The 115,343-nt window shown below is 43.4% G+C and carries 93 protein-coding genes and 3 pseudogenes (2 of these 96 only partly in view); 26 read left to right on the top strand and 70 right to left on the bottom strand.

Going from position 1 to position 115,343, the window contains the following annotated elements; all coding sequences use genetic code 11:
* The 4 genes from BACHE_RS10770 to BACHE_RS10755 all read left to right on the top strand — a co-directional run.
* Window positions 1–1,424: the 3' portion of a potassium/proton antiporter gene (locus tag BACHE_RS10770; protein ID WP_013547734.1), read on the top strand. Its footprint begins 28 nt before the window's first position; 1,424 of the gene's 1,452 nt are visible here — the last part of the coding sequence; its start codon lies beyond the left edge, outside the window; its stop codon occupies window positions 1,422–1,424.
* Between the two features lie 116 nt (window positions 1,425–1,540).
* Complete coding sequence (locus tag BACHE_RS10765) at window positions 1,541–3,208, top strand: long-chain fatty acid--CoA ligase (protein WP_013547733.1); 1,668 nt, start codon at window positions 1,541–1,543, stop codon at window positions 3,206–3,208.
* Between the two features lie 254 nt (window positions 3,209–3,462).
* Window positions 3,463–3,930: an alanyl-tRNA editing protein gene (locus BACHE_RS10760; protein ID WP_013547732.1), complete on the top strand. Its 468-nt coding sequence runs from the start codon at window positions 3,463–3,465 to the stop codon at window positions 3,928–3,930.
* Between the two features lie 244 nt (window positions 3,931–4,174).
* Entirely contained in the window at window positions 4,175–4,618 is a 444-nt protein-coding gene (locus BACHE_RS10755; protein ID WP_148229837.1) for an Hsp20/alpha crystallin family protein, read from the top strand.
* A gap of 59 nt (window positions 4,619–4,677) precedes the next feature.
* Here BACHE_RS10755 and BACHE_RS10750 read toward each other — a convergent pair whose 3' ends face one another.
* The 25 genes from BACHE_RS10750 to BACHE_RS10630 all read right to left on the bottom strand — a co-directional run bounded on the left by BACHE_RS10750 (window position 4,678) and on the right by BACHE_RS10630 (window position 30,857).
* Complete coding sequence (locus BACHE_RS10750) at window positions 4,678–5,628, bottom strand: MraY family glycosyltransferase (protein WP_013547730.1); 951 nt, start codon at window positions 5,626–5,628, stop codon at window positions 4,678–4,680.
* A gap of 58 nt (window positions 5,629–5,686) precedes the next feature.
* Window positions 5,687–6,667: an NAD-dependent epimerase/dehydratase family protein gene (locus BACHE_RS10745; protein ID WP_013547729.1), complete on the bottom strand. Its 981-nt coding sequence runs from the start codon at window positions 6,665–6,667 to the stop codon at window positions 5,687–5,689.
* A 7-nt stretch (window positions 6,668–6,674) separates the two neighbouring features.
* A complete protein-coding gene (locus BACHE_RS10740; protein WP_013547728.1) occupies window positions 6,675–7,157 on the bottom strand; it encodes a DUF6169 family protein in 483 nt (160 codons plus the stop codon).
* Between the two features lie 192 nt (window positions 7,158–7,349).
* Window positions 7,350–8,432, bottom strand: a complete 1,083-nt coding sequence (gmd, locus tag BACHE_RS10735; RefSeq protein WP_013547726.1) for a GDP-mannose 4,6-dehydratase — start codon at window positions 8,430–8,432, stop codon at window positions 7,350–7,352.
* A 9-nt stretch (window positions 8,433–8,441) separates the two neighbouring features.
* Window positions 8,442–9,206, bottom strand: a complete 765-nt coding sequence (locus tag BACHE_RS10730; protein ID WP_013547725.1) for a glycosyltransferase family 2 protein — start codon at window positions 9,204–9,206, stop codon at window positions 8,442–8,444.
* Between the two features lies 1 nt (window position 9,207).
* On the bottom strand, window positions 9,208–10,164 hold the full coding sequence (locus tag BACHE_RS10725; RefSeq protein WP_013547724.1) for an NAD-dependent epimerase/dehydratase family protein: 957 nt from the start codon (window positions 10,162–10,164) through the stop codon (window positions 9,208–9,210).
* Window positions 10,165–10,185: 21 nt separating this feature from the next.
* The gene (locus tag BACHE_RS10720) at window positions 10,186–10,917 is read right to left on the bottom strand and encodes a glycosyltransferase family 2 protein (RefSeq protein WP_013547723.1); all 732 of its coding nucleotides are present in this window, start codon (window positions 10,915–10,917) and stop codon (window positions 10,186–10,188) included.
* 19 nt (window positions 10,918–10,936) lie between these two features.
* The gene (locus BACHE_RS10715) at window positions 10,937–11,665 is read right to left on the bottom strand and encodes a glycosyltransferase (protein WP_013547722.1); all 729 of its coding nucleotides are present in this window, start codon (window positions 11,663–11,665) and stop codon (window positions 10,937–10,939) included.
* 147 nt (window positions 11,666–11,812) lie between these two features.
* Window positions 11,813–12,886, bottom strand: a complete 1,074-nt coding sequence (locus BACHE_RS10710) for a hypothetical protein (RefSeq protein WP_013547721.1) — start codon at window positions 12,884–12,886, stop codon at window positions 11,813–11,815.
* A complete protein-coding gene (locus BACHE_RS10705) occupies window positions 12,861–14,033 on the bottom strand; it encodes a glycosyltransferase family 4 protein (RefSeq protein WP_013547720.1) in 1,173 nt (390 codons plus the stop codon). The genes BACHE_RS10710 and BACHE_RS10705 overlap by 26 nt, the downstream gene beginning before the upstream one ends.
* Complete coding sequence (locus tag BACHE_RS10700; protein WP_013547719.1) at window positions 14,020–15,300, bottom strand: nucleotide sugar dehydrogenase; 1,281 nt, start codon at window positions 15,298–15,300, stop codon at window positions 14,020–14,022. Before BACHE_RS10700 ends, BACHE_RS10705 begins: the two co-directional genes overlap by 14 nt.
* A 21-nt stretch (window positions 15,301–15,321) precedes the next feature.
* Window positions 15,322–16,440 (bottom strand): DegT/DnrJ/EryC1/StrS family aminotransferase, encoded by a 1,119-nt coding sequence (locus BACHE_RS10695; RefSeq protein WP_013547718.1) that lies wholly within the window; start codon window positions 16,438–16,440, stop codon window positions 15,322–15,324.
* Complete coding sequence (locus BACHE_RS10690) at window positions 16,437–17,432, bottom strand: GNAT family N-acetyltransferase (protein ID WP_013547717.1); 996 nt, start codon at window positions 17,430–17,432, stop codon at window positions 16,437–16,439. Before BACHE_RS10690 ends, BACHE_RS10695 begins: the two co-directional genes overlap by 4 nt.
* Window positions 17,433–17,438: 6 nt before the next feature.
* A complete protein-coding gene (locus BACHE_RS10685; protein ID WP_013547716.1) occupies window positions 17,439–18,884 on the bottom strand; it encodes a lipopolysaccharide biosynthesis protein in 1,446 nt (481 codons plus the stop codon).
* Between the two features lies 1 nt (window position 18,885).
* Window positions 18,886–20,220: a hypothetical protein gene (locus BACHE_RS10680; protein WP_013547715.1), complete on the bottom strand. Its 1,335-nt coding sequence runs from the start codon at window positions 20,218–20,220 to the stop codon at window positions 18,886–18,888.
* The gene (locus BACHE_RS10675; protein ID WP_013547714.1) at window positions 20,217–21,380 is read right to left on the bottom strand and encodes an acylneuraminate cytidylyltransferase; all 1,164 of its coding nucleotides are present in this window, start codon (window positions 21,378–21,380) and stop codon (window positions 20,217–20,219) included. Before BACHE_RS10675 ends, BACHE_RS10680 begins: the two co-directional genes overlap by 4 nt.
* Window positions 21,381–21,395: 15 nt before the next feature.
* Window positions 21,396–22,268, bottom strand: a complete 873-nt coding sequence (locus tag BACHE_RS10670) for an N-acetylneuraminate synthase family protein (protein ID WP_013547713.1) — start codon at window positions 22,266–22,268, stop codon at window positions 21,396–21,398.
* A 292-nt stretch (window positions 22,269–22,560) separates the two neighbouring features.
* Window positions 22,561–23,046 (bottom strand): UpxZ family transcription anti-terminator antagonist, encoded by a 486-nt coding sequence (locus BACHE_RS10665; RefSeq protein WP_013547712.1) that lies wholly within the window; start codon window positions 23,044–23,046, stop codon window positions 22,561–22,563.
* 135 nt (window positions 23,047–23,181) lie between these two features.
* Entirely contained in the window at window positions 23,182–23,718 is a 537-nt protein-coding gene (locus BACHE_RS10660; protein WP_013547711.1) for a UpxY family transcription antiterminator, read from the bottom strand.
* 362 nt (window positions 23,719–24,080) lie between these two features.
* Entirely contained in the window at window positions 24,081–25,196 is a 1,116-nt protein-coding gene (locus tag BACHE_RS10655; protein ID WP_013547710.1) for a PspC domain-containing protein, read from the bottom strand.
* A gap of 64 nt (window positions 25,197–25,260) precedes the next feature.
* Entirely contained in the window at window positions 25,261–25,587 is a 327-nt protein-coding gene (locus tag BACHE_RS10650) for a PadR family transcriptional regulator (RefSeq protein WP_013547709.1), read from the bottom strand.
* Between the two features lie 141 nt (window positions 25,588–25,728).
* Window positions 25,729–26,937 carry a [FeFe] hydrogenase H-cluster maturation GTPase HydF gene (gene hydF / locus BACHE_RS10645; protein ID WP_013547708.1) on the bottom strand — a complete coding sequence of 403 codons (1,209 nt, stop codon included), beginning with the start codon at window positions 26,935–26,937 and terminating at the stop codon, window positions 25,729–25,731.
* On the bottom strand, window positions 26,912–28,330 hold the full coding sequence (hydG, locus tag BACHE_RS10640; RefSeq protein WP_013547707.1) for a [FeFe] hydrogenase H-cluster radical SAM maturase HydG: 1,419 nt from the start codon (window positions 28,328–28,330) through the stop codon (window positions 26,912–26,914). Before hydG ends, hydF begins: the two co-directional genes overlap by 26 nt.
* Window positions 28,331–28,342: 12 nt before the next feature.
* Entirely contained in the window at window positions 28,343–29,380 is a 1,038-nt protein-coding gene (gene hydE, locus BACHE_RS10635) for a [FeFe] hydrogenase H-cluster radical SAM maturase HydE (protein ID WP_013547706.1), read from the bottom strand.
* Window positions 29,381–29,396: 16 nt separating this feature from the next.
* On the bottom strand, window positions 29,397–30,857 hold the full coding sequence (locus tag BACHE_RS10630; RefSeq protein ID WP_013547705.1) for a monomeric [FeFe] hydrogenase: 1,461 nt from the start codon (window positions 30,855–30,857) through the stop codon (window positions 29,397–29,399).
* Window positions 30,858–30,969: 112 nt separating this feature from the next.
* On the opposite strand from BACHE_RS10630, the gene BACHE_RS10625 reads away from it, so the two are divergent.
* Entirely contained in the window at window positions 30,970–31,467 is a 498-nt protein-coding gene (locus BACHE_RS10625) for a GNAT family N-acetyltransferase (RefSeq protein ID WP_013547704.1), read from the top strand.
* An 87-nt stretch (window positions 31,468–31,554) separates the two neighbouring features.
* Here BACHE_RS10625 and BACHE_RS10620 read toward each other — a convergent pair whose 3' ends face one another.
* From BACHE_RS10620 to uvrA, 3 genes are all read right to left on the bottom strand, one after another.
* Window positions 31,555–33,117 carry a peptide MFS transporter gene (locus tag BACHE_RS10620; protein ID WP_013547703.1) on the bottom strand — a complete coding sequence of 521 codons (1,563 nt, stop codon included), beginning with the start codon at window positions 33,115–33,117 and terminating at the stop codon, window positions 31,555–31,557.
* Window positions 33,118–33,197: 80 nt separating this feature from the next.
* On the bottom strand, window positions 33,198–33,671 hold the full coding sequence (gene ybaK / locus BACHE_RS10615; protein WP_013547702.1) for a Cys-tRNA(Pro) deacylase: 474 nt from the start codon (window positions 33,669–33,671) through the stop codon (window positions 33,198–33,200).
* Window positions 33,672–33,699: 28 nt separating this feature from the next.
* Window positions 33,700–36,531 carry an excinuclease ABC subunit UvrA gene (gene uvrA / locus BACHE_RS10610; protein WP_013547701.1) on the bottom strand — a complete coding sequence of 944 codons (2,832 nt, stop codon included), beginning with the start codon at window positions 36,529–36,531 and terminating at the stop codon, window positions 33,700–33,702.
* 211 nt (window positions 36,532–36,742) lie between these two features.
* Between uvrA and BACHE_RS10605 the strand changes: the two genes are divergently transcribed.
* Together BACHE_RS10605 and BACHE_RS10600 are read left to right on the top strand one after the other, a co-directional pair.
* Entirely contained in the window at window positions 36,743–38,530 is a 1,788-nt protein-coding gene (locus tag BACHE_RS10605; RefSeq protein ID WP_013547700.1) for a muramidase family protein, read from the top strand.
* A gap of 5 nt (window positions 38,531–38,535) precedes the next feature.
* On the top strand, window positions 38,536–39,234 hold the full coding sequence (locus tag BACHE_RS10600) for a porin family protein (RefSeq protein ID WP_013547699.1): 699 nt from the start codon (window positions 38,536–38,538) through the stop codon (window positions 39,232–39,234).
* Window positions 39,235–39,346: 112 nt separating this feature from the next.
* Here BACHE_RS10600 and BACHE_RS10595 read toward each other — a convergent pair whose 3' ends face one another.
* The 5 genes from BACHE_RS10595 to BACHE_RS10575 all read right to left on the bottom strand — a co-directional run bounded on the left by BACHE_RS10595 (window position 39,347) and on the right by BACHE_RS10575 (window position 42,891).
* Window positions 39,347–39,805 (bottom strand): DUF4293 domain-containing protein, encoded by a 459-nt coding sequence (locus tag BACHE_RS10595; protein ID WP_013547698.1) that lies wholly within the window; start codon window positions 39,803–39,805, stop codon window positions 39,347–39,349.
* Window positions 39,805–40,140: a DNA-directed RNA polymerase subunit omega gene (locus BACHE_RS10590; protein ID WP_009126722.1), complete on the bottom strand. Its 336-nt coding sequence runs from the start codon at window positions 40,138–40,140 to the stop codon at window positions 39,805–39,807. The genes BACHE_RS10595 and BACHE_RS10590 overlap by 1 nt, the downstream gene beginning before the upstream one ends.
* A gap of 52 nt (window positions 40,141–40,192) precedes the next feature.
* Window positions 40,193–40,996, bottom strand: coding sequence for an outer membrane protein assembly factor BamD (locus BACHE_RS10585; protein ID WP_013547697.1), 804 nt, complete (start codon window positions 40,994–40,996; stop codon window positions 40,193–40,195).
* Between the two features lie 149 nt (window positions 40,997–41,145).
* Window positions 41,146–41,571, bottom strand: a complete 426-nt coding sequence (locus tag BACHE_RS10580; RefSeq protein ID WP_013547696.1) for an amino acid-binding protein — start codon at window positions 41,569–41,571, stop codon at window positions 41,146–41,148.
* 21 nt (window positions 41,572–41,592) lie between these two features.
* Window positions 41,593–42,891, bottom strand: coding sequence for a phenylacetate--CoA ligase (locus BACHE_RS10575; protein ID WP_013547695.1), 1,299 nt, complete (start codon window positions 42,889–42,891; stop codon window positions 41,593–41,595).
* 112 nt (window positions 42,892–43,003) lie between these two features.
* Here BACHE_RS10575 and uvrB point away from each other — a divergent pair, with 112 nt between their 5' ends.
* Window positions 43,004–45,058, top strand: coding sequence for an excinuclease ABC subunit UvrB (gene uvrB, locus BACHE_RS10570; RefSeq protein WP_013547694.1), 2,055 nt, complete (start codon window positions 43,004–43,006; stop codon window positions 45,056–45,058).
* A gap of 89 nt (window positions 45,059–45,147) precedes the next feature.
* On the opposite strand, the gene BACHE_RS17595 is transcribed toward uvrB, so the two are convergent.
* The 20 genes and pseudogenes from BACHE_RS17595 to BACHE_RS10475 form a co-directional block, all read right to left on the bottom strand.
* Window positions 45,148–45,243: a smalltalk protein gene (locus tag BACHE_RS17595; RefSeq protein ID WP_013547693.1), complete on the bottom strand. Its 96-nt coding sequence runs from the start codon at window positions 45,241–45,243 to the stop codon at window positions 45,148–45,150.
* A gap of 35 nt (window positions 45,244–45,278) precedes the next feature.
* The gene (locus BACHE_RS10565) at window positions 45,279–45,767 is read right to left on the bottom strand and encodes an HU family DNA-binding protein (RefSeq protein ID WP_013547692.1); all 489 of its coding nucleotides are present in this window, start codon (window positions 45,765–45,767) and stop codon (window positions 45,279–45,281) included.
* Between the two features lie 162 nt (window positions 45,768–45,929).
* The gene (locus tag BACHE_RS10560) at window positions 45,930–47,171 is read right to left on the bottom strand and encodes a DegT/DnrJ/EryC1/StrS family aminotransferase (RefSeq protein WP_013547691.1); all 1,242 of its coding nucleotides are present in this window, start codon (window positions 47,169–47,171) and stop codon (window positions 45,930–45,932) included.
* Window positions 47,172–47,241: 70 nt separating this feature from the next.
* Window positions 47,242–47,832 carry a sugar transferase gene (locus tag BACHE_RS10555; RefSeq protein ID WP_013547690.1) on the bottom strand — a complete coding sequence of 197 codons (591 nt, stop codon included), beginning with the start codon at window positions 47,830–47,832 and terminating at the stop codon, window positions 47,242–47,244.
* Between the two features lie 140 nt (window positions 47,833–47,972).
* On the bottom strand, window positions 47,973–48,290 hold the full coding sequence (locus tag BACHE_RS10550; RefSeq protein ID WP_013547688.1) for a hypothetical protein: 318 nt from the start codon (window positions 48,288–48,290) through the stop codon (window positions 47,973–47,975).
* Window positions 48,291–48,771: 481 nt separating this feature from the next.
* The gene (locus tag BACHE_RS10540; RefSeq protein ID WP_013547687.1) at window positions 48,772–49,590 is read right to left on the bottom strand and encodes a glycosyltransferase; all 819 of its coding nucleotides are present in this window, start codon (window positions 49,588–49,590) and stop codon (window positions 48,772–48,774) included.
* A gap of 12 nt (window positions 49,591–49,602) precedes the next feature.
* Complete coding sequence (locus tag BACHE_RS16685; RefSeq protein ID WP_013547686.1) at window positions 49,603–50,562, bottom strand: glycosyltransferase; 960 nt, start codon at window positions 50,560–50,562, stop codon at window positions 49,603–49,605.
* A gap of 5 nt (window positions 50,563–50,567) precedes the next feature.
* Complete coding sequence (locus BACHE_RS10530) at window positions 50,568–51,530, bottom strand: glycosyltransferase family 2 protein (RefSeq protein ID WP_013547685.1); 963 nt, start codon at window positions 51,528–51,530, stop codon at window positions 50,568–50,570.
* Window positions 51,523–52,821 (bottom strand): hypothetical protein, encoded by a 1,299-nt coding sequence (locus BACHE_RS10525; protein ID WP_013547684.1) that lies wholly within the window; start codon window positions 52,819–52,821, stop codon window positions 51,523–51,525. The genes BACHE_RS10530 and BACHE_RS10525 overlap by 8 nt, the downstream gene beginning before the upstream one ends.
* A gap of 84 nt (window positions 52,822–52,905) precedes the next feature.
* On the bottom strand, window positions 52,906–54,342 hold the full coding sequence (locus BACHE_RS10520) for a polysaccharide pyruvyl transferase family protein (protein ID WP_013547683.1): 1,437 nt from the start codon (window positions 54,340–54,342) through the stop codon (window positions 52,906–52,908).
* A 7-nt stretch (window positions 54,343–54,349) separates the two neighbouring features.
* The gene (locus tag BACHE_RS16680) at window positions 54,350–56,233 is read right to left on the bottom strand and encodes a CDP-glycerol--poly(glycerophosphate) glycerophosphotransferase (RefSeq protein ID WP_013547682.1); all 1,884 of its coding nucleotides are present in this window, start codon (window positions 56,231–56,233) and stop codon (window positions 54,350–54,352) included.
* Window positions 56,230–56,949 (bottom strand): aspartate/glutamate racemase family protein, encoded by a 720-nt coding sequence (locus BACHE_RS10510; RefSeq protein WP_013547681.1) that lies wholly within the window; start codon window positions 56,947–56,949, stop codon window positions 56,230–56,232. Before BACHE_RS10510 ends, BACHE_RS16680 begins: the two co-directional genes overlap by 4 nt.
* Window positions 56,950–56,961: 12 nt before the next feature.
* Window positions 56,962–58,512 (bottom strand): lipopolysaccharide biosynthesis protein, encoded by a 1,551-nt coding sequence (locus BACHE_RS10505; RefSeq protein ID WP_013547680.1) that lies wholly within the window; start codon window positions 58,510–58,512, stop codon window positions 56,962–56,964.
* Window positions 58,513–58,536: 24 nt separating this feature from the next.
* The gene (locus BACHE_RS10500) at window positions 58,537–59,739 is read right to left on the bottom strand and encodes a Coenzyme F420 hydrogenase/dehydrogenase, beta subunit C-terminal domain (RefSeq protein WP_013547679.1); all 1,203 of its coding nucleotides are present in this window, start codon (window positions 59,737–59,739) and stop codon (window positions 58,537–58,539) included.
* Window positions 59,740–59,752: 13 nt separating this feature from the next.
* Window positions 59,753–60,364, bottom strand: coding sequence for a histidine phosphatase family protein (locus BACHE_RS10495; RefSeq protein ID WP_013547678.1), 612 nt, complete (start codon window positions 60,362–60,364; stop codon window positions 59,753–59,755).
* Window positions 60,365–60,373: 9 nt separating this feature from the next.
* Entirely contained in the window at window positions 60,374–61,510 is a 1,137-nt protein-coding gene (locus BACHE_RS16675) for an FAD synthase family protein (RefSeq protein ID WP_013547677.1), read from the bottom strand.
* Window positions 61,511–61,742: 232 nt separating this feature from the next.
* Window positions 61,743–62,015 (bottom strand): annotated as a pseudogene (locus tag BACHE_RS18090) (hypothetical protein); the annotation flags it as partial.
* 572 nt (window positions 62,016–62,587) lie between these two features.
* Window positions 62,588–64,001, bottom strand: a pseudogene (locus BACHE_RS10485) (ATP-binding protein).
* Between the two features lie 82 nt (window positions 64,002–64,083).
* Complete coding sequence (locus tag BACHE_RS10480) at window positions 64,084–64,572, bottom strand: UpxZ family transcription anti-terminator antagonist (RefSeq protein WP_013547674.1); 489 nt, start codon at window positions 64,570–64,572, stop codon at window positions 64,084–64,086.
* A 56-nt stretch (window positions 64,573–64,628) separates the two neighbouring features.
* The gene (locus tag BACHE_RS10475; protein ID WP_013547673.1) at window positions 64,629–65,165 is read right to left on the bottom strand and encodes a UpxY family transcription antiterminator; all 537 of its coding nucleotides are present in this window, start codon (window positions 65,163–65,165) and stop codon (window positions 64,629–64,631) included.
* A 749-nt stretch (window positions 65,166–65,914) separates the two neighbouring features.
* Here BACHE_RS10475 and BACHE_RS10470 point away from each other — a divergent pair.
* Window positions 65,915–66,166: a hypothetical protein gene (locus tag BACHE_RS10470; protein ID WP_041579346.1), complete on the top strand. Its 252-nt coding sequence runs from the start codon at window positions 65,915–65,917 to the stop codon at window positions 66,164–66,166.
* A gap of 100 nt (window positions 66,167–66,266) precedes the next feature.
* The gene (locus BACHE_RS10465; protein ID WP_041579344.1) at window positions 66,267–66,494 is read left to right on the top strand and encodes a hypothetical protein; all 228 of its coding nucleotides are present in this window, start codon (window positions 66,267–66,269) and stop codon (window positions 66,492–66,494) included.
* Between the two features lie 181 nt (window positions 66,495–66,675).
* Here the strand turns inward: BACHE_RS10465 and BACHE_RS10460 are convergent, their stop codons facing one another.
* Entirely contained in the window at window positions 66,676–67,548 is an 873-nt protein-coding gene (locus BACHE_RS10460) for a helix-turn-helix domain-containing protein (RefSeq protein ID WP_013547670.1), read from the bottom strand.
* 183 nt (window positions 67,549–67,731) lie between these two features.
* Here BACHE_RS10460 and BACHE_RS10455 point away from each other — a divergent pair, with 183 nt between their 5' ends.
* Genes BACHE_RS10455 through BACHE_RS10445 form a run of 3 tightly spaced genes read left to right on the top strand, consistent with a single transcriptional unit; the run spans window position 67,732 to window position 73,354 of the window.
* A complete protein-coding gene (locus BACHE_RS10455) occupies window positions 67,732–68,799 on the top strand; it encodes an efflux RND transporter periplasmic adaptor subunit (protein ID WP_013547669.1) in 1,068 nt (355 codons plus the stop codon).
* A gap of 32 nt (window positions 68,800–68,831) precedes the next feature.
* A complete protein-coding gene (locus BACHE_RS10450; protein WP_013547668.1) occupies window positions 68,832–71,963 on the top strand; it encodes an efflux RND transporter permease subunit in 3,132 nt (1,043 codons plus the stop codon).
* A 20-nt stretch (window positions 71,964–71,983) separates the two neighbouring features.
* Entirely contained in the window at window positions 71,984–73,354 is a 1,371-nt protein-coding gene (locus BACHE_RS10445) for a TolC family protein (protein ID WP_013547667.1), read from the top strand.
* Between the two features lie 116 nt (window positions 73,355–73,470).
* On the opposite strand, the gene carB is transcribed toward BACHE_RS10445, so the two are convergent.
* The 4 genes and pseudogenes from carB to BACHE_RS10425 all read right to left on the bottom strand — a co-directional run.
* Window positions 73,471–76,704, bottom strand: coding sequence for a carbamoyl-phosphate synthase (glutamine-hydrolyzing) large subunit (carB, locus tag BACHE_RS10440; RefSeq protein WP_013547666.1), 3,234 nt, complete (start codon window positions 76,702–76,704; stop codon window positions 73,471–73,473).
* A gap of 209 nt (window positions 76,705–76,913) precedes the next feature.
* Entirely contained in the window at window positions 76,914–78,122 is a 1,209-nt protein-coding gene (gene carA, locus BACHE_RS10435; RefSeq protein WP_013547665.1) for a glutamine-hydrolyzing carbamoyl-phosphate synthase small subunit, read from the bottom strand.
* A 101-nt stretch (window positions 78,123–78,223) separates the two neighbouring features.
* Window positions 78,224–80,107: an amidophosphoribosyltransferase gene (locus tag BACHE_RS10430; protein ID WP_013547664.1), complete on the bottom strand. Its 1,884-nt coding sequence runs from the start codon at window positions 80,105–80,107 to the stop codon at window positions 78,224–78,226.
* A 27-nt stretch (window positions 80,108–80,134) separates the two neighbouring features.
* Window positions 80,135–80,473: pseudogene (locus BACHE_RS10425) on the bottom strand (glutamine amidotransferase class-II); the annotation flags it as partial.
* A gap of 448 nt (window positions 80,474–80,921) precedes the next feature.
* Between BACHE_RS10425 and gltB the strand changes: the two are divergent.
* From gltB to BACHE_RS10375, 10 genes are all read left to right on the top strand, one after another.
* On the top strand, window positions 80,922–85,454 hold the full coding sequence (gene gltB, locus BACHE_RS10420; protein ID WP_013547662.1) for a glutamate synthase large subunit: 4,533 nt from the start codon (window positions 80,922–80,924) through the stop codon (window positions 85,452–85,454).
* A 130-nt stretch (window positions 85,455–85,584) separates the two neighbouring features.
* Window positions 85,585–86,934, top strand: coding sequence for a glutamate synthase subunit beta (locus tag BACHE_RS10415; RefSeq protein WP_013547661.1), 1,350 nt, complete (start codon window positions 85,585–85,587; stop codon window positions 86,932–86,934).
* Window positions 86,935–86,948: 14 nt separating this feature from the next.
* Window positions 86,949–88,676 (top strand): asparagine synthase B, encoded by a 1,728-nt coding sequence (gene asnB, locus BACHE_RS10410; protein WP_013547660.1) that lies wholly within the window; start codon window positions 86,949–86,951, stop codon window positions 88,674–88,676.
* Window positions 88,677–88,942: 266 nt separating this feature from the next.
* Window positions 88,943–89,425, top strand: a complete 483-nt coding sequence (locus BACHE_RS10405) for a hypothetical protein (protein ID WP_013547659.1) — start codon at window positions 88,943–88,945, stop codon at window positions 89,423–89,425.
* Between the two features lie 11 nt (window positions 89,426–89,436).
* Entirely contained in the window at window positions 89,437–91,671 is a 2,235-nt protein-coding gene (bioA, locus tag BACHE_RS10400) for an adenosylmethionine--8-amino-7-oxononanoate transaminase (protein ID WP_013547658.1), read from the top strand.
* On the top strand, window positions 91,668–92,822 hold the full coding sequence (locus tag BACHE_RS10395) for an 8-amino-7-oxononanoate synthase (protein WP_013547657.1): 1,155 nt from the start codon (window positions 91,668–91,670) through the stop codon (window positions 92,820–92,822). Before bioA ends, BACHE_RS10395 begins: the two co-directional genes overlap by 4 nt.
* Before the next feature lie 209 nt (window positions 92,823–93,031).
* Window positions 93,032–93,703, top strand: a complete 672-nt coding sequence (locus BACHE_RS10390; RefSeq protein WP_013547656.1) for a pimeloyl-ACP methyl esterase BioG family protein — start codon at window positions 93,032–93,034, stop codon at window positions 93,701–93,703.
* Window positions 93,688–94,512, top strand: a complete 825-nt coding sequence (gene bioC / locus BACHE_RS10385) for a malonyl-ACP O-methyltransferase BioC (RefSeq protein ID WP_013547655.1) — start codon at window positions 93,688–93,690, stop codon at window positions 94,510–94,512. Before BACHE_RS10390 ends, bioC begins: the two co-directional genes overlap by 16 nt.
* Window positions 94,512–95,159, top strand: a complete 648-nt coding sequence (gene bioD / locus BACHE_RS10380) for a dethiobiotin synthase (RefSeq protein ID WP_013547654.1) — start codon at window positions 94,512–94,514, stop codon at window positions 95,157–95,159. Before bioC ends, bioD begins: the two co-directional genes overlap by 1 nt.
* Window positions 95,160–95,232: 73 nt before the next feature.
* Entirely contained in the window at window positions 95,233–96,405 is a 1,173-nt protein-coding gene (locus BACHE_RS10375; RefSeq protein ID WP_013547653.1) for a glycosyltransferase, read from the top strand.
* 25 nt (window positions 96,406–96,430) lie between these two features.
* On the opposite strand, the gene BACHE_RS10370 is transcribed toward BACHE_RS10375, so the two are convergent.
* Window positions 96,431–97,675, bottom strand: coding sequence for an ABC transporter permease (locus tag BACHE_RS10370; protein WP_013547652.1), 1,245 nt, complete (start codon window positions 97,673–97,675; stop codon window positions 96,431–96,433).
* Window positions 97,672–98,871: a pyridoxal phosphate-dependent aminotransferase gene (locus BACHE_RS10365; RefSeq protein WP_013547651.1), complete on the bottom strand. Its 1,200-nt coding sequence runs from the start codon at window positions 98,869–98,871 to the stop codon at window positions 97,672–97,674. The genes BACHE_RS10370 and BACHE_RS10365 overlap by 4 nt, the downstream gene beginning before the upstream one ends.
* 187 nt (window positions 98,872–99,058) lie before the next feature.
* Between BACHE_RS10365 and BACHE_RS10360 the strand changes: the two genes are divergently transcribed.
* Window positions 99,059–100,294 carry a fucose isomerase gene (locus BACHE_RS10360; RefSeq protein WP_013547650.1) on the top strand — a complete coding sequence of 412 codons (1,236 nt, stop codon included), beginning with the start codon at window positions 99,059–99,061 and terminating at the stop codon, window positions 100,292–100,294.
* On the opposite strand, the gene BACHE_RS10355 is transcribed toward BACHE_RS10360, so the two are convergent.
* From BACHE_RS10355 to BACHE_RS10310, 10 genes are all read right to left on the bottom strand, one after another.
* Window positions 100,295–102,907: a sensor histidine kinase gene (locus tag BACHE_RS10355; protein ID WP_013547649.1), complete on the bottom strand. Its 2,613-nt coding sequence runs from the start codon at window positions 102,905–102,907 to the stop codon at window positions 100,295–100,297.
* A gap of 105 nt (window positions 102,908–103,012) precedes the next feature.
* The gene (locus BACHE_RS10350; RefSeq protein ID WP_041579341.1) at window positions 103,013–104,281 is read right to left on the bottom strand and encodes an ABC transporter permease; all 1,269 of its coding nucleotides are present in this window, start codon (window positions 104,279–104,281) and stop codon (window positions 103,013–103,015) included.
* Window positions 104,282–104,318: 37 nt separating this feature from the next.
* Complete coding sequence (locus BACHE_RS10345) at window positions 104,319–105,599, bottom strand: ABC transporter permease (RefSeq protein WP_041579340.1); 1,281 nt, start codon at window positions 105,597–105,599, stop codon at window positions 104,319–104,321.
* Window positions 105,600–105,608: 9 nt separating this feature from the next.
* Window positions 105,609–106,223, bottom strand: a complete 615-nt coding sequence (locus tag BACHE_RS10340) for a GIN domain-containing protein (protein ID WP_013547646.1) — start codon at window positions 106,221–106,223, stop codon at window positions 105,609–105,611.
* Between the two features lie 44 nt (window positions 106,224–106,267).
* Entirely contained in the window at window positions 106,268–107,527 is a 1,260-nt protein-coding gene (locus BACHE_RS10335) for an FtsX-like permease family protein (protein WP_041579338.1), read from the bottom strand.
* Window positions 107,528–107,542: 15 nt separating this feature from the next.
* A complete protein-coding gene (locus tag BACHE_RS10330) occupies window positions 107,543–108,817 on the bottom strand; it encodes an ABC transporter permease (protein ID WP_013547644.1) in 1,275 nt (424 codons plus the stop codon).
* Window positions 108,818–108,851: 34 nt separating this feature from the next.
* Window positions 108,852–109,517, bottom strand: a complete 666-nt coding sequence (locus tag BACHE_RS10325; RefSeq protein WP_013547643.1) for an ABC transporter ATP-binding protein — start codon at window positions 109,515–109,517, stop codon at window positions 108,852–108,854.
* A gap of 106 nt (window positions 109,518–109,623) precedes the next feature.
* Entirely contained in the window at window positions 109,624–110,967 is a 1,344-nt protein-coding gene (locus BACHE_RS10320; protein ID WP_013547642.1) for an ABC transporter permease, read from the bottom strand.
* A 27-nt stretch (window positions 110,968–110,994) separates the two neighbouring features.
* On the bottom strand, window positions 110,995–112,314 hold the full coding sequence (locus BACHE_RS10315; RefSeq protein ID WP_013547641.1) for an ABC transporter permease: 1,320 nt from the start codon (window positions 112,312–112,314) through the stop codon (window positions 110,995–110,997).
* 117 nt (window positions 112,315–112,431) lie between these two features.
* Window positions 112,432–113,679, bottom strand: coding sequence for an efflux RND transporter periplasmic adaptor subunit (locus tag BACHE_RS10310; RefSeq protein ID WP_013547640.1), 1,248 nt, complete (start codon window positions 113,677–113,679; stop codon window positions 112,432–112,434).
* A 538-nt stretch (window positions 113,680–114,217) separates the two neighbouring features.
* Here BACHE_RS10310 and dapF point away from each other — a divergent pair.
* Window positions 114,218–115,063: a diaminopimelate epimerase gene (gene dapF / locus BACHE_RS10305; RefSeq protein ID WP_013547639.1), complete on the top strand. Its 846-nt coding sequence runs from the start codon at window positions 114,218–114,220 to the stop codon at window positions 115,061–115,063.
* Between the two features lie 55 nt (window positions 115,064–115,118).
* Window positions 115,119–115,343 carry the 5' end (the start) of an LL-diaminopimelate aminotransferase gene (locus BACHE_RS10300; protein ID WP_013547638.1) on the top strand. The gene runs 1,011 nt beyond the window's last position, so 225 of the gene's 1,236 nt are visible here — the first part of the coding sequence; its start codon is at window positions 115,119–115,121; the stop codon falls past the right edge of the window.

The raw sequence follows: 115,343 nt of genomic DNA, 5'->3' as shown, positions 1-115,343 counted from the left end.
TAACAGGTTCTATTCTACTTTTCGTCAGTATTATTGTTGGCAAGACAGGCTACCGTTTCGGAGTTCCCGCTTTGTTACTTTTTCTTGTGGTAGGTATGCTTTTCGGAAGCGATGGCTTAGGTTTGCAGTTCCACAATGCCAAGGAAGCGCAGTTCATTGGCATGGTAGCTCTTAGCATCATCCTGTTCTCCGGCGGTATGGACACCAAATTTATGGAGATAAGGCCCATTCTGGCTCCCGGCATTGTCTTATCCACCATAGGTGTATTGCTGACAGCCCTATTCACTGGACTATTCATCTGGTGGCTTTCAGGCATGAGTTGGACCAACATCCATCTTCCACTTATTACCTCACTGCTATTGGCATCTACCATGTCCTCTACCGACTCCGCATCCGTATTTGCCATTCTGAGATCGCAGAAAATGAACCTGAAACATAACTTACGTCCGATGCTGGAATTAGAAAGCGGCAGTAATGATCCCATGGCATATATGCTCACCATTGTACTCATCCAGTTTATCCAATCTTCAGGAATGGGAATTCTCCAGATATTGGGATCATTCGCCATACAGTTCATTGTCGGCGCCGCGGCCGGTTATTTACTCGGCAAGCTGGCAATTCTTATGCTGAACCGCCTGAATATTGATAATCAAGCACTCTACCCTATTCTTCTGCTTTCATTCGTTTTTTTCACTTTCTCCATTACCGATCTATTAAGAGGTAACGGTTATTTAGCAGTTTATATCGCAGGCATGATGGTAGGAAATAATAAAATCATGTATCGCAAGGAAATATATACTTTTATGGACGGCCTGACATGGCTCTTCCAAATCATCATGTTCCTTTGTCTCGGTCTGCTTGTCAACCCTCACGAAATGCTTGAGATTGCTGTGGTAGCACTGCTTATTGGTGTATTTATGATTGTTGTCGGACGTCCGTTCAGTGTTTTCTTATGCCTGCTTCCTTTTGGTAAGAAAATTACTTTCAAATCAAACCTGTTCGTATCATGGGTAGGACTGCGTGGAGCCGTGCCTATCATCTTTGCCACCTATCCTGTCGTAGCCCAAGTTCCCGGCGCAGGAGTGATCTTCAATATCGTCTTTTTCATAACCATCGTATCACTCGTCATTCAGGGTACTACGGTTTCTTGGATTGCACGCCTGCTTGGCCTCTCTACCCCGATGGAGAAAACCGGAAACGATTTCGGTGTGGAATTGCCCGAAGAAATAGATTCCGACCTGCGTGATATGAGCGTTACCGAAGAAATACTGAAACGAGGTGATACCCTGAAAGATATGAACCTGCCCAAAGGAACGCTTGTTATGATCGTGAAACGTGGAGATGAATACCTCATCCCAAATGGAACGTTAAAACTGCATGTAGGAGATAAATTGCTGTTAATTTCAGAAAAGGCCAAAGAGTAAGAAAAACAGGAAACTTTTCCTGCCTATATGGTTAATAAAAATATAGTGAACTGCTTGTTTTGCATTGGTATAAGCTCTATATTTGCGCAGTTTTAACTAAAGTGTGCAAAATACGAATGGAACAGGAACAAGGGTTCATTGACTACATAGAACAAAGTATTATCAATAATTGGGATCGCAATGCCCTGACAGACTATAAAGGAATTACCCTACAATATAAAGACGTAGCAAGAAAAATAGCCAAATTCCATATTGTACTGGAAAGTGCCGGAATTCAGCCCGGTGACAAAATTGCAGTTTGCGGTCGAAACAGTGCTCATTGGGCAGTAGCCTTCCTTGCCACTATCACCTATGGCGCTGTCATTGTTCCTATTCTTCACGAATTCAAGGCCGACAATATACATAATATAGTAAATCATTCTGAGGCCAAACTCCTTTTTGCTGGTGACCAGATATGGGAAAATCTGAATGACGAAGCTATGCCCTTACTTATAGGAATAGCATTGCTGACTGATTTCAATCCGGTAGTATGTCGTAATAAACAGTTATTGGAGGCTTTCGAGCATCGTAATGCCATCTATGGCGCACGTTATCCCAAAAATTTTCGTCCCGAACACATTTGTTACCGTAAAGAAAAATCACCCGAAGAATTGGCCGTCATTAACTATACATCCGGTACAACAGGGTACTCCAAAGGAGTGATGCTGCCTTACCGCAGTCTTTGGTCAAACATTGCATACTGCCATGAGATGCTGCCCGTTCGTCCCGGTGATCATATTGTTTCTATGCTCCCTTTGGGACATGTATTCGGCATGGTATATGATTTTTTATACGGTTTCTCAGCCGGTGCACATCTCTATTTCCTTACCCGCATGCCGTCACCCAAGATTATCGCCCAATCATTTTCAGAAATCAAACCGCGTGTCATCTCGTGCGTACCGCTTATTATAGAAAAAATCATCAAGAAAAACATCCTGCCTCGGATAGACAACAGAATCGGTAAGCTCCTGCTACGCGTACCTATTATTAATGATAAGATAAAAACCGCAGCCCGTAAGGAAGCCATGGAAATCTTCGGTGGAAACTTTGATGAAATAATCATTGGCGGAGCACCTTTCAATGCCGACGTAGAACGTTTTCTTAAACAAATAGGATTCCCATATACCATTGCGTATGGCATGACTGAATGCGGCCCTATCATCTGTTCCAGCCGTTGGGAAACCCTGAAGCTCGCTTCATGCGGCAAGGCAACTACCCGTATGGAAGTGAAAATAGATTCTCCCGATCCCCAAAATGTAGCAGGTGAAATTATATGCAAGGGAACCAATCTGATGTTGGGATATTATAAAAATATTGAAGCCACTTCTCAAATTATTGACATACACGGCTGGCTGCATACCGGTGACCTCGCAACAATGGATGCCGACGGATACGTTACAGTGCGTGGCCGCAGCAAAAATATGCTGCTCACAGCAAGTGGACAGAATATTTATCCGGAAGAAATAGAAAGCAAACTGAACAATATGCCGTATGTTTCCGAGTCCCTCCTTGTCTTGCAGCAGGAGAAACTCATTGCACTTATTTACCCGGACTTTGAGGATGCTTTCGCACATGGATTGGCTCAGCCGGATATTGAAAAGGTAATGGAAGAAAATCGCAAAGAACTCAACCTGCAGTTACCGGCTTATTCCCAAATAACAAAAGTGAAAATTTATTTCGAGGAATTTGAAAAAACTGCAAAGAAAAGCATTAAACGTTTCATGTATCAAGAAGCAAAAGGATAAATCACCCAAAAGAAGATATCATAACACAAACTTTTAGTTAACAAAGATATAAGAAGAAGACAGAATGCGTAATTTATGTTATAAAGCATATTTTCTCATATAAATTATTTGCATATTTCTCCAAATCCCGTATCTTTGCAATGTGTTTTTCATAGTATTAGATTTAAGGTTAACAAAGGTTGGAGTACAGCGGTACTCCTTTTTTTATATATACAAGTCCATCCCTTTCGTAGAACTAAAAAAATGAAATCATTATGGAACAAGCAATTCAACTCAACGAGCACAACAAACAGGAATATCCCCCCATGCATACAACAGAGCACATCATCAATCAAACCATGATAAGATTATTTGGCTGTGGACGCTCTGTTTCGGCACACATAGAACGAAAAAAAAGTAAATTGGATTATTGTTTGAGAGCATGCCCCACTGAAGAAGAAGTGAGAAAACTGGAAGAAGCAGTCAATGCAATAATACAGCAACATTTACCTGTTACAACAGAGCTTATTACACAAAAGGAAGCTAAAGATTATTTTGACTTGACACGCTTACCGAAAGACGCCTCAGAAGCTGTGCGCATAGTAAAAGTGGGAGAGTATGATAAATGCCTGTGTCTCGGCGCACATGTCTCAAACACATCAGAGATCGGCTATTTCCAAATAATCAGTCACGATTGGGATGAAGAAACCAAACGTTGGAGAATACGTTTTAAATTAATTTGAATTTCAAACAAAATTAAATAAAAAGACACTATTCTGTCATTAAATAAGCAAAATAGTCAGTATATAAATGACAAATAGTCAATTAAAGTAAGGAAAAGCTTGCTGGCATATGGTTTGCAATAATGTCTGTGAACAAGGGTTTAAGAAACGGACGGTAAAAGCCGGAAGGCAGACACCCCAAAAATAAAGTCCAAGTTCAAACCTAAATTAAATGTTTAACTTAAACGAATAGGAGACTATAACTATGATGCCTGTAAGAAGAAACCAAAATTGGTTACCGAGTATTTTTAATGATTTCTTTGATAATGACTGGATGGTAAAAGCAAATGCCACCGCACCTGCCATTAATGTATTTGAGACAGAAAAGGAATACAAAGTGGAATTGGCTGCTCCAGGTATGACAAAGGAAGATTTCAATGTTCATATTGACGAAGAAAACAACCTGGTCATCAGCATGGAGAAAAAAATCGAGAACAAGGAAGAAAATAATAAAGACGAAAAGAAAGAGGGGCGCTACCTGCGTCGTGAGTTCTCATACACCAAATTCCAGCAGACAATGATTTTGCCGGATGACGTAGATAAAGATAAAATTTCTGCTCAGGTAGAAAACGGTGTGCTGAATGTCAACTTACCTAAGTTCACTGAACAAGAAAAAGAGAAGACAAAAAAATTCATTGATGTAAAATAAGATAATTGGTTATTATTAGTCTTCCCCGTTGCAAAGCATGCAGCGGGGAAGATTTATTATTATAAAGATTGATGTAATTTGAAATATTTCTTCATAAAACAGATATAAATGAAGCCAAGAAACAGAATCACTGCCGATAAATACCAATAACCATGATTCATGCAGAAGACATATCCTGCTATAACTACAGCTTGAACCGCCATATAGACAGAAGAAACCACCACATGAGGGATCTGCAGTTCATTCGCCATAAGCTGATACAAATGCTTACGGTGGGGCAAACCGATATTCTCATGAAGCATCAGGCGGTGAATGATAGTCAAAACACTGTCAACACCATAGACAGATAATAAGACAATCCAACTGAAATCTCCTGTACGGATAATTAGTTTGCCTATCAGGAAAAGAAGAATAAAAGCAATACTTACAGAACCCACATCACCCGCAAAACACTTCGCTCTCTTGCGGAAGTTGAAGAAACAGAAGACCATGACGGAACAAATCACCGTATAAATGAAATCACCTTCAACAAAAGGGATGAACTCTGCGTTGATTATCGCCAAGGCAGTTAGCACAACCAAGGAATAACCGCCCGTAATACCGTTGATTCCATCCATGAAGTTATAGGCATTGATGATACCCGTGCAGATAATCAAGGCAATGACAATCCACCACCAAGACAAGGAAAACAAGCCCCATTGGCAGAACATCAATCCCATGGCCGAGAAATGGAAAATCAATCTTGTTACCTGCCGGGTGGACTTGATATCATCCACAAAGCTGATGAACGTAACCAGTGTCAGGGCAAGCATAAACAAGGGGTATTCAAAGCCACTCGTCAGAAAATAAGCCAATGCTCCAAAGTAGAAAATGATTCCCCCACCCCGCAAAGTAATCCGTGTATGACTACTACGTTGATTGGGTTTATCAATGATATTACACTTGTCAGCCACCCTAAAATAAAAAAGTTCTGCTAAAAAGAGCAGAACCAAAACTATCAAATAATACATCTTAAAGAATATCTATCCTCCATGCCCAACTGCATGGCAAATTGTACATTGTAAATTGTCAAATTGTAAATGACCTAATCGTTTTCACGATCCCCTCCTCCGCACGCACAGGCATCCTGTCAATACCCAATGCGGACTTTATCTTCGCATTGCTCACCACATAATTCTCCGTCAGCTTGCGCAGGTGTTCCGTGTTCAAAGGAAGATGAAGCAACGTTCCCAACTTGGCACATCCTTCCATCATGCGCCTGTCCATCTTCCAGATATGTGGCTTACGTCCCAAGACCTCACACATCAAGGTAATCAACTCGTTCGTTGACAAGGCTTCGTCGTCACCCATATGATAAATGCCGCCGGCAACATCCTTGGTCAACAAGCCTTCCACCACATAGCAAAGGTTATCTATCGAAGTGAAAGAACGCCTATTCTCAAATGCTCCCAAAGGCCAGGGGATACCTTTTTTCACAACATTATAAAGCAGATTCAGATTACCCTTGTTACCCGGACCGTGAATCATGCAAGGACGAAGGATATAAACCTGTTTATCCTCACTCTTTGAAATTGAATCCTGCAAATTGTCAGGTGAAAAATGAGACAGAATGTATTCTTCGGCTTTTATCTTGCTTTCCCCGTATGGACCGACCGGAGACGGCACTACATCCTCCGTAAGTACATCCCCCACCACACTGTCGGCGGCAGCCTTTACCGAACTGAAAAAGATGAACTTCCTAACAGACGACTCCGTAAAGAAATCGAATATCTTCTGTGTCAGCCCTGTATTGATGTCAAAATACACCTGGGCAGCAGACCGGTTCTTCGTATCGTGAGCCTTGCCTGCCAAATGGATGATAGCGTCAAACTCCGGAAGGTTCCGCATCGGAAAAGAAGAAGGCTCAATGTCCTTCCAGGAAAAAGTTTTTATTACCCCTTCCTTTTCAGGGGCAACAATATCCAGCCCGTAAAGGTTGTGACGCTCCTTTAGGGCAGCAACAAGATTGGAACCCACAAAGCCGTGGATTCCCGTAATTAGTATGTTCATCAGAAAGCTAATCTACAGGATAGAAATTATTTTTTACTAAATCATAAAAAGCAGACACTAAGGCATCACGTTCCGAGTTCTCTCTATTCAAATAGATCGACACATACAACTGATAGTCATCAGTCACAGCAGCCGCATCATATTTGATTATGTTGCCATCATTATGTCTGAGAAACCATTTAGAAAATAAAAGTCTCCGCTTCTCTTCCTTACCATCCATATTGTCACATACCATTATCATGGCTCGTTTCTTTACGGAAAAGAAAAGTTTCAGAATATATACAACCGTGCAGGCTATTCCATTATCTATTGGATGAGGAGTATCTGTTTCCGGTTCAATATTAAAGGTGTAAACATCAGAAAAGTTTGGATGATAAACTGAAAAATCAATAAAATAAGCATGATAAATTATTCCATGTTTAGTTATAAATGAGTAATTCCACTCACCTTCTTCAGTTACCTCATAAAGGGGTTGCGAACTTAATACCACGCTCTTCGGCTATTTTTTTTACATCCCCCTTGATTTGAATACATTTGCGTATAGCTTTCTTGTCTTCCAATATTTTTTGAAAGACGGATATCGGCTTATGTTCTACACTCTTATTCATAAAAGGATATGTTATTTTACTGCAAAGTTACTGCTATTACTCCAATATTCAAACTTTCAAACCAATATTTTGGTTCACTTACTAATTTGTGTCTTCAGATAGAGTTTTTTCACAAACCGCATATCATGCTCCACCATTATTCTTACCAGTTCCGGAAAGCTTGTTTTGGTAGGATTCCAACCGAGCAATGTCTTGGCTTTTGTAGGATCACCCAATAACTGCTCAACCTCGCAAGGACGGAAATACTTAGCGTCAACCTCAACCAACGGTTTCCCGGTCTTCACGTCAATACCCTTTTCATTCACGCCTTCACCTTCCCAACGAAGTTCAATGCCAACCTCCTTGAAAGCTAAAGTAGCAAACTCACGCACAGTATGCATCTCACCCGTGGCTATCACAAAATCTTCAGGAGTATCATGCTGAAGAATCAGCCACATACATTCCACATAATCCTTAGCATACCCCCAATCTCGACGAGCATCCAAATTGCCAAGATACAACTTATCCTGGAAGCCTTGGGCAATACGAGCGGCAGCCAAAGTAATCTTGCGGGTTACGAAAGTCTCCCCCCGCCGTTCACTCTCATGATTGAACAGAATACCATTTACGGCAAACATTCCGTAGCTTTCACGATAATTCTTGGTAATCCAAAAGCCATATTGTTTAGCAACTCCGTATGGGCTACGGGGATAGAAAGGAGTCGTTTCCTTTTGAGGAACTTCCTGTACTTTACCGAAAAGCTCGGAAGTGGAAGCCTGATAAATCCTTGTTTTCTTCTCCAGACCAAGAATACGGACAGCCTCCAACATACGGAGCGTACCCACAGCATCCGATTCCGCCGTATATTCGGGTACATCAAAGCTGACCTTCACATGGCTCTGGGCAGCAAGATTGTATATCTCATCCGGCTGAACTAACTGAATGATCCGGATAAGTGAACTACTGTCCGTCATATCCCCATAATGAAGATTGATCAAGCGGTCTTTCTTCATGTCACGCACCCATTCATCCAGATAAAGATGTTCGATACGACCCGTATTGAAAGAGGAAGAACGGCGAAGAATACCATGGACTTCGTAACCTTTCTCTATTAAGAATTCAGCCAAAAAGGAACCGTCTTGACCGGTAATACCGGTGATTAATGCTATCTTTTTCATATCATAAAACTATTCTCTCGTAAATATCAATTCAAATATCTTTATAAAATACTTCAAAAACAATAATGGCATGCAAGTCCATATGCCATTTTCTCTACACGCCCGTACTATTTCCTTATTTAAAAGTATGTTGCTTTTAATGGAAGCCGTACTCGCACCTCCCGTCCTCATCTTCATGAAATCCAAAGGCAAATATTTCGACTTCAATTTATAAGTATATAAGAAACGTATCAATAACTCGTAATCAGCGGCTATCTTATAATCCGTCTTGTAATATCCAAATTCCTCAAAGTATCTCCGGTAAGTGAAAAAGGTGGGATGCGCAGGCATAAAGCCATAACGAAAAAGTTTGGGAGAAAAGTTCTTAGAAGAATAGTAACGTACCGTTTTATCCAAATTGTCCGGATTTACAAAACGTACATCTCCATAAACTGCCTCAATCCCATCCTCTTGAAACGCCTCTGCCACTTTATTTATTACATCGGTTCGATGATAAAAGTCATCGGAGTTGATGATACCAACAATGTCACCGGTAGCCATCCGTATGCCTTTGTTCATGGCATCATAAAGCCCTTTGTCCAGTTCACTTATCCAGTGCAGACGCCCATTGAACTTAGATTCATACTCCTTAATAATACTTACCGTATCATCTTTGGAATCGCCATCTATAATTATATATTCAATATTTGGATAAGATTGAGATAAAACGGACTGAATGGTATCATGTAATGTTATAGCACTATTAAAAGTGATAGTTATAATAGAAATATTCATGTTAGCGAAGTGTTGATTCCAACCATTTCAAAGTCTCCTTTATACCTTTTTTCCGTGAATAAGGAGGATTAGGGGCTATTTCGTAAGTAGCAGACAAGTCTATTATATTATCCGTCGTCATATTCTTCAGTCTGAACGAAGTCATGGGAAAAGATATACCAATCTGTTTCAATAAATCACCGCCCCATGCAACACATCGCAATAACCACCAAGGTATTCTCTTGACCTTATAGCCAAGTTCATCAGCAATTTCATTGGCCCAATCCTCAATATTAGTCGGAGGATTATCGCCTATGTAAAACACTTTTCGATTTTCATCACGTGTTTCATTAAATAAAATCTGTTCTATCTGATAAACAGCATTACCCACATATCCATAAGTTTTGGTGCAACTTTTTCTACCAATGTGAAAATAACAATGAGACATCACCATATCAAAGAAGTTTCGATAAGGAACTCCGAACCAAGGTCCCCAAATAGATGTTGGACGTATAATAGCCCAATCACATTGAGGTTTATTATTCCACACTGCATTTTCGGTTTCAACTTTACTTTCCCCATACATGGTCGAAGGAGCATAATCAAATTGATTTTTAGGATAATACCCTGTATGACAAACCAACATAGAAGAAGTAATCACTATTTTCCGCAATGAAGTCAGCTCACTTGCTATTTTCATTAAATTGCGTACTCCCACAATATTAGCCGCATAATCTCCTAATTCTCTTCCATCCAAATCAGTTCGGGCTGCCAAATGCAATATATAATCAGGATTAGATTCGACTACAACTTGTCTAAAAGCCTTCAGATCAGTTATATCAACTTTTATCCAAACATCATTCAACACTTTAACTTTAGGAGGTTGCAAATCAATACACAAAATGTCAAATCGATCTTTAAATGCTAATACTACATTAGTACCAATAAAACCTGAACTACCGATTATTAAGATTTTCATAAAAACGTATTTTTGTTAACACTAATAATTATGATGTGAACTAAAATAATAGTGGTCAGCATACCTCTTTATCAAACAAAAAAGTACATATACTCTATATTGAATACGATAGAGATATGGTAAGTTACTTTTTCCAAAAGCGCAACTCACATTATTTTCATGCCTCCTAAAGAGTATCAGATTTTTATTTAAAAAGAATACTTTAGAAAACAATTGACAACATCCACCTATCCAAATATCATGCATTGGTAATTTAGCAGGAAAAGGTAGAACGTAAGATAAGCATCTTCTATTTATGGCAATTAAACATCCTGTATAAGGGTTCTTCAATATGTAAGAGAATAAAGATCCCATTATATTATCACTATCATACAAATTTTCTTTTAAAGTTCTCAGAGAAGAATCCACGACTCTAGCGTTAGACATTACCAAATCATATTTATTCAAATAAGGTAATATTTCAGAAATTTTATCAGGAAGCCAAACATCGTCTTGATCCGAAAGAAATATAAAATCTCCACTACAGTGATTAATTGCATTTTCAAAATTGTATATTGGAGAATGAAATTTCTGATTAGGAAATATCTTTATTCTTCTATCCTGATATGAACTAATAATATTCATAGTACCATCTGTCGATGAATCATCTGAAATAATAATTTCATCTTCATCAGATAATTGATTCAATATAGAATCCAACTGTTCTTTTATGAACTTCTCTCCATTATAAGTAGCAATACAAACAGAAATCATTTACGTCTATAATCAAACATTATCTATTTTTCAAAAAACGATGTAATACATATACTATTTTCCCATATATAGCATAGCGTAATCCTAAATTGGCCTTCATGATAGAAAAGATATTATCATAAAATTTCGAATCAATGTTATTGCTACTTATTCCATCACCGGAAAAGACAGCAATTGTTATAGGTGTATATATAAACTTTATTTGAGGATTACTCCATAGTTGCAAATTCAAGAAATAATCAGCTACTATCTTATAATCCAAATTAAAAAGATACTGCAATAAATACTTTTTAGGATAAACTATGGACTGATGACAAATATTTTTATAACTCAATTTGTAAGCATTAAAATATCCATCATGCTTTTTACCCAAAGCGGACATATAACAGTTAAAATAATATATATTATTTGCATTATCTAATACATTTATCACTTTACCAAAGTCAGGAAGCAAGCAATCATCTGCACCTAAAAAATACACCCAATCATAACTTGCTATTTTAATCCCTTTATTCATTGCATCATATATGCCTGTATCTTTTTCACTTATCCATTTTATTTTTTTTTCACCATACAACCCTAAATTTACCATTTTCTCAAAGTGAGTTAAAATATCTAAAGTCTTATCAGAAGATGCTCCATCAATAACAAGTAATTCTAAATTAAGTATATCTAAGGATAAAACACTTGAAATTGCGGAACCTATTGTCTTTCCACTATTTAATGATACTATTATTACCGTTATCATATTTCAATTTGAATGTAGTGCTTGAAGAATAAAAAATAAGGGAGAAGCATATTAGAGGAAACATTTCCTCTATAGAAGGCCGTTGTAAATAATTTAAAGAAATAGCCAATAACAACAAAAGTTCATTACGTTTAATATACTTTACTGCTATATATAAAAATGGAATATAAAAAAAAGATAACCAAACAATCCATGCATAGCTAAATATGAATAGAAAGATGGGTATCCTAAATTATATTTATAAACATTATCTATTGAGAAGCCAACTCCCAAAATAGGAGAAGACTGGAAAGCCAGTTTCTGTAGAGGTATTGCAAAACTCCGATTATCTCCATTATAATTACCAGAAGCATCTTTCTCAAAACGATTAAAAATAAGTGTATCTAATCCTTTATTAATGTCATCATTCTGAATTACAAAATAGATTGACAGAGAAACAAACAGCATTCCAAGAACAAAGAATTTATTAATTTTAAAGAGTCCAATTCTAAACCAATAATATAAAATAGGAACTATAGTAATAATAAAAGCCATAGAAAATGTTAAGATTCCTCCTATAAAAAAAATAATTCTATATTTATTGGATTTAAAGGTGAATTCATTTAATACTAACAAATATATCAGGATTAATGCTAATGCCCCCGGTTCATCTGCAAAACCCGCAACTCTAATAAAAGTGAAGCTACCAAATAAATAACGAGCATTAGTTGCACCAAGAGGAAAGTATAAATAATGCATACGACCATCCTGCTTTAGAAAATCTATGGAAGGCCATTGTATTCCTATCAATAATATTAAAAATAAAATTATTGACATCAATACAGTTAATGCATTCACTTTCATAAACACATTTAGATATTTTTCATATTTCTTCCTTATAATTAAACAGCTTCCTAATACATAAATACATTTCATGGTCATTCCGACATCTTTACGAAAGTCTGATAACTCTTGAGCCACTGCAATCATTAAACATCCATAGAATATAAATGATAACATAAATACCAAAACAACTTTCATCCAAATATCTATATGGCTATCAAGATAGCAATAAGCCAACAAAAAAATACCTATTGATAAGCCACCAGAAACTAATGCATAAGAATGTCCAAACAAATAATACCCGATATATGGGGCAGAAGTAAAACATGTTAAGACAGACAAGACAACTAAAACATCAAATATTTTAAGTCTGCTACATTTTCTCACAAACAAATTCATATAAATTCATTATGTGTTCTACATTTTTTTCTATCGTGTATTTGGATCTTGCTTCTAATTGGGCTCTTTCTGATAGTGTTGCTATAAGCTGCGGAGAATCAAATAAATGCAACAATTTTTCACACAACTGTTCAATATTATTCAATTCAAATATCATACCATTTTCCCCATCTCTAATAATCTCTATATTAGCACCGGAATTGCTAACGACAGGTACAAGCCGAGATAGCATATATTCTATAGTAACTCTCCCAAAAGCTTCATACTCAGAAGCAAGTACACCAATCTTGCATTTTGCTAAATGCTCACTGACATTATTGCAATAACCATGTAGGGAAACATAATGTGAAATACCAGATTCGGCAATTAACCTTTTAATTAGTTTTTCATATGACTGATCTTCTGAAAATGCACCCAAAATATGCAAATGGATATTTCTTATCTTATATTCATTTACCAATTTAGCCACAGCTCGTATAACTATATCTTGATGTTTTCCCGGACTTATTATACCCACTAAAGCAATATTGAATATTGTTTTTTCATCAGATAAACAAGCATAATATTTTATATCAACGCCATTATAAATTAAAGCAATATTTGTCTTAGATAATTTTTCTTCACAATACTCACCTAAAGACTTTGATATTACCACAATATAATCTGAGCACTTTGCATATAACCAGTATTGATAAGAATCCCCCCAATTATAAGACCAATGAAAATGTTGCTTCACGAACTCCCTAAAATGCCATATATGAGGAACTCGTAATAAAACAGACAAATAAGCACCTACATTCAAAACACTAGAATTGGAATGAACCAGTGCAATATTCTGATTCCGGAACTTATAAAAAAAATAAAGTACACAAGAGAAATTAATTACTTCACGTAACCAACCTTTCATTACATCGAAAAGGTTTTTCCTATCAAATGTAGAGGCTCTAAAATGGCATACATAATATTTGATGCCATAAGCTTCTAATTCTTTTGTTAATGCGCCATATAAAGGGACTAATACTACCGGATCAAAACATAACTTATTCTTTACAGCTATTACAACTGATAAAAGTGAACGATTAGCTCCTAAAAGTTCTGAATAGTGTGTAACATATAAGATAATAGGCTTCTTTTTATAATCTTCCATCAACTACTTCTCTATTTAAAACACCCTTTACATCATATACTACCCCATTTTTATCCTTCAGAAATGAGCGTATATCAATGGACACAAATTCTTTATGAGCTACAGCCAATACCACGGCATCAAATTTTCCCTTCAATGAATCGAACGAATTGGCAGACAAATTCACACCATACTCATATTTAACCCTATCAGCATCTGCCCAAGGATCATATACGGTGATGTTTTTTGTATATTCCTCTAATGTGTGGTATATATCAATAACCTTGGTGTTACGCACATCCGGACAATTTTCCTTAAATGTGAAACCTAAAATCAAAATTTTACTATCCTTAACCAACACCCCTTTCTTGTTCATCAACTTTATCGCTTGATTGCCTACATAATCACCCATACCGTCATTCAAGCGACGTGCAGAAAACATCACACGGGGCAGCACGCCATACACTTGTGCTTTCTGAATCAAATAATAAGGATCCACACTTATACAATGTCCACCAACCAAGCCCGGTTTCAACTTGATAAAGTTCCATTTAGAGGCAGCAGCCTCTATCACATCATTAGTATCAATACCCATTGCATTGAATATCTTCGCCAATTCATTCATAAAAGCGATATTCACATCACGCTGAGAATTCTCTATGATCTTCGATGCTTCCGCCACCTTGATATTTGGCGCTTTATGAGTGCCATTCACCAATACCGAATTATAAACCGCATCCACAACATCTGCAATCTCCGGAGTAGAACCTGATGTTACTTTTTTTATCTTCTCTACCGTATGAAATTTATCTCCGGGATTGATACGTTCGGGAGAATAACCGGCAAAGAAGTCTTCATTAAACTTCAAACCTGATACACGTTCCACCACAGGCAAGCATTCCTCCTCAGTGACCCCAGGATAAACAGTAGATTCATAAACCACAATGTCACCTTTCTTGATAACTTTACCCACCGTCTCGCTGGCTCCCCATAAAGGACGAAGATCTGGACGATTATTGTCATCCACAGGAGTAGGAACTGCAACCACATAAAAATTGCAGTCACGAATTTTATCCATATTTGTAGTACATATAAACCCGTGATTGTAAATGGCATCTTGTAACAATTCATCAGACACTTCAAATGTAGAATCATGGCCAGACATTAAGTAATCCACACGCTTTTGGTCCATATCAAAACCAATGGTTTGATACTTAGTGGAAAAAAGACGGGCCAAAGGTAGCCCTACATAACCGAGACCGATTACGCAAATTTTTATTGAGTCCATTATGTGTAAAATGTTTATTTATTATATATTCCTATACCATATAGGCAGATTTACATAGTCTTCAATAACAGAAGCAGCTATAGGATATTCCAATTTATTCTTACATATTAAGTTTGGCCAATTATACAAAGCTATTTCTTTACCTTCTTTTTCAATTTGAAGATTATCCTCAATCAAACAACGCTTACCAAGGGAACATTCTATCCTTTCGTCAGTGAGATACGAAGGCAATTTTATCTTGTGTTTCAAACAATAATCTACCAATCTATGATTAGTCGAAGTAAACTGTGTCATTTGCTGAAGAATATAATTCCTTTGAATATCAGACATCCTTTTAATTGGGCTACTACCTCCTCTTAGCCTTAGTTTTGCGAAAAGAATACCTATTTTAGAGTACAATAGCCAGTGAAGATACTTTATATTTAAAGAAAGAGGATAGTACTCCAGTAAAAAATCATCCCATATCGTACCTGTTCTGAAATCACGGTCATAAAACTGTGGATCCAGAAGTTTATTCATCCAATACAATTTGTTCAGTAATTTCTTTCCAATATAATTATTTTCTTTAGGCAATTGATTATAGGCTAACAATGCTTTTTGAGACAAATCGGCTGATACTTTAAGCATCCCTCCAGAGGCCGCTGCTATGGGCTTATCAAAAAAGAAACTATAAAAATAATTTTCAGATAAATCTTCCAAACATTTATCTGATACTTTCGCCCTAAAAGTTTGGCAAAGATCATCTATTAAAACCACTCCATGGTTTTTGCACAGTTTCTTAATTTCAACATAATCAGGATTTGGAATACCACAAATGTGAGTCAGTACAAGTACATCAATCGAATGTATATGTTGACTAACAATATCAATAGTTGTTGTAAAGAAGTCCTTATTAATATCCATAAATACCGGAATGCAACCAGATGTATTTACGGCCTCTAATACTGTAGAGCATGTAAAGACTTGAAGCCCTATCCGTTTGCCACTCCCCAAAAGACTCAGAAAAAATCTTAATGAGGACGAACCACTATTGAAAAAAAACAGATTTTCTGGTTGGGATGGACTTTCCTGCAAATCCCTATTGTTCAATAGAGCCAATAATAGTCTTTCATCAATATCAGGACGTGATCGTACTATCATACTCTTCCCAATAATTTTCTTATAGCCATTTTACATTCTTCCCATGCCGTATCAAATCCATATTGAATTACAAAAAACTGGCGTGGGATAGCACTGAAATTGCGAAAATTACGTTCTACATGCTCTATCATAGAACCGCCAAAATTAAAAAAACGCACCTTATCGGCAAAATACCGAATTGCATACCATGTTAAGTAAGTATGCCCTCCACTATCGCGCAATTTATCATCGCTCGCTCCCAACCAATAATATACTTCTCTGTTATTATGAAGATAGAAAGCAATGGCATGTGTCTGATTCTCGCCATCAACAATTTTCAGCAGTGTCCCCATACCCCTCTTCATCACCTCGTTATGGAGCCTACGAACCATTTCATTAGAATAAGGTTTGCTCACCCCTTGCCGTTGATACGTTTTATCAGATTCTGTTAAATACTCCTCTACGTCATCCACCTTGACGACTCTCAAATCCGACTTTTTCTCTACCTTATTCAAAATCCATTTGTGTCCTTTGCTGAAACGTTTGAATTCCTCCTCAAGTACATAGTTGGAATAGTCTATCACATAAGTATAACGGGTAGTTTGCTTAAAACCTTTCCAGTAGAGAGGCAACCAGTAATCGTAATTGTAGTTGAAACAGATGGAAAATCGTTTGAAGTCTTTCAGCACAAAATCTACAATTTGATTAGAATACTCCTTTTGATTAGTAAGTTGTTTTTGAAGACGCATATTATTACGTTTGCTCATATCCTCATATAACATACCCAATGACTGAGTCAATAAAGGCTGGCGAATAGTGCCTGTAGAAAAAAATGGCAATGATATACCAGCGACTATTAGATTATCATCATCAAGCAGTGCACAAATTTTATAATCTCCATCTGTTATTGTTTCTAACCACCAAGAATAATCCCAAATGAACCCTTGAGGAGATTGATTCACAAAGCGATTCCACGCTTCATAATCATCCCTTGATAAATAGCGTACGGTCATATATGCTTATTTCTTTTTGAATATTTGATTTTTGAATAAACGCAAACTATCTCTATAAAGATAAAATATGGCACCAACAATGCTATGTGTAAAAATTATTTTCAGCATTAGCCTAAGCCCCCAGTTATCTATTAGCTGAAGGAAAAAAATCATAGTACACAAAAGAAAGAAAACAACACAAGTCAAATACATTTTCTTCCAATGATATCTAAGATAAGGAACCAACTTCATCGATAAAATCAATGCAAGCATTGAACTTACAAATTGTGATAGTAGGAATGACAAACCTGCACCTATATAATTATAATGAGGAATAAGAATTATATTAAATATAAAATTCAGAAAAACAGTAGAAAGACTTATAATCATTACATATTTAGTGTAAGATAAAAATAGAGACTTGGAAAAAAAGAAATATAATCCATTTAATACATAGCCAAATGTTATAAAGACAATAGGTTGCCAAGAAGAATAGAATTCTTCTGTTGTCATGAGTTGTATCAGCTCAGGTGAAAACATAGTTATAAGCAAAGCTGCCAAACAGCATAGTACATTAGATATTTCCGCAAACTTATATATTGGTTCATAACTCAATGATTCATCTTTCTTTTCCAACTTTTGATAAAGCCAAGGAGTAAAAGCTTGATTAATGCTTGAAGTAACTAAATTAAGTATATTACCGAACTGATTTGCTATACCATACAAACCAACTTGTTGAATCCCCACAATCCTATTTAGAAGTACACGATCTAACATAACCGATAAATACCCTGATACAGAATGAGGGATCAATGGTATCGAATATTTCATGGCAGAAACTGCCATCTTTTTATTGATTAGCAGTGTGACATGAGGTAAAAAGCTGATGATAGAGTATACGAAGAAAATCACCGAAACTATGAATGAAGATAGTATCATACCGAAAACACCTTGATGAAACACTATCAACATGAGTAAATTCAGAGAGACCTGCAACAGAAAGTTGGATATCAAATTCAATGTATATTTTGTACCATCTTGTATACACTGAAGCCATTGTTGATAAAGCAAATACAAAGGACTAAGCATCGTTCCCAATATAGCTAAAAGCAACAATGGATAAAAAGATATTCCTTCCGCCAAAGGAGTTAGAAAAAAATCATGAAAAAGGATGAAAAATAATCCCCAAAACATGGAATTGAAAAATACCATCAACAAAATAGTACCCCAAACAACAGCCTGCCCTTTAATCTTAACATATTTAAAATGATAACGTGCCGCAGCTCCATGAAGTGAAACAAGAAACAAAATGGAAAGAAAACCAGTAATGGAAGTAATCAAATTCATTGTACCATAGTCTTTCGGTCTCAAATAGGTTGTGTAAATTGGCAATAACAAAAAGCCAGTCCCTTTTTGTAGCAATGCACAAAAAGTATATAAAGATGAATTTTTGAGTATCTTATTTATTGCCATGTCATTTAATATAATCCTTTAATGTCTGCTTTACTTTCTCCTCAAATCCATTGGCCCACAAACTACTTGAATCTACAGAATTACAATTGTCCAGATCTACCATGCTCAATTCGGCCGCAGATTTCACCCAAACACCAATATCCGTAGGAAAATATTTACGTACTATTGGAGCATCTATAATAACAATCTTTTTATAAAAGGCCATCGCCTCAAATAAACACGTGGAATAACCACCCACAACATAATGAGTTCGAGAAAGATCCTTATAAAGATTGATTTCTGAAAATGATAGAGAAAGATTCGGATATTTATCTACATCCTTTTCATAGAATTCAACTACGTCACGGGGATGTAATCTTAGAACAATTTTCTTTTCAGGGTAAAGAGATGCCAAATCTTTTATAAAAGGCAATATATATTCTCGTATGGCTGGTTGGGAAATAATTAAAAAATCATTTATCACTTCTTCATTGGCATATTGTTTAATATATTGATTCAAATGAGGATTACCAACTGGAATAATTTCATATTTCCAATTTACATATTGACTCCAATATTCACCGAAACTATATAAAACGTCCGGAAGATAAGTTGCATATTCCTTATCTTTTGCTATAAAATCGTCCGCATGGTAACCCAAATGCGATTGCGAAATAGCCCCATGTTGCATTTCCGCCACCTTTATATCTAAATCATGAGCCGCCTTGATAAGTGGAGCGTAAGTTTCACCATATGATCCACAATTTACAGCTATCCATTTGCATTTTGTTTTTTTCAATAGCCATTTAATCAAAAAGTAGTATATACGATGAAAATAATCCAAACGTCCTAAATATTCAATAGTATAAAGACCCGGATAATTTTTAACTACATATTCAAAATCAATTCTTTTTACAGGCTTAATCTTATTAAAAAGGCAACTAAGCGTAAACGCAATGAATAACAAATAGTTATTTATGAACGACATTGACTCATAAGAATCTTTAGTTCGCCATCTAAATTCATCATCAGCATCTTCAATCAACAAACTATCATTAGGAAACAAATCATAATAATAACCATCCATAGAGTTATAGTAGGTACCCTTCTTACCCTCCACTTCTATATTAAAAAGAGTGGAAGAAAAAAAAACAAGCTTTTTCTTCTTCACTCCTATTTGGGAAAGATTACTAAATAGTCTCAACAAAATAGTACCTTTAGAAACGGGAACTTTTACAGAAGATATTATATTCTCTTGATTTTTACTGCATAATAATTTATATCGCATAAATGGTAGCATCATCATACCATTGCTAAAACGCAACTCAAGCAATTTTTTATCTTCTAAATAATTCATTCTATAGCATTAATTATTTTTTCAGCAAATTCTCTCACACATCCTTCTCCACCTTTTTTATCCATCAATAGAATTCCATCTATCTGTTTCACTTTCTCACAAGCATCAGCAGGACAAGCTTTTATTCCTACAGCATCAAGTAATTTATAACAGTTTATATCATCACCTATGTAGGCCACTTCATCAAGTGATATACCTTCTTGATTGCAGACTTCCATTGCAGCCTCCAATTTGCCCTCTCCTCGCTTACCTTGAATTAAATAATCTATCTTCAATTTCTTAGCCCTATTATCTATAATTCGAGTATTTTCACTAGTTATTATGCCAGTTTTAATACCCGCTTCACGCAATAGCTGAAAACCCATTCCATCACGAGTATTGAATTTTTTAAGTTCATATCCCGTTTGAGCATAGTACATTCCTCCATCGGTCAGTGTTCCATCCACATCACTAATAAATAGTTTCACCTTTTTTGATTTTTCAATTTTTGAAAGCACATACTTCTGCATCAACTTTTCCAACACAATCCAATCATCAGGCTCATCTATTTCAATAGCGGTATATTGAGGCATCTCATAAATTCCTATATCTCCACTCAAACGATTTCTATTTTCAAGGATATTTTTCACCATATTAATATAAAATGCACCATTTTCCATCAACATACCCGCAAAATTTTGACGGCGTGGACGGTTACAATAATCATAATTCATACTTGTACCATCCTCATGCCAAAAAAAACGATAATTACGGACACAAGTCAACATCGAATCATATTTGTTCTGACCATACATAGATAGTGCTTCTGTAAAATGATGAGTTTCTGTTAAAGGTGAAGTAGCTTGAACCAACATAAAAATATCTGATTCATTGAGATTTGCATAGTCGATATACTCAAGCATCACACTCTCTGTACTTGCTGTATCAGAAGCATTCTCAGCTGAACGACGATAAATAGTAGTTTTCTTATATGATTGCGCTACTATTATGTTCTCTATTTTATCACTATCTGTAGCTATAATTATTTCATCCACCAAAGGACAACTTTCCAAAGCCTCAATATTCCAGCAAACCAAAGGTTTGCCACAAAAAGGTTTTATGTTTTTAAGAGGTATAGATTTACTTCCTCCCCTTACTGGTATAAACGCTATCGTTTTCATTCGTTCCTCAAACAATTACCACTTTACTTGATGTTTTTTCAACTTCTCACGTTGAATCTTCTCAATATCTAAAATATCTTCTTTTTTATAATCTAAAGCTTTCGCAACAGCTTTACAATCACGCACAAGTTTTCTTAACCCATCTGGTTCAAGTGAGGCTGCATGGTCTGTACCTTTCCACGTACGATCAAGTGTGTAATGTCGTTCAATCCACTCCGCACCCAATGCTACTGCGGCTGAATCAACAGCAATGCCTAAGTGATGTCCCGAAAATCCAATGGCATTTACTCTATTAGCATATAATTCACGTAATCGAGTTAATTCAAGCAAACATATATCTTCAAAAGGTACAGGATATCCAGATGTACAATCATAAACCACAAGATCTTTATTACGACCTTTAGATTCAAAATATTGTATAATTTTCTCTTCTTCTTGGCGAGTAGTCATCCCAAATGAGAGGTGAATTTCCCCCTCAAAATATTCACAAAGATATTCAAGCAAACCTTTATTTAAATTACAAGCAGAGGGTACCTTTATCAAATTGGGTTTTAAAGTACAAATCTCTTTAGCCGACGTGATATCCCATACAGAAGTAGAATATTCAATGCCATATTCTTGACACCATTTCTGCAACTGACGATGTTGATTAAGCGTAAATTCAAGGAACTCACGATGTTCACCATATGTAATGCCATAAGAATTTTCAGGATGAGGATGAGGTGCATTATATTCTTCCAACGTAAGAAGTTCCCTATTACAACGTTTTTGAAATTTTACAACATCTGCATTACAATATGTTGCAGCTGTCACTATTAATTCTTTTGCGATTGACATATCACCTTTGTGATTGCAACCAATTTCTGCGATAATTTTAGGAGTTTTCATTAAAATATCAGTTTTATGGATAATAGCACCATTTTATTTGTGCTCAAATTGGGATATAACCATAACGTAAGACAGTCAGAATGACATCTTACAAAAAATCACTATAAAAATTAATAAAAAATACTTACTAAAAACCCAATAGAGCAATTAACATCTTTATTATTTTATCGAATACTGTTTTACTAAGTTTAATACAGAAACATGTGAAACTTTTCATCATTATTCTTACAATGAAAATTATAGTATAACACATTCATACGCAAAACAGATCATGTAAAATCCAGAGCCGATATCATCCTTTTACTTCCTCAAATGGATACGGATTCGCCTCTATATTCTTCAACTCCTCTATAACCTCCGTTTGTTCTTTTGTCAAATTCTCCTTATTCCAGCCATCAATAATCGCATAAGCCTCTTGAAGCAAGGTAGCCTCATAGACCTCCCCATAGCAACAAGCCAACAAACGGACTTTCAATAAAGAAGCCGGAAGTTGTTCCAGAATTTCAGAGATGCGATCTAAGACAGCCTGCTTCTTTTGCCCTTTATCTCCATTATCATAGATTGTGGCATTGTAACCCATCAAAAGGGCAAGACACAGATTGGCTTCTTCTTCAACGCCAGAGCCTTTTTCAGAAAACAGAGAATCGGATTTGACAAGTACCTCTTTATTCAGACAACAAAAGTCATCAGAATAGACAGATTCACCATAAATGTCCAGATACATAAGATCATGAGCTCTTTGCTGAAGCTCAAGAGCACGAGAAAGTAAAGAATTCATCTTTGTATTGAGTTTTTATATTTACCGGGAAGAAAAGAAGATCCTTCGATAAAAACGGTATGACAAAGTATTATTGTCCTAAACAACATGCAGTTTATGACAATAAATATACAATAAAAAAAATAGTAAGAATAATCAATTTTTAATTACTTTCAGATAGGATTTGGGAACTTTGATACTTGCCACCAAGACGCCCGTAATACGGATGACAACATAGGTTTTATTAGCCTCTGTGGCAATTTCACCTTCAATGCCACTGAATTCCCCTTTTACAACCGTGACCTTCCTGCCGATAGTGAGAGGTTCGTTATCAAAGCTTACACCATCGGGATTCAAATCCATGACAAACATGAAGTCTTGCATCTGTTTGTCAGGAACTACCAACATGGAGTGTGTGGAAAGGTCTTTCATATAAAAGACTTGGACACCATAAATATTGGGAATGTCACAAGCAGACTGCTTAGTAGCATGGATAAAAATCAAACCACGGGCAACAGGTACGACACTACGCTTCCTGCGATATTTTAATTGCGTGACAACAGTGCGGGTAGGAAGATAGCATTCCACGTCCATTTTTTCCTCTAAATTCAGCTTCTCAATGCGCTTTTGGACGGCAAACTCTTGTTTGCTTAATGTACGGGCTGCAAACCAATATTTCTGTGTTTCAGACACTTGAGGAAGTCAATTAGATGATAGAAAGAAGATTCCGGATACGCTTCGCGGTCCGATCGAGACACTTGCTCTTTCAAAACCGCATTGGCAAAAAATGCCTATAAATCAACATCAACGAACAAGTCAGGAATAACTTTGCGTTCAATAGATGTTCGTTTAATGGACGCAAAGGTAATGTCAAGAAATGAAATTACAAAATATTCGAATAAAGAAAATAACTTTTTTTCAAGAAAGGATTTTCTTTTAAAGAATTAATATCTTGTCAGCACGATGTTAACTTCTCGCCGACAAGATATTAATTCACTGTTTTACAATATATTAATTCTTTATATTACACAATATTCATTCTTTTCCTTTCGTCATCAGATATGGAAAATACCAATTTCCGGAAAAGTAGCCCCTTGTACGGCAAAGCAGATACCGAAACAAGCGGCACTTACAATCCAAAGGATGACAAGCGTCCACTTCAGACCGACATTCATGGGTTGCCATTTAAATAGCTGGCTAAAGATGGCCCATACAAGGCTTACCAAAGGAATTCCTACCAACAAAATACCGGCTATGTACATCACAATGGCAGAAAGAGGTGAAGTAGGAAGCACTACATCGGCCATAGGAAAAAGAGAAATTAGCGCAGCACCACCACCAATGGCTACCGCAATTGCCACAAACAACAGAACCACAAATGCTATCCCGAATGCAAACAATACAGGACTACAAATAATGGCGAATATCACCAGACAGAGTTTCAGGAACCATCCGGCTACCATTACAAATGTATCCCCCACTTTTTGCAGGAATGTACGGGGTTTGTCGGACCTCATATAATCATTTACACCGTTGGAAACTTTCTCGAAACCATCGGTCACGGTTTTCCCTATATTTTCCACGGTAACGGCCTCACCGCGCATATGCAACTTCTCTGCCGCCGTACAGGCTTCCGGAATAACCAGCCAACATACAATATATACCGGTATCAAAGTGCCATAACCACAGATAAGGATAACAAGCAGCAACAAGCGAAGCAAAGTTACGTCCCACCCCAAATAAGCAGCCAGTCCACTGATGACACCACCCAGCATCTTATCGTCCGGATTACGGTAAAGGCGACGACGTGGCAAATTACTGTCAGCGGTACTACCGCCGTTCCATGAACCTGCACCATATCCGCTACCGGTATTTGTATTACTGGAAGCCGAACTGTCACTACCCTCTCCTGTTTCCATCTCTTCCGGTTTTCCCATGCGGGCAATCACCTCTTCCACATCAGCAATGGTGATGACTTGCGAACCGGCTGAAAGCTTCTCGGCAAACAGTTCGGAGATACGGCGTTCTATATCATCTACAATCTCATCTGCATCGGCCACCTTGCGAAAGTGCAGTTTGAGATTACTCAGGTAGTTATCCAAAAGGCGGTAAGCATCATCATCTATATTGAAAACTGTTCCGCCCAAGTTTACAGTTAATGTCTTTTTCATTGCTATATTTTTTATGATTTAACTATTTACTATTCGATTGAAAATTCCAAGTTCATTTCCAAATTTAACTGTTGGCTATATGATCAACCGTCTCACTCAGTTCCCTCCAGGAAATTTCCAGTTCACCAAGAAAAATTTCTCCTTTTTCCGTCAAGCAATAATACTTACGGGGTGGTCCCTGGGTGGACTCAATCCATTCATAGCCCAAAAGATCATCATTCTTCAAACGGGTGAGTAACGGATAAAGTGTCCCTTCCACTACAATCAACCGGGCTTCTTTCAACTTCTGGATAATATCCGAAGCATAAGCCGGTTCCTTGTGAAGCAATAGCATGATACAATACTCAAGCATGCCTTTACGCATCTGCGACTTTACATTATTTACATCCATTTTTATTTCTTTTCAAATTATATCAATATTTACCATATTCTATGTATTGCACAAATATATGCATTGCATAAATACCTTGTAATACAAGATACCTATATATTAAATATAATTAACACTGGATTCGAGATTTGGAGAGGCCGTCTAAGAATTCAAGCTTATTTTATCCAATATTCCGGTCAGATAGGCTATGGCAACTCCGTAATTCGTCATTGGAACACCTTGGATGCGGGCACTTGTAATCCGGCTAAGTACATACTTCCGGTTGAACATGCACGCACCGCAATGAATAATAAGATCGTAACCGGAAAGGTCTTGGGGAAAATCATGACCGGACACCATATCTATATGCAAATCTTCACCGACGCTTTTCCGCAATAAACGGGGGATTTTGACTCTGCCGATATCTTCCGTCAGCGGGGCATGGGTACAGGCTTCAGCTATCAACACACGGGATTGTGTGGTAAGGTTACCGATAGCGAACGCCCCTTCTGTAAAATAACCGATATCTCCTTTATAACCTGCAAAAAGTACGGAAAAAGAAGTAAGCTGACTTTCGGCGGGCTTCTGACGAAAAACAACCGGGAATACCTGTGAATCGGTAATAATCAGTTTGGGAGGGCGGATAAGGGCCTGCAGAGTAACTTGAAATTTGTCAGTAGTGCAACTCATCACCAAACACCTCTTTTCCAGCAGTTCACGAATAGTCTGAACCTGAGGCAAAATAAGCCGGCCTTTGGGAGCCTGTATGTCTTGCGGCATTACCAGAAGAACGACATCACCCTCTCCAACCAGTCCTCCGGTAATGGTTTGTTCGCCGAAATCTTCGGGTAACTTCTCAAGAATAGCCCGGAATATATTTTGAATACCGATAAGTTTTTGGGCACTGACAATAACAGGATATTGCCCGAAGATTCTTTCAATATCCGAAGCCAATCTATCAACATCTGTACGAAGATCGAATTTATTAAGAACCGGAACTATCGGAATTTTGCGTTCGGTCAGCATACCAAACCACTCTTTTTCCAGAATACCTCCATCTTCACAAAGCAACAAGGCAATATCCGTTCTTTCTACTATCTGCAAAGTACGCTCTACACGCATCTCTCCCAATTTGTTCTCATCGTCATCAAAGCCGGGAGTATCTATGAAAAGACAGGAGCCAAGAAGATGTACTTCCATAGCTTTCATCACGGGGTCGGTTGTAGTGCCCGGAACAGATGAGACCAAAGCCGTATCCTGCCCTGTCAAGGCATTGACAAGGCTGGACTTACCACTATTCCTCCGCCCGAAAATGGCAATATGCAGACGGTTTGCATTGGGAGTCTTAAAATCTGAAGTCTCTTTTTCCATTCTCTATTTCTTGCAGGTTCTTTAAAGCAATCCCACGAATCTTGGGATTGGGAATATGCTCCAGTTCTTCACGAATCAGGTGAATTCCCTTCTCCTTCGTATCAGGTGAAGCATAATCTTCCAAATATTCTTTCAGTGTCATCAGAGCATTCGGCTGGCAACAATTGGCAATCTGCCCGCGCTTTACCAGTGACATGAAACGATCACCGGTGCGCCCTTCACGGTAACATGCTGTACAGAAGCTGGGAATATGCCCAAGATCTAACAGCCAGTTGACAATCTCATCCAATGTGCGCCTGTCACTGACATCAAACTGTGCGGAGTTTTCTTCTATAGTTTCAGGTACAGCATAACCACCAACACTGGTACGAGAACCACCGCTGATTTGTGAAATTCCGAGTTCAAGGACTCTGCGACGTACTGTTTCCGGCTCACGGGTTGAAATAATCATACCGGTATAAGGCACTGCTATTCGGATAACTGCCACAATACGACAAAACATTTCATCGGAAATTGCATTGGGAAAGTCGTGTGTGGAAATGTCATTAGCCGGACAAATACGGGGAACACTAACAGTATGCGGTCCTACCCCGAAAGTAGCCTCCAGATGCTCGGCATGCATTAACAGCCCTACAAAATCGTACCGGTAAGTATTCAGTCCGAACAATACACCTATCCCCACATCGTCTATGCCACCTTCCATAGCACGATCCATGGCCTCGGTGTGATAAGCATAATCGCTCTTCGGGCCGGTGGGATGCAAAGCTTCATAATTCTCTTTATCATAGGTTTCCTGAAAAAGAATATATGTCCCTATACCAGCATCTTTCAACCGACGATAGTTCTCCACCGTTGTAGCTGCAATATTCACGTTCACCCTGCGGATCGCTCCATTTTTGTGATGAATACCGTAAATTGTCCGTATGGATTCCAAGATGTAATCAATAGGATTACGCCGCGGGTCCTCACCGACTTCCAGTGCCAAGCGCTTATGCCCCATGTCTTGCAGAGCAACCACTTCCCGTCGTATTTCTTCCTGAGAAAGCTTTTTACGGGTAATAGTGCGGTTTTTGGCATGATAGGGACAATATACGCAACCGTTCACACAATAATTAGACAAATACAATGGAGCAAACATTACAATGCGATTGCCATAGAATTTCCGTTTTATTTCTTTTGCCAGATGAAAAATACGTTCCATCAGATCAGGCTGGTCACATTCCAATAGTAAGGCTGCCTCCCGATGGGAAAGTCCGCGACAAAGAGAAGCCTTTTCAATCAGACTCTCAATGAGCATACGGTTATTGCGATTATCGTAAGCATACTTCAACGTATCAAGTATTTCTTGATGATCGATGAATTCTTTCGCTTGTTTTGACTTTATATTATACACGTGTTACAATGATTAGTGATTATAGTCTCCTCTGTCCTTAGATATTTTATAGCCGATATTGTTCAGCTTATTTTCCAGCATTCTCAATCCTTCGGCAGCTTCGGCTCCCAAAGAAGCCTTATTGTCGTAAAGTGAATACTTCTGTCGCTGGCTCTGCGGAGAAAGATTGGGCATAACGACATTGGCGCCTGCCAGAATTCCCCGTTCCCGTCCGTCTGGTGCAAGTGTTGCAAGTGCCGTGGTAGAAGGGATCAGGGCACCGGGATGCATCAGCCGAAAAATGGAGAGCAATTTCAAAGTAAGCCTCATACTCCCCGGCGGATATGAAGCAAACGGTGTGTCATGATGTGGGAGAAAAGGTCCCATACCTATCATTTCGGGACGGAACTGCTCTATGTAAAGAAGATCTTCCACCAAATGGCCGATAGTCTGGTAAGGGCTTCCGACCATAATACCCGTTCCTACCTGATAGCCTATTTCCTTCAGCCAGTTCAAACATTCCAGCCTATGGGGCAAAGAAAGTTCTTCCGGATGAAGCTTACGGTAATGCTCTTCATTATAAGTTTCATGGCGAAGCAAATAACGATTGGCTCCCGCCTCAAAAAAGCATTTATAGACTTCCCGGGACTTCTCTCCCAATGACAAGGTAATGGCACAATCCGGAAATTCCCGACGGATAGAGGCAACAATCTCTACCATTCGCTCATCCTCCATTCCGGATAACTCACCCCCTTGCAATACAAAGGTACGAAAGCCAAGATGGTATCCTTCACGGCAGCACGACAGAATTTCTTCCTTCGTCAGGCCATAACGGGGGATATTTATGTTTTCCTTCCGTATTCCGCAGTAATAACAGTTATTACGGCATCGATTTGTTATTTCAATCAGACCACGGATAAAAATCCGGTTACCAAAGCGGGCAAGTGAAACCTGGCGTGCCTGTCCTTGCAGATACTCCAAAGTTTCTACATCCTCGCATAACAATAATGTTCTGTACTCTACGACACTTAATTTCCGTTCTCTGCGTAATTTGTCAACCAAAGTTTTCATCCCGTTCCCCGGCACTTTAATAGGTCTTTTCCTGCTTCATGAGTTCCTGCTGCAACTGGCGTTTGCCGGCAGAAACTTCATTGTGGGCACATGGACCGGTAATACATCCACCCTCACACGCCATAACTTCGACAAACTGTCCCGGAGCCTTTCCAGACTTGGCATAAGCGCGCAAAGCACCGATTGACTTTTTGTCCAGATTGGCAACTTGGATGGCATTGATTTTGTCCGCTTCTTCTTTGAGATAAGCTTTCACCGCCCCCATAACACCACCTGCCTGTGCAAAGCCATGAGCCTCACGTACAGAAGTAAACTTCATAGCGTATGGTTGCGCCTGCTCCATTGGAATATCCAGCCCTGCCAGCACAGAAGCCACTTCTTCAAAAGTCATGATGAAATCCACCGCCTCGTCACGCTGAGCTTCTTTACGCTTGGCTACACATGGCCCAATGAAAACAATTTTGGCATCAGGATACTTTTCTTTGGCGATACGGGCTGTATAATACATTGGTGATCCTGTGCCAGAGACATAAGGCTTCATTCCCGAAATATGCTTGTTGACCAGTTCTATATAAGACGGACAACAGGAGGTCGTCATGAATTTCTGCCCTTCCTCCAGTTTTTCAAGTAGCTCATGAGCCTCATTGCTGACGGTATCCATGGCTCCTTGAGCCACTTCAATCACATCCGTAAACCCTACAGCCTTCAAAGCTCCATATACATGTTCGATGGTAGTCTTAAATTGTCCCAATATGGACGGAGCTACAACAGCCACCAACTTTTCTCCTTTACGTATTTTGTGCAATACATCAAATACTTGTGAAACTTCAAAGATAGCGCCAAAAGGACAGGCATTCAGACATTTTCCACAATAAATGCATTTGCTTTCATCAATGTGCTCTATTCCTTTCTCATCCTTACTGATAGCTTTTACCGGACAGGCTTCTTCACAGGGAACAGGAATATAGACAATAGCATGATAAGGACAACTCTTATGACAGATGCCGCAACTGATACATGCATCATGATCTATCCATGCCTGGCCGCTTTCCTTTACATGTACAGCCTTCTTAGGGCAATTTACCTGGCAACTGCGTGCCGTACAGCCACGGCAAAGATTAGTGATTTCATAGTTAATCTGTACGCAGGCAGAGCATGCTTCGTCTATCACACACATTATATTTTCTTTCGGCTTGCCGTTTTCTGCGCGGTCCAGCGCACGTACCGCATATTCGGACAAAGGAGTCAGTTCATCTGTTTCATCTTCCATGTCCAGCCCCAGCAATGGCAATGATTTGTATTTCCACACCGCCCGTTCTTTATGCACACAACAGCGTCCGGCATGCTTTGACCTTCTCGGGCTCAATTCGATGGGGAGACGGTCTATTTTCTCCACAAGTTCGTTATCGTTCCACAGTTTTACCAGTTCTTTCAGTAATCTGTGACGGACAATCATTATGTTACTCTGAAATGCCATAATATTTATAAATCTGAATTAGTTAGTTGGTAACAATCCACAAAGATAGTGATTGTTTTGCTATTGGCATAAAAACCGTAACTTTGTGACATAATAATTAAATACGAATGATATGTTTACCATTAAAAAAGCAACAACTTCTGATTGCGAATTAATCCAGGAACTTGCACAGCAGATATTTCCTGCAACCTATAAAGAGATTCTTACCCCTGAACAAATAGACTACATGATGGACTGGATGTATTCACGGAAAAACATCCGTAAACAGATGGAAGAAGAAGGACATGTTTACCTTCTGGCCTACAAAGAATGCGAAGCGGCAGGATATGTATCCGTACAGCCACAAGGTGAGAATATATTCCATCTGCAAAAGATTTATGTACTACCCTGCTATCAAGGTGTGCACTGCGGAAGTTTCCTGTTCCATGAAGCTATAAAATACATTAAGGAAGTGCATCCCGACCCGTGCTTGATGGAACTGAATGTAAACCGCAACAATAAGGCACTGCAATTCTATGAACATATGGGAATGAAAAAGTTAAGAGAAGGAGATTTTCCAATTGGGAATGGGTATTACATGAACGATTATATCATGGGATTGGAAATTTAGTAAAACCTCACCAAGCTTTATAAAAAGGAAAGAGGATAACCTGATGATTACCGGATTATCCTCTTTCCTTTTTATAAAACTCGGTGATTATTTTGTCACACGCTCTAACCATTTGACCATGCCCAGCATAACTCCCATAGATATAAGACAAACAATGAAGAATACCGTCCAACATTCCCAAATAGGAATCTTATTGTACATCAACGGGCCTACCCACAAGAAAAGATTACCTATCGCCGTTGCACCCAGCCACAAACCTTGACATAAACCTTGAATATGTTTGGGAGCTACTTTGGATACAAATGAAAGGCCTAACGGAGAAATGAACAGTTCAGCTACCGTTAAGAAGAAATAGATGACTATCAATACCCACGGTCCGGCTTTCAGTCCGGCTTTAGCAGAATCGGCCATTGCCTTAAATTCAGTGCCCGAAGGATAGCCCTGTATTGCCGAATAAATTGCAAGGAACAAGAAAGCCGTTCCGGCAATACCCATACCTATCGCAATCTTTTTGGGAGTGGAAATCTCCTTGCCACGACGAGTCAGAGCGCCAAAAAACAGCATGATAAGTGGAGTCAACGTAATCACAAAGAAAGGATTAACAGCTTGCCATATTTCGGGAGCGATACTATCCGTCACTACAAAGTCACGTGCAAAATAAGACAATGACTGTCCATTCTGATGGAATGAGAACCAGAAAAAGATAACAACTCCCAACACTGCAAACAGTGCATAGAGACGCTGCTTGATTTCTTTTGCCATAGCCGCTTTTTCTTCCGGAGTATAATCAACAGACTCCTGCTTTGCTTTCTTACCCGGTGTTGGAAATACCTTGCGACACAAAACAAAAATAAAGAGAGAAATAAGCATAGCCACTACCGATGCTATAAACGAATAATGAATACCCGTATTAAATACATCCAGATATTGAGTAGAGAATGCACTCAAATCACCGGTAGCCGTGCCACCTACTTTGACGACAAGTTCAGTAAAATTTGAAAGTTTGTCCGAAGCCATATTCACGCTATCATTGATATACTGATGACACAATGCAGGCAAATCGGCATTATACGCCAAATTATGAACTTTCAACCACCATTCCCTAAGCAGAGGAGCGACAAAAGGAGCAATCAAGCCACCTATATTAATAAATACATAGAAAATCTGGAAACCGGAATCACGACGGCTCTTTGCCAACTTCACTGCTTCGGGACCTTGCTTCTCAGCCTCTTTCTCAAAGTTATCATACATCTGGCCCACGATAGCTTGCAGGTTACCCTTAAAAAGTCCGTTGCCAAAAGCGATAAGAAACAAAGCGAAACATGTCAAAGGAAGCAGCCAACCGATATTTCCAGCAGTGGACAGCACCGGGATGGACAGAATGACATAACCCAATGACATAACCATCAATCCTGACATGATGGTTCCCTTGTAATTTTGGGTTCTGTCAGCAATGACACCGCCAACCAAACTCAACACATAGATTCCACAATAGAAGACTGAATAAATTATGGCACTCGTTTCGTCACTTAAACCAAACTTAGAGCAAAGGAACAATACCAGCACGGCATTCATGATATAGTAACCAAACCGTTCTCCCATATTAGAGATAGCAGCAGCCAGCAAACCTTTAGGGTGATTCTTGAACATAAAAAACTTTTTTTTAAATTAGTAATTAGATTGATTTCTTTATATTTTTTGCAAATATATGCTTTTCAATGAATATTCTTCTAAAAAAGAGCACAAACTTCCGCATGTATTTCCCTTATCAAATCTTTTGGATTCAATTTAAGCTGCATCCCCCTCTGACCTGCACTGATATAAATATATGGAAAAAGGAAGCATGATTCATGAATATAGGTAGGAAATGGCTTTTTCAGACCGATTGGTGAACAACCGCCACGTATATACCCGGTCAAAGGGAGCAAATCTTTCATTGGTATGAGATCACACTTCTTGTTTCCGGATGCTTTAGCTGCCAATTTCAAATCAACTTCACGTTCACCTGGAATAACACAGACAAAATATCCGTTTCTATCACCATGAAGTATCAAGGTTTTGAAAACACAATTTATATCTTCATTCAGGCTGGCAGCAACATGTACCGCACTTAAATCATTCTCGTCCACCTCGTAAGGGATAAGTTCATAAGCTATTCCGGCTTTATCCAAAAGTCTCGCAGCATTTGTTTTATTGATCTTCATTGGTTTTATCAATCTGAATTCGGTTTATTCATTTCATTTTCAATTCTTCTCTCAGAAATTTGGGTGTGTAGCCTTTCTTGCTTTTGGCTACTTCCTCTGGTGTTCCACAAGCCAAAAGCTCTCCTCCACCCTTACCACCTTCAGGTCCCATATCTATAATATAGTCCGCCATTTTGATAACATCAAGATTATGCTCAATGACAATAACCGTATTGCCTTTATCAACCAGTTTATTGAGTACATTCATCAAGACACGGATATCCTCAAAATGTAGTCCTGTGGTGGGTTCGTCCAAAATATACAGAGTCTTTCCGGTGTCACGTTTTGAAAGTTCAGTGGCAAGTTTCACACGCTGGCTCTCACCACCGGAAAGCGTAGTGGAAGACTGCCCCAACTTGATGTACCCCAATCCCACTTCTTGAATCACCTTAATTTTATTCAATATCTGAGGAACATTCTCAAAGAACTCCACAGCACGATTAATGGTCATGTCCAACACATCAGCAATCGATTTTCCCTTAAAACGCACCTCAAGGGTTTCACGGTTATAGCGCTTACCGTGGCATACCTCGCAAGGGACATACACATCAGGCAGAAAATTCATCTCAATAGTTTTATACCCGTTTCCTTGACAGACTTCACAACGCCCGCCACTAACATTGAAAGAAAAGCGTCCGGGCTTGTAACCACGTATCTTCGCTTCGGGCAGACCGACAAATAAGTTGCGGATGTCAGAAAACACCCCTGTATAAGTGGCAGGATTGGAACGTGGTGTACGTCCCAAAGGAGACTGATCCACATTTACCACTTTATCAATATATTCCACCCCTTCTATGCTGTCATACTCCAACGGATCTTGAAGTGAACGATAGAACTTCTGAGACAAGATAGGTTGCAACGTTTCATTAATAAGTGTGGATTTTCCACTACCGGAAACACCGGTCACGCAAATCAATTTGCCAAGCGGAAACTCAACATTCACATTTTTCAGGTTATTGCCTCTGGAACCACACAGCCACAAACTGTGGCCGTTACCTCCACGTCGTTCAGCAGGTATCTCAATGGTACGTTCACCGTTAAGATATTGCGAAGTCAGTGTATGTGTACGCAACATTTCTCCAGGAGTACCGGCAAATACGACTTCCCCTCCCAGCCGACCGGCTTTAGGCCCCATATCAATAACATAATCAGCGGCAAGCATCATGTCCTTATCGTGCTCTACAACGATCACGGAGTTACCGATATCACGCAGTTCTTTCAGTGAGTGGATCAGACGTTGATTATCACGCTGATGCAATCCTATACTCGGCTCATCCAGAATATAAAGGACATTCACCAGTTGCGAGCCGATTTGAGTTGCCAACCGGATACGCTGGCTTTCACCACCGGAAAGACTGACAGCACTGCGATTCAGCGAAAGATAATCCAGTCCTACGTCCAGCAGGAATTTAAGACGTGTACGAATTTCTTTCAGTATCTCAGCAGCAATCTGTTCCTGTTTACCACTAAGATACTGATCCACATTCATCAGCCAGTCATACAATTCACTGATATCCATAGTAGATAACTCGTAAATATTCTTATCGTGTATCCGAAACGAGAGAGCTTCCTTGTTCAACTTAGCCCCGTGGCATTCAGGACAGACAGTTGTCTTGGCAAACTGCTCCGCCCACTTCTGTGCAGTAGCAGAAGCATCTTTCTCCTGCAGCATCTGGATATACTTTACGACTCCTTCGAAAGTCACGAAATAATCCGAAGAAGTACCGATCAGTGAACTTTTAATCTTAATACGCTCGTCCGAGCCATAAAGAATCTCATCTATCGCATCGTCCGGCAGATCTTTTACCGGTGTCTTCAATGTAGCCTCATATTTCTCCAACAAAGCAGATATCTGCCAGAAGATCATACTGTTCTTATATTTTCCCAACGGAATAATCGCACCTTCCGAAACAGACAATCCGATATCGGGAATAATCTTTTCAATATCAATCTGGCTAACCACTCCCAAACCTTTACATTTGGGGCATGCACCTTGCGGAGAATTGAAAGAGAAATTATGCGGTGCTGGTTCCCGATAAGATAACCCGGTGACAGGACACATCAGCCTCTTGCTGTAATGCCGTATGCTGTCAGTTTGGATATCAAGTATCATCAGCAGACCATCCCCTTGGCGCATAGCCGTAACAACACTGCTTTTCAAACGTGCGTCATCCTTATCGGTAACTACCAGTTTGTCAACCACTACCTCCACATCATGGTTCTTGTAGCGGTCAAGTTTCATACCCGGCAATGCCTCACGCACTTCGCCATCTACACGGACATAAAGGTAGCCTTTTTTGCGAATTTGTTCGAAAAGTTCTTTATAATGACCTTTACGGTTACGCACTAATGGGGCTAGGATATAAATGCGTTTTCCCTTATAGTCTTTCTGAATAAGATCAAGAATCTGCTCCTCGGTATATTTCACCATCTTCTCGCCGGAAAGGTAAGAATAAGCCTCACCCGCGCGTGCGTATAACAAACGCAAGTAATCATAAACCTCTGTCGTCGTACCCACCGTAGAACGGGGATTCTTATTGGTTGTTTTCTGTTCGATGGAAATTACCGGACTCAGCCCCGTAATTTTATCGACATCAGGGCGTTCCAAATTACCCAGAAAGTTGCGGGCATAAGCTGAAAACGTTTCGATATAGCGACGTTGTCCTTCGGCAAAAATAGTATCAAAAGCAAGGGAAGATTTACCACTTCCACTAAGCCCCGTAATCACCGTAAGACTGTTTCGAGGAATTTCTGCATCTATATTTTTCAAATTGTGCACACGCGCACCATATACATTGATATATTCTGTTTCTTCTTGCATATTTGTTTATTCTACTTCGGTTTATAATGTTTCTGGGAAACATAACCACAAAAATAGCGGTTTCCCCTCGAATATCAGCCGAAAAGGATCATTTTTCAGTTTTGAAATGCACAATATTATTTCTTAACGCAATCTGTTGGTTAGAATGGTACAATATTAGTAACTTTGCAACTAATTTGGGAAATTGTAAACATAAACCAACGATTATTGAATGAAAAAGATTAACCGTATTATCTGCTCCTTATTGCTTGCCAGTGCATGCAGTTATGGTGTAGCACAAGAAAATCAATCTTATTTTCTGCATACTATTGAAAAAGGGCAAAGTCTTTATTCTATCGCAAGCATGTACGGAGTCAGCCAATCGGACATCGTAAAACTGAACCCCGGAAGCGACGAGAAAATATACACAGGCCGAACACTGCGTATACCGCGTGGAGCAGCCAATACAGAAAAGGAAACTTTTCATACTATCGAAGCCGGCGAAACACTCTACCGACTGACTGTGAAATACAATGTGTCCGCCAAAGCCATTTGTGATGCCAACCCCGGACTAAGCGCCGAAAACTTCCACATCGGGCAGGTTATCCGCATTCCCTCTTCCGTCGAAGCAAGCAAGCTCAACACCTCCGAAACAAAAAGTGACAATACGGTAATAAGCAGCAATATTCCCGGCCCGGTACAATCTCGTTGCCGCGACATGCATAAGGTAAAACGAAAAGAAACCGTATTCAGCATTAGCCGCGAATATGGCATCAGCGAAGCGGAACTAATTGCAGCCAACCCCGAATTGAAAGGTGAAAATAATATTAAAAAAGGAAGTTTCCTTTGCATCCCCTATCCTTCAGCCCAGACACAACCGAGCACACAGCCTCGGAATATCCCCACCGACAGTGAATTATTCCGCGAAAACAGAAAAGTAACAGAACGCTTCAGTACCATCAAAGCCGCCGTTATTCTTCCTTTCTTGGACGGCGTACCCAAAAGTGAATCGGCTCGTATGGTGGAATATTACGAAGGGCTGCTCATAGCAGTGGACAGCCTGAAACGTACAGGCACTTCCATAGACTTGTACACATATAATTCCGGCCCGGAAAACGCATCGCTGAATGCCATACTCGGTAAAGACGGGATGAAAGACATGGATATCATCTTCGGACCTTTATATCAGCAGCACATCAAGCCATTGGCAGACTTTACTAAAAAGAATGACATCCGCTTGGTTATTCCATTCACATCCAAGGATAACACAGTTTTCCGCAATCCCTCCGTCTACCAGATAAATACTCCTCAATCTTACCTGTACTCCGAAGTATATGACCATTTTGTACGGCAGTTCCCAAACGCAAATGTCATCTTTATTGAGGCAAGTCAGGGCACAAAAGACAAAGTAGAATTTATCAAGGGGCTGAAAGACGAATTACGCAACTATTCCATTCCGATGAAAAGCTTGAAAGAAGATGCTACCGTGGAATCATTGAAAGCCGCACTGCGTGCGGATCGCGAGAATATCTTCATACCGACTTCGGACAGTAATATGACCCTGATCAAGATTCTGCCACAACTCACCCTTCTAATTCGCGATCAGCCGGAAAGCCGTGTACATCTGTTCGGCTATCCAAAATGGCAAACTTACACCAAGGATCATTTGGAAGCATTCTTTGAACTGGACACTTATTTCTATTCTTCTTTCTATACCAATAACTTGCTTCCGGCTGCTATCAACTTCACCAAGAATTATCGCAGATGGTATGGCAAGGATATGGACGAACGCTATCCCAAATTCGGTATGCTGGGCTTTGACACAGGTTATTTCTTCCTGAAAGGATTGTCATATTATGGCTCAGAATTTGAAAAGAATACGCAAGGACTGAATCTGACACCTATCCAAACGGGCTTCAAATTCCAGCGAGTGAACAATTGGGGAGGCTTTATTAATAAAAAAGTATTCTTCGTACATTTCACGAAGAATTACGAATTGGTAAAACTGGACTTTGACTGACACTGATGAAACTGAAAACAATTATAGGAGCAACTTTACTGACATGTGCATGTACCTTGCCTGCACATGCACAAATTGGCGAACAACGCCATAATTTTGCAGTCGGTGTAAACGGGGGCATCAATTTGAACAGCCTGAGTTTCTCACCTACGGTGAAACAGAAAAACCTAATGGGCATCAATGGAGGAGTAACAGCCCGCTATATCTCTGAAAAATACTTCAGCATGATCTGCGGCGCACAAATAGAAGTAAACTTCTCACAACATGGCTGGGATGAATTCTATCAAGATTATCCCACCCTTAGCTATACCCGTACCATGAATTATGTAGAAATCCCTTTTCTGGCACATCTGGCTTTCGGCAAAGACAAAGGAATGCAATTCTTCATTCATGCGGGTCCCCAAATAGGCTTTCTGTTTAGCGACAGTGAAAAGATGTCAGGCGATTGGGCAGGAACACTTTCCACCGGTGCGCGCATTGAGGCAGAGCAGCACGAAAAACCGATTGACAACAAATTCGATTATGGCATTACCGGAGGAGCCGGCTTGGAAATCCGTACCAAAGCAGGAAATTTCCTGGTAGAAGGAAGATATTATTACGGTTTATCAGATATTTTCAACAGCTCTAAAAAAGATTACTTCTCACGTTCGGCACATGGAGTTATCACAGCCAAGATAACTTACCTCTTCGATCTTAGAAAATAACGGCTTATTTTATTCACAGCAATATATAAAGCAACAGGCCATGCACTCTCTATGTGAGCACATGGCCTGTTGTCTTATGAATAAATATCTGCTAACAAGTTCACCAGATATTTTACCTCAACCTATCCGCAGCCTTTACCATCAACTCATCCCTATAAATGGCACGAAAGGCTAAATAATTCAGGATAATTGATATAGCCGGAAGGCAAAGCGCCCATCCTAACCGGAAAGTCATGGTATCAAAATTATTTTTGAGAATGAACACGAATATAACGAATGCAATATAATATCCTATCAGCAAAATACTGCTGAAGATTGTCATACGCACTTGCAGCATCCGGTTACGAAACAAAAAGATAGTACAGAATGCAATAATCGTACTCAGTAACAATATGCCGAACAATCCCCACGTGGACTGAAAACCACCCTCAGCCATAGAAACGCCCAACGGCTTAAAAACATTTTCCGTAATTCCGTCTGCTTCTATAAATTTCCCCACGGGCATACATATGGCAACAACCAGCAGGATAGTTACCACGAATAAATAAACAGATTGAACACGTTGTATCATTATTGCAATTTCTCTTTTTCCTTAGCGGGGTTACGATAGTAAATCTTACCTTCAATATACTCTTGAGTAGCGATCAGAGTCGGTTTCGGCAGTTTCTCATAATAACGGGAAATTTCAATTTGCTCCCGGTTTTCAAATACTTCTTCCAAATTGTCATTGTAAGAAGCAAACTCAGCCAATTTTTTGGAGAGGTCATTCTTTATTTCAACGCTGATCTGATTAGCGCGTTTTCCAATGATAGCCACGCTTTCATATACATTACCGGTATCCTCACACAACTCCATCATATCACGGGTCACCGTAGTTGCAGGAGCATTTGTCTTTCTGTAATCCATAAATTTTCTATCTAATTTAATTCCTAATATCGAAATAAGTTCTATCTAAATCTTAATCCTTCAGAATCCTTTGTGATTCTTTAAAGATACGTTCGGCTTCCTTGATGTACTTACTTTCAGGAAATTCATTCTTAAAAGCATAATATTCATCTATGGCCTCACGGTAACGTTCCGGCTTTTTATCTTCCACACTATACACAGCCAATTCATACTTAGCCCGCAAAATCAAAATAGACAAATCTTCACGCAAATTTGTATAAGGATAGTCTTTTAAAGCATTTTGCGCCGTAATAACACAAGACTGATAATTATTACCCAAATAATTTCCCAAATTATAGTAAAGTTTAGCCGAAAGATATTCCTTCATCACCAACTTGTCCTGCAGGGCAAAAATCATATTCTGTGCTTCTTCTTTTTTTGCGCTTTTGGGAAAATATTCCATGAACATCTGCAACTGTTGGATTGCGCTATAAGTCCCCGATTGGTCAAGACGTGGTTCCGGAGTATCCAGATATAAAGCTTTACCGGCATGAAAACGTGCCAGTTCGGTATATGTGCCGCGCGGATAAACGTTATAATATTGGATGAATGTCTGAGCCGCAGTTTGGTAATCTTTCTGATTGTAGTAACTCATGCCCAGCATATAGAGGGATTCCTCAGCCTTGTCTGTACCTTTAAGGATGGCAATCAATTCATTAAGCAAAGTTGCAGCACGATTATACTGCCCTTTTGCAAAGTATGTTTTTGCCGCCTCGTACTTGTATTCATAATCCGTGCTTTTCAGCAACTTGTTGTATTCTCCACACGAGGAGAGCAGCATTGCTGCAAGCAGAGTCATAAGGATGTTCTTCTTCATTACTTTTGTTCAAATAATGTGCAAAGATAGAGGTTCATATCGAATAAAGCAACGATACGAACCTTAATTTTTCAAAAAGCAGACGAACGGGGCAGTTTTAAGGATTAAAGGGTAAAGAATAAAGATAACCCCTAAAATTTACCCCCTTTTTACAGTTTATACAAATCACTTGCCGCCAATAAATCCACTTTCTTCTCTGTCAGCACACGGATGCAGTTTTCCATATCGTTGGGACGGATAATAACATTCGCAGTTTCACCATTGGCAAAAGAATACATATATTCAATAAAAACTCCTTCATCGGACAAAAAGCGAAGCACCTTTGCCAATGAACCGGGTATATTGGGACAACAGATACCAACCACATCAGTCACATTTACAGCAAAATGATTATCTTTTAAAGCTTTATAGGCTTTATCAGGTTCAGAAACAATACCACGGAGAATACCAAAGTCCGCATTCTCGGCAATACAAAGCGCAGAGAGATTTACACCTTCTTTTGCGAGCACTTCAGTCACTTCTGTGAGACGGCCCGACTTATTCTCTAAAAAAATGGAAAGTTGTTTTGCTACCATAAGATCTTTTTGAATTTTCAATTACAATTTTCGATTATCAACAACACGTTTTGCCTTCCCCACACTACGCTCTATGCTGCGTGGTTCTACAATACGGACATCTACCCCCAGACCCAGCACGCTTTGCAAGCGGCCGGTAAGTTTCTTTTTCAATGCCAGCATCTTATTAATTTCATCAGAATAGTATTCCGGACGAACCTCAACCTGCAATTCCATCGTATCAGTATTATTTCTACGGTCCACAACAAGCAGATAATGCGGCTCAAATTCCGGCATCTCAAGAATAACGGATTCTATTTGTGTCGGGAATACATTGACACCACGGATAATAAGCATGTCATCACTCCTTCCGAGAATACGATCCATACGGACCAGAGTACGCCCACAAGTACATTTATCATAATGCAGAGCTGTAAGATCTTTGGTTCGGTAGCGCAATAAAGGCATTCCCTCTTTGGTGAGATGGGTAAAGACAAGTTCGCCGGTTTCCCCCGGGGCTACCGGTTCAAGTGTTTTAGGATCTATAATTTCAGGAAAATAATGATCTTCGTTAAGATGCGTACCATGCTGGCATTCACATTCATATCCCACACCGGGACCGGCTATCTCACTCAATCCGTAAATATCATACGCCTTGATACCCAGCTTAACTTCGATATCATGACGCATATTCTCAGTCCACGGTTCTGCACCGAAAGCACCGGCCTTCAAATTGAACTCTTCACGCGGAAAGCCCGAGTCTTTAATGGCATCTGCCAGGTAAAGTGCATACGAAGGTGTACAGCAAAGCATCGTCGAGCCAAAGTCATGCATCAGGGTAATCTGTTTTTCCGTATTTCCACTGGACATCGGAATGACAGAAGCGCCTATATTTTCAGCCCCTGCATGAGCTCCCAGTCCACCTGTGAAAAGCCCATAGCCATAAGATATCTGAAAAATATCAGAACTGCCGGCGCCGTATGCAGTGAAGGCACGGGACAGGCATTCCGACCAGACAGAGAGGTCTTTACGGGTATACCCCACAACCGTAGGCTTTCCGGTAGTGCCCGAAGAAGCATGAATGCGGACAATCTGGCTCATGGGAACGGCACAAAGTCCGAAAGGATAATTATCACGTAAATCATATTTTGTCGTGAAAGGTAATTTCACGATGTCGTCTATGCTTTTAATATCATCAGGAGTGATACCAAGCTCCTGCATTTTCTTACGGTAGAAAGGAGTGTCATGATAGACACGCTCCACAGTCTTGCTCAAACGAATGCTCTGAATTCTACGGAGGCTTTCACGATCCATACATTCAATGTTCTCATTCCAAATCATGTTTTTCGCTGTATTATATTAATGGTTATTATTATCTTTGCCACAAAGAAAAGAAATAATTTTGTTTATCTCAAAGATTTTACCGAATATTGCCGCCCACTAAGAAGATAAAATGAATAAATTTGAATTAACATCCACCTATAAGCCTACCGGTGATCAGCCGGAAGCCATCGCACAGTTAACCGAAGGTATACGTGAGGGACTTCCTGCACAAACCCTACTCGGTGTCACCGGTTCCGGAAAAACATTTACCATAGCCAACGTCATTGCCAACATCAACAAGCCTACATTAATATTGAGCCACAACAAGACACTGGCCGCCCAGCTATATAGTGAATTCAAAGGCTTCTTTCCCAACAATGCCGTAGAATATTATGTATCCTATTATGATTATTACCAGCCAGAAGCCTACCTCCCGTCTTCAGACACTTATATAGAAAAGGACCTCGCTATCAACGACGAGATTGACAAGCTACGTCTCGCAGCCACTTCTTCCCTTCTTTCGGGCAGAAAGGATGTAGTAGTGGTTTCTTCCGTATCATGCATCTATGGTATGGGAAACCCGTCTGACTTCTATAATAATGTCATCGAAGTGCAGCAAGGCCACAATTTCAGTCGCAATGTATTTCTGCGCCGGTTGGTGGACAGCCTCTATGTGCGCAACGATATGGATCTCAACCGCGGAAATTTCCGTGTTAAAGGCGATACGGTCGATATCTATCTGGCTTATGCCGACAACTTACTGCGCATAGTTTTCTGGGGCGACGAGATAGACAGTATAGAAGAAGTGGATCCCATAAGTGGTGTTAGCATTGCCAAATTCGATGGATACAAGATTTATCCAGCCAATCTTTTCATGACCACCAAAGAAGCTACCTTACGCGCCATCCATGAGATAGAAGACGACTTGCACAAACAGACACAGTGGTTTGAGAATGAAGGTCGTCCTTTTGAAGCCAAACGTCTGCAGGAACGTGTCACCTACGACATGGAGATGATACGCGAATTGGGGCATTGTTCCGGCATCGAAAACTATTCCCGCTATTTTGACGGACGTGCAGCCGGTACTCGTCCTTACTGTCTGCTTGACTTCTTCCCGGAAGACTTTCTGATAGTCATTGATGAGAGCCATGTAAGTGTTCCGCAAATACGTGCCATGTATGGTGGCGACCGGGCACGTAAAGTCAACCTTGTGGAATATGGTTTTCGTCTGCCTGCCGCTATGGACAATCGACCTCTGAAGTTCGATGAATTCGAAGCAATGGCAAAGCAAGTGATATACGTCAGCGCTACTCCGGCAGATTATGAATTAGTACGATCGGAAGGAATCGTTGTGGAGCAAGTCATACGACCTACGGGCTTGCTAGACCCCATTATCGAAGTCCGTCCGAGCCACAACCAGATAGATGACCTGATGGAAGAAATCCAAGTGCGCATTGAAAAGAAAGAGCGTACACTTGTCACCACACTTACCAAACGGATGGCCGAAGAACTGACAGAATACCTGCTGAACAACAATGTAAAGTGCAACTATATCCATAGTGACGTCGATACTCTGGAACGTGTAAAGATCATGAGCGACCTTCGTGAAGGGAAATACGATGTCCTTGTCGGCGTCAACTTGTTGCGCGAAGGACTCGACCTGCCGGAAGTATCTCTCGTCGCTATTCTTGACGCAGACAAGGAAGGCTTTCTACGCTCCCACCGTTCATTAACACAAACAGCCGGACGCGCCGCCCGTAACGTAAACGGCATGGTCATCATGTATGCCGACAAAATTACGGAAAGCATGCAGTTGACCATCGATGAAACCAACCGCCGCCGAGAGAAGCAGTTGAGATATAATGAGGAGCATGGCATCATCCCTCAGCAAATCAGGAAAGCTAAAAATCTCAATGTATTTGCAGGCGCAGAATCGTCGGCCGAAACTACGGGCGGAAAGAACAAGGCGACAGTCACTCCACGTCCTTATGTGGAGCAGAATACCATGTCTGCCATCGCTGCCGACCCGATTATGCAATACATGAGTCGCGCCCAATTGGAAAAGAGCATCGAACGCACCAGAAAACTGATGCAGGAAGCAGCCAAGAAACTTAATTTCATCGAAGCAGCCCAATATCGTGATGAAGTACTGAAAATGGAAAAACTGCTGGAGGAAAAGGAATAATCCGATTTAAGCTTACCGAAAAGAAGAAGGCGGTGGAGATTTTGAATCTCCACCGCCTTTCATTATTATAATGGTGCTTAACTATGGAATCATATATTCATAGCATTACCCCCTAAAGCACCAATTATTGCTGAAGCTACAGCAATCACAACTTTCAAAATTTTATCCCAAACACTTTTTTTCATATCGATTTTTTATCTTTAGTTTTGCTGCATCCTCTCTATCCCAATGGATTTTCATTTTCATCACCGCCGGAAGCGCCACCCGGATTACCGGCATCTGTCCCGCCTTCCTTAACTTTACGGGTCCATTTCTCAAACTCTGCACCTTGAATCAATGCGCGAGTAGTGCCAATAGCAGCCGGGCGAGTATATTCCGGAGTAAACTGGCAACGCAAAGCGGTCACCTGATTAGGATTCACCTCCTCCTTTGAAACCCCTTTTCCACGGGTACGGGCTTTCATCGTAAACGTACCCAGACCATCCAGACGTACCGTACGGCTATTCAGCAACTGCTGACGCATCACAGACAACAGATTCCTAATCACATTATGTACATCACCCGGTGTCAATGAAGACTTCTCCGCAATGCTTTCAGCCAACATTTGTGAATCGACTACTCTTCCTATTTTCTTCAAACTTAAATGCCACAGTTTTGCACCATCTTTCGTCGCAATAGACGACTGTCTCGGATAATAAAATAAAGGCATAATCTTTTTTCCTTTTCAAATTTTAATTCAACATCTTTTTAATTCTCATTTTGTTGATCAACGATGCAAAGGTGAGGATATATACGGGTATAAACAAAGAAAACAGCTCCTACCGGGCTGTTTTCTGAGAATATTATTTAAAGCACTGATACTATGCAGTTTCTATGCCATGCACTCTTTTATCTTTTCCACAATATAGTGTACGTCTTCATCCGTCACCCACGGACCGCTGGGCAGGCACAAACCACGCTTAAACAAGGCTTCACTCACACCGTTCACATAAGAAGGACTCTGAACATAAACCGGCTGCAAGTGCATAGGCTTCCATAAAGGACGGCTCTCGATACCTGCCTTATCCAGCCATAGGCGCATGGCTTCCACATTACGGTTAGGCTCGCAAGAGGTATGCACACTTTGTGCATCGTGGGTAACACCTGCAGCACCACCTACAGCACCCTGAACTGTCTCGCGGTAAGCATCCTCCTCACCTTTCACAGGCAGGTTCTCATCTAAAAGAACCGTATTCAGCCAGTAATTGCTGTCATAACGCTCCGAAGGATTCTCATGCAGGGTGATACCTTCTATATCCTGCAGTAAATCCCTGTACAAACCACAGACATGCCTGTGATGGGCAACGTGCTCATCAGCCACCGTCATCTGGCCACGACCGATACCCGCACAAATGTTACTCATCCGGTAGTTATAACCTATCTGTTCATGCTGATAATAGGGGTAAGCCTCACGGGCCTGGGTGGCATAGAACATGATCTCTTTCTTGGCATCCTCACCGGAACAAATCAGCGCACCGCCACCGCTGGTGGTTATCATCTTATTACCGTTGAAGCTCAGGACACCATATGTACCGAACGTACCGCACACTTGCCCGTCAAACCTACTGCCAAAGCCCTCGGCGGCATCCTCGATTACAGGAATGTCATACCTGGCAGCTACAGCCAGGATCTCGTCAATCTTGCCGGGCATGCCATAAAGATAGACAGGGACAATCGCTTTTGGCTTCCGGCCCGTCTTCCCGATACGGTCTTGAATCGCTGTTTCCAGAAGCACAGGATCCATGTTCCAGGTATCCTCCTCGCTATCCACAAATACGGGGGTAGCACCGAGGTACGTTACCGGATGGCTTGAGGCACAAAACGTAAAACTCTGCACTATCACCTCATCGCCCTGACCCACTCCACAGGCCAACAAAGCCAGGTGCACCGCTGCCGTACCGGCACTCAATGCGACCACTTTCTTGTTCCGGCCTACAAAATGTTCCAGATCCTGCTCGAAGGCATTCACGTTCGGACCGAGTGGAACCACCCAGTTCGTATCGAAGGCTTCCTGTATGAAGCCCATTTCCTTGCCGCTCATGTGAGCAAGGCAAAGATAAATTCTCTTATCCATAAAATATATGTGATTGTTCTAATGATGCGGTTTCCTCACGTAGTGGGGAATGAAAAGAAAGGAAAGAAGCTTATAAATCTTTGCCAAGTATGGTGTAAATGATGATTTTGATGTCATGCCAGAAAGACCAATTATCCAAATATTCAATATTTATCCGTACCTTATCCGGGAACAATACCTCATCATTATATTTTTGAGGATTCTCCTGCTCCGCCAATATCTCTTCCTCATTCCGGTATTTTAAACTTGCAGGCCCTGTAATGCCGGGTTTCAAAAGAAGTAGCCGCCTATTCTCTCCTTCAAGTTTGTCAGCATAGCCGGGAACATCGGGACGGGGGCCGACGAAACTCATGTCACCTATCAATACATTCCACAATTCCGGCAATTCATCTAACTTGTATTTCCGTAACTTGGCCCCCAAAGGGGTAATACGGCTCTCGCCTTTTACAGATACGGAGCTTCCCGAATGGCTGACAGTCATAGATCGGAATTTGTACATGGTAAACAATTTCCCGTGTCGTCCCACCCTTCTCTGCTTAAAGATTATAGGACCACCGGGCATCTTGATACGAATCAAAACGGCCACCACAAGCAAAATGGGAAATAAAAAAAGTAGTCCCAAAAGCGATGCTCCCCGGTCAAATACAAATTTAAAAAACATAATTTATGATTGTAAGCAAGTGTTCTTTTCTTCTGAAAAAGCTTAAAAAAATATCATTTAATAGTAAGCGTCCAAAACCTGCTACACACCACTTAGGACAGATGCCTGAGGACATCTGCCAAAATCTTGGAACACGATTTTTAATATTTATGAGTTGATTGCAAGGGAGTACCGTCAAAATCATCACGACCGTCATTACGGCCCTTGGTATTACGCTGCATACGGATGCCTTTCCGGCTCTTGGAACTGCCATAATGTCCACCCCTTACTACTCCGAGAGCATCTCGCAGGTCACGGTTCTCCTTCAGTAACAGGGCAATCTCTTTATGCGCAGAAATCAGTTGATTATGCAATTCGGAAATCTCGGCAAGAAGCTTGCCTGCATGAACCCAGCTCGTACAGAGAGCCCCCCCCTTGACCTGTCTTGATGGCACGGAGCTCGGACAGAATCTGTTCATTCATCCGGTCTTTATCCAACAATTGTTGGTAGAGGAATTTACAATAGCGGCGAGGTTCGTCTTCAGCCCTGAAATGGTCAGCATAAACCCTCCAGCTTCTCTACCAAATCTTTCAAGCCAAGGTAGTCTAAATTGCATTGGCGAAGATGAAGACCAACGCGCGTTTGAATAGTCACCATAATTGAAGACCCTCAATACACACTGGAACCACCTTCTTCTGACGTTTGCGTAACCAGTCATAAAAGCACTTATAGGGAATACCATGCTGAGCACAATAGGAATTAATCGAAATTCCCTTGGGGTGACCCTCAGTAGTGTAGAGGAACCACAACTTCTCGAAATCTGTATTACTGTACATAACTATATATTTTTGGTACAGAACAAAGATAGAGTGGTTAAGCATTAAAGGCAATACGTCTTTTTTGGACGCTTACAAACCTTCTTAAACTTTTATTTCAATCATTTTTCAACAGGACTAAATTTACCTAAATATTTTTTGGAATACAAATCCTCGAACCCAATTTGGCATTACTATCTGCACGCAAAATCGGACAAACACATTGAAACAATATCGAGGGAAGCTAATTAAATTATTATCAAGCATCAATTTTTGGATTCCTTTCTCACTCTCAAAATATTTTCTTCCTCCCCTACGTGTATATTGATCTGCACCAGAACGAACATTAACCAATATATCCGGAATATTGGCAAATTTACATCCACCAATCATCATACGAACCCACAGGTAATAGTCCTCATTCCAGAACCAGTCCTGATAATTACCAACTCGAAGGATTTCTGAACGTTTGAACATAACCGTAACATGATTCAAACCACAACGAGTTTTCATGTATGATTTGATATCATCATTAGCGAATGGAACTGTTCTAATTCCAACAATATTATCGAGCGAGTCAATGAACTCCGTCATTCCACCGCCAACAATACTTAATGTAGGATCTGATTCCAAAGCTTTTATTTGTTTTTCAAATCTATCTGGTACAGAAACATCATCACTATCCATTCGAGCAATGATTTCATTAGCAGCTATTTCAACGCCATCCCTCAATGCTTTGCCAAGACCTTCATTATTGGATTTCCACAGAGGCTTTATATATGGTATTTCAGAACATAGATTTTTGATCTCTGCCCCCAAAACTGCAGGCACAGAACCATCAACTACAAGAATAATCTCATCTGGCTGCAGAGTTTGTTTAAAAGAAACACTTTCTACTGCCATTCTTAAATATTCTGGACTATCATTTCGATAGACTGACATTAAAACAGAGATTTTGCTCATATCCGATAAGTATTAAAATATTTTCCTTAATTTCAACACTTGTTTAAGTATCCAATACATTTTGAAATGCATCAAGTACACAATCAATTGAACGTATTTAGGAAATTCTTTTAGATATTTGTTTTTCAAATATGCAGGAAACATCAATTCTGCTTCTGAAACTGAAGCAATCCACTCACTTCGAGGTTGTTTGCTTAACAATGTTAGTCCGAGAGAATACAAATACTCATGAATGAATAAAGCTTCTATTTCAAAAGGATAATTAATGTGCAGTCTGTCATACACTACTTTGAATGCAACTTTTGTATTGTTTACGTCAACCAGCGAATCATTATGCATCAATGACCCCTCTTCCATAACATAATAATAAAGGTATTTGTCAACATATATAATATTAGTGCAATTAACTATTGCAATTTTTGTAAATGGCATATCCTCGTTATGCTTCATCGCAAGAAATTGTATGTGTTGCTCATCAATTATAGATTTCAAATATATCTTACCCCATGGAGCACCTCTCGAAAATAACATAGCTCTTTCAGGAGATATATTACCACCTTTTTCTCCATTTATGACAGTAGATTGTGGCGTTTCTTTATTACCATCCTTAATTATAAAATCAAATATTATACATTCATTTTGCAGATTCAGCAATGGCTGTATTGTAGGAAAAAAATCATCAGCGAAATAATCATCAGCGTCCATGAATGTAACATACTCGCCTGACGCAAACTTCAAACCATTATTACGAGTTATACCTGGCCCAGAGTTTTCTTCATTCTTGAAAATTTTTAAATTAAGAACACTGCTTTTTGCAAACTCTTGCAATCTCACATAAGAATTATCTGTAGAACAGTCGTCAACTACTATAAGCTCCAGTTCATGATGATTCTGCGCCTCTATCCTTCGCAACCCAAATTGAAGCTTGCTATACGAGTTGTAGCAAGGTATAATGATGGAAAATAAAGGCATAGAAATTATTTGAAAAAGATTCTAAGAAGAGAAGAAACTGTGGTAACACCGATTATGGAACATGCAATTCTGACAACTGCGTATTTACCTCCTTTCATCAAAGGAAGTTTTGCATTAAGTTCTTCTTTCAGCTCTTTTATCCACTGATGATTCTTAAAATCTTTTAAAGAGAGAATAATACCGAAAACGAGAGAGGCCTGTCTTACAGACAGCAAATTGTTAGCTTCAATAGAAGTTGATTTTAATTTGTCAAACTCTTCTATGATTCTTAGTTTATCAAATTCTCTTTTGATATTTGGAGCTGAAACAATTGAGTCTGGTCTATTTGTTCTATAACAATAGAAACCAATATTCAGCAATTTCACAGAAGATGCTTTTATGAAAACAGAAGGCACCCAAAGTTCATCCTCATGAAGAATGCCTGTTTTGAAATAAAGGTTGTTTTCTAAAAGAAAACCTCTATTTATTATAATCAGCCAAGCTGCAAACCAAAACTCGTCTATTATATTTAACTTCGAAAAACATTCTATTGTCGAGAGATATGTTATTTCGTCATAGTTCACCTGATTAAGCGTCAAACCTTCGTTATTGCCATAAAAGCTAATAGAGCGCCCCATGAAAAAATCAACATCTGCGATTGAAACAGCAGACAAGACCTGTGCTAAAGTATCAGGAGCAAGATAATCGTCCGAGTCAAGGAATAGCAGATACTCACCTTTAGCGTTTCTTATTCCAGTATTTCTTGCTTCAGATAATCCTTTGTTTGTTTGATTAACAAGTGAGATGAATTCATATTTAGAAACAAAATCTTCACATATAAACAAAGATTTATCCTTAGAACCATCGTTGACTAAGACAACTTCAACACCAGAGCAATATTGCTTCAAAACACTTTCAATACATATTGGTAAGTATTTTTCCACATTATATACAGGCACTATTATTGACAATAATATACTATCACACATATGAATATCGTTTATCCCTTTTCAAGTAAAAATATAGTGCAAATGTAACATAGTAGTTAACGAAAACACCAGGATTATAACCTAATAGAATTGCTTTCATCAACAGAAAAGCATAGGCAACAAAATTGAACACCACAATTGATTTGATTTTCGTATTGTCTGTCATTAAAAAAGGTTTGCCTATAAAACTAGCGAATTTCAATAAAATAACACCTGACATTAATATACCAAATTCCCAAAAGAGGTTATAATAACCTATATCAGTTCTAAAACCTAATTCATGTTTTGTATCATAGACGTAGTGTCCAGATCCAAAAATATATTCAAAATAATTGTCTGGAAGACTCACAAAATTACTTAAAAATGTAGCATCCTCCATTTGCATTGAGTTCGAAGCCCCAGATTCAAATACCATATAATACATTTCCAAAAAATCTGAGCAAATCCATACTAGAGTAGCGTTATCAGATCGAACACCCATCTCAAGAATAACAGGAAAGAACACTTTTAATATATACAACAACAACGAAAGCACACCTATTGAAAATAAAGCCTTTAAGAAGGTCCCTCCCTCAAAAATAAGCTTCAAAAATACAGCAATCACTAAAACGAAAAGCCCAGTTCTCGCATTAATTGCTGTAGTAAACACAAGTAGTGCAATACATAATAATCTATATTTGACTCTTCGAGGCCAACCTATTAGCACCATATAACCAGCAATTAGACCAATACCATAACCAAAAGTATCAATTAGGGTCATACTGAAACCATAGCCTCTTCTCTCTAAAAAAAAGTCGTTGTCATAAAGAGCTCTATCACCAAAGAACATAAAAGCAGTCCTAATTGGTGGTACAAAAAATGCAATTACAGCACATCCCCCTTGTAGCAAACCTGCAAGTATTAGTAATCTGAATGCATCTGCCAAACCATAGTTTCTTTTTTCAAACTGCAAAAATAGATAGAAGATGAATAAAAATTGGAAATATGAAAGTACCATCAACTGATTAAAACACCTTAATCGAGTCGCAGTTAAATCACGGGCGTCGATAAAAATAATATCTATAACATTGATAAATAGAAAATACACAAATATACCGATAAAAAATCGGTAAATATTTTTAATTTTGCTCTCAAATAATATGTAATTTTTGTAAGCCTTAACATCCTCTTTTGAAAGAAGAAAAAATGTAACCAGCCCCAATATATATATAAAATTTATCGGAAAAAATGGTGGTTGAAATATCGCTAAGAATAGAAATAGGACTAATTTGAAATCCTTTACAACAATCATATTATTAAACAAATATCTTTAATTCTATTTAAGACAACCATTCGTATTCCACACAAATACCCGAATTTGAGCAATCATGTATTATTATCTTTTCTTAAACAAAGATTTTAGATGATAAGAAAAGTAATATTTGAAATAAATGGAAATAGGAGATTTTCCCGATGCAAAAGATGCATTAAGTTCCGAATAGAAAAGTGGCATTCTATTATCCATGTCACGCCTCATTCTATATTTGGCACAACGATAGCATTTTGGATTCAAAGAAAAAGAGAATGTTGACATACTTTTTACCAAACAGCTATTAGCATGCATTCCCCTATATCCCACAAATTGCTCGCTGTATTCACCTAGACAACTACATTTTGCTTTCGCCCTCCAACAGTCCAACCCTTTCTCATCCACCATTAATCTTTTTGCAGGCAAATTATTAACACAAGATTTGAGGTATTCGAATGAAGGTTCTTTTAATTGCGTCAATTTACTATTTAAGATTTCAAAACAAATTGCATTATCAAAAGAATTATCCACCATATATTCTGCATTGATAATGTTTAAGCGAATAAACAAATCATGTAAACGACTATTTTTTGAATTTGCTTCCTTCTGTGCGACTTTGTTAAATACCTTGAACTGTTTATTAAATATTATTGATAAGACGCTTATATGAAAAGAATCTGTGCAGATATAAGATGCACTTTCAATTAAGCTAATCAGTTGACCAGGAGTGCAGTCTGGAATATTAGCATACTCATTATCCTCAGATTGAGTGCAATGCATGACTAAAGGTATTAGACCCTTCAAATTAGCTTGATTCATAGCTATCCGGAAACTTTTTGTGTTATTGGCAAGGAAGAATATAAGCATATAATTTTCCGAAGGGAGCGCAATGTCTTCTTTTATACACTGCCATTCTTCCATATTTAACAAAAAGACTGGATCTAATACATTGACAACATCAGTGTGTGACGTAATATTTTTCACTATTTCACATCCAGATTGTTCTCTTACAGAAACCTTTGGGAAACGCTCAATCAAGGGTGCCATTAAATCTTTTACTGCATTGTCTTTAATATTAGAAACACCTATACTAGGAGCATATGCGATTAAAGCATTTGGATTTTCAACAAAGTCTAAAAAAAAACGACTGTCAAACCATTCTGGTCCCCATATCTGATCACTGCCACATACAAAACCATCGTATTCGTTGTTCAATCTGTAGAAATCCTGATTGGCATGGCATGGTTTTGTATATTGAAAATATTTATCGAAATAAGAACCGAAAGTTTCCTTTTTAAAGCTGAAAAATATTTTATTTTTCAGCTTTGCTGATATACGATGCGTGAAAGATAAGAATTGCTCATGTAACAACCGATTTTTTAATGGGGAAGAGGTGATGCGATGATAATTGACCATGTCAACATCGCAGCCCAGTTTCTTTAAAACAGTTGAAAGAGCATAAGCCTGAAACGCAGTTCCGTAATTATTAACATGATGCCATGTCATTAATGCAATTTTTTTCATGCTGTTTTCAAAAACTTGTTATGTAGTCCACTACTGACTTTGAAGCTGTACCATTTTCCAAAACGCCAATTTCTTCAAAGAATATCGTTAATGAATCATCGTATGTTTTATTATCAAAATCTAATATCAGAGTTCTTAAATTATCATTAGTGTCTGCCATAGGGTAAGGCAAAGATTTGAAGTCACGATAGAAATCCCGTGATTTAGTATATGATTCCAAATCTGGCGTATATAAGAATACGGGTTTTCTCATTAACGAGAATTCAAACATACAATCAGAATAGTCAGTTATAAGCACATCACTTGCAGCAAAGAGTTCTTGAATGTCATCATAGGAAGAAGCATTAATGATTGTATTCGAATACTTCATAAAAGAACACTGGTCTGCAATGTTTGGATGCAATCTTATCAATACCTTCCACTCGCCCCCAAACTTGTTCTGTAATGTAAGAATGAGTTTCTCAAAGTCGATATTATATGGAGTTACGCTTCTGTCATCTCTAAACGTTGGAGCATATAGTAATGTCTTATATTTACTGTCAATTTCAAAAAATTCAGATACCTTTTCTTTATAATTGAAATCTTTGAAGAAAATATCATTTCGAGGTGAACCCCATTCTTTCACTTCTCCATCGTACCAAAACGACATATTATATAAACGAGTTCTAATTTTACAACCAGACAGCATCAAATCAGTCATGGCTCCATCATGAATTGCAGAAAATATATAATCTTTTGACAATGTCTGAATCGCATCTTTTTCCATCTTTTTCAGAGGAACAAAACCATGCCAAGTTTGAATATAGCACTGCTTTTCACTTTTATAAATGAATTCCTCTTTTCTGGTGTTATCTATCCAAAAACGAGCGGTTGCAAGTTCAAACAGTTCACGGAAGGATCCTCTTTCTACTGTTCTGATGCCCTTGGGAAAAGTATATGACGTTCCTCTGTTAACTATCCATACGAGGTCATAGTTCAATTTTCTGTTTAGCAATTCAAGAGCTATATACTTTGGATTATCGCCAAATCCCCTACCCAAAAAGTTTTCAAAAACAATCTTCTTTTTATTAACGTAGAGAGAGGATATTAACTTCATTAATCTATTTCCGACTCTCCTTATTATATAATTCTTACCATGATAATAAGTACTCCTTACACCTTTCGTTTTAGCAAATCCAACAGCTGTTCCAATTAAATCTCCCAGATTGTCGCCAAATAAATTCTTATATTTCCTTTTAATTTTTACAACTTTCTTCTGTTCTTCTGTTAGCCAACTAGCATCTGCATAATGAATAATATAGAGATTAGGATTCTTTGTTATAACACCAGTCTCCCAATCCGTTGAGAAAAAATACTCTTTTGCATATACTTTAATCCCATGTGAAAGAAGTTGTGTCTGTCCATTCATTTGGAGAGAATAGTTATCAACAAGTACATTTTTTGTAACAACATTAATTGTGGTTAAATCTAATTCTCCATTTGACATAACAAAAGAATGTGAATGATAATAATTCATCAAATCCTTCAAAACAGGATGTCCCTTTTCTGCGCCAAATGTTGGGATTGTCATGTTTACTGGCCCAAAGCCAAAATAGGCGCTATCATTCAGAAGATTATCAAAACTACGTATAACCTCTGTGTCAGTTTCTAAAAATATACCACCATGATGATAGACTGCATAATAACGAACATAGTCAGCGACAAATGCCCATTTTTTTGTGTCATAGGCTTGTTCTACGTATGCGCATGAGTGTATATCAAAATTGCTTTCATTCCATTGTACTATTTCAAAGTCAGGAAGATATTCTTTCCAACTATCGATACATTTTTTTGCAGTATCAGGCAATGGTTTGCCTCCGAACCAGCAATAATGTATAATTTTCGGTATCATAACATTACATATTTTGAGACTATTATATCTGCTAAAACGTCAAGACTGTCTATGTATTCAACTTTACTGCTATTTAGCTGAAATACATTGCTAATATCTGTGCATCCACCAATAATGCAATCTATGTCTGATGTATTTATATAGTAGTCGCACACCTTCTGGAACCAATTTGCAGGATGCTCAACTTCTGTTTCTCTGTTTGCAAAACGATATATGTTTTTGGCATTGCAGATACCCTTTGTCACCCATTCTTGTATTTCATCATTTGGATATACTACCTCTGTAGAAGATGCATACTTTTCGAAACTTCTTTCGTATAGTTTGTATTTGCGCAAACCTGCGGTACACATAACAAGAGCCTTCTTTATGCCCATCTCATCTGAGCGCCTTGCTACCTCGTCAATGATGTTGATGAATGGGAGATCTGTTTTTTGCGACAATTCATCAATTGCGTAGTGCGCGGTATTGCAACACATACACAATTCCGTGCATCCCATTTTTTTTAATTTCTTACCAATATTTACATAGTCTGAAATAAAGCTTTCACCTTTGCCTTCAAGATACATACTCCTAGAAGGTGCTTGAGTTGCTTGCCATACAATCATTTCTGGATGATGAGCATCTCTGAAAGCGCCGTTTCTAGTGTATTTTTCTTCGATCAATTCAAGCAGTCGATTTGTTGCAGCTACCCCATTTCCACCTATTATCCCCAACATATTTTTTGTTTTTTATTTTCTTTTATGTACTACAGAATTAAAACTATTAAAAAACAATACTTTTGCTTGTTTCATATGTTTGTGCTTAGAATATAAAAGTAGGAAAAGTAAGTTCGGGATAATAATACAGTTCAAGCCTCTGATTATAAGAGTATAAATTTTATTAAGTCTAAAAATTGAATCAACGAAATTACACAAACACATAGTAATGAGTGCAACTGCAGCGATTGCTAAAATATAGACCATTTGCTCGCAAATAAATTTAACAAAACTTTTATTTTTAAAATAGTAATGAAATACGATATAACCGCCGTAGCCATTCCCTAATAACAATAATGTAATTATTGTAGCAATCAAAATACCATTAATACCAAAATAAAAGCCCAATGTAAAATTCAAAATCAAATTAGCAACAGCCTCAATAATAACACGATATCTTCCATACCACCACAACCCAGCTGCGTCTTTATAAAGGGCGACGATATCTGCGGCATTGAGAAGAGTAAAATATAAGCAGAATAATAAAACACTGCTCATTGAGAGCATCAAACTATTGCCAACCCACAAATCCATAAACGGTTGATATAGACAAACCAAACAAGTAGTACACCATCCTGAAATCCACGAATATATAAAATACATCGAACAAAAATCATTATAATTTTTATCTAATGGCTCTTTCGCAACACTATTGCCAACAGAGGCCCTGATAGAATTCGGAATAAGATATAAGAATTCATGAACAGATATCATTATATAATAATAGTTGCTGTAAATGGCAATGGAAGTTAATCCAAGATACATTGAGATAATAATACTATCAAATGTATTTCGAGAAGATGAGCAGATCTTCTGAAGAGCGATGCCTTTTACATGTTGTCTTATCTGACCTTTAACATCTTCAGAAATTTTGCCTTTGCAGAATAAATCAGGATAGAGTTTGCTTGCTGATTTATCAATACACAGATTCTCAATAAATGTACAAATAGGATATATAGCAATAAATAAATAAAAATTACCTAATAAAAAAAGAATTAATATTTGAGCTAAATATAAAAAAAGAGATACAAATGAATTTATGTTACTTACAATATCACTACGCTGATATGCTGTTAATAATGCTCTTTTTTCCGCAAATAAAAAATACCCCAAAGATGTATTCAAAAGATATAACAAGTACAATAAATACAAATTAATATCAGAAGGAACTTCGCCCTTGATTAAATATTTAAAAAATGGAAGAAGAGTCAAACCAACTGTCAAAAGTATTACCCCAATAACTCTGAACCATTTTTTGTATACAGCTAAGAGTGCTCTAATTTTCACTTTATCATCATCTGCTATAGGCTTATACATACTATAAACCAAAGCACTGCTAATTCCCAATTCTGACAAATTAAGAACCATCAGAATCGAGGAAAACAAGCTATTAAGGCCTAAATACTCACTTCCGAGAGCATATATTATTGCAGTTCTTGAAATAAAAGGAAATAATATCAATAGAACCTTGTTTATTAAACCAGCAAAAATATTTCTAGTGCTATTATTGAGTCTGCTATCCATAAATAGAATACAATTTTCCGAAACCTATTTTTTCAACTTTCTTTTTACAAAATCGCATACTCTCATCAAAAAAACTAATACATTATTCACAAAAGTAGGCATATTGTAATCTATCCATTGAATTGGTGTAATCTTTGCATATTTCTTTATCAAAGCATCAATAGGAACACCTGAGTAAAAATTCTGCATAAAACTATCTCTATCCTTGTTGCCAAAGACTGATCTAACCAATTTTGGGTTATATAAAATTTCCTGTCTATAGTCTGCCGCATGAACGTTCATACTTATCACTAATTGTTTGCCTATCTCTATACCTTTAGGAGTATTGCACACAATATCAGATCCAGTTCGGCTATGGCTAAGCAATTTTCGTCTTTGAGGAGACTTGAAATCTGCTAATGTTATATCAGAATCATTGTGCGATGAAAACTTGCAATCTGCACAAGACTTTCTCATATGGAAACCATAAACAAAAGCGTGATGGTAATAATCTCTATTCACAAGCACTTTCTTTCCATCTGCAAATACATACCCAGTGCAGTTTGAGTTTACATGATCAATTATATACTTTTTCTCTCTAAACGAAATTTTTATTAGGTTTAACTTATATTTATTTTCTAAATGTTTTATCCAAGCTTTGAATACATGAGGAGCCCCTTGACCATGACAAGCGAAATCAATAGTTATCAATTTTTCGTAATCCCTTTTTAGGAAACATTTAAGACCCGCTATTTGACAAGGTGTTCCTGAAAAAATAACAGTTCGATTCCCATTTAAGAATGCTTTTACATGCTTGAATACCATATTTGGATTAGCCGCCACATATTTACTTCTTCTAAATGGAGCCATATTCTCAACTCCTTCAACATAATCCATAACAACATTAAAATCGTCATCCCATCGTGCACCAAATATTACTGGATTTTCATCTTGATATAATCGGCATATTTCACTAAAAGCACCTCCGCTAGTGCTTTCCTCCCATAGCTTTCTATCTTTAGTAGTGCCTGCATAGTATACCTTCTCTCTCTTTGCCATATCATTACCTTTCCTCAGAGGGCATACTTCTAAACACAAATTGCAATTTATACAATTCTCATCACCCAAATACAGAGGGTAGTAATATCCACCATCTGTATTTGGTATCATCTTTATATTATGTTTGGGACATATTGCTTCGCAGGCGCTACAACCACAGCAATCTTCATCCTTTTCAAATAAAATCATTGTTTACTAAAAATTAAGATACAATTCGGTTTAAGTAGTCTAATCTCCAAAATCCATCTTCACCAAATCTAAGCTTTGTCAAACTTAAATTATCAAATCCTATCTTATTAACCATAATCTCATCAAAACCAAGAATCCTATACATCAAACATCTGAATAAATTAGCATGACCAACTACCATGACCTTTTGCAAGTTGCTATTCAGAATATTTTCTGCAATATAATTATAGATTCTTTCTGCAGCGTCTTTTTGCGCTTCACCTCCTGGTGGCATAAAACGAACTCCCTTTATTCTCATTTCTGCGATAACCCTTTCAGTCATCACACAACGTCGTTCTTTGCCTTCCCATTCGCCTTGAGAAACTTCTTGCAAAGAGTCTGAATATATAATAGGGGTATCCTTCCATAAACCAGCTTCTTTCAATCCCAGTAGAGATTGCTTCGTTCTCAATGATGAAGAGCAGTATATTTTATCCACAAGGAAACCTTGTTCTCTTAAGATTCTCCCTATAGACAACGAATGAACAATACCCTCATCTGATAGCGATAGGTTTTCTGTGCGACCACTAACCAAGGACGAATCCCATATGGTTTCAGCATGCCTTAGTAGGAAAATCTCAATCATATGTGCAAGTTATTTGCTGTTCGTTTTTGAGGATATCTTTGCCTTCAGTTCCGAAGATGAAACACCATCAGTTCGACCCAATACTAAGTGTTCCTTCCCATTCTCCTCGCACCATTTCATTGCACGCTGAAAACCAGCGTGTATTTGGTCAGGCCCTGTTACAAAGATATCAAAATCAATATTTTTCACCAACTCATCAACATCGGTATAAACGACAACTTCATCCACATAGCGTATTGACTGCACCATGAGGCATCTGTCCTCTGTTGAGTTAAGTAGTTTAGTATCCTTGTACTTATTAACCCAGCCTCCATCTTGAACAGCGACAACAAGATAATCTCCTAAACCTTTCGCTCTACGAAACAGCTCAGCATGACCTTTGTGTATCAGATCATAGACACCAACTGTCAAAACTTTCTCGTGTTTTCTTTGCTTCACATACGTAAGTTCTACATTATCAGGAAGTACCTTACCATTTTTTTCGCACAATACTTTGAAACGTTTAAAGTCTTTTTGTCTATGTGCTATCATCCATTTGTAGTAAACGTTAGAAGGCAGAAGGTCTTGTAAGCGCTGTGAGAGATGTGTAAATATGCGAACTACTTGCTTGTTCTTATATTGAATGGGTACAACCCAATTGCCATATTGAAAGGTCAGATATTCGTCTAACTCTGAAGGAACATTAAGCATCATGCCTCTGAATTCCCATTTGGTTGTATCTTGCAGATATTGTTCAAAAATAAAATCAGAGCCTCCAGTATGTCGAACATTGGATGCTATTTTACGAAGAATAAAGATTTTTATATACTGCTTATCTTTTCTTAGATAATACAATCCTCTTCGTTCATAACGTATTACTTCAAAACCATCTGCAACAATCGCCCAAAGCTCATCTTTGAAGCGCTCTTCGTCTTCTTTTAATATATAGATGCAGAGATTATTAGCCCAAGAGAGATATCCATCGTTGCGAACAATACCAATCAGTGAACTGAAGGCAGGCCCCCAGTTTATTCCAAGCTTATTAAAATGAGTATAGAGAACGCGAAAGCATGATGTCATGACCTCATCATCAAGGTGTGCTTCATTAATGTTAAAGCAACGCTGCTTGTAAGGCAGCAAGCCCATTGTAGTTTTAATGAAATTCATAATCAGCAACAATTAATAAAAGCCTGTCAGGCTAATAACACAAGAGAGTGTACAATCTCTCTACTATGTACAGTATAGCGCAATTGGTTCTTAGATTTGGAATAATCTGAATCCATCATGAATCAGTATATTGTGATCTTTTAGTAGGATTGCATGTAAGCATCCAAAACCTGGTACACACCACTTAGGACAGATGCCTGAGGACATCTGCCAAAATATTAGAACATGATTTTTAATATTTATTAGTTGATTTGAGACCTATAGTCTGCGGAAGCAAGTTCTCATAATCGACCCTTCCGGCTTGGAGTTCTTTCATTACCCTTCGGAAGTAATCCCTGAACGAGATACCCATTTACTTACAGGTCTCAATAAATGTATAATAGGTTGCCGAGTTCAACAGAAAGTAACGAGCCTTCTCACAACCCTGATCCAAAGCTTTCTTGAACTTGGCCCGAGCATGAACAAGACTGCAAAGATGCTCGATATCTATCAATTCTTCATCAAGAATCTGTTCATTCATCCGGTCTTTATCCAACAATTGTTGGTATAGGAAATTGCAGCAGCGACGAAGTTCGTCTTCAGTCATATCAAAGGAGAGAGCATGTCAGGCATGAAAATATAGACATCTCCAATAAAAGGATCGCGATGATAGCGCATTCTGATGATTTCGGAAATACGAGGAGCCTTGCAACGCATATCATGAAAATCCGGAAGAGAATAAAAGTTCTTCAGCCCTGAATTGTCGCCATTTACTTACACAAAGAGACACAGAGTTTTCAACACGTTTATTTCCTGTTTAAATACTTCCGGGATTTTTCGATAAATCGCTCAAACTCAAAACGCATATTCAGTGTACGTTCCAAGAATTCTTTTTCAAGTTTCTGATAAGTCACAGAGTCCTGCAAAGCCTAAATACAGCCGTTCAAGGACTCTTCATCCTGCTTTTCCTTCAAAGAAGTTGCAAGCTCTTGGGCTGACAGACTTTTCCGACTGAGATATTCACTGATTTCTGTATAAGTCTTCAGTGCTGACTGATATTCCGCACATTTCTTCTTATATAAAGACGATTCATACCGATTACTCCTCTATTTTATACTCATCAATATTCCTCATCTCTTTGCTGAAATTCACCCCGACCTTCACCAAACGCTTGCCGTCCAGACGGTAAGGGATGAGATAACCTTTCTCGTCTATCTGCCTCAAGGCTTCTTCCGCCGTTCCGTTCAGCTTGAACTCGAAAGCATAAACGGCATCGGGAGTTATCACCACGGCATCGGCACGACCGCGTGAACTGCGGACTTCACTCCGGATGAACTGTCCCAACAGCGTGAACACTACATGAAATATAGCCTGATAATGGCGTTCATTGTAAGAAATTCAAGAAGCCGTAGCGGACTTCATCGTTGGGGAAGCCCAAGGTATAGAGGCCAACCTCCTTGTCATATCCCTTGATGGTGAGGTAACCGCTCTGGTAAATCATGGGGAGTGGATTGCGTGCATCCGCACGGTATTCAGAGAAAGCGGAAGAAGTGACTTCCACACCGTCAATAAGGAGACGGAGGTCGTAATCGCTTTGCTGCAACAATTCAACCAAATAGGTAGGAGTACCCGTCTGAAACCAGAAATTACTCAATGTCTTCGATTTGCATGCATTCAACACGCTGAAAGGATTGAAAACACCCTCGCTGTAGGGATAAAAATGATAACCGTCGTACAAACGGGTCATCTTGTCAACTATTGTATCGAAATCTGTTTCGGAAAAGGCAGCCAAGCCTTGTATTTCCGGGGTGAACGTTTTCACCAATTCGTCTTTCGTTATGCCGCACAGGGAAGAGTATTCGGGCCAGGAACTGATGTCCTGCAACTGGTTCAAGTCACTGAATACACTGACCTGGGCAAACTTGGTGACTCCCGTCAGAAACACAAAACGCAAATAGCGGTCGGAACTCTTCAGCACGCCATAAAAAGCCTTCAACGTCCGGCGATATTCGTCCATCAATACCTCGTCCGAGAGGGTCTGAAGCAAAGGTTTGTCGTATTCATCGACCAAAACAACCGCCTGCTTGCCGGTACTCTCATAAGCACGTTCTATCACGTAGGCAAAACGTTCTTCGGGACTGCGATCCTGGCGTTCGGTTCCATATTTCTGCTCCCACTTTTCCAAATATTGGTTGAGCATGGCAAGCAAATCGGCAACCGTCTCATACTTTCGGGCATTCAAATCCAGATGCAGCACCGGATATTCCTCCCATTTGGTTTCCAATTTCTCTATGGCAAGTCCTTTAAACAAGTCCTTACGCCCTTGAAAATAGGATTCGAAAGTGGAAAGAAGCAGACTCTTGCCGAAACGGCGGGGACGACTCAAGAAATAAGGTTTGCCAACATTCACTATCTGATAAACCATAGCAGTCTTATCTACATAAAGATAATTGTCTTTACGTATCTCCTCAAAAGTCTGTATGCCGATAGGCAATTTACGCATCTGCTCCATTTTGTCTGACCGTTTTTAGAAGTTATACGCAAATATACGTTTTTTCCGCAACGGGATATAGCTTTTTATCGTTTATTTCAGATTATTCGTCCACTTCTTCCCATGGATAGGGATTCGCAACTACATTCCGGAACTCGGCAATAGCTTCCTGCTGCTCGGCGGTAAGCGGCTTCCCCTCCCAAGAGGTGATAATGGCTCGGGCTTCGTCGGCCAAAGGCTCGTCAAAAACCTCACCATAGCAAGCCGTGAGCAGACGGAGCTTGAGCAGCGAGGCGGGAAGGGAATCGAGAACGTCCCAACAACGGTTCAGCACTTCCTGAATATGATCCTGTTTTTCGCCATGATCTATGAAAGAGGCACTGTAGCCCATCAAAAGGGCAAGGCAAACGTTGGCCTGTTCTTCGATAGTAGAGCCACCGGAAATAGAATCATACAAGGCCGTGGCCAAGCAGTACACTTGACCGTTGCGACGGGACAATTCATCGCTATAAACAGGACTGCCGTCCGTACCCAGATACATCAGGTCGTGCGCAGCACGCTGAAGGGAGATTGCTTCTTCGGAAAGAGACATGATGAATAATGAATTATAAATTAAAAATTAAAGAGCAGAATATTTAATATGAAAGGTCAGCCGATTACTTCTATCAAATCGGGATGGATGGTGGCCATCGCAACAGCAATGACACCCTGTATCTGAACAACCACACGGCGGTCGCGAGCACCCTTCACTTTCAAGAAAATGCCCTCCTGACCCTCGAAGTCGCCGCCCGTGACACGAACCTTAGTGCCTTTGGAGAGGTTCAGATCTTCGGGACGAAAATAAAGGAGATGGTCGTTGTAAGTTCCGGCAACGGCAATGAAGCGCTGCATCTCATGGTCGGGAATGATTATCTTACGCCCGCTACGGGTATCGGTGATGTATTGCAGGTAGGATACCTGAGACTTGACACGCTTCAATGCGGAAGGAAGGGCATGGACAAAAAGAAGGTTGTGGACAACGGGCACAAGGGCACGGACCTTCCTGCCTCTGCGCAGGCTCACCTTGTATTGCATGGGGACGAAACAGCCTATCTGTTCCTTTTCGAGAAGGCGCATGGCATCCGGCTCCCGCCGGTATGTGGCACGCATGGCGTACCAGATTTCAGTTTCTTTCTCCCTATCCATCTTCGATTGTGTTCAGAAAAGGGCATTCCTCCGGGGCTTTAAACTCCGTACATTGTACTGGAATTCAATCAATTGCGAGCATTTTATGTGAAATACGGCAAGCCTTATGCCCATCTTGCCAACTGTTATTTTGAACTCACTCATACCATGAAGGTAAGTAGCTATAAACAAACGTGTTGAGAGAAAAAAGCGTTCATTAGACGTTCGTTTAATGGACGTCAATATATTTCATTTTAGCTGGGTATGGAAAGCATCAAAAGGAAGATATATTTAAAATATTATTTTTGAATCTTATAATATTGTGGTGTAGATGATTAAGTATATTTTATATGTACATCCAAAAATATTTTTATTAAACATTTTGGCGCTTTCAAAAATCGCACTTATCTTTGCGTCCATTAAACGAACGTTTAAAAAACGCTTCTTCAGATAATTATATTATCCTATATTACAATAGGTTATACTACATCTTCCATTTTCCAAAATCAGATTTTCCAATTCTTATCAGCCAATTTCTTTGCCAATAATGAAAGATGGCTTATTTTCGTAAATTCACATTTTAAATTATTTTTAATAATAACTTAATTATTACGAATTATGACCAACAAAAACAAGGCGAAAAATCAAGAAAAAAGCATTAAAAAAACAGGAACAAACAGGCACTAACTAACAGTGAAACAAGCATTAAGCATGGAGCAGGAAGACCCAAAAGCGGGAAAGTGATTGGAATAGGATACAAACACCGACAAATGGTAATAGCAGACATAATCAGATGGTGGAAAAGCGGATATTTGGTGACAGAAAGTTCCGAAAGTGTAAAAGCATTGGTGGATTGGACTATGGAAAGATACACATTTTTATCAAAGGAACTCAATCCTTTAGCATACAACACTATAATAGCAGAATTCCGAGAAGTATGGAGGGATTTGCAACAGGAAGCAACAAAAGCAAAGAACGTGGAAATATGTGGAAATAAGAAGAAAATACCACACAATAATTAAAAATAAGCAGGGGTTGGAAAAACAACATATATTTGCGATGTGATACAGAATTAAGACCGATCTGCTGAGAATTAAAAATTGATAACTTAAATGAAGTAAGATGGCAATGACGTATGGGGGAATGCTGTATTTCCCCCTCAAAGTGAGTCTCTTTGAGGAAATAGCGATAGAATTGGTGGAAGCCAGATTCGGATTAAAAGGTACGGCGGCGGAAGACATCAGTGAACAAGAAATGCAGAGCATCGTGGATATACTGGTGAGCAAAGACTTCTTTGATTCCAAAGCCTACGGCCAGAAGATATTACACTTATGCGGAACACGGTATTAATATCATGCAATACAGCCTGTCAGTAACTTGTTACACAAGATATTAATATCGTGTAGGAAAGACATTAACTTCTTGCCTGCATGATATTAATTTCCCGGAATCAACAGCTTTTTCTTCCTTATAGTTATGCAACGGACTAACCAGGCAGTCATTCTCGAAGCAAAGGTCTTGCTGAAAGCAATTATTTATACCTGTCCAATACATTGTTCCGATAGTCTTTCGGTGACGTCCCTACATACTGTTTGAAGTATTTTCCAAAAAAAGACTGTGTGGGGAAATTGAGCCGTGCCGCAATTTCCTTTATACTCAGATCCGAACTTTCGAGCAGTTGTTTCGCCTCTGTTATAACCATCTGCACAATCCACTGCAAAGCATTGCTTCCCGACTTCTCTTTTATAATGGTAGAGAAATAGCGGGGAGCCAAATGCTGCATACGGGCATAAAAAGCGACATCCCGTTCATGGCGGTAATAGCGGAATAATGACAGCATGAAATTCTGGAAAACCAAATCTTTCTTACTTTGTGGCAAAGGCTGCAACGGCTGGTTTGCAAAATAGACATTCAATACCTCATAACAGAGTGTCTGCCCCATAGACTTGAGCAGCTCCAATGTAAGGTTTCCGCACAGCCGGGGCATATCGGAAATATTCTCCGTCTCTATCCTCTCATAAAGGCTTTCCATCAGACATTCCAAATGCCTGAATTGCTCACCCTGCAAGGACGTACAAGGATGCTCGCGCAGAAAAAGCAGATTTTCAACATTCATCACCCTGTTGACTATGGGAATGACATAGTTGATATCCACTTCTACCATAATGCCTTCAGCATCTTCACTTCTATGCAACAGACGCACCAAAGTGGAAGCCATGTAGATATACATGTCTCCCCGTGTTATATGGTAGGTCTTATCTGCCAAAGAAACTTCTATTTCACCACGGCGGCAAAGGAAAAGCCCGCATTGGTCGAGGGTCGAAATAATCTGTCCGTCACAAAAGAAACGGGAAACTTCACCCGTCATCGGAATAAAACGAAAAGGTATCTGTCTGTCGAGCATATTATTCTAAAGATTCATTACGGAGTTTTATCACCACCGAAATGCAAAATAAATACAAATAGCCGAATATTTCAGTATAACTCCGGATATAAATATACAAATAGAACAATTTATAATTCATATCGACCTTTTCTAACAGATGATAACGGGATAATTTTGCATCGAATATTAACGACTGAAATTATGAAACAAATTTATTGGATTCTTGCAAGTGTTTCCTTGTTCTCTCTGGGCTCCTGCAGCAACCGGCCCCAAGATGCAGGAACTTTACAAACGGTAAAAATAGATACGGTAGCTTCGGCTGATGAACGAACTTTTCTGCAATACCCCGGAAAAGTGAAAGCTGCACAGGACATCAGCCTTGCATTCAGAGTAAGCGGAACGATCCAAAAAATTTATGTGGAAGACGGTGCACCTGTACGCCAGGGACAACTGCTTGCCCAACTGGACCCGACGGATTACCAAGTGCAATTAGACGCCACCGAAGCCGAATACCGGCAAATAAAAGCCGATGCGGAACGTGTCATGGCACTCTACAAAGACAATGGAACTACTCCCAGCGCCAACGACAAAGCCGTGTATGGATTGAAACAGATTACAGCCAAATACCAACACCACAAAGACCAACTGGAATATACCCGCCTCTATGCCCCTTTCAACGGCTTTATACAGAAACGGCTGTTCGAAGCTCACGAAACAATAGCTGCGGGAATGCCGGTCCTCTCCATGATAAGCGGCGGAATGCCCGAAGTAGAGATCAACCTCCCGGCAGCAGAATATATCCGGCGCAGGCAATTCAGTAATTATCATTGTACATTCGATATATATCCGGGAAAGACCTATCCGTTGAAGTTGATAAGCATCACGCCCAAAGCCAATGCCAACCAGCTATACACCGTGCGGCTGCAACTGCTTGCCGGCAAACAGCCGATGCCCTCTCCGGGAATGAATACGATGGTTACCATTTATTGTGACAAGGAAAACTCACTCCGGTTGTCTGTCCCCAGTGGCGCCGTTCTGCAAAAAGACGGCAAGGCACACGTATTTGTATATAATCCGTCAGACAACAAAGTGAGCAGCCGCGAAGTCACCCTCCTGCATCTGACAAGCAACGGGCGCAGCCTGATCAGCTCCGAATATCTGAAACCGGGCGAACCGGTTGTCGCTTCCGGAGTGCACCACATTAAAGACGGGGAAACGGTGAAGCCTCTCACCCCTGCCGCACAAACCAATGTCGGAAGATTGCTGTAAAACCAATCACTAACCATTAATCATTAAAAACAATGGATATAAGTAAATGGGCATTTCAGAACCGTAACCTGATTTACTTCCTGATAGCAGTGCTGCTGTTGGGCGGAGCCTACTCCTGTTACGAAATGAGCAAGCTGGAAGACCCTGAGATAAAAGTGAAACTTGCCATGGTGGTGACTACCTATCCTGGCGCCTCGGCCCACCAAGTAGAACTGGAAGTAACGGATGTACTGGAAAAAAGCATCCACAGCATGGGTAATATAGACAATGTGGAGAGCTATTCCTTCAACGACCTTTCCCTGATTCAGATAGAGTTGACCACCACTACCAAGGATGAAGAAGTGGAACAATGTTGGGACATGCTGCGCCGCAAGGTGAATGATGCACGCGCCTCGCTACCCGACGGAGCCGCCACCCCTATTATCAAGGACGACTTCGGAAATGTATTCGGCATGTTCTATGCACTGACAGGCGACGGACTGAATGACCGGGAACTGTCCGACTACGCCGAGCTCATCAAACGCGAAATCAGCGATATGGAAGGTGTGGATCGGGTGGAACTGTATGGCAAACGTCCCGAATGTATAAATATCTCCCTGCTACAAGACCGTATGGCAAACTTAGGTGTGAAGCCGGCAGAGGTTCTCGCCACACTGAACGGACAGAACAAAACTACATACAGCGGCTATTATGATAATGGAGACAACCGCATCCGCGTAACGGTTAGTGATAAGTTCAAAACGGTAGAAGACATCGGAAACATGCTGATACAGGGACATGACGACGACCAACTGCGCATGCGCGACATAGCCAGGATAGAAAAAGGCTACGAGGAACCTACACGCAACGAAATGTTTTTCGACAGCGAACGGGCACAAGGCATTCTGGTTGCAGCGTCCAGTGGATCGGACATCGTAAAGGTGGGGGCCGCCGTGGAAAAGAAACTGAAACAACTCAAGGAAACCCGCCTGCCCGCCGGCGTGGAATGCCACAAAGTATTCTACCAGCCGGAACGTGTAGGCGCTTCATTGGGAACGTTTATCATCAACCTGATAGAATCTGTAATCATTGTCGTGCTCATCCTGATGATAGCCATGGGCTTCAAAAGCGGTGTCATCATCGGCATCAGTCTCGTAGTCACCGTTTTTGGCTCATTCCTGTTCCTTTACACTGCGGGCGGAACCATGCAGCGCGTATCACTCGCCGCATTCGTACTGGCGATGGGCATGTTGGTGGACAATGCCATCGTCATCATCGACGGCATATTGGTGGATCTGAAAGCCGGCAAGGACAGGATGGAGGCAATGACCGCCATAGGACGGCAAACAGCCATGCCTCTGTTGGGAGCCACTCTGATAGCCATCATAGCTTTCCTTCCCATCTTCATGTCACCCGATACGGCAGGAGTCTATACGCGTGACCTTTTCATTGTTCTCGCTGTATCTCTGCTATTGAGCTGGGTGTTGGCATTGGTTCACGTGCCACTGATGGCCAACCGCAGGCTGTATCCCAAAGCGGAAGTCAGCGCCACGGGAAAACGGGAATATAAAGGACGTACATACGCCGCACTGCGCACTGCCCTACGCTTCGGACTGGCACACCGTTGGAGCTTCGTGATGGGCATGGTTGCCCTCCTGACATTATCGGCTTTCGGCTACCGGTATATGCGCCAGGGATTTTTCCCGGACATGGTTTACGACCAGTTGTATATGGAATACAAATTGCCCGAAGGCAATAATTCCACACGGGTAGCACGGGATTTGAGAGAGATAGAAGCTTACCTGAAAACCCGCAAAGAGGTGATCCACGTCACCTCCTCCATCGGCGGAACACCGGGACGTTATAATCTGGTACGCAGCGTTGCCAACCCGTCACTGGCCTATGGAGAACTTATCATAGACTTCACTTCTCCCGACGAGTTGGTAAGAAACATGGAAGAGATACAGGCATATCTGACCCGGCACTATCCGGATGCCTATGTCAAAATGAAACGATACAACCTGATGTTCAAGAAATACCCTATCGAGGCTCAGTTCATGGGACCTGACCCTGCCGTATTGCACCAATTGGCAGACCGTGCACGCAGTATCATGGAAAACGCTCCCGAAGTATGCCTCATCACCACCGACTGGGAACCGCAGATACCTGTGCTCTCCATTGAGTATGATCAGGCCGCCGCCCGCACTTTGGGACTGAGCCGCAATGACGTGAGCCTGTCCTTACTATCGGCCAACGGCGGTATTCCTATCGGCGCCTTCTACGAAGGCATACACAGGGACAACATCTACCTGAAATGCCTGGACGAAAAAGGACAGCCCATAGAAGACCTCGCCAATACACAAGTATTCTCCTCGTTGCCATCGCTGAACGGACTGCTGAATGAGGAGACAATGGTGAAACTGAAAGCCGGCACTCTCTCTAAAGAGGAGCTTGTGGAAAGCCTGATGGGCAGCACCCCGCTGAAACAAATCAGCAAGAGCATCGACATCCGTTGGGAAGACCCCGTAGTGCCGCGCTACAACGGACAGCGCAGCCAGCGTGTGCAGTGCTCCCCCGCCCCGGGCGTAGAAACGGAGAAGGCGCGTCAGACCATTGCGCAGAAGATAGAACAAATAGAACTTCCCGAAGGCTATACACTGCACTGGCAAGGCGAAAAGAGCGCCAGCGACCAGTCCATGAAGTACCTGTTCAAGAATTTCCCACTTGCCATTATCCTGATGATAGCCATTCTGATTATGCTGTTCAAGGATTATCGCAAGCCTCTCATCATCTTCTGCTGCATTCCCATGATTATTGTAGGGGTGGTGGCGGTAATGCTGCTTACGGGCAAGACATTCAACTTCGTAGCCATCGTAGGCACATTGGGACTGATAGGTATGCTCATCAAGAACGGCATTGTGCTGATGGATGAAATTACCTCACAGCTCCGGCAAGGCGTAGAGCCGATAACGGCGCTGATAGACAGCGCACAAAGTCGCCTGCGACCCGTGACGATGGCAGCACTGACCACCATCCTCGGCATGATACCTCTGCTGCCCGACGCTATGTTCGGCTCGCTCGCCGCATCCATCATGGGCGGTCTGACATTCGGTACTCTGATAACCTTGCTGTTCATACCTATTTTGTATGCACTGTTTTTTCATATCAAGCAGAATGACAAATGATAATTAACAAATCAGAAACAATGAAAAAGAGAATAATCTTCTTCGCTTCCCTGATGTATGCCCTCTCCCTCTCCGCCCAAGAAGTACTGAGTCTGGAACAATGCAGGGAAATGGCACTGAAATACAATAAAGAGATAGCCGCTTCGGCCAAACAGACAGAAAGTGCCCGCTATACAGTCAAAAGTTACCGGGGTAACTTCTTCCCGAACTTCACCGCCAACGGCACGGGCATTTACAGCACGGCAGACGGCAGCCTGGGCATACCGGGAGGTAATCTGCCCACCCTCATGCCAAATGCGGCCGGACAATTCGTGCCTGATGGCGGATATGCCTATTTTCCAGGTATAAACCTGAACTATAAGGTAGGGACTGTTTATATAGGGGGCATACAGGTGGAACAGCCACTATACATGGGCGGGAAAATCCGTGCCGCCTATAAGATGGCTTTGCTGGGAACGGAGATGGCACACATGAATGAAACCCTGACAGCCACCGAAATCATTCTGAAGACAGATCAGGCCTATGCACAGGCTGTAAAAGCACAAGAGATAAAGAAGGTTGCCGACAAGTACAATGCAGTTCTCTCGGAATTGATGAAGAATGTGGAAAGTGCACGCCGCCACGGATTGAAACCGCAAAATGACGTATTGAAGGTGCAGGTGAAGCTGAACGAAAGCGAACTTGGCGTCCGCAAAGCAGAAAACGCCCTTCGCCTCGCCACAATGAACCTTTGCCACTGCATCGGCAAGCCATTGACCTCGGATATTCGCATCTCAGGTGATTTTCCCGAAATAGGACAAGATCTCAGCATGCAGACCTCGGACATCACGGCCCGTCCGGAATATGGCATCCTGAACAAGCAAGTCTCCATCGCCCGGCAACAGGTAAAATTAAACCGTAGCGAATTGCTTCCCAAAGTCGGCATAAAAGGCTCGTATGACTACATACACGGATTTGAACTGAACGACCAGAACTTGCTGGATAAAGGAAGCTTCTCGGTATTCCTGAATGTCAGCGTCCCCCTGTTCCACTTCGGCGAACGGAGCAACAAGGTGCGTGCGGCCAAAGCCAAACTGGAACAAACCCGTCTTGAACAGGAAAATATGAACGAACAAATGTTATTGGAACTTACACAAGCCGCCAACAACCTCGATGAAGCCCAACTGGAAAGTGAACTCTCCGACCGTTCACTGCAACAGGCAGAAGAAAACATGCGTGTCAGCCGCAGCCAATATGAAGTGGGCCTGGAAACCCTGTCCGACCATCTGGAAGCGCAAGCCCTGTGGCAACAGGCATACGAAACGCAGGTAGATGCCCGCTTTCAACTATATCTCAAGTACATCGCCTACTTGAAGGCTGCGGGTGCTCTGTACGACAAGTGTTGCAAATGACGCATCCTGATAAGATAAATGACGCACTTCACAAATGATGAAGTGCGTCATTTATCTTATCAGGATACGTCATCCGTCTCACTGACGTGCGTCATTGCGAACACCGAAGCGCCAGCCTATTTATACTCCTCCCACGATTTGATAGCGATATCATCCACACTCATCGTACAGAATGCATTGATGAAAGCACTCGCCAGACGGGCATTCGTAATCAACGGAATGTTGAGGTCGATGGCGGCGCGGCGTATCTTATAGCCGTTATCCAACTCGCCGACAGTGAGGTTCTTCGGGATATTTACTACCATATCAATCTCCTTCTTGTGGAGCATGTCGAGTGCTTGCGGCTGCTTGTCCGGTTCGCTGGGCCAATAGACGCGCGTATTCTCCACCCCATTCTCCGTAAGGAAGTTGCTGCTGCCGCCGGTGGCAAAGATATTATAACCTTTCTTCTGAAGCAGGCGGGCTGCGGAAAGCATCTCCACTTTCTGCTTGGGAGTACCCGTAGAAAGCAGGATGTTCTTCTTCGGGATGCGGTAACCTACCGAAAGCATCGCCTTGAGGATGGCGCAGGAAGTGTCATTGCCGATACATCCCACCTCACCCGTAGATGCCATGTCCACACCTAACACCGGGTCGGCTTTCTGCAAGCGGTTGAAAGAGAACTGAGAGGCTTTGATACCTACATAATCCAGGTCGAAGAGGTTCTTGTCCGGTTTCTGCACGGGGATGCCGAGCATTACTTTCGTTGCCAATTCGATGAGGTTTATCTTCAATACCTTGCTGACGAACGGGAACGAACGGCTGGCGCGGAGGTTGCACTCTATCACCTTGATGTCGTTCTCACGGGCGAGGTACTGGATGTTGAACGGGCCGGAGATTTGCAGTTCGCGTGCAATCTCGCGACTGATGCGCTTGATGCGGCGCACCGTCTCCACATACAGCTTCTGCGGCGGGAACTGGATAGTAGCGTCACCGGAATGTACACCCGCAAACTCGATGTGCTCACTGATGGCGTAGGCGATGATTTCACCATTCTGCGCCACCGCGTCCATCTCCACCTCTTTGGCATGTTCGATGAACTGGCTTACCACAACCGGATGCTTCTTGCTGACATTTGCCGCCAACTGTAGGAAGCGTTCCAGTTCCTCTTGATTGGAGCAAACATTCATGGCAGCTCCGGAGAGCACGTAGGACGGGCGCACCAATACCGGGAAACCTACTTTATCTACAAAAGCATTGATGTCTTCCAATGAAGTCAGTGCGCTCCATTCGGGCTGGTCCACGCCGATGCGGTCCAGCATGGCGGAAAACTTGTCGCGGTCTTCGGCATTGTCAATGTTCTTGGCACTCGTACCGAGGATAGGCACTTGCTGCTCGTCGAGGCGCATGGCGAGGTTGTTCGGTATCTGGCCGCCGGTAGAGACAATGACACCGTGCGGATTCTCCAGTTCGAGAATATCCATCACACGCTCAAAGGTAAGCTCATCGAAGTAGAGGCGGTCGCACATATCATAGTCCGTAGATACGGTTTCGGGGTTGTAGTTTATCATCACGCTGCGGTAGCCCTCCTTGCGGATGGTGTTGAGCGCCTGCACGCCGCACCAGTCGAATTCTACCGAGGAACCGATGCGGTAAGCACCCGAACCGAGAACGACGATGCTCTTCTTGTCGCCCAAGTAGTGAACATCGTTGGCCGTGCCGCTGTACGTCAGATACAGATAGTTGGTCTGTGCGGGATATTCGGCGGCAAGGGTGTCAATCTGCTTCACTACGGGCAAGATGCCACGCCCCTTGCGGTGGTTGCGCACGTAAAGGATGCCGTCCTCCAAGTCGCCCTCAAAGCTGATGGCGCGGGCTATCTGGAAGTCGGAGAAGCCCTGCACTTTGGCTTTCTTCAGGAGGTCGTCGGGCAGGTCGGCAATCTGCTTGTGGTTGTTGCCCCACAATTCCAGTTCCTTCGAGGTGTTCATGATGTTCATCAGCTTCTCCAGGAACCACTTGTCAATCTTGGTCAGCTCGTGTATCTGGTCAACGGTATATCCGGCACGGAATGCTTTGGAGATGACGAAGATGCGCTTGTCGGTAGGCTCGCGCAGCGCCTTGTCGATGTCGGGAATGACAAGCTCTTTGTTCTGCACAAAACCGTGCATACCCTGCCCTATCATGCGGAGTCCTTTCTGAATGGCTTCTTCAAAGGTACGGCCGATGGCCATCACCTCGCCCACGGACTTCATGGAGGAGCCCAACTCCTTATCTACGCCGTGAAACTTGCCCAAATCCCAACGGGGGATTTTGCAGACCACGTAGTCTAATGCAGGTTCAAAGAATGCGCTGGTGGTCTTGGTGACGGAGTTCTTCAAGTCGAACAAGCCGTAGCCCAAACCAAGCTTGGCGGCTACAAAGGCAAGCGGATAACCGGTTGCTTTAGAGGCCAATGCAGAGGAACGGCTCAAGCGGGCATTTACTTCGATAACGCGGTAATCTTCGCTCATCGGGTCGTAGGCATACTGCACGTTGCACTCGCCCACGATACCGATGTGGCGGATGATGCGGATGGCAAGTTCACGCAGTTTGTGGTAGTCGGAGTTGCTCAACGTCTGCGAGGGAGCAATGACGATGGACTCGCCGGTATGGATGCCCAGGGGGTCGAAGTTCTCCATGTTGCAGACGGTGATGCAGTTGTCAAAGCGGTCGCGCACCACCTCGTATTCCACCTCTTTCCAGCCGCGCAGGGATTTCTCCACCAACACCTGCGGGGAGAAGGAGAAGGCTTTCTCCACCAGCACGTTCAGTTCTTCTTCATTGTCACAGAAGCCCGAACCCAGTCCGCCGAGGGCGTAGGCAGCACGGACAATGACGGGATAACCCAGTTCACGGGCGGCACGGCGGGCATCAACGACATTCTCCACAGCCTCACTCTTGATGGTGTGTACGTCAATCTCATTCAGTTTATGCACAAAGATTTCGCGGTCTTCGGTGTCGATAATGGCCTGCACGGGCGTGCCGAGCACCTTCACGCCGTATTTCTCGAAGATGCCGTCTTTGTAGAGCGCCACACCGCAGTTCAAAGCCGTCTGTCCGCCAAAGGCGAGCATCACACCGTCGGGGCGTTCCTTCTCGATGACTTTCTCCACAAAGTAAGGGGTGACGGGCAGGAAGTAAATCTGGTCGGCCACGCCTTCCGAAGTCTGCACGGTGGCGATGTTGGGATTGATGAGGATGGTCTGGATGCCTTCCTCCTTCAGTGCCTTGAGTGCCTGCGAGCCGGAGTAGTCGAACTCTCCCGCCTCACCGATTTTCAGTGCGCCGGAGCCGAGCAGCAGGACTTTCTTTATATTGTTTTCTTTCATATCGTTCTTGGTTCTTTCGTCTTAATAATAAATATTTACTCTTTCAGTTCTCTTTCATCGGTAGCTACCTTTACAGTGCCGAGGTAGCTACCAAGTGAAGGTCGAGGTAGCTACCGAGTGGTGGTCAAGGTAGCTACCTTGACATTGCCTTTGTAGCAACCGCTGATTATCAACGATTTACGCTCAATGTACATCTCCCTCATTTTTCCTTACACGTGAAGCAGTTTCACGAACTCGTCGAAGAGGAACTCCGTGTCCGTGGGGCCGCTGGCGGCTTCGGGGTGGAACTGTGCGGAGAACCAGGGATTGCGTTTGTGGCGCACACCCTCGTTGGAACCGTCGTTCATGTTCACAAAGAGTGGTTCCCAGTCTTCGGTCAGCGTGTTGTTGTCAACGGCATAACCGTGGTTCTGCGAAGTGATGAAGCAGCGTTCCGTACCCACCATGCGCACCGGCTGGTTGTGGCTGCGGTGTCCGTATTTCAGTTTGTAGATTTTGGCTCCTCCGGCCTTGCCTAACAGTTGGTTGCCCATGCAAATGCCGAAGATGGGCAGCGTCTCGTTCTGCATCGCCTTGCGGATGTTCTGCACGGCGGCATCGCAGGTATCGGGGTCGCCGGGGCCGTTGGAGATGAACAGTCCGTCGAACTCCAGTCCGTTGAAGTCGTAGTTCCACGGCACGCGAATTACCTCTACCCCACGCTTCAGCAGGCAGCGGATGATGTTGGTCTTCACGCCGCAATCGAGAAGCACTACGCGCTTCAGTTGAGAGTTGATAGTTGATAGTTGAGAATTAAGCTGTGCTGTGGGGGTGTCGATGTCAAAACGGCGGCTTTCCGTTCCGGCATATACCAGGATGTCTTTGCAGCTCACCCTGTCAACATAATTAATATCCCCATAACTCTCAACTCTCAACTCTCCACTCTCAACTTCTCCGAAGACAATCTTGCCCATCATCACGCCATGCTCGCGCAGCACTTTTGTCAGTTCGCGGGTATCGATGCCCGTGATGCCCGGCACTTGCTCGCGCTTCAGCCAGTCGGCAAGGCTCTCCACCGCGTTCCAATGGCTGAAGTTCTCGCTGTAATCGCTCACAATGATGGCTTCGGCATGGATGCGCTCGCTCTCCATGAAGGTGGCCAGCCCGTTCGGTTCGATGGTGAAAGGCGGCACACCGTAGTTGCCCACCAACGGATAAGTGAGTGTCATCAACTGCCCGGCATACGAGGGGTCGGTCAGGCTCTCGGGATAGCCCGACATGGCCGTGTTGAAGACCACCTCTCCCGCTACCGGCTTTTCATAGCCGAACGACTTGCCGTGAAATACAGAACCATCATCAAGGATAAGCCTCACCCCCTTCCCCTCTCCCGAAGAGAGGGGGGATGAAGTTACTTTTGCATTATTATTTTCGTTCATCATATATATGTATATAATATTTCTATCTCTAAATCTGTGAAATCCGTGTAATTCCGTGCCTAAAAGAAAGCTTCATGTGCATTTTGACACTTCTCCTGAGATTCCTAAAACTGATATACTTGTTCTATGTAATTAATAAACGCCTCGTTCAGCAGCTTCACTCCGCCCGGTGTGGGATAGTCTCCGCTGAAGTACCAGTCGCCCGTATGACAGGGACAGGCTTCATGCAGCCCCTCGAGAGGCTGATAGACTATCTGTACCTTCGCTTTCGTACCTTTCGGAGTGAGCAGTTCCACCATCTTTGCGGAGATTTCCTCGTCGGTGAAGGGAGCGTATATTTCCTTTACATAGTTCACCATCTGCTCTTTGGGCAATCCGGCCTGCTCTTTCGACTTGCGGTAGGCGGCGGCGATGACATCGCGCATCTCCCGTTCCTTCAGCAATTCCACGGCAGCCTTGAAAGCGATGAACTCGCTCATCCGGGCCATGTCGATACCATAATAGTCGGGATAGCGCACTTGCGGCGAAGAGGACACAATGACAATCTTCTTGGGTTCAAGGCGGTCGAGAATACCGATAATGCTTTGCTTCAGGGTTGTTCCGCGCACAATGGAGTCGTCAATAATGACGAGGTTATCCACACCCGGCACAAGACTGCCGTAAGTGATGTCATATACGTGGGCGGCAAGGTCGTTGCGGCTGTTGCCCTCGGCAATGAAGGTGCGCAGCTTGATGTCCTTGATGGCCACCTTCTCGCTGCGTATGCGGCGGGAAAGGATGCGTTCAAGTTCATCATGGCTGGGATTGTGGCCTAAGGCGGCTATCTGCTGCACTTTCTCCTCGTTGAGATATTCGTCCAATCCCTGCAACATGCCGTAGAAAGCAACTTCAGCAGTGTTGGGGATGAATGAGAAGACAGTATGATCAATCTCATTGTCGATGGCTTTCAGTATATTGGGCACTAATTTCTCACCCAACAGTTTACGTTCTTTGTAGATATCCACATCGCTGCCCCGGCTGAAATAGATGCGCTCAAAGGAACAAGGGCGTACCTCGCGCGGCTTGTTGATCTGCACGGTGCGCAGCCGTCCGGCTTTGTTAATGAGCAGAGCTTGTCCGGGCTGAAGTTCCTTGACAGACCGGGCGGGGACATTCAGTGCTGTCTGTATCACAGGGCGTTCGCTGGCAAGCACTGCAATCTCATCGTCCTGATACCAAAAGGCCGGGCGGATGCCCCAAGGGTCACGCAGGGCGAAAGTCTCTCCGCTTCCGGTGAGCCCGCACATCACATATCCCCCATCCCACTCACGACTGGAGGTACGCAGCACATTGGCCAGATCAATGTATTCTTCGATGTACCGGGTAATATCCATACCGGTCAGGCCTTCGGCTTCGGCAAGGTTGAAGAGGCGCTCCACCTCACGGTCGAGGCGGTGTCCCACCTGCTCCAGCATGATGTATGTGTCGGCATACTTGCGCGGATGCTGGCCGATGGCGGTGATGCGGGCAAAGATTTCATCGACATTCGTCATATTGAAATTGCCGCAAAGGGCGAGGTTCTTGGCACGCCAGTTGTTACGGCGTAAAAAAGGATGCACGTAAGACAGACCTGACTTTCCGGTAGTGGAGTAGCGCAAATGCCCCATATAGACCTCCCCGGCAAAAGGCAACATACGCTTGGCATAGCCGGCGTCGTGCAGTTGTTCGGGCGTCAGATCCTTGAAGTTGCCTTGCACCGTATCAAAAATCTCAGTGATGGCGCCGGAGCCCAAAGCACGTTCGCGGAACATATACTCCTCACCGGGATTGGCTTCCAGCTTCACGCAGGCCAGCCCGGCGCCTTCTTGCCCACGGTTGTGCTGCTTCTCCATAAGGAGATAAAGCTTGTTGAGGCCGTACATCCACGTGCCGTACTTTTCTTCATAATATTCCAGAGGTTTCAGCAGGCGTATGATGGCTACGCCGCATTCATGCTTCAGTTGTTCCATTTAGCTTATTGTATCTGATTTCTTATTTTTTTCTTTAAGGACGGCGTAGTTTTCAATGATGCCGTTGTGAATGAGGGCGAAGTGCCCGGAGAAGGAATAATGGGGATGGACGTTGGTGGAACAAAGTTTTCCGTGGGTGGTCCGACGTGTATGTGCAATGCCAATGTTAGCGGAAATGTCTTTCTGAACGGCGAAAGACCCAAGTTCCGAAACTTTTCCTTTCGTTTTGTACACGCTCAACTGCCGGTTGTCACTGATCAATGCTACCCCTGCACTATCGTATCCACGGTACTCCAACCGCTTCAGACCCTTGATAAGAATGGGGTAGGCTTTTCTCTGTCCAATATAGCCTACGATTCCACACATAATATTCCAGTATTTGGTTTTTCGTGCCGCAAAGATATATATTATCGGGAACATAAAGTTTATTTTTGGCATGTTTATTCGCCAGAAGAATATAAAAAAGTTATTTCCACAGCAAAAGGTTAAAGAATGCAATCTTTTCGGATCAAAAAGCGAGTATTTCGATTTTTAAAGAAAATGAAAGATACACAGCATATATACAAATCAACGAAATTCTTCCTTTTCCTCTTTTAAATAATCAAATTAAAACAAAAACATTAATTATTCATTCAATTTAAAACAAAACACAGCAATATTTCATACATATTGTAATAAATAGGATTTTCTTCTGAATTTTACTTGCATAAAATACGCCACTACAATATATCAGTTTGCAATTAAAACAATATATTTGCCGAGCATTATGATATTTACATAAGCCTAAATACAAAAATAAAGTAAACTTTAAGCAATGAAAGAAGAACTTTTTAACAACAAAACAAAAGTATTACTCCGCCAACGACAACCTCGACAAAAAGGCTTGTATGATGCCTCTAACGAGCATGACGCATGCGGAGTAGGCATGCTGGTCAATATCCACGGAGACAAGTCACATGAATTGGTGGAATCGGCACTGAAAGTGCTGGAGAACATGCGCCACCGCGGAGCCGAAGGCGCCGACAACAAAACAGGAGATGGTGCGGGCATCATGCTCCAAATACCCCACGAATTCATTTTGCTACAAGGTATCCCTGTGCCCGAAAAAGGAAGATATGCCACCGGTTTGTTCTTCCTCCCCAAAGCCGAGGAAGACCGGGCTGCCATACTGAGCATTCTCATTGAAGAAATAGAAAAAGAAGGACTCACACTGATGCACCTGCACAACGTACCCACCTGCCCTGAAATCCTGGGAGAAACCGCCCTTGCCGCCGAACCGGACATCAAGCAGGTATTCATCACCGGATTCCGTGACAGCGAGACAGCCGACCGCAGACTCTATATTATAAGGAAAAGAATAGAAAACAAAGTGCGCCTTTCCGACATTCCCGCCCGTGAAGACTTCTACATCGCCTCGCTCTCCACCAAAAATATCGTCTATAAGGGTATGCTCTCTTCCATGCAACTGCGCAGCTACTTCCCCGACCTGACGAACAGCTACTTCACCAGCGGACTGGCATTGGTGCACTCTCGCTTCTCCACCAACACTTTTCCCACCTGGGGTCTGGCGCAACCCTTCCGCCTGTTAGCACACAATGGTGAAATAAATACCATCCGCGGTAACCGCGGATGGATGGAAGCCCGCGAGTCCGTGCTTTCCTCACCCGCACTGGGCGACATCAAAGAGATACATCCCATCGTACAGCCGGGCATGAGCGACAGCGCTTCGCTGGACAACGTGCTCGAATTCCTCGTCATGTCCGGCCTCAGCCTTCCTCATGCCATGGCTATGCTCGTACCCGAATCCTTCAATGAAAAGAATCCTATCAGCGAAGATCTGAAAGCCTTCTACGAATACCATTCCATCCTGATGGAACCATGGGACGGGCCTGCCGCCCTACTCTTCAGCGACGGACGCTATGCAGGCGGCATGCTCGACCGTAACGGACTGCGCCCCGCCCGCTACCTCATCACCAAAGACGACATGATGGTAGTGGCCAGCGAAGTGGGTGTAATGGACTTCGAGCCCGGAGACATCAGGGAAAAAGGACGTCTGCAACCGGGAAAGATTCTTCTCGTGGATACTGAAAAAGGAGAAATATATTACGACGGAACTCTGAAACGGCAACTGGCCGAAGCAAAGCCTTACCGCACATGGCTGGCCGCCAACCGCATTGAACTGGATGAACTGAAAAGCGGACGTAAAGTGTCCCACAGCGTAGAAAACCATAACCGCATGCTGCGTATCTTCGGCTACTCCAAAGAAGATGTGGAACAGCTCATCGTGCCGATGTGCACCACCGGAGCCGAGCCCGTCAATGCCATGGGCAACGACACCCCGCTTGCCGTACTCAGCGACAAGCCGCAACTGCTGTACAACTACTTCCGCCAGCAGTTTGCCCAAGTCACCAACCCGCCCATCGACCCTATACGTGAAGAACTGGTGATGTCGCTCACCGAATATATCGGCGCCGTGGGTATGAACATTCTCACACCCAGTGAAAGCCATTGCAAGATGGTGCGGCTCAACCACCCCATACTGAGCAACTCCCAACTGGATATTCTCTGCAACATCCGCTACAAAGGATTCAAGACAGTAAAGTTGCCCATGCTCTTTGAAGCGGAAAAAGAGCGTGCCGGATTACAAGAATCTCTGGCAAAGCTATGCAAGCAGGCCGAAGAATCGGTCACCGAAGGAGTGAACTACATCGTACTTTCCGACCGCGACGTAAACGCTACCTACGCAGCCATTCCCTCGCTACTGGCCGTAAGTGCGGTACACCATCATCTCATCTCGGTAGGGAAACGCGTTCAAACGGCACTGATCGTAGAAAGCGGAGAGATACGCGAAGTGATGCATGCCGCACTGTTGCTGGGCTTCGGCGCCAGTGCCCTGAACCCCTACATGGCATTCGCCGTGATAGACAAGCTGGTAACCGAGAAAGATGTGCAGCTTGACTATGCCACGGCTGAAGGAAAATATATCAAATCCGTCTGCAAAGGGCTGTTCAAAATCATGAGCAAGATGGGCATCAGTACCATCCGTTCCTACCGTGGCGCAAAGATATTCGAAGCCATAGGACTGAGCGAAGAACTGAGCAATGCCTATTTCGGTGGGCTGAAGTCCACCATCGGCGGTATCCGTCTGGATGAAGTGGCACGTGACGCCATAGCTTTCCATGACGCCGGTTTTGCCCCGCAAGTGGATGCACTGCTCCCCAACAGCGGCATATACTCTTTCCGCAAGGACGGAGAGAAGCATGCCTGGAACCCGGAAACCATCAGTACACTGCAACTGGCCACCCGGCTGGGCAGTTACAAGAAATTCAAAGAGTTCACCTCATCGGTGGACGGCAAGGAGTCTCCCATCTTCCTGCGCGACTTTCTCGGCTTCCGCCGTGCACCGATATCCATTGACCGGGTGGAACCGGTTGAGAACATTCTGAAGCGTTTCGTCACAGGAGCCATGTCCTTCGGAGCCATCAGCCAGGAAGCGCACGAAGCACTGGCCATTGCCATGAACACCTTGCACGGACGCAGCAATACGGGCGAAGGCGGCGAAGACAGCGCACGCTTCGGCACAAACATGCGCAGTGCTATCAAGCAGGTGGCATCAGGACGTTTCGGCGTAACCGCCGAATATCTGGTGAACGCCGATGAAATACAGATCAAAGTGGCGCAAGGCGCCAAACCGGGTGAGGGCGGACAACTTCCCGGCTTCAAGGTGGACGAAGTAATAGCCCGCACACGCCACTCCATTCCGGGTATCTCACTCATCTCGCCTCCACCCCACCATGACATTTACTCCATCGAGGATCTGGCACAACTCATCTTCGACTTGAAAAACGTCAATCCACAGGCACGCATCAGTGTGAAGTTAGTAGCTGAAAGCGGTGTGGGAACCATTGCCGCAGGTGTGGCAAAAGCTAAAGCCGACTTGATAGTCATTTCGGGGGCCGAAGGCGGCACGGGAGCTTCACCCGCATCCTCCATCCGCTATGCCGGCATCTCGCCCGAATTAGGGCTGAGTGAAACACAGCAGACCCTCGTGCTGAACGGGCTGCGCGGACAAGTGACACTGCAAGTGGACGGCCAGATGAAAACCGGACGAGATGTCGTGCTGATGGCCATGCTCGGCGCCGAAGAATATGGATTTGCCACCGCCGCCCTCATTGTATTGGGATGCGTGATGATGCGCAAATGCAACCGCAATACCTGTCCCGTCGGTGTAGCCACACAGAATCCCGAACTGCGCAAGCGGTTTATGGGACGCAGTGAATACCTCGTCAACTATTTCACCTTCCTCGCCCAAGAAGTACGCGAATATCTGGCGGAAATAGGCGTGGAGAAGATGGATGAAATCATAGGGCGCACAGACCTCATTGTGAGAAAAAATGAACAGCATGCGGGTCTGAACCCGAAGCATGCCCTGCTGGACTTCTCAAAACTACTGGCACGTATCGACAACGGAGCTTCCATCCGCCACACCATCGACCAGCAACACGGCATAGACCGCGTGAAAGACGTGGAAATGTTGCATGCCGCCGCCCAAGCTGTGGAGAACAAGAAAGAAGTTTCACTGGAATACACCATAGCCAATACAGACCGTGCCTGCGGAGCTATGCTTTCAGGAGCTATCGCCGCCAGATACGGTGAGAAAGGCTTGCCGGAACATACACTGAACGTGAAGTTCAAAGGTTCGGCCGGACAAAGTTTCGGCGCTTTCCTCGTACCGGGCGTTAATTTCAAGTTGGAAGGTGAAGCAAACGACTACCTTGCCAAAGGCCTTAGCGGCGGCCGCATCGCAGTGATGCCTCCGGTGCGGAGCAACTTCGAAGCAGAGAAGAATACAATTGCAGGAAACACCATCCTGTACGGTGCAACAAGCGGTGAAGTATATATCAACGGCCGCGTAGGCGAACGTTTCGCTGTCCGCAACTCCGGAGCCACCGCCGTGGTGGAAGGTGTGGGTGATCACTGCTGCGAATACATGACCGGAGGACGTGTAGTTGTGCTTGGACAGACAGGGCGCAACTTCGCCGCCGGCATGTCGGGAGGCGTGGCCTATGTATGGAATAAGGACGGCAACTTCGACTACTTCTGCAACATGGAAATGGTAGAACTTAGCCTCATCGAAGAAGCCTCCTACCGTAAGGAACTGCATGAGCTTATCCGGCAGCATTACCTCTATACCGGCTCCAAACTGGCACGCACCATGCTCGACAACTGGAACCGATACATAGACGAGTTTATCCAGATAGTACCCATCGAATACAAGAAGGTGCTGCAGGAAGAACAGATGAGAAAACTGCAACAGAAGATTGCAGATATGCAGAGAGACTACTGAATATAGTTGATAGTTGACAGATGACAGTTGATAGATAAGAATACTCCATTTTCTATCAGCTATCAACTGTCAGCTATCAACAGTCAGCTATCAACAGTCAACTAAAAGAAACTATCAACTAATTAAGATTATGGGAGATCCAAAAGCATTTCTTAATATTCCCCGCCAGGAAGCGGGTTACCGTCCGATACACGAACGTATCAACGACTTCAGCCAGGTGGAACAGACTCTGAACAGCCACGAACGCAAGTTGCAGGCATCACGCTGCATGGATTGCGGTGTACCCTTCTGCCACTGGGCTTGTCCGTTGGGCAACATACAGCCTGAATTTCAGGATGCACTTTATAAAGGGAAATGGCGTGAAGCTTATCAGATATTGACCCGAACCAATGACTTTCCCGAATTCACAGGACGCATCTGTCCTGCACTTTGTGAGAAGTCGTGTGTACTGAAACTGTCGTGTGACGCTCCTGTAACCATCCGCGAAAATGAAGCTGCCATTGCAGAGGCAGCCTTTCGTGAAGGCTACATCATGCCTGCACAGCCCGCACGCAACGGACGCAAAGTGGCAGTTGTCGGCGCAGGTCCCGCAGGACTGAGCGTGGCCGTCAGGCTGAATGCCACAGGGCACGAAGTAACCCTGTTTGACAGCAAGCCCATGCCGGGCGGGCTGCTGCGCTACGGCATACCCAACTTCAAACTGGACAAGGCAGTCATAGACCGCCGCATGAAGATTCTCGAAGCCGAAGGCATCAAATTCGAAATGGGTGTCACGGTGGATGTACGTAACCTTCCCGCGGGATTTGACGCATACGCCCTCTGCACCGGTACACCGACAGCCCGCAACCTCGACATCCCCGGCCGCGAACTGAAAGGTGTACATTTCGCCCTCGAAATGCTGAGTCAGCAAAACCGCATCCTCGACGGCGAAACCTTCACGAAGGAACAGGCTGTGAACGCCAAAGGCAAACGGCTCATTGTCATCGGAGGCGGTGATACGGGGTCAGACTGTATCGGAACCGGTATCCGTCAGGGAGCCGTCAGCGTGACGCAGATCGAAATCATGCCGCAGCCACCCGTAGGACACAACGATGCTACCCCTTGGCCACAGTGGCCCGTAGTGCTGAAAACCACGAGCAGTCATGAGGAAGGCTGCATACGTCGCTGGTGTCTCACTTCCAACCGCTTCATTGGTAAAAACGGCAAGCTGACAGGTGTGGAAGTGGAGGAAGTGGAATGGCTTCCGGCCACTGACGGAGCCCGGCCCACCATGAAACTCACCGGAAAGAAGGAAATTATCGAAGCAGACATGGCACTTCTCGCAATGGGCTTCCTGAAACCCGAACAGCCCCAAACACCCGAAAACGTATTCGTAGCCGGTGATGCCGCCAATGGCGCAAGTCTTGTGGTACGGGCACTGGCCGATGGAAGGAAAGTGGCGAAAAAGATAAATGAATACTTGATACAAAAAATAAACTAAAGCATAATATTTATATGTGTGGAATAGCAGGCATCTTCAACATAAAGACTCAAAGTAAAGAGCTGAGAAACAAAGCGCTGAAAATGGCACAGAAAATCCGTCACCGCGGTCCTGACTGGAGTGGCATCTATGTAGGCGGATCGGCCATATTGGCACACGAGCGACTGTCCATTGTAGATCCTCAATCGGGTGGGCAACCCTTGTATTCACCCGACCGTAAGCAGGTGCTCGCCGTGAACGGTGAAATCTATAACCATCGCGAGATACGTGCCCGCTATGCGGGAAAATATGCATTTCAGACGGGTTCGGACTGTGAAGTCATTCTCGCTCTCTACAAAGACCGGGGCATCGGCTTCCTCGAAGAACTGAACGGAATATTCGCCTTCGCTCTCTACGACGAAGTGACGAACGACTACCTGATAGCCCGTGATCCCATCGGTGTCATCCCTCTGTATATAGGGAAGGACAAAGAAGGGCGCGTCTATTTCGGCAGCGAGCTGAAAGCTCTCGAAGGCTTCTGTGATGAATACGAACCTTTCTTGCCCGGACATTATTATCGGGGAAGCGAAGGTAAAATGCAACGCTGGTACAAGCGTGACTGGACGGAATATGACGCCGTAAAAGACAACTATACCCCGGCAGCCGAACGCAACAATGGCTCCGCCTCCATCGACAGGAAAGCCTACGATACGCAGGTGAATACCATACACGATGCCCTCGAAGCGGCCGTACAACGCCAGCTAATGTCCGATGTACCTTACGGCGTACTTCTCAGTGGCGGCCTCGACTCTTCCGTCATTTCCGCCATCGCCAAGAAATATGCTTCGAAGCGCATCGAGACGGACAATCAGTCGGATGCCTGGTGGCCGCAACTGCACTCGTTTGCCGTAGGGCTGAAAGGTGCGCCCGACTTGCTCAAGGCTCGCGAAGTGGCACAGTATATAGGCACTGTGCACCATGAAATAAACTATACCGTACAAGAAGGACTTGATGCTATCCGTGACGTCATCTACTTCATTGAAACGTATGACGTGACTACCGTACGTGCCTCCACTCCCATGTACCTGCTGGCGCGTGTCATCAAGAGCATGGGAATCAAAATGGTGCTCAGCGGCGAAGGGGCAGACGAAGTGTTCGGCGGCTACCTCTACTTCCACAAAGCTCCCACTCCGCAGGCGTTCCACGAAGAAACCGTACGCAAACTTTCCAAGCTGTACATGTACGACTGCCTTCGCGCCAACAAGAGTCTTGCAGCCTGGGGGGTGGAAGGCCGTGTACCTTTCCTTGACAAAGAGTTTCTGGATGTTGCCATGCGCATCAATCCGGCGACCAAGATGTGTACCGGCAAAGTGATTGAAAAGAAAATTGTACGTGAAGCCTTTGCCGACATGCTTCCCGAAAGCGTGGCATGGCGTCAAAAGGAACAGTTTTCAGACGGTGTAGGTTACAATTGGATTGACACATTGAAATCCATCGCCTCCGGTGCAGTCAGCGATGAGCAGATGGCACATGCCGCCGAACGCTTTCCGGTCAACACGCCCATGAACAAGGAAGAATATTACTACCGCAGCATCTTTGAAGAACATTTTCCCAGTGAAAGTGCAGCGCGCAGCGTACCCAGTGTACCCAGCGTAGCCTGTTCCACAGCCGAAGCCCTTGCATGGGACGCCTCTTTCCAGGGCAAAAATGATCCAAGCGGACGTGCCGTGGCGGGAGTGCATGAAGAAGCATACATCAAGTAAAGGAATTGCGTAAAAAGTTAACAAACTAATTCTTTTTATTAAACCATGTTATATAATACCTTAAATTGATCTCCCGATTTGGAGATTATTGAAAAAGCCGTACCTTTGCAACGTGTTTTTCATAGTATTAGATTTAAGGTTAATAAGGATTGGCTGTCTGGGATAGATAGCCTTTTTTTATGCCCGTGTTGAAACACCTTTGAATATTTTTTCTACATTTGCACCCGCAAAGAAAACCAAACTCTGCATTGGGCAGATACAAAGACATGAAACGTACAGCAACCGCCAGACATATCATCCGTTTCCGCCGCTGGAGCAGAAAAGCCTATGCCGCATTTGCCAGTATAGGCCGATGTGTCACCATCGGATGCCTGCGCAAAGGTGTAGCGGACAGTTCGCTGTCCAAGCAGAAGGTTGCGGGGACTGCAGGCCATGCCGGATGCGGAGAAGAAAATACATGGGAAGGAAATAGCGGAGGCAAAGACACGGATATCGGCATCTCACCGGAAAGCGGAGTAACCCTCGTCAACGGAAGGATGGTGACGGGAATGAACCTGAAAGTTCTTTTCCGGACACAAACTATCTGTCCATGTGCAAACACGGGCAAACAGGAAGAATATATTCTGAAACAAGAAAATAATACAGGCACGGATTGCCGGAATAATACAGCTCACACAATGCGCTGTACCAATTCCGGTAATCCGTGCCTCTTTTTTAGCAATAGGTGCATCAGCATAGTTTTAACTTAATCACAGAAAATATGACTGTAAATGAACTGAAAGAACAAGTGTTGGAAGGTAACTTCATCAGCAGAGAAGAAGCAGAATGGCTGGCCGCACAATCTGATAAAGAAGCATTGTACGAAGCCGCACACGAAATAACCAGAACTTTGGCATCGGAAGAATTTGACATGTGCTCCATCATCAATGCCAAATCGGGACGATGCCCGGAAAACTGCAAATGGTGCGCACAATCATCGCACTACAAAACCAAAGCCGATGTATATGACCTTGTTGACAAGGAAGAATGCCTGCGACATGCCAAATACAACGAAGAACAGGGGGTGGCACGCTTCTCATTGGTGACCAGCGGCCGGAAACCTTCAGGCAAGAACATGGAGAAACTATGTGAAGCCGCCCGCCACATGCGGCGGCATTCGTCCATACAGTTATGCGCATCCTTAGGGTTGCTGAACGAAGAAGAGATGCTTGCTCTTCATGATGCCGGTATCACGCGTTACCATTGCAATCTGGAAACCGCCCCTTCCTACTTCTCAAACTTGTGCAGCACACACACACAGGCTGAAAAAATACGCACTCTGAAAGCCGCCCGAAACGCAGGTATGGATATTTGCAGCGGAGGCATTATCGGCATGGGCGAAAGTATGGAGCAACGTATAGAGTTTGCTTTCACCCTGAAAGATATGGAAGTCCAGTCCATCCCCATCAACCTGTTGAGTCCCATTCCGGGCACACCGCTGGAAAGACAGGAACCGTTGAACGAAGAAGAAATACTGACAACCATAGCCCTGTTCCGTTTCATCAATCCCAGGGCATTCCTGCGTTTTGCCGGAGGACGCTCGCAACTGAGCACGGAAGCGGTACGGAAGGCTCTGCACATAGGCATAAATTCTGCCATCGTAGGAGATTTGCTGACAACAATCGGTTCCAAAGTATCGGAAGACAAAACACTGATTGAGGAAGCAGGATACCGTTTCAGCGATTCACAGTTTGACCGCGAACACCTCTGGCATCCCTATACTTCAACCACCGATCCGCTTCCCGTATATAAAGTGGAACAGGCGGAAGGGGCGACTATCACGCTTGAAAGCGGACAAACCTTGATCGAAGGCATGTCTTCATGGTGGTGTGCCATACATGGATACAACAATCCCGTGCTGAACCATGCGGCCACAGAACAAATCGGTAAGATGTCACACGTCATGTTCGGCGGGCTGACACACGAGCCTGCCATAGAATTGGGGAAACTGCTGCTACCTTTAGTTCCGCCTTCCATGCAGAAGATATTCTACGCCGACTCCGGTTCGGTGGCCGTAGAAGTAGCCCTGAAGATGGCAGTGCAATACTGGTACGGAAAAGGGAAAGAGAAAAAGAATAATTTCGTGACCATCCGTTCGGGATATCACGGTGACACGTGGAATGCGATGTCTGTCTGCGACCCGGTGACAGGGATGCATTCTCTGTTCGGATCTTCCCTGCCCATACGGTACTTCGCTCCGCAGCCACGGTCACGATATGACGGTGACTGGGATGCCGGTGACAGCATGGAGTTACAGAATATCATAGAACAACATCATGAAGAGCTGGCGGCACTCATCCTCGAACCGATCGTACAGGGTGCGGGCGGCATGTGGTTTTATCATCCGCAATATCTGCGCGAGGCAGCCCGCCTCTGCAAACAGTATGGCCTGTTGCTGATATTTGACGAGATAGCGACCGGATTCGGCAGGACAGGAAAACTGTTTGCCTGGGAGCACGCAGGCACAGAGCCGGACATCATGTGTATAGGAAAGGCGCTGACCGGAGGCTATATGACACTGTCTGCCGTGCTGACAACAAATGAAGTGGCAGACGCCATCTCCAATCATTCGCCGGGGGTATTCATGCATGGTCCTACTTTTATGGGCAATCCGTTGGCATGTGCCGTGGCGTGTGCATCGGTGAGATTACTGACATCTCCCGTCTATGACTGGCAAGGAAAAGTGAACCGCATCAGCATGCAACTTCGGGAAGAACTTGCTCCTGCACGGCAATTGCCGCAAGTAAAAGACGTACGCATATTAGGAGCCATCGGTGTAATTGAAGTAACGGAAAATGTAGATATGGCGTGGATGCAACGACGCTTCGTAGAAGAAGGCATCTGGGTACGCCCGTTTGGAAAGTTGGTCTATCTGATGCCTCCGTTTATCATAGAACCGGAACAGTTGACCAAACTGACAAGCGGACTGATCAAAATAATAAAGGAAATGTTATGAATGCAACAGAGGTAATGCAACAAGAGTTGCAAGCTTTAGAATCACATAGTAACCTGAGGCGTCTGCCACAAATGATACATGACGGACGGAATGTCATCGTGGACGGGCAGCGGATGCTGAACCTCTCGTCCAACGACTATATGGGACTGGCTGCGGACAGAGAAATCCGAGAAGAGTTCCTGCAAATGCTTACTCCGGATTCCTTTCTGCCCACATCATCTTCTTCCCGTCTGCTCACAGGCAACTTCGGCATCTACGAAGAACTGGAATCGGAATTGGCAGCACTGTTCGGAACAGAGGCTGCATTGGTCTTCAACAGCGGCTATCATGCCAACACCGGAATTCTGCCTGCCGTCAGTGACACGCAAACACTGATACTGGCAGACAAACTGGTACACGCCAGCATCATAGACGGCATCCGGCTATCTGCCGGACGGTGCATCCGTTACCGCCACAATGACCTTGCGCAACTGGAACGTCTGCTGAAAGAACACCATGAAAACTACCGGCAAATCATCATCGTGACAGAAAGTATCTTCAGTATGGACGGTGACAGAGCAGATCTGAAAGCATTGGCAAGGCTGAAGCAGACGTATGGCAACGTGCGGCTGTATGTAGATGAAGCACATGCCTTCGGAACATGCGGCAAACAAGGGCTGGGCTGTGCGGAAGAAGCCGGATGCATCTGCGACATAGATTTTCTGGTGGGAACCTTCGGCAAGGCGGCAGCATCGGCAGGAGCTTACATAGTGTGCACACGCATGATACGCGAATACCTCGTAAACCGGATGCGTACGCTGATCTTCACCACCGCTTTGCCCCCCGTAAATATTGCCTGGACACTGTTTATAGTGCGCAGGCTGCCTGAGATGCAAAAACGGAGGGAACATCTGGCGCATGTCAGCCGCCTGCTGCGCGAGGCGTTGCAGGCGAAAGGTTACAGCAGTCCAAGCGTGAGCCACATTGTGCCGATGGTAGTCGGGCCAAGTGCAGACGCCATACTGCGTGCCGAAATGCTGCAACGGCATGGCTTCTACGCCTTGCCGGTACGTCCGCCTACGGTTCCGGAAGGAACGTCACGCATCCGCTTTTCGCTGACTGCTGAAATAAAAGAAGAAGATATAAAGGAGTTAATAAGCCATATCGACTAAAAAGTTTGTCCGCACACTGCGAATATCTGTTTGCAGTGTGCAAATACATATTCGCACGTTGCGAATATCCGTTCGCAACGCGCGAACAGAGATTTTCAATGCGAGAAAAGAAGTTTTCGTCTTATATCACAGACTTTTTCTCTTAATGTAAAACAACTTTTCTTTTATACCGCATGATCGGCATACCATAAAAACGCTAAAAGAAGATTATGAAACAAATTTATATTATACAAAGACACCATCCCCGCCTGCTCTTGTTCTTTGCCGGATGGGGAGCAGATGAAACACCTTTCAAAGAGTATCGCCCCGAAGACAGTGACTTCATGGTGTGCTACGACTATCGTACGCTGGACTTTGACAAGTCCGGTCTGGACGAATACAAGGAGATCAACGTCATCGGTTGGTCCATGGGAGTGTGGGCAGCCTCACAAGTAATGCCACAGCTCTCGCTGCCGATAACACACAGCATCGCCATCAACGGCACTCCTTATCCCATTGACCAACACCGGGGAATTCCGCCTGCCATCTTCCGTGGTACGCTGGACGGACTAACCGGAGCTTCCCTGCATAAATTCCTTCGCCGGATGTGTGCAGACGGAACAGCGTTCAGGGCATTTCTGCAAGTCACCCCTCGTCGTCCGTTGGAAGAATTAAGGGAAGAACTGGCAGAGATAGAGAGAATAAATGCAAAAGCCAGCTTGAAAGCGGGAAGCTTCCACTGGCAACAGGCTGTTGCGGGCAGCAATGACCGCATTATCCCTCCCGCCAATCAATTGCAGGCTTGGAAAGAATCGGGCACTCCGGCACGGCAGACAGAAGACGCCCACTATCAAGAAGAATTATTCCGCCACTATCTGCAAGAGTTATGGACAAACAACTGATAGCCGAACGCTTTGCCAAAGCCCGGAACACCTATACGCGCGAAGCCCTTGTACAGCAACAGGTAGCCGGAAAGATGATACGGATACTGACGGATGTCCTCTCTTCGGCCGAACATCTTCTGCCGGAAGAAATAGCGGTACGCTTCAGGCATATTGTGGAATTCGGATGCGGTACAGGGAGTTATTCCCGCATTCTGCTCCACACGCTGCATCCCGAAACTTTATTACTGAACGACCTCTGCCGTGAAATGGAAGAATGCGTCGGAGAACTCTGTTCCACACAAACAGCCGGAAGAAAGAAAGACGGGACGGAAATCAGAGTCAGCTTTCTGCCGGGTGATGCCGAGAATTTTGACTTTCCTAAAGGCACGGATCTGATAACTTCCTGTTCGACCCTACAATGGTTCAACAATCCCGAAACTTTCTTTCTACGTTGCCATCATGCACTGACAAAAGACGGAATCCTTGCTTTCAGCACTTTCGGAACAAAGAACATGCATCAAATACGTTGTCTGACCGGACACGGGCTGTATTATCTGCCAATCGAAGAATTGCAGGCATTACTGTCTCCGTATTTCAACATCCTCCATGCCGAAGAGGAGATTGTGCCTCTCTCCTTCGCCACTCCGCAAGCAGTATTGAAACACCTGAAACAAACCGGAGTGACAGGTACGGAAAAGAGGATGTGGACACGCGGACGGCTGCAAGCTTTCTGTGAGGAATACATCCGGCAGTTCAGTAGCCCCCCAACCGGAAACGTGACATTGACTTATCATCCTATTTATATCATCGCTAAAAACAAAGAATAATGGAATCAAAAATTTATTTCATCAGCGGCATTGACACCGATGCCGGAAAAAGCTATTGCACCGCCTGGTATGCCCGTCAACTGGCACAAAACGGTAAACGTATCATCACCCAGAAATTCATCCAGACCGGAAACACAGGACATTCCGAAGACATTGATCTGCACCGCCGCATCATGGGGACAGGCTACCTGCCCGAAGACCGTGAAGGACTCACCATGCCCGAAATCTTCTCTTATCCCTGCTCTCCCCACCTTGCCTCCCGCATAGACAAGCGCCCCATAGACTTCAACAAGATAGAGCGTGCCACAAAAGAACTTGCCCGCCGTTACGATACAGTTCTCGTGGAAGGGGCCGGCGGCCTTATGGTTCCTCTGACGGAAGAATTCCTGACGATAGACTATGTGGCAGAAAAGCAATACCCTCTTATTTTCGTGACTTCCGGCAAGTTGGGAAGCATCAACCATACCTTACTGAGTTTTGAAGCCATCAAGAACCGGAATATCAGGCTTGATACCGTATTATATAATCTTTACCCTACCGTAAAAGACAAAACCATTCAGGACGACACCATGCAGTACATCAAGAATTATCTTGCCAAGCACTTTCCCGATACAGCGTTCGAGGCAGTGCCGGAGATAGGACAATAAAAAAATGCAAGACTCTGCATCCCCTGTAACGTTTTTTAGTACCTTTGCAGCATATCAAAACGTCTTACGACACATGGAAGCATTTACATTTGACAACACTGAAAAAATATTGCTCGCATCGACGGGCATTCTTTTCATCGTCCAAACCCTTTACTATTATTGTCTCTACAACCGTATTCACGCCCGAAACAAGGCAGTGAAACGGGGCGACATACATTTCAGTCAGGAACTTCCTCCCGTATCAGTCATCATCTGCGCACGCGAAGAATCCGAAAACCTGCGCCGCAACCTGAGTGGTATATTAGAGCAAGATTATCCGCAGTTTGAGGTTATCGTCATCAATGATGGCGATACTGATGAAAGTGAAGACTACCTGACTTTGCTGGAAGAAAAATATCCCCACCTCTATCACAGCTTCGTGCCCGATTCTTCCCGTTATATCAGCCGGAAGAAACTTGCCGTCACACTCGGAATCAAAGCCAGCAAGTATGAATGGCTGGTCTTCACCGATGCCAAATGCCTGCCACAAAGCAACCAATGGCTACGCTTGATGGCACGGAACTTTACATCACGTGCGCAAGTAGTGTTGGGATACAGCGGCTATGAATGCGGCAAAGGCTGGCTGCAAAGACAGATATGCTTTGATAATCTCTTCACATCCATGCGCTATTTGGGACTGGCGTTGGCCGGAAAACCATATATGGGGATAGGACGGAACCTCGCTTACCGCAAGGAACTGTTCTACCAGCAAAAAGGCTTCTCCGCACACCTTAACCTGCAACGCGGAGATGATGATTTATTCATCAACCATGTAGCTACTTCCGAAAATACACGGGTAGAGACAGATGCCGATGCCACAATGCGTATGCAACCGTTGACACGAAGCAAGGATTGGAGAGAGGAAAAAATCAGCTATGCTTCCACTGCACGGCTGTATCACGGCTGCCAACGTTGGATAATTGGATTAGAGACATTGACACGATTGGCTTTTCACGGAACCTGGATAGCCTTACTTGCCATCGGCATCCTGAATTTCCATTGGCTGGCAGCAGGCATCGCTTTTTTCCTTTTCATGCTCCGCTTCACGCTGCAAGCCGTTGTCATCAACAAAGCCGCACAAGATCTGGGCGAAAAACGGAGATATTACTCCACACTGCCCATATTCGATTTATTGCAGCCCATGCAGTCATTACGCTGGAAGCTGTCATGCATGTTGCGGAAAAGAAGCGATTTCCTGAGAAAGTAATTCTGAAACGCCACATCCGGCCTCTTTACTTATAACGCATAGAGTTTGCCGGATGTATGCGCGTTATCAGATAAGAAGGTCCCAATAACATGAGTACCGAAGCAATCAATGTACCGATATTCAGCAATAGAAAAAGCCAGATATTGAAGGAAACGGGAACGGTGTCCATATAGTAGGTTTCCGCATCAAGCTTGAATACACCGGACAAACGCTGGATAAAGTAGAAAGCAAGGCCTGCCAGATTTCCCCACAGCATCCCCTTTCCGATAAGAAAGACAGAAAACCACAAGAAGACTTTACGAATAGTATAATTATCGGCTCCCAATGACTTCAGGACTCCAATCATGGAAGTGCGTTCAATGATAATGATCAGCAAGCCGGATACCATCGTAAAACCCGCCACTCCAATCATCAGGATGAGAATAACCCAGATGTTCACATCCAGGATGCCCAGCCAGTCAAAAATCTGAGGATTGAGTTGCTCCACATTGCGCACGCAATATTCCTCACCATTCCTGTCAGGATATTCATTTGTATCGGCGGCTATCTGATAAGTGGTTTCTTCCAGTTTGTCGTAATCGCGCAATTCCAATTCCACGCCGCTCACCTGGTCGGGCTCCCATTTGTTCAAGCGATTGACCAGACAAAGGTCAGTCAGCAAAAAGAGATTGTCATATTCCGAAAAGTTGGTCTGATAAATGCCCACAATCTTCAGGCGGCGGGCACGCACTTCATCCTGAATATAATAAGTATCGATCTTGTCTCCAAGTTTCAACCTCAGTTTATCGGAAAGCGCCCTTGAGATAACTACCCGGTTGGAAGATGCGGAGTCACTGAATTGCGGAAACTCTCCCTCGAGCAGATGACGGCGGAAAAAAGCTCTGTCATATTCGGGGCCTACCCCCTTCAGAACTATTCCCTGAAAAGCCTCAGCAGTCTTTATCATTCCCGGCTTGGTGGAATAGCGTTGTACGTGCTCCACTCCCGGATAATCGGAAAGTGCCGCCAGCATACTGTCTCCCACCACTACCGGAGGTGTCTCGTAAGAACGCGCAGCATTCAGATTACTAATCTGTATATGTGCTCCGAACCCTACGATCTTGTCACGCACCTCACTTTTAAACCCTACAATCACAGACACGGCAATGATCATCACCGCCAATCCGATGGCAATACCAATCATCGCAATAAGCACGGCAGGACGGGAAACTTGCTTTCCGGGATCTGAATTGCGATAAATGCGGAGGGCTATGAAACGGGAAAAATTCATTCAGTACGTCCGGGATAAGCTTCCAATGCTTTTTGAAGTACAAACAGAGCACGGTTCAAATCCTCTTTCTTCAGTACGTAAGCTATACGCACCTCATTGCGGCCGGAACCGGGAGTGGTATAGAAACCGGAGGCAGGAGCCATAAAGACCGTCTGTCCTTCATATTCAAACTCGGAAAGACACCAGGCACAGAACTTGTCGGAATCATCCACCGGCAATTTGGCCACAGTATAGAACGCTCCCATCGGAATGGGAGAATAGACGCCGGGAATACGGTTCAGGCCATCTATCAAGCATTTGCGACGCTCCACATATTCGTCGTATGTATCACGCAGATAATCCTCATCCGCATCAAGGGAGGCCTCTGCGGCAATCTGTCCGATCAAAGGAGGACTGAGGCGAGCCTGACAGAACTTCATGACAGCATCGCGTATCTCTTTATTCTTCGTAATCAATGCTCCGATCCGGATACCGCATTCCGAATAACGCTTGGACACGGAGTCTATCAACACAACGTTGTTTTCAATGCCCTCCAAGTGACAAGCCGAAATGTAAGGAGACCCCGTATAGATAAATTCACGATATACTTCATCAGAGAAAAGAAAAAGATCGTATTTCTTCACAAGATCACGGATCTGGTTCATTTCACGACGGGTATAAAGGTAACCGGTAGGATTATTCGGATTACAAATCAATATGGCGCGGGTACGCTCATTTATCAGTTCTTCAAACTTCTCGACCTTAGGCAGTGAGAAACCTTCTTCAATAGTAGTGGCGATAGTACGGATTTTCGCACCTGCGGAAATGGCGAATGCCATGTAGTTGGCATAGGCCGGTTCGGGAACTATAATCTCATCACCCGGATTCAGACAGGCAAGGAACGAAAACAACACCGCCTCCGAACCGCCTGAGGTTATGATAATATCATCCGCCGTCAGATTGATGTTATATTTCCGGTAATAACCTACCAACTTTTCACGGTAACTGCGGTATCCTGCACTCGGACTGTATTCCAGCACCTTACGGTCTATATTGCGTATCGCATCAATTGCAACTTGCGGTGTAGGCAAGTCGGGCTGTCCGATATTCAGATGAAACACATGCACTCCCTTTTGTTTGGCAGCATCTGCCAGGGGAGCAAGTTTTCTGATGGGGGATGCGGGCATCTCTACCCCGCGAATGGATATTGTTGGCATGAGTTTTTTTATTATTAAGCTGCAAATGTACGCATTTATTTGAAACCCAAAAGCTGCTAAGACATAAAAACTTTAAAAACCTTATCTATATTAAAAACGTTATGCTGTCTGAAAAGAAACTTGTACCTTTGAATTATAAACAAGCTAAGTAACTTTAACCGTTCAATAGTAAATCGTAAATAAAGTTATGGTCATCAACCTAATAACCTTTGCTTCCATCTTGCATAAGCAAGTATCCGTCCGAAGTTCTCATGAAATGATCTTGACAGAGTTGGAAAAGTACTTTACCGTCAATTTCATCGATTACCAAGACATCAACAAACTGACTCCCGATGATTTCAGTATCCTGTTTATTGCTACGGGAGGAGTAGAACGACTGGTCATCCAGCATTTCGAATCCCTTCCCCGCCCTACCATACTCCTGGCAGACGGCATGCAGAATTCATTTGCCGCAGCCCTCGAAATTTCATGCTGGCTACGCGGACGCGGCATGAAAAGTGAGATTCTGCATGGTGAACTGTCAGAAATCATTAAACGTATTTTCGTATTGCATGGCAACTTCAAGGCACAACGCAGCCTTGTAGGAACACGTATCGGTGTAATAGGCACTCCATCCAGTTGGCTCATCGCCAGCAATGTGGATTACCTGCTTGCCAAACGCCGCTGGGGAGTTGAATACATAGATGTTCCACTGGACCGGATATACGAATATTATGGGCAGATAGCAGACGATGAGGTGGGAGAATCTTGTGCCTCACTTGCCGGGAAAGCACTTGCTTGCCGCGAAGCCACCCCTGAAGACATGATAAAGGCAATGCGTCTTTACCGTGCAGTCAAGAAAGTTGTGGAAGAAGACAAACTGAGTGCCATCACCCTGAGCTGCTTCCGGCTGATAGAGCAAACCGGAACTACCGGATGCCTCGCTCTTTCCCTGCTGAATGATGAAGGAGTCATTGCCGGATGTGAAGGTGATTTACAATCTGTATTCAGCATGCTTGCAGTAAAAGCGCTGACCGGAAAATCTTCTTTCATGGCCAATCCTTCTATGGTAAATACCCGCACAAACGAAATCATACTGGCACATTGCACCGTCGGTATAGCCCAAACAGAGAAATTCATTATCCGCAATCATTTTGAAACAGAAAGCGGCATCGGAATTCAAGGCATCATGCCCACAGGAGATGTCACCATCGTGAAATGTGGCAGCGAATGTCTGGATGAATATTATCTGAGTACGGGAACACTGACCGAAAACACCAACTACATCAATATGTGCCGCACACAGGTACGCATAAAAATGAATACTTCCGCCGAATACTTCCTGAAGAATCCTTTGGGGAATCACCACATCATGCTGAATGGCAATTACGAAATCATGCTGAATGAGTTTCTTCAGGCAAACGGATGCAAGCGGGTGGAATAATCACTCGTTTACATCAGGCATCCTTACCTCAAAACGCGTTCCTCTTCCTACTTGGGAAAAAACGGAAATAGTACCACGCAGATGTTCCACAATGGTCTGACAAATGCTCAATCCTAAACCGGCTCCTTGCACAAAATTATCCACTTTATAGAAGCGCTCGAAGATATGCTTGGCAGCCTCTTCGGGAATACCCTTACCGGTGTCTTCCACATATACGGTGGTATATTCTGGTTCATCGACCGTATAGCCTATCGTGATGCTGCCCTGCACGGTAAACTTCTTGGCATTGTTTACCAAATTGTTCACCACCTGTTTCAGACGGACAATATCTGTATGTATAGACTTGCCTTCTTCCACAGGGCATTCGATGCGCAGTTCCACTCCCTGCGGCATGCTCAGATACTGGGAATCATAGATATCTTGCATAATATAGTTCAAATTGAATTCTGCAAGATTGAACTCCATCGTACCGGCTTCAATGCGCGAAAGGTCAAGAATATCATTTATCAACGCCAACAGCAAAGTACAGTTGGTATTAATCAACCCTACGAATTCTTGCACTTCCTCTTTGGAAAAAGCATTCAAGTCTTTCAGCAAATCAGAAAAACCGACAATGGCATTCAGAGGCGTACGTATCTCATGACTCATATTTGCAAGGAAAGCAGACTTCAACTTATCGGCCTGCATGGCATGATCACGGGCGGTAATCAAGGCATCTTCCGTATCCTTATAACGCTGTATGCTCTGGGCCACCCCCAATACCATATACGGATCATCTTCAGTCAGTCCATTGTAGATGGTAAAGCGAAACTCCCACCACTCATAACCACCGTCGGCTTTCCTTACGCGAAAACTCATACGGGGCTTCTCCATGTGTCCTTGCAGTATGGCGGCGAAAATGGCGTGAGTAGCCTCACGGTCATTCGGATGCACAATATCTCTCACATCTTCCAATGTCATGGTTTCCACACTCCCTCTATGACCGAGGCGATGAAATAATCCGGCAGGAAATACGAAACATTGTTGGGACATATCATATTGCCAAGGATAAACGGAACTTTCTTCTATGGCCATGTTGAAAAAGCGTTTCTGTCTTTCTTCTTCCGAGATATTGCGACACACCAATGCCATGCCAGTCATCCGGCCTTTGGCGAAGACCGGAACCACCTCACCTGAAACCGGAAAATAAATTCCCTGTACGTTCTCACGCATAAAAGCGTTGGCCGGAATAGGCACAGCTTTCTGTAATTCACAGGCATTCTTCAACAAATCCGTCAGAATATCCTCACCATCAACATATATGTGGAAAATAGAACCGGCTATCTGACCTTCATAAAAACGAGCCGTATGCGTTTCGGGCGAAAGTCCGAGCATAAGCATCAGTGAATGGTTGACAAAATGGATGCGTAAATCCGTATCATAGGAGATCAGACCGTCACGGATAGAACAGAATATATCATCGAACTCATTTCTTTGTTCCACCAGACGAGCTTGTATCAGCAAACGCGTTTGAGCCTGAATACGACGGCGGGCCTCCTTTCGATTGGAACGTATCAGCCAAATAACCAATATCACCAATACCACCACGATAATAGAATAGAATAAAATGAGCCATATACCGTAACGCTCGTTAAAGGGGATGTTCATAATAATGCCATGCCCATCTGCAATGCTGCTGTCCACACGAAAAAAATCCAGTTGTTTGTAGTCATACAAAAACGTCCCATCAAGATTGACAATTCCACAGGAAGAAACGGCAACTTTGCCCTGCAATATCCGGGCTGCCAGTTTTCCTGCCGCACAAGTACCCTCTGAGGGCACGACATCATAGGCACAGAACACTCCGTTGGTCAAAGCCAAGTTCTGTCCGGTAAATACAGGAGCCTTTGAGTTTTTACCGATAAAAGAGAGAAAAGGACTCCACTTGGGAGCAATAACGACACGATTGTATGCATTGTAACCGTAACAAATGGAAGAAATAATGGCTGTGGGAGCTTGTGTCTGCACATTCTTTTTGAGAAAAGTATATTCAGGATTTTCCTGTTGGAACAGGAGCCAGTCATCCTCTAATTTTTTAGTTCCCCGATAACTGAGTAAAGCACTGTCAGAAAGGCAAATGATTTCTTTACGGTTGGGAAATATCCGCTTAATCTCATAGAGAAGCCCTTTAAAGTCTGTCTTGGCTGTAAATCCGGCGACATTGGGCAAATGTTCCATCAATTTTTCATTAGGGTATTTGATACCAGAAACAATGACCGGCAACCGATGCCCCAATGAGTCTCCACATGTCATCAAATCATAAAAGGCCTCGTCACCCACAGTCACAATCAAATCCGTATGCCGTCCACGCGCCCTCTCGCAGATACGACGCATAATTACACATTCCGAGACATAAGACCAATAATCGGCATTGATATATTCCGTAGTAATATTCGCCTTGACACCTCCCTTGCTCAGACCATCCTTCAAACCCTTGGTGAGCAAAGCATGAAAAGGAGTGCGGTCAGTATATGATTGTATTAACAAAATGTCATATGTGCGCTCTGCGGCTGACAAAGTGCATGACAATGTAACCGCCAGTCCTAATAATATAGGCAGAAGGAACTTCTTCATAGTAGATGCTATTCGCCGATAAAAAGTCGGTCGTTATGCTCGCAAAGATAGAAGTTTTAATTTTTAACAAAGAAGATTATTCAATAAATATTAAAAAAAATCAACTTATTCTTCATGCAATGCCTCAGCAGGGTGTATCTTCATCGCACGCCTTGCCGGATAGCAGATACCGACAGCAATCATCATCGCCATCAGCAGCCAAGTGACCGCAACAGCAAGCAAGAAGCGTAGGGCTGTAAAATTTATCTTGCTGACATCCAACAGTTCGGCCACTCCCACATTGAAAGCAATGACAATGGCTGGTATGGACGAGAATGTGAGAAGAAGCATTCCTTCGGCCATCAGCCGTGAAAAAACAGCCTTCCGACTACTGCCCAAAGCCATGTGCAGAGCCACTTCGCCACGCCGTTGCTGTGTGCGGAACCAGAACGTGCCTATCACTCCAAGAAAGATGTTCATCAGTAGAAAGCCCAGCACGCAAAGCTGCGTCTTCATCTCATTCATATCCTCCAATTCATACGCCTCCCGATGTTCATTGAGAGAGGTGACGTTGAGCAGATAGAGGTTACCTGTCTGATAGAGACGGTCGGCATCGGCCATCAGTTTATCGGCGAAACCATGATCGGCATCGGGAGAGACACGAACGTTAAGGGTGATGTAGCGAGGATTACCGTACTCCTTCAACCTTGCCAGATCAAGGTAAGTAGCGGCGTACGGACCTCCCCATTGCGAAATGGTGTTGAAATGTGACCGACGTACCGGCATACCGACCGCACCAATGGTTCGAGGTTCATTGTCAAAACTAAGAAGCTTCACTTCACGCCCCAGCAGCGAGGCAGCATCATTCAGGCCTAATTCAGGATGTCCCTCCTTCATCAAGTTAGAAGAAACCACCAGCTTGCCTTCACGCAAGGCAGCCGCCATACGGGTATATCCGGTTTCATCCGAAGCTCCGTAACGGAAAAGGCGGAAGAAATCCGGCTCCACCCAAAGATGACGGACACTTACCGACACGGTGTCTATACCCACCTCCACACCGTTACTTCCTTCATTGTAAGGATAGCAGTTTTGCGAAAGAGCCACGGCCTCTATGCCGGGACGATGGCGCAAGCGCCCGGCAATCTCCACCAACTGTTCCATATCATCGTCCGAAGTCAGTGCAGGGTTATAGAGTGCCGACTTGGGACTGAGCCTGCTGACGGCAATATCATAACAGTGCTCCGTGTCAAAACCCATCGGAGCGCGATAGACATGAAGCGTGACCAGCGTCCAGTCCACAATGTACCACAATATGACAAACACCAGCATCAATTCCATGAACAGGAAGAAGTTGCTGTGCCATTCGTTCCTTATCTGTCTTAGCATCATATTCATTTGTTCTTTATAAATCCTTCTTTCAAGAGACATTATTCTATCGTTGGTTTATCGCATCCGAGATGTTCATTTTCGAGGCACGCCAGGCAGGAATACCAGCACTGAGCAGGTTCATCAGCAGGCAGAAGCCGAAAGCGGCAATGAAAGCCCAGGGAGATAGGAGCATGCCTGCCGTCAAGGCGGTATCTCCGTTGAGATAGGCATTGGTGCTGTTGCCGAATAAAAAACCGTTCAGCAGGAAAGTGGCTGCATAGCTCAGAACAAGCCCTAAAAGTCCGGCAAACAGCGTCAGCAACAGATTCTCGAAGAACACCTGCCGTACCAGTTCAAAACCTGTGGCCCCGAATGCCTTGCGCACTCCTATTTCGGTCATGCGCTTCCGCATCCTCGACAGTGTCATGCTGCTGAGATTGATGGCAGGTATCAGCAGAAGGATGAGCACTACAAGAACATATCGCCTGACGATACCCGTCGTATCAAGTGTATCACCCCACTTGCGGTAGAGATTGGCAAACTGTCCGTCCGGCTGCCCGCGATAGAATACTTCAATCTTTTCCAATCCCTCGTTGTACTTGCGGCGCAGCGTCTCCACGTCGCGGCGCAAAGCCGGAAAGTCGGCCGCAGAATGTGCAAGGATGATGGCATGCATCATGCCCATGGTGTCTCCAAGCCAAGAGATGGTGGAGGCATCGTTCGAGCTGTAAGGAACCCATACCTGTGCATAGGCCGAAGTGGCAAGCACGGAAACATCGGCCACCACACCGGTGACAAGATAGTCCACGGCATTCAGTTGCACCGTCTGTCCTGCCACATCTGTCCGACCGAAAATCCGACGTGCCACAGTGGCGGAGATTACCGCACGCGGAAGTCCGGAGTCACAGTCTGTCTTTGTAAAAGGCACACCGCAAAGAAACCTGAAGCTGAAAATCTTCCAGAAATCCTCATCGGTCTGTACCATGTCGGCTGTCATCTTTGCCCCTGCAGGTAATGCCACGCGCACTTTCTCACTCAACGATGTCAGCGTGACGGCTTCGGCATCGGCCAGTGCCCTGAAGCATTCGCGCCCTGTCTGCACGGACATGTATCCGTTGACGGAGTGAGCTTCGCTTTCCCCCTTCTGCTTGGCCGACATAGTAGAAACATAGAGCGAACGTGAACGGTTAATCTCCGGCTCACAGTCCACCATACGTACTTGCAGAGTGATGACGAGCACCATTATCATGCAGATGGCAAGCGCCGTACCAAGCACGGAAACCCAAGTGATGACGGGATTCTCGCGCAAATGATAGAGGGATTGTTGAAAATAAAGTCGTATCATTCGCATCACTCAACGCCCTACTTTCAGATTACGGGTATTCACTCTGCCGATGCCATCTTTCGATATATCAGCTTTTCCGGCCGTACCACTTAAAGTCACACTACCCACACCGTCCACATCGGCGGAAAGATAATCGCAATCTACGTTGATGGCTGCCTTGCCCACTCCGTCCAATTCCACTTTCAGAGTGCGGCAAGTCAAATCCTTCACATTCACTTTGCCCACTCCTTCTATCTGAAACTTAACTGCATTCAGTTTCAAAGGCTTCTCACAGTTAAAACTGCCCACTCCGGTAAACTCCACATTTTTCAAATCCGGAGCCGTGAGGTATATTGTCACACCTTCCTTGCGGTTGCGTACCTCTTTGTCGCCATCCTTAATGCCGATGGTAAGGATACCATTACTCACCGAAGTAGTGGTGGTCTTCACATATTTCTCCTTGCCTTCAATCTTTAAAGAATACGTATCGCTTTGGGTAAAATATACCGTAGCGACCGAAACCACCTCTATGGATGAAAAATTATCTACTTTACGGATTTCACTCACTTTGGCATCTTGTGCCAACGCACCCCCTGCAAATGCAAGCAGCAATGCAATGATTATACCTATCACATTAGTATTCATATTCTTTTGTTCTTTTATTGTTAATACTTTATTGTCTTTTCATCCTATTCTTCATGTAATGCCTCTGCCGGTTCTATCCTCATGGCTTGTCGTGCCGGAAACCATATTCCCGTCACCACCATCAGCGCTATCAGCACCCATGCCACTAACGATCCAATTAGAAAACGCGTCACACTCCACTCCACCGGCCAAGTAGATATAAGAGAAGTCCGTCCAATGGTAAATTCCGCCACACCCACATTGTAGCATACAATCATGGCAGGCAACGTCACCAATACCAACAGCAACAGCCCCTCGCCTATCAGCAGGCGAAACACTCCGCCACACGTGCTGCCCATAGCCATCCGCAGGGCTATTTCAGAACGACGGCGGCGAGTGCGGAACCAGAAAGTACCTATCAGTCCTAAGAACACATTCACCAACAGGAAGAGCACTACCACAGTCTGACTGTTCACCTTATCCGTATCACCATTCATCACCTCAAACTGCAACTGCTGTTCGGTATAAGGAGCAGCATCGGCTACAAACGCATTATCAGTGTCCAGTTTCGGCGCTATCTTGCGGAGGAACTTCTCCCGATAATCAGGTCCGTCAGCGGCACGCTTCACACGGAATACAATCTGAGACCAATTGTCAGTAAATTCAGTCTTAATCATATTCTCTCCCAAGTGATAGAAGAACCAAGGTGCATCGGTTCCATAGCGGTAAGAACGGAAAGCACCGGTCTTCCCCATCTGCTTGATGACCGTGACAGAATCACCGTTGCCCAGCAGTGTAGCCTGCGAAAACTCCGGCATCTTCTTGCGAAAACGCTCAAAGGCGGCATTGCTCAGTGTCACATTATTCCATCCTGCGGGAGTGTCACGGAACGGGTGGCGCGGATCATCACTCATCCGGAAAACATCCATATATCCTCCGGTAGCATAGATACAACGTCCTTGCACCCAAGAAGTGTCTTGCACCACCAACGAACTGTAACTGTTGCTACCACTCATCGGCAGACTCCAGTAACAGAGGGCTGCCGCCTCTACGGAAGGCTCTTGCTCCAATTTCTTCAGTATGCCCAGATACTTGTCGGCAGCAGTCAGGCTTGTGTCCCGACTCTCTCCGCCCACAATGGTGGACAGTTGATAAACATGCTCGATATTGTAGCCCAGCGGACGGTAGAAAGTATATTTCATGCAGCCCAGCGAATCACAAAGGAACCACATCACTATGAATACCAGGAAAAGTTCTGCCAACACCCAGCCATTGCTGCTGAAGCGTGCCATTATCATACGTAAGTTATGTATCGTAAATTTCATATCAAATGCCTCCTTCTATTTATCGTTCAAAGAATCCACGATCGTGCGTCGTACCGCCATCCATGCAGGCAGTGCCGCGCTAAGCAGATTGATAACCACGCAGAAAGCAAATGCTAACAAGAACACCCAAGGGCTGAACAACGCCCCCATGCTCAAGCTGAATTCGCCCGACGTACCCACATTCTGACTGTTGGTGAACAGCCACATACGCATGGCATATACTGCCAGGTAACTGAAAAGAAATCCCACAAATCCGCCTAACAGTGTCAGGACTAAATTTTCGTTCAGTATTTGCCGCACAAGCACACCTTTAGTTCCACCAAAGGCCTTGCGCACACCCAATTCAGCAGTGCGTTGCTGCATGCGGCTGTTGCTCAGACCACACAGATTGAGCGACGGAACCAGCAGGATGATGAACAAGGCTATGGCATATTGCAGATAGAGCATCGTCAGATCCGGTCCTACATTGGCCCATACATGGTTGACGTGCGCCACGATGTTGTCCGGTTGCTCCATAATGTCTATCTGCTTATCGCCCAATCCGGCATTGACGCGTTCCACCTGCCTGGCTATGCCCTGCCGGATGGCAGGGAAATCATCGGGTGTACGCGCCAGTGCAGCAATCTGCATGCCGCCCAGATAGCTGCGTGCATTGGTCACTTTCAGTTCGTCGGTACTGTACATGCCCCACACTTGTGCATACGCATCCTTCGCAGTGACGGAAACATCCTTCACCACTCCCACGATGCGTGCAAGTTCCCGGTTCAGCAGGAATTCCTGCCCCACTACCTCCGTGCTTCCAAACAGTTTCCGCGCTACAGATGCGCAAACCACCACCGCCTTGCTATTTCCCGCACGGTCGGCCTCAGAGAGTCCGCGTCCGGCAAGGAACTGCATGCCGAACACTTTCCAGAAACCGGGGTCTGTCTGCATGGCATCCACTTTCACCCGGTTGCTGCCATCGGACAACGAAGCCAACGACAAACCAGCTACAGTAAATGCCGTGCAGTGTTCCACTTCGGACACCGGCTGCACGCACTCTTTCATGAATGCCGCCGAAGGATTACTCCAATTATCATTGCCTTTCTTTTCCTTGTCATATACGTGCATACCGGAAAAGTAGAGGCAACGGCTGCGGTTCACCTCAGGTTCCAAATCAGCATACTTCGTTTGCCAGGTAATCACGACGGCCATAATCATGGTAATGGCAAAAGCCGTACCCAATATGGAAATCGTGCTCAACAACGGATTAAGCTTCAAAATGGAAAAGGCTTGTCTTATAATTCTCATTTTTTCAGTAGATAATTAATAATTAAAACGATACTTACTCTACCTGACGTCCGTCGAAAAAGCGGACAGTCCTTGAAGTCAGTTTAGCTTGTTCTTCATTATGAGTTACCATCACAATGGTACGTCCGTCTTCTTTATTGAGTTGATGCAACAGATCCATGACTTCCGCACCCATCTTGGAATCCAAATTACCGGTAGGTTCATCGGCGAGTATTATCTCCGGATTGCCGATGATGGCACGAGCGATGGCTACACGCTGGCACTGACCACCGGAAAGCTGTGTAGGCATGTGACGCATACGATGACTCAGCCCTACTTTTTGTAATACCTCTTCGGCCAGACGACGGCGCTCCTTGGCCGATACTTTCCGGTACAGCAGGGGCAGTTCCACATTATCCAGTACATTCAGTGAGTTAATCAAGTGGAAAGACTGAAATACAAAACCTAACTTCCGATTACGGAAAGCGGCCAATTCCTTATCTTTCATCCCTTCCACCTTGATTCCGGCTATTTCAATCGTACCACTGGTAGGTGCATCCAGCAAACCCATAATATTAAGCAATGTGGACTTGCCACAACCTGAAGGTCCCATGATACTGAGGAACTCTCCCTTATTCACTTCGAGGTTTACATTCTCCAATGCCATGGTTTCAATCTCATTGGTACGATAAATTTTGTTGATGCCTGTTAACTTAATCATAATGGTAAGTATTTAATTGTTATTATCTAATTTTATTTCTGATCATTTGGCTTTTAAAATCATATCAAGATGTCCGAAAATGAATACTCTACTGCTTTCGGCCACCTTATTCGTCACGGAGTGCCTCGGTAGGCGGTATGCGACTGATGCTGCGGGCGGGGATATAGATGCCGATAAGCACTACCACCAACAATATCATAAGAATGACGAGCGACACAATACTGAAATGCTGCGCAAAGCTACTCACCCAATATGTTTCGAGTGGCTCCACCGAAGCTGTTCCAAAGTTCGACGTCCAAGCCGTCACCGCCGAGTTGTGCCAATCAAGTCCGTTGTTCAGCCCCTCCTTCAGCGCATATTGCAGATAGACGAGAAAACCGGTCAACGAGGCAAGTACCGTCAGTACCGTCCCCTCACCCAACAACTGGCAGACAATGTGCCGCGGTGTGGCTCCGAAAGAAAGCATCACGCCCACTTCCTCGCGGCGGGTACGCGTCTGCAACCAGAAAGTGCCGATGACACCCAAGCAAAGGTTTAGGAAGAAGAACACCGCCATCGCCAGGTTGCGGCGATAAACGGGGGCGGAACTGTCTGCCTCCAAATCTGCAATGAGGTCACTGTAAGGACTGGTGCAACGGGCGAAAAGATTGCCACGTCGCATCTCCTTCAGCATCCACGGACGGAAGTCGTGCATGAAGCGTTCCATGCTGACTCCTTCCTTCACCCGTATCAGGATTTGGGCATAGTTAGGTATGTCGCTCACATCAATGGACAAGGTGGGGATAAACGCTACTGACGTAGGCCGCCAATCACTATACGCCTTGATAGAGCCCAAAGTGCCGATAATTGTTTTATAGAGTGTATCGCCATGGCTATAGCTCACGGTACGCTTTCCCTGCACATCCTTCGTGCCGAAAATCTCGTATGCCGCATCCTCGGTCAAGACTATGTCTTGCTGGGTATAGCTATAGTCGGACAGTTGTTGGGGTGTACGCCCCGTGCCCGGACGGAAGCCGTAGGTCTCGAAGAAGTGCGTATGCGGCAGGAACTGCATCCACATGACTTGGTGAGGCACGGTGTCGCCCTCGGCCGTGTAAAAAGTATTCCCGTTTCCCTGCGAATTGGGGTAACAAAAGCCTAAAACCGGAGTGGCAAGTTCCACGCCTTCAAAGCTTCTGGCATGGCGCACCAGACTCAGATAACCGTCCACCAAAGAGGCGGAATCTTGTGCTTCGGCCACGTAGCCGGGAGCATTGGGCTGCAAAGCGGCCAGTGAGACGAGGCAAAGGCGGTCTTCATCATATCCTAAAGGTATGTTGCGGTCGTATGTTACTACAATCACCGGATCCAGTATCACCCAACTGATGATGCTCACCAATACCAGTTCTGCCAGGAGCCACCCGTTGCGGCGACGGCGTGCCCAAAGATTTTTCAATATCAATTTCCACATAATCTTTTCGTGTTTCAGTCTTCTTATTTATCTTTTTTCATTCAGGGAGTTCACAATGGGACGACGCAGCGAATGCCAGGCCGGGATAAGTGCCGACAACATGTTGAGCACCACGCACAGCAGCAAGGCGGCGGCAAATACCAGCGGGGCAAACAGCATCTCGCCCGATACCTTGACATCGACACCATCGGGAATCACACTGCTCCATCTGTCGAACACGGTAAATACCCATTCGCGCGACACGTAGAGCGCCAGCCATGCCAACAGCAGTCCCAATGCACCGCCAAGCAACGTCAGCAACAGGTTCTCCCACATCACCTGCCCTAACAACTTTCTACGCCCTGCGCCGAAGGACTTGCGCACGCCCATCTCTGCCAGGCGGCTCTCCATGCGGCTTCCTATCATGCCGCTCAGATTGAGCGAAGGCACTAACAGCAGGACGAGCAGCATCAGCAGGAAGTAGCGCACCGTGGCCCATACATCGAGTTCCTTGCTGACATAGGACTGGAACACACTGAGCAGATGCGGAATGGGCTGTTCCCAAAACTCCACTTTCCATTCATCGGGATGCATCAGGTTCTCCTTGCGGGCAATCTCTTTCAGCTCTGCCCGCAAGGCATCGCCCTGCTTGCCGTCCTTCACCTGGAAAGTGACGCTGAACGCTCCCATATAGTCCATACCATATTTAGGTTCCCGATAGCCGGAGGCGACACTATAGGGCAGATAGACCTGCGAATAAGATCTCTGCATCAGGTAACTGCCGGAATGAACCACTCCGCATACGCGGTAGTCAATATAATCCAGCCGGAACGAGCGTCCCACCACCCCTTCGACAGTGCCGAACAGACGGCGTGACAGTTCGTCGGTAATGACAGCCGTGCAGATGCCGCTTGCCAAATCGGAAGCCGTGAAGGGATTGCCCTCCAAGAAACGAAACCGGTAGATGCGGAAGAAATTAGGATCAGTGAGCTTGACTTTCACCGGGAAATCCCCGCTAAGGTCGGCAGGCTGTATGTAGCTGTTACTAAATGCCACATCGTTCAGTTGCGCCGAAACGTATAGGGCGTTCTTGGTGGGATAGAACCAGTCCTGCAAAGCCTTGTAAGACACCGCCCACTGGTATTGCGACTTGTTGCCTTCCGGTCCGCTTTCCATCTTGCAACTGGTGAGGTAGAGCGTGTTCAAACGGTTCACCTCTGGATAAACGGGGGCCATCTTGACGTAATAAACCATGGCTATAACCATGGTCATGGCAATGGCAAGTCCCGTGCCTGCAATGTATAGCGTACTGAAAAGCTTATTCTGCTTCAGCAATGTCCAGGATTGTTTCAAATATTTGCTTATCATATTGTTATTTTGCTATTTAATAGTTTTCCATTTTATGAGAGATGAACAACTGTTTCTTCAGGGGATACATCGGTTACATGCAGGGGTAAAAAGCGTAACATGCAAGGGTAAAAGAGATTACTTCAGTTTCAGTTTATTCTTGTTCTTGTATTGACTCATGTCGCTCACCACTACTTCATCACCCGGTTTCAGACCGCTGACAACCTCTACAAACTCAAAATTCGAGTCGCCCAACTGTACTTTCCGTTTCACTATTTCCTTGTCAGAGTTGCGCACAAAGAGTTCGTACTCTCCCCGCCCCACATAATAGCTGGCGTTGGCCACACGCATCACGTCCTCTTTTACAGCATTCATTACATATACATCTGTCTTCAAGCCTGAACGAAGACGGCGATTGTTATCTTCATTCAACTGCACCGTGAAGGAAATCACACCATTCTTTGAAAGCGGAGTCACACTGCTTACAGAACCTTCCAGCTTCTCACTACCTATTTTCACAATCGCCCTGCCCCCGGCAGCCACACGGTCGCCATAGGTATCGGCAATCTCACCTTCCACCTTGAAGTGGCTCAAATCGGAAATCACCGCAATCTGGCTGCCTTCCGAAACCTGTGCGCCGATCTGATTATTGATGTAGGTAAGGATGGCCTTTCGCGGAGAGCGTACTTGTGCATCGTCCAGCGTCCGCTTGGTTTCGGCAAGGCTTTTACGGAACATGCTGAAATCCAACTCCTGTACCTTGTATTCGGCGGCAAGCACTTCCCTCTCATTGGCGTATTTCTGCTTCAGTTGCTCATACTCCAGTTGGGCGACATTGTAGCTCAACTCCGCCTGACGCACTTTATCCGTAGTACCCGAACCAAGACTGTCGAGGTAACGTTCGTTACGCAATTCCACTTTCATGCGGTTCAGCTTCATGGCCGAAACTTTGATTTGCATTTGCAGGTCATTCAGTTTCGTCTGATTATTCACCTGAAGCTGCTTCAATTTATAGCTGCGCATCTGCTCCTCATCCAGAAGCTTCTTATAATCCGTTTCGGCACTCTGCAAGTCCAGTTTCAAAATCGGAGTACCGACATCCACACTGTCTCCACCTTTCCTATATACTTCCAGAATGCGGGTGTTGATGGGCGAATTGATGATTTCCTCGAATGCGGGCACTACTTTTCCGGATGCACTGACACTCACTTCAATCGTCCCCCTACCCACTTTGGAGAACACAAGATCCTGTTCCTTCACACCGGTACGCATCAATGAAATGAGTGCACTGATTACTATGACGCCTGCCACCCCCATGCCACCATACCGAATGATTTTCTTATTACGTTCCTTGTTGCGAACTTCTTTCGGAATTTCTCTGTCCATACCTTCTATTTATGATTTAATTATTTCATTCAATCTTTATGGTAGCCAAATTCATGCCAAAAACATAAATTATTGAAAATAAGCGTAAAGACCAATATACGGAGTGTCCGAAAATGAACACTCTGTACATTTTCGGATAACAGCAGCGAGCATGATACATTCATCCGAATATAACAGCAAATTTAAAAAGAGAGCAAATCCTATATATACATATAGAAATTAAAATGGGCTAAAACATTGCATTATATCAACGGTAAAAGCATTTTAGGCACACAAAAAGGTAGTAATTTCACAATTATACAATCTTTTTTCTTATTTCCTCCAGAGCATAACATTACTGATAATTACAATTTACTTAAATATAGCTTCACATACTTATAAATTGAAAGAAGAATCAGCTTATATTTGCACTGACTGAAAGCTGCACTAAAAATAAATAGAAAATAGACATTCCTTTATGACAATCATTATCCAAAACGTCGTATATTTGCATCGAAAGAAAACAAAAGGATATATTAATTAACCGACAATGTGCAAAATGACAAGAAGCATAAAATTTACCAAGATGCATGGCGCAGGAAATGACTATATATATGTGGATACAACCCAATACCCTGTCGAAAATCCGGAAAGGCTCTCGAAGACATGGAGCACGCCACACACGGGAATCGGCAGCGACGGCCTGGTACTTATCGGGAAGTCGGATAAAGCGGATTTCAGCATGCGCATCTTCAACGCCGACGGTTCGGAAGCCATGATGTGCGGCAATGCAAGCAGATGCATCGGAAAATATCTTTTTGACTACGGACTGACCAAGAAAACAGAAATTACCCTCGATACCTTGTCGGGCATCAAAATACTGAAGTTGCACGTAGCTGCCGACGGAAAAGTGAACACCGTAACAGTGGACATGGGAATTCCGGCCGACGAACCTGTGAACTATGACGGTAATGGAGCTAAACCGATGAAAGAGCAACCTATACTCATAGAAGGAAAACGATATGTAGGAACCACCGTTTCAATGGGAAATCCGCACATCGTGATTTTCGTCAACGACATCACGGATACGGATTTGGCAGCCATCGGCCCCAAGATAGAGAACCATCCCCTTTTCCCCGGAAGAATCAATGTGGAATTTGCCCAAGTGCTGGGCAAGGGACAAATCAGGATGCGTGTCTGGGAGCGAGGGTCAGGCATCACACAAGCCTGTGGCACAGGCGCCTGCGCCACGGCAGTGGCAGCTTTCCTTACGGGACGAGCCGGCAGGCAATCGATCATCATCATGGATGGCGGCTCAGTCGATATCGACTGGGATGTAGCTTCCAAACATGTTCTTATGACAGGCGGAGCAACCAAAGTATTTGAAGGGGAGATTGAAGTATAAAAAAATGACGCCGAGAAAGAAAACAGAAGAAACTTAAAACAAAAAAGACAAAGATATGGCATTAGTTAACGAGCATTTTTTAAAACTTCCGGGAAGCTACCTGTTCTCGGACATTGCTAAAAAGGTAAATACATTCAGGATAACACACCCCAAGCAAGAGGTCATCCGTCTGGGCATCGGAGACGTTACCCGGCCACTGCCACAAGCCTGCATCGAAGCGATGCACAGGGCAGTGGAGGAGATGGCCGATGCCGGGACATTCCGGGGCTACGGACCCGAA

Source organism: Bacteroides helcogenes P 36-108 (assembly GCF_000186225.1).
Classification (GTDB): domain Bacteria; phylum Bacteroidota; class Bacteroidia; order Bacteroidales; family Bacteroidaceae; genus Bacteroides; species Bacteroides helcogenes.
This window is presented reverse-complemented; position numbering and strand designations above follow the sequence as displayed.

Bases quoted from the DNA above. Each gene is read 5' to 3' on its own strand.
- bioC (WP_013547655.1), top strand. From the start codon at position 93,688: ATGGACAAACAACTGATAGCCGAACGCTTTGCCAAAGCCCGGAACACC.
- BACHE_RS10760 (WP_013547732.1), top strand. From the start codon at position 3,463: ATGGAACAAGCAATTCAACTCAACGAGCACAACAAACAGGAATATCCC.
- BACHE_RS10465 (WP_041579344.1), top strand. From the start codon at position 66,267: ATGGCAATGACGTATGGGGGAATGCTGTATTTCCCCCTCAAAGTGAGT.
- BACHE_RS10650 (WP_013547709.1), bottom strand. From the start codon at position 25,587: ATGGATGTAAATAATGTAAAGTCGCAGATGCGTAAAGGCATGCTTGAG.
- BACHE_RS10590 (WP_009126722.1), bottom strand. From the start codon at position 40,140: ATGGATTACAGAAAGACAAATGCTCCTGCAACTACGGTGACCCGTGAT.
- BACHE_RS10710 (WP_013547721.1), bottom strand. From the start codon at position 12,886: ATGAATTTGTTTGTGAGAAAATGTAGCAGACTTAAAATATTTGATGTT.
- BACHE_RS10360 (WP_013547650.1), top strand. From the start codon at position 99,059: ATGGTCATCAACCTAATAACCTTTGCTTCCATCTTGCATAAGCAAGTA.
- BACHE_RS16680 (WP_013547682.1), bottom strand. From the start codon at position 56,233: ATGATACCGAAAATTATACATTATTGCTGGTTCGGAGGCAAACCATTG.
- BACHE_RS10365 (WP_013547651.1), bottom strand. From the start codon at position 98,871: ATGCCAACAATATCCATTCGCGGGGTAGAGATGCCCGCATCCCCCATC.
- BACHE_RS10350 (WP_041579341.1), bottom strand. From the start codon at position 104,281: ATGAATATGATGCTAAGACAGATAAGGAACGAATGGCACAGCAACTTC.
- BACHE_RS10375 (WP_013547653.1), top strand. From the start codon at position 95,233: ATGGAAGCATTTACATTTGACAACACTGAAAAAATATTGCTCGCATCG.
- BACHE_RS10555 (WP_013547690.1), bottom strand. From the start codon at position 47,832: ATGTTTTTTAAATTTGTATTTGACCGGGGAGCATCGCTTTTGGGACTA.
- BACHE_RS10600 (WP_013547699.1), top strand. From the start codon at position 38,536: ATGAAACTGAAAACAATTATAGGAGCAACTTTACTGACATGTGCATGT.
- ybaK (WP_013547702.1), bottom strand. From the start codon at position 33,671: ATGAAGATCAATAAAACAAATGCTGCGAGACTTTTGGATAAAGCCGGA.
- BACHE_RS10560 (WP_013547691.1), bottom strand. From the start codon at position 47,171: ATGGATAAGAGAATTTATCTTTGCCTTGCTCACATGAGCGGCAAGGAA.
- BACHE_RS10510 (WP_013547681.1), bottom strand. From the start codon at position 56,949: ATGTTGGGGATAATAGGTGGAAATGGGGTAGCTGCAACAAATCGACTG.
- BACHE_RS16685 (WP_013547686.1), bottom strand. From the start codon at position 50,562: ATGCCTTTATTTTCCATCATTATACCTTGCTACAACTCGTATAGCAAG.
- BACHE_RS10695 (WP_013547718.1), bottom strand. From the start codon at position 16,440: ATGATAGTACGATCACGTCCTGATATTGATGAAAGACTATTATTGGCT.
- BACHE_RS10580 (WP_013547696.1), bottom strand. From the start codon at position 41,571: ATGGTAGCAAAACAACTTTCCATTTTTTTAGAGAATAAGTCGGGCCGT.
- BACHE_RS10460 (WP_013547670.1), bottom strand. From the start codon at position 67,548: ATGCTCGACAGACAGATACCTTTTCGTTTTATTCCGATGACGGGTGAA.
- BACHE_RS10725 (WP_013547724.1), bottom strand. From the start codon at position 10,164: ATGAAAATCTTAATAATCGGTAGTTCAGGTTTTATTGGTACTAATGTA.
- BACHE_RS10585 (WP_013547697.1), bottom strand. From the start codon at position 40,996: ATGAAGAAGAACATCCTTATGACTCTGCTTGCAGCAATGCTGCTCTCC.
- BACHE_RS10455 (WP_013547669.1), top strand. From the start codon at position 67,732: ATGAAACAAATTTATTGGATTCTTGCAAGTGTTTCCTTGTTCTCTCTG.
- BACHE_RS10575 (WP_013547695.1), bottom strand. From the start codon at position 42,891: ATGATTTGGAATGAGAACATTGAATGTATGGATCGTGAAAGCCTCCGT.
- BACHE_RS10530 (WP_013547685.1), bottom strand. From the start codon at position 51,530: ATGTGTGATAGTATATTATTGTCAATAATAGTGCCTGTATATAATGTG.
- BACHE_RS10335 (WP_041579338.1), bottom strand. From the start codon at position 107,527: ATGAAATTTACGATACATAACTTACGTATGATAATGGCACGCTTCAGC.
- BACHE_RS10715 (WP_013547722.1), bottom strand. From the start codon at position 11,665: ATGATAACGGTAATAATAGTATCATTAAATAGTGGAAAGACAATAGGT.
- BACHE_RS10310 (WP_013547640.1), bottom strand. From the start codon at position 113,679: ATGGACAGAGAAATTCCGAAAGAAGTTCGCAACAAGGAACGTAATAAG.
- BACHE_RS10475 (WP_013547673.1), bottom strand. From the start codon at position 65,165: ATGGATAGGGAGAAAGAAACTGAAATCTGGTACGCCATGCGTGCCACA.
- BACHE_RS10415 (WP_013547661.1), top strand. From the start codon at position 85,585: ATGGGAGATCCAAAAGCATTTCTTAATATTCCCCGCCAGGAAGCGGGT.
- BACHE_RS10745 (WP_013547729.1), bottom strand. From the start codon at position 6,667: ATGAACATACTAATTACGGGAATCCACGGCTTTGTGGGTTCCAATCTT.
- BACHE_RS10550 (WP_013547688.1), bottom strand. From the start codon at position 48,290: ATGAACAGATTCTGTCCGAGCTCCGTGCCATCAAGACAGGTCAAGGGG.
- BACHE_RS10345 (WP_041579340.1), bottom strand. From the start codon at position 105,599: ATGATACGACTTTATTTTCAACAATCCCTCTATCATTTGCGCGAGAAT.
- BACHE_RS10620 (WP_013547703.1), bottom strand. From the start codon at position 33,117: ATGTTCAAGAATCACCCTAAAGGTTTGCTGGCTGCTGCTATCTCTAAT.
- BACHE_RS10500 (WP_013547679.1), bottom strand. From the start codon at position 59,739: ATGATTTTATTTGAAAAGGATGAAGATTGCTGTGGTTGTAGCGCCTGC.
- BACHE_RS10505 (WP_013547680.1), bottom strand. From the start codon at position 58,512: ATGGATAGCAGACTCAATAATAGCACTAGAAATATTTTTGCTGGTTTA.
- BACHE_RS10700 (WP_013547719.1), bottom strand. From the start codon at position 15,300: ATGGACTCAATAAAAATTTGCGTAATCGGTCTCGGTTATGTAGGGCTA.
- BACHE_RS10595 (WP_013547698.1), bottom strand. From the start codon at position 39,805: ATGATACAACGTGTTCAATCTGTTTATTTATTCGTGGTAACTATCCTG.
- BACHE_RS10520 (WP_013547683.1), bottom strand. From the start codon at position 54,342: ATGAAAAAAATTGCATTAATGACATGGCATCATGTTAATAATTACGGA.
- asnB (WP_013547660.1), top strand. From the start codon at position 86,949: ATGTGTGGAATAGCAGGCATCTTCAACATAAAGACTCAAAGTAAAGAG.
- BACHE_RS10480 (WP_013547674.1), bottom strand. From the start codon at position 64,572: ATGTCTCTTTCCGAAGAAGCAATCTCCCTTCAGCGTGCTGCGCACGAC.
- BACHE_RS10330 (WP_013547644.1), bottom strand. From the start codon at position 108,817: ATGAGAATTATAAGACAAGCCTTTTCCATTTTGAAGCTTAATCCGTTG.
- BACHE_RS10765 (WP_013547733.1), top strand. From the start codon at position 1,541: ATGGAACAGGAACAAGGGTTCATTGACTACATAGAACAAAGTATTATC.
- carA (WP_013547665.1), bottom strand. From the start codon at position 78,122: ATGATGAACGAAAATAATAATGCAAAAGTAACTTCATCCCCCCTCTCT.
- BACHE_RS10705 (WP_013547720.1), bottom strand. From the start codon at position 14,033: ATGGAAGATTATAAAAAGAAGCCTATTATCTTATATGTTACACACTAT.
- hydF (WP_013547708.1), bottom strand. From the start codon at position 26,937: ATGGAAAAAGAGACTTCAGATTTTAAGACTCCCAATGCAAACCGTCTG.
- gltB (WP_013547662.1), top strand. From the start codon at position 80,922: ATGAAAGAAGAACTTTTTAACAACAAAACAAAAGTATTACTCCGCCAA.
- BACHE_RS10680 (WP_013547715.1), bottom strand. From the start codon at position 20,220: ATGAATTATTTAGAAGATAAAAAATTGCTTGAGTTGCGTTTTAGCAAT.
- BACHE_RS10750 (WP_013547730.1), bottom strand. From the start codon at position 5,628: ATGTATTATTTGATAGTTTTGGTTCTGCTCTTTTTAGCAGAACTTTTT.
- BACHE_RS10685 (WP_013547716.1), bottom strand. From the start codon at position 18,884: ATGGCAATAAATAAGATACTCAAAAATTCATCTTTATATACTTTTTGT.
- BACHE_RS10690 (WP_013547717.1), bottom strand. From the start codon at position 17,432: ATGACCGTACGCTATTTATCAAGGGATGATTATGAAGCGTGGAATCGC.
- hydE (WP_013547706.1), bottom strand. From the start codon at position 29,380: ATGAAAACTTTGGTTGACAAATTACGCAGAGAACGGAAATTAAGTGTC.
- BACHE_RS10445 (WP_013547667.1), top strand. From the start codon at position 71,984: ATGAAAAAGAGAATAATCTTCTTCGCTTCCCTGATGTATGCCCTCTCC.
- BACHE_RS10325 (WP_013547643.1), bottom strand. From the start codon at position 109,517: ATGATTAAGTTAACAGGCATCAACAAAATTTATCGTACCAATGAGATT.
- BACHE_RS10525 (WP_013547684.1), bottom strand. From the start codon at position 52,821: ATGATTGTTGTAAAGGATTTCAAATTAGTCCTATTTCTATTCTTAGCG.
- BACHE_RS10320 (WP_013547642.1), bottom strand. From the start codon at position 110,967: ATGTGGAAATTGATATTGAAAAATCTTTGGGCACGCCGTCGCCGCAAC.
- BACHE_RS10395 (WP_013547657.1), top strand. From the start codon at position 91,668: ATGAATGCAACAGAGGTAATGCAACAAGAGTTGCAAGCTTTAGAATCA.
- BACHE_RS10565 (WP_013547692.1), bottom strand. From the start codon at position 45,767: ATGCCTTTATTTTATTATCCGAGACAGTCGTCTATTGCGACGAAAGAT.
- BACHE_RS10540 (WP_013547687.1), bottom strand. From the start codon at position 49,590: ATGAGCAAAATCTCTGTTTTAATGTCAGTCTATCGAAATGATAGTCCA.
- BACHE_RS10730 (WP_013547725.1), bottom strand. From the start codon at position 9,206: ATGAATATTTCTATTATAACTATCACTTTTAATAGTGCTATAACATTA.
- BACHE_RS10630 (WP_013547705.1), bottom strand. From the start codon at position 30,857: ATGGCATTTCAGAGTAACATAATGATTGTCCGTCACAGATTACTGAAA.
- gmd (WP_013547726.1), bottom strand. From the start codon at position 8,432: ATGAAAAAGATAGCATTAATCACCGGTATTACCGGTCAAGACGGTTCC.
- dapF (WP_013547639.1), top strand. From the start codon at position 114,218: ATGACAAGAAGCATAAAATTTACCAAGATGCATGGCGCAGGAAATGAC.
- BACHE_RS10430 (WP_013547664.1), bottom strand. From the start codon at position 80,107: ATGGAACAACTGAAGCATGAATGCGGCGTAGCCATCATACGCCTGCTG.
- uvrA (WP_013547701.1), bottom strand. From the start codon at position 36,531: ATGCAAGAAGAAACAGAATATATCAATGTATATGGTGCGCGTGTGCAC.
- BACHE_RS10340 (WP_013547646.1), bottom strand. From the start codon at position 106,223: ATGAATACTAATGTGATAGGTATAATCATTGCATTGCTGCTTGCATTT.
- BACHE_RS10665 (WP_013547712.1), bottom strand. From the start codon at position 23,046: ATGAATTCTTTACTTTCTCGTGCTCTTGAGCTTCAGCAAAGAGCTCAT.
- BACHE_RS16675 (WP_013547677.1), bottom strand. From the start codon at position 61,510: ATGAATTTCATTAAAACTACAATGGGCTTGCTGCCTTACAAGCAGCGT.
- carB (WP_013547666.1), bottom strand. From the start codon at position 76,704: ATGAAAGAAAACAATATAAAGAAAGTCCTGCTGCTCGGCTCCGGCGCA.
- BACHE_RS10675 (WP_013547714.1), bottom strand. From the start codon at position 21,380: ATGAAAACGATAGCGTTTATACCAGTAAGGGGAGGAAGTAAATCTATA.
- BACHE_RS10355 (WP_013547649.1), bottom strand. From the start codon at position 102,907: ATGAAGAAGTTCCTTCTGCCTATATTATTAGGACTGGCGGTTACATTG.
- BACHE_RS10755 (WP_148229837.1), top strand. From the start codon at position 4,175: ATGATGCCTGTAAGAAGAAACCAAAATTGGTTACCGAGTATTTTTAAT.
- BACHE_RS10405 (WP_013547659.1), top strand. From the start codon at position 88,943: ATGAAACGTACAGCAACCGCCAGACATATCATCCGTTTCCGCCGCTGG.
- uvrB (WP_013547694.1), top strand. From the start codon at position 43,004: ATGAATAAATTTGAATTAACATCCACCTATAAGCCTACCGGTGATCAG.
- BACHE_RS17595 (WP_013547693.1), bottom strand. From the start codon at position 45,243: ATGAAAAAAAGTGTTTGGGATAAAATTTTGAAAGTTGTGATTGCTGTA.
- BACHE_RS10370 (WP_013547652.1), bottom strand. From the start codon at position 97,675: ATGAATTTTTCCCGTTTCATAGCCCTCCGCATTTATCGCAATTCAGAT.
- BACHE_RS10655 (WP_013547710.1), bottom strand. From the start codon at position 25,196: ATGAAAAAGACATTAACTGTAAACTTGGGCGGAACAGTTTTCAATATA.
- BACHE_RS10390 (WP_013547656.1), top strand. From the start codon at position 93,032: ATGAAACAAATTTATATTATACAAAGACACCATCCCCGCCTGCTCTTG.
- BACHE_RS10450 (WP_013547668.1), top strand. From the start codon at position 68,832: ATGGATATAAGTAAATGGGCATTTCAGAACCGTAACCTGATTTACTTC.
- BACHE_RS10495 (WP_013547678.1), bottom strand. From the start codon at position 60,364: ATGATTGAGATTTTCCTACTAAGGCATGCTGAAACCATATGGGATTCG.
- bioD (WP_013547654.1), top strand. From the start codon at position 94,512: ATGGAATCAAAAATTTATTTCATCAGCGGCATTGACACCGATGCCGGA.
- BACHE_RS10605 (WP_013547700.1), top strand. From the start codon at position 36,743: ATGAAAAAGATTAACCGTATTATCTGCTCCTTATTGCTTGCCAGTGCA.
- BACHE_RS10470 (WP_041579346.1), top strand. From the start codon at position 65,915: ATGGTAATAGCAGACATAATCAGATGGTGGAAAAGCGGATATTTGGTG.
- BACHE_RS10625 (WP_013547704.1), top strand. From the start codon at position 30,970: ATGTTTACCATTAAAAAAGCAACAACTTCTGATTGCGAATTAATCCAG.
- BACHE_RS10315 (WP_013547641.1), bottom strand. From the start codon at position 112,314: ATGATAAGCAAATATTTGAAACAATCCTGGACATTGCTGAAGCAGAAT.
- bioA (WP_013547658.1), top strand. From the start codon at position 89,437: ATGACTGTAAATGAACTGAAAGAACAAGTGTTGGAAGGTAACTTCATC.
- BACHE_RS10720 (WP_013547723.1), bottom strand. From the start codon at position 10,917: ATGATTTCTGTTTGTATTGCTACTTATAATGGAGAGAAGTTCATAAAA.
- BACHE_RS10670 (WP_013547713.1), bottom strand. From the start codon at position 22,268: ATGAAAACTCCTAAAATTATCGCAGAAATTGGTTGCAATCACAAAGGT.